Here is a 113407-nt window from a genome sequence, read left to right as displayed (position 1 = left end):
GTGAATCCCGACATCGAAACCCAGTCCACTGGCACCGTAATCTCTGAATTCGAAGGAGACCTGGTGATTGCCGGCAGCGATGGCCCTGACCAGATCACCGGGCAGGACGGTGTCGACCAGATCAACGGGTTTGGCGGCGATGATACCATCGAAGGCGGCAGGGGTGATGACGTTCTGCACGGGGGCGAAGGTACGGACACGATTTCGGGCGGTCAGGGTGATGATGTTCTGCACGGAGAGGCGGATGACGACTTTCTGTTCGGCAATGAGGGGGACGACGCCCTGTTCGGCCATTTCGGGGACGACACCCTGGATGGCGGCGAAGGCGAAGACGAACTTTATGGCGGTCAAGGCGACGACACTCTGACGGGCGGGGCCGATGATGACGCGTTGCAGGGCGGGTTCGGAGACGATGCCCTGAACGGTGGCGCAGGTGAAGATACGGTCTTTGGCGGCGACGGCGATGACTTTGTCTTTGGCCTCGAAGAAGGCGCAGCCGAAAAAGACTTCCTGAATGGGGGCGCCGGTGACGACACCATTGTGGCAGGCGGCGGGGATGTGGTTAACGGTGGGCAGGGCGCCGATGACATCGTGCTGAGCCCGGGTGACGAAGACGTGACCGTCATGGGATTCCAACCCGGTGAGGACAAGTTGCTTGTCACCTGGGAGGATGAGGCTGACCCGGAGATCGAGGTGGAACGCGACGCTGAAAACGCCAACCTGACCCGGGTCATGATCAACGGTCAGGAAGTGGCGCAGGTATACGGGGCCCAAGGCATGACGGTGGCCGACATACAATTGATCACCGAAGCGCAACTGGCCCAGTACGGGCAGATGGTCTGAGCCCGCAAATTCCCTTTGCCATTTGGTGAAAATGCGCTTATACGCGCCCATCCGCATCGGAATCGGTGCGGTTTTCTCCATGGGCCTGTGCTGGACGACATCCCGGCCTGCGCCATCAACTCTAACCTTTGAAGGAGACCCCGATGTCGATCACTGCTGAAGAAAAAGCACGCGTCATGAAAGAATTCGCAACCAAAGAGGGCGACACCGGTTCGCCTGAAGTACAGGTTGCCATCCTGACCTCGCGCATCACCACTTTGACCGAGCACTTCAAGACCCACAAGAAAGACAACCACGGTCGTCGCGGTCTGCTGAAGATGGTTGCCCAGCGCCGCAAGCTGCTGGACTACCTGAAAGGCAAAGAAGAAGCACGTTACCAGGACCTGATCAAAAAGCTGGGCATCCGCCGCTAAGCGCTTTTTTGCAAATGACCTGAAACCGGGTTTTCCGGTTCAACGCCCGCCAACCGGCGGGCGTTTTCCGTTGGATCCGCCGCAAGCGATACATCCCTCTTAACTTGCCAGAGCAGCTGAGCATTACGTGGCCGTCAGGGAATGTCCGTTGCGGCACTTGGTTCTAAGCTTTCTGCGTGTTTTCCCAGCGCGTGGCATAGTCACTTTGCGACACACTTGCACTTGTCTTGGTGCCGGCAACAGGTTTTCGAACCACATAATCCAGAAGAACAGGCAATCCCGGACCAAAAGTTCCCAGCGGTCGCGGACGTTTCTTTGTCTTGTTGGGATCCGTCATCTTCACCACGTCACGGGCGGCGTATGGCCTCAATGGCTGCCACACGCATTTCAGAGCCTCATAGTTCATGGCGTTGACCCAAAAGCCGTACACGATCTCTGGGCAGATCTGATAGAAGCCGTGATTGATCCAGTTGTTCGATGGCGAATGTGCGATAAACACACCCCCGGGCTTCAGCATCTTGTCGATGTTTCTGTAGGCCGTCGGCAAGTCGAACACGTGCTCGCATGTTCCACCGTCATAGATAACGTCAAACCGACCAACCAGATTTTCAGGCAAGTCCCCCGCGAGATCCTGAACGATGCTCGCACCTTCGAAATCCGAAAAATCCAGCGAATCCACTTCCAAGAACCCAAGTTTCCGAAAGAACGTTTCCGAATATCCATCATCCGGGTTGCAAAGGTCAGCTTCGGCCACTCCGGGCAAGTATTTCTGCAAGGTTTCCCTGAACAATGCGGCGGACGTAGACCGGCGCGCACCGATCCAATCCTGCCGCCCAAGCATCAGAAAGCTTCCTGAAAGGTCATTGGATTTGACATCTTCGATCAGGCGCGCAGCCAGGACATCAACAATTGACACTCATTCCTCCGAAGGGTGGTCCAAAGCGGTTTTCTTCGCGTGAACGTCCTATTCTGAGGATTCAATGTCAACGCAATAGCAATGTTCCGGAACATGCGGCAAAGCGGGCAAGTTTCCTGGCCAGCGTAAAGTTGGCAGCTTCCCTGCTTTGCTGACATCCTGCGCCCGGGTGTTCGGCATCCGGCATCAAGCGCAGAGCCCGACCTGTGCGGTTTTCTTCGCGCTGACGGGTATGAAATTCCGGTCAAGACACCGCGCAGATCTCTTCACTTTATGCAGGCTCCACAAAACCGAAGACGCCCACCAATCGGCGGGCGCCTCGTTCATGGGAAAAATCTTCGGCTCTACATTTTCGCCTTCTCTGATTTCAACGCCAGCCACAGGCAGTAGCACATTATCAGAACCACCAGCGTAAAGGGGATGCCGGTTGAAACCGCCGCGCCCTGCAATGCGGAAAGACCGCCTCCCAACAGCAATGCGATGGCAACCAGGCCTTCCAAAGTGCACCAGAACACGCGCTGAACCACGGGTGCGTCCATCTTGCCGCCTGCGGTGATCGTGTCGATCACCAAAGATCCGGAATCAGACGAGGTGACGAAGAAGATCACGATCAGGACAAGGGCGATCGGGGCTACGATGCCGTAAAGCGGCAGCTCCTTCAGGAAACCGAACAGCGCTCCCTCGGGGGCGTAGCTGTCGATCACGGTCGCGCGCACACCTTCTGCTCCGCCTGCGTTCAACATGTCGATGGCTGCGCCACCGAAGGTCGACATCCACAGGGCACAGACGGCTGTTGGCGCCAGCAGCGCACAGATTACGAACTCGCGCACCGTACGGCCCTTTGAAATGCGGGCAATGAACATGCCAACAAACGGTGACCATGCGATCCACCACGCCCAGTAGAAGGTCGTCCAACCGTGGAAATAGCTGGTGTCTTCCCGTCCGAACGGGTTCGACAGCGCGGGCAGGTGCAGCACGTAATCAGTCATCACGTTGAAATACCGCGCGATGGCGGTGCCAATGCCCGTTACAGCGATGACGAAAAGGAACAGCCCCACGGCCATGATCATATTGATCTCACTCAGCCGTTTGACGCCCGCATCCATGCCCAGCAAAACCGAGCCCAGCGCGATCAATGTAATACCAATGATCAGCAGAACCACGACGGTGGGGCTGGGTTCGATGCCGAAGACCTCGTATAGGCCAGCGGCAACCTGCTGAGCACCCAGACCGAGCGATGTGGTCAATCCGAACAACGTGGCAAAAACCGCCAACGTGTCGATGATATGGCCCCACCAGCCCCAGACCCGTTCACCCAGAATTGGATAGAAGGCCGAACGCAAAGTCAGGGGCAGGTTCAGATTGTAGCTGAAAATCGCCAGGCTCAGGCCGACTGCGGCGTAAACCGCCCAGCCTTCCAGCCCCCAATGGTGAATGGTTCCAACAACGCCGATATACTCATTGCCCGGAACAGCGATATCGATACCCAGTGGGCGCGCATTCCCGTCTTCGGCAAAGTTGTAGTAGACCGGCTCCATCACACCGAAAAACAAAAGACCGATACCAATACCGGCGGCGAACATCATCGCAATCCATCCGGCGTAGGAATAATCAGGCTTGGCGTCCTTGCCGCCGATCCGCACACTGCCGACGGGCAGGATGATCAGAACGAGGCAAAACAGGGTGATTGCATCTACCGAAAGGACCAGAAACCAATCGAACGTGCTGGTCAGCCAAGGCCGGAGCCAGCCGAAAAACGTAGCTGCGGCCTCTTGGTTGGCCAATGCGATCAGAACGAACGCAAAGATCATGATACTCGAGATCAGAAAGACCGGGTTGTGAATGTCCAAGCCAAACGGCCGGACGTTATCCTGCCCCAGTTCATATTCCGTTTCGAAGTCGTAAATCCGGGGGTCCGGATCCAGCATCTTCTTTGTTTGTGCCATTCGATTGCCCTTCTGTTCGCTGTCTGCAAACGCCAAGGTATTCGGTCGGCGGACGGGAATGAGTTAGTTAACCCCCTTGGCGCGCTTCCGTCATTTCGACCGCAGGCTTAGTGATAAGAGCTTATACTGCCTTCATATTTTTACAAAATGCATTCGATTGCGGATATGTTAGCGCTACATGCTGTTCCGGGTTCCCGTAACCCCGGACCTGAAGAACCAACAGCGACTTGATAAGTTGATCGTTGTTCGGGCTTGAATCTTTTGCGCCCGGTGGCAGCACAAGCCAGTCCCGGCATGAAACGGCCATCCGATGCAGTTTCGCTTTCCTTCCAACGCATTCTCATGTATGCGCGCGGTATCTGAGACGTTGTGCCCTGACCCCGGCACTCGAATGGAAGATAAATTGGGGTCGGCGGCAATGGGGCCGCCACGCAAAACGGGAGACCCGCAGGGGCGGGAGTGCTCCCATCTAGGATACGCATATGTTTGATGTAACGAAGAAATCGATGCAGTGGGGCGAGGAAACGCTTACACTGGAAACCGGCAAGGTTGCCCGTCAGGCTGACGGCAGCGTGATTGCCACCCTGGGCGAAACCAGCGTCATGGCCAACGTGACCTTCGCCAAGGAACAGAAGCCCGGTCAGGACTTTTTCCCGCTGACCGTGCATTACCAAGAGAAATACTATGCCGCCGGCAAGGTTCCGGGTGGCTTCTTCAAGCGCGAAGCGCGCCCGACCGAGAAAGAGACGCTGACCGCGCGTCTGATCGACCGTCCGATCCGTCCGTTGTTCGTTGACGGCTTCAAAAACGAAGTCCTGGTGATGTGTACCGTGCTGAGCCACGATCTGGTCAACGATCCCGACATCGTTGCGATGATTGCTGCTTCGGCTGCTCTGACCATCTCGGGCGCACCGTTCATGGGCCCGATCGCGGGCTGCCGCGTGGGATACACCGACGGTGAATATGTCCTGAACCCGACCGTGGACGACATGCAGGACCTGCGCCTGAACCCCGAACAGCGTCTGGACCTGGTTGTGGCCGGCACCAAAGACGCCGTGATGATGGTGGAATCGGAAGCGTACGAACTGTCCGAAGCGGAAATGCTGGGTGCGGTGAACTTTGCGCATGAGCAGATCCAACCGGTCATCGACCTGATCATCTCGCTGGCGGAAGAAGCCGCGAAAGAGCCGTTTGACTTCCAGGCGCCGGATTATTCCGAGCTTTATGCCGCCGTTAAGGCCGCCGGTGAAGAGCAGATGCGCGCCGCCTTCGCGATCACCGACAAGCAAGAGCGCACCGCCGCCGTTGCCGCCGCCCGCGAAGCGATCAAAGAGGCGCTGACCGAAGAGCAGCTGGAAGACGGCAACCTCGGTTCCGCGATGAAAAAGCTGGAAGCCGGCATTCTGCGCGGCGACGTCGTCAGGGGCGGCAAGCGGATCGACGGTCGTTCGACCACCGATGTCCGCTCGATCGTTGCGGAAACCTCGATTCTGCCCCGGACCCACGGTTCTGCCCTGTTCACCCGCGGTGAAACACAGGCGCTGGCCGTGACCACGCTGGGCACCGGCGACGATGAGCAATTCATCGACGCGCTGCACGGCAACTTCAAATCGAACTTCCTGCTGCACTACAACTTCCCTCCGTATTCGGTGGGTGAAGTTGGCCGCGTTGGTTCGCCCGGCCGTCGCGAGATCGGCCACGGCAAACTGGCATGGCGCGCGCTTCAGGCGGTTCTGCCTGCGCCGACCGACTTCCCTTACACCATTCGCGTGGTGTCCGAGATCACAGAATCCAACGGATCAAGCTCGATGGCCTCTGTCTGCGGCGGTTCGCTGTCGATGATGGATGCAGGTGTTCCGCTGAAAGCGCCAGTTGCCGGTGTGGCCATGGGTCTGATCCTGGAAGATGACGGTTCTTACGCTGTTCTGACCGACATTCTGGGTGACGAAGACCACCTGGGCGACATGGACTTCAAAGTGGCAGGTACCGAAAACGGCATCACCTCGCTGCAGATGGACATCAAGGTCGCGGGCATCACGCCGCAGATCATGGAAACCGCTCTGGCACAGGCCAAAGAAGGCCGGATGCACATTCTGGGCGAGATGGGCAAAGCCCTGTCCGAGACCAACGAATTCTCGGTCCACGCCCCGCGCATCGAGACCATGAACATCCCGACCGACAAGATCCGCGAAGTGATCGGCTCGGGCGGTAAGGTCATCCGCGAGATCGTCGAGGTTTCGGGTGCCAAGGTCGACATCAACGACGACGGTGTCATCAAGATCGCCTCGCCCGATGGTGAATCGATCCAGAAGGCCTATGACATGATCTATTCGATCGTGGCCGAGCCGGAAGAAGGTCAGATCTACACCGGTAAAGTGGTCAAGATCGTCGACTTCGGTGCCTTCGTGAACTTCTTTGGCAAGCGCGACGGTCTGGTCCACGTGTCCCAGATCGAAAACCGCCGCCTGAACCATCCGTCGGATGTTCTGAAAGAAGGTCAGGAAGTCAAAGTCAAACTGCTGGGCTTTGACGATCGCGGCAAGGTGCGCCTGTCGATGAAAGTCGTCGATCAGGAAACCGGCGAAGAGATCGTTCCGGAAAAGAAAGAAAAGAAAGAGGAAAACGCAGAGTAATCTGCCCCTCTGACCCACAGCGGAAGGCCCCGGTTTCATCCGGGGCCTTTTTGTTTGCGCGGCAGCAGGACGGTTAACTGCGCCGCAACTTTGGTAAATCAATTATTAACACTTATTGCGTGTATTAGCTCAACCTTAAGGGGGATATTGCCGTTTTCAAGGAAGCTGTTCGACCGTGGCATCGATTACTGTTTACGAAATCAGCGCAGACCCGTTCAGCAACCGCAGTGTTGATATTACTGCTGCGTATTCGGTCGACGTCACGGATAATGACGCCCTGCTGCAAGATCCCGACCCGGATGGCAGCCCGCAACTTGACCTCGGGTCTCTTCCCGGCTTTTCCGGCTCGACCCAGAATTTCAGTACTTTCGAAAACTACACAGGAACGGTCGATGGCGCGCCGGTCACGTTCATCCTGATCCAGTTTTCAAACCCGCGTTACATCATAGTCACTTCGGGTCAGGCCGAACTGAATGACACGATTTCAGATACCAGTTTTGCCGGCACCGCGCCGCCATCCGCGTATGACACTTTGCCTTCTTTCGTGTGTTTCACCACAGGATCTCTGATCCAGACACCGACTGGGCTGCGCCGGGTCGAGGCGCTGGAACCCGGCGACCCGGTCATCACCGCCGGCGGCCATGCCCGCCCGGTCCGCTGGATCGGCAAGCGCCGGTTGTCCGCGGCTGAGTTGCGGCGAAACACGCACCTGTCCCCTGTACGGATCAAGGCGGGCTGTTTCGGGCCGAACAGCCCAAGCCGCGATCTCGTCATTTCCCCACAGCACCGGATTGCCGTGACGTCGACCATGATGGAGCTTATGCATTGCGAAGCAGCGATGCTGGCCCCCGCAAAGGGGCTGATCAATGGGCATACCATCGTTCAGGAAACGCCCGCACTTGGGGTGGAGTACATTCATATCCTCTTTGATCAGCATGAGTTGGTGAATGTCGAAGGAATCTGGTCCGAGTCCTTTTACCCCGGCGACACCAGCCTTGGCGCAATGGCACCCGCCACCCGAAGCGAACTGTTCGAACTGTTCCCGGAACTTGCCAATGGTGAAGGCAGTTACGGTTCAACCGCATTGCCGGTCCTCAAACCCTTCGAAGTCCGGGTGCTGTCGGCGGATCTGGCGGTTCCGGGCTGGAAGGTCCGCCCCAATGAATCCGCGAAAGCCGCCTGACCACAGGTCAGTGCGCGACACCACCAGGGCCATGTTTCAACAGGTGCCACTGGCCGTAGCTGTCTTTCAGATCCAGTTTGATCGCCGCATCGGCTCGGGTCGAGGCGCTGCCGATCTCGGCAATGGTGAATTCGATCCCACCGGGAATATCGATGCGTACACGGTGTTCGCCGCCACCATGCGGGGCCTGAATCGGGCGCCCGGTCGACTTTAGAACGTCGCCAACGGCAACGCTGGCCGTTCGTCCTTCGATATCCATCTCAAGCTCGATCGGCAGGTACAGCGTGTCGTGCACCGTCTCACACATGGCCCGGAACACGTACCAATGGGTTGCCATCTCTTCGGTTTCTTCGCCGTGAAAGACTTTTTCCAACGCATCGCGCTGCGCCGGTGAGGCCGCGGGGTCGACGATCACCTGCATTTCGCCGCCACCTTCGAATATTGGCCCGGGCCATGCATAGATCAACGCAGCCTTGGTTCCACTCAGATCCGTTTCGCCAAAATATCCGGAGGATATTTCAAGCACCTCGAAGCCGCGGCAATCGTCATGCGTCGGCAATTCCTCGAACTGGCAGGGGCAGGCATAGCCGCAGTTGCAGTTTCCGAAGCTTTCTCCCTCGACGTACCAATCTGTAAAAGCCATGGTTTTCTCCTGTTCAGGACAGTCAGAAAGCCCGACATCGTTGGTCACATGCCCGTATGTTTCCGCAAAACAAACTATCACAACTTGATTGCAATCTGAACCTGACGCGCGCAAACGGCCGCAAATGGCATAAACCTTGGTTCCATTCGCCCTGTTTCAACCAAAAACCAATCGCAGGTGTCCGCTGCCATCCCCAGTTCGACCGCATCGCCACAACGAAAAAAGGAGATGCGATATGGAAACCTTGAAACTGCTGACACTGACGGGATTGATCGCAACCGCACCGGTTCTTGCTTTGGCCAATGTCGGACTGGGCGACAAACTGGGCACAAGCGAAGCCGATATCCGCACGGCGCTTGAAGCCCAGGGGTACCCGATCGAAGAGATCGAATTCGAAGGTGGGAAGATCGAGGTTGAACTCACCAAGGATGGCGTGGAAACTGAACTGGTTCTGTCTGACACGGACGGGGTGGTGACAGCCATCGAGCTCGAAGAGGACGACGACTGAACCTGCAACGTCCAAGGGGCCGCATGAAAGTACCTCAAACGTCTTTGCTCTGGCTCCTTCTGGTGGTGCAGGCCCTCTGCGCCGCCTTTTTCATGACGGATGCGGTGCTGGATTGGACAGGCGGTGACGGCGCAGGGTTTCGTCACCTTCATTCGTTCGAACTGTTTCTGTCGCTGGCGCTTGTCGGCGGCCTGAGCGCCACGATCGCCCTGATCCGTTCCCAGTCCAGACGGGTGCGCGACATGCAGCGGCAACTGCAAGTGGCGCAAGGGGCCTTTGCCCAGGTCATCGAAACCCAGTTCAGCGAGTGGCAGCTCAGTGATGCTGAGCGTGACGTCGCCATGCTGACGATCAAGGGTCTTTCCATCGCGGAAATCGCCGGAATGCGACAGACGAAAGAAGGGACGATCAAGGCCCAAAGCGCCGCGGTCTATCGAAAGGCGGGCGTTTCCAGCAGGGTGCAGTTGCTCAGTTTTTTTGTCGACGAACTCCTGTCAGAACCGTTGATCAGGGATGTGCCCTGAAACAGTGGCAGAACCTCATGTCTATTCACTCACACATTCCTAAAAACCTGTGAAACGAAGTGAAGGCCCGGCGCCTTTCTTTTTGGGCCAGCCTCGTCCACATCCATGGCATGCGGACTTTGGAACACTGGAGATGGTTATGTTCACGCGCCTCATTCTCGCCTCTTCGGCTCTGGCGATCAGCGCAACGGCGCTTGCCGCGCAGAGCCTGGGCGACGGCACCTATATTCACGGCTTCATCGGCTACAGCCAGCTACAGGACAGCGATTTCACCGGGACGATCGGTGGCGCGACGCAATCGGTCGATACCGAATTCGACGCAGGTTTCGGACTGGGCCTCGCGATAGGCAAGGAAATCCCGCAATGGTCCAACGATATCATCGGAACGCGGATCGAGCTGGAACTGTCTTACAGCGAAAGTGACGTGGATGGTGTGAACTTTACCGGCAATGGTCCGGGGCCCGAGGGCAATATCTCGGGCGACGTCACGCAAACCTCGTTATTTGCCAATCTGCTGTTCGATTTCAAACAGGCCGGCGCGCTGACACCGTTTGCCGGGTTTGGTCTGGGGGCCACCTATTCGGATCTGGATTTTTCTTACGGGCCGGGTGTGGCGCTGGACGATTCCGACACCACCTTGGCCGCCCAGCTGATCGCCGGCGTGGCATATGACATCAACGCGTCGACAGCGTTCACCGTTGATGCCCGTTACGCCCGTGCCTTTGATGTTTCGTCGCAGCGCCTGGCCCCCAACGGAGCTTTGACCGGCAACGTAGAGGACGATCTGGATACTTTCAGCATCAATTTCGGAATTCGCCATAATTTCTGATTGCTTCGGGTGTCAGGTTTCTCTCCGGTTTCCTGCCCCTCTTTGCCTTCGCGCCTCAGGCGCGGGGGCACCCGGAAAACCCCGAAAATACAGCACGGGTAGGACATTTCGGTGGTCGCCCGAACTGCAACAACCGCCTGCTTCATCTGGCGAAAAAATATCCTCGGGGGGAATCGTGCCAGCGGGCACGATGGGGGGCAGACAGCCCCCCTGACCCGGCAACCGGCTTACGACGGCGCTTTGGTCTTGCGCAGATAGGGGAAGATCGTTTCGAACTCGCCAAACTTGGCCTTGGCGTCTTCGTTCGACACGGTTGGCGGGATGATCACGTCTTCACCCGGCACCCAGTTGGCAGGTGTCGCAACGCCCTTGGCCGACATCTGCAAACCGTCAAGCGCACGCAGAATTTCGGCAAAGTTCCGGCCCACGGTCATCGGGTAGGTCATCGACAGCTTCAGCTGCTTGTCCGGGCCGATGATAAAGACGGAACGCACCGTGGCACTGTCAGCCGGTGTACGGCCGTCGGGCAGATATGCTTCGGCAGGCAGCATGTCGAAAGCCTTGGACACAGCCAGACCGTCATCGGCGATGATCGGAAAGCCGGGTTTGGCCTTGCCATATTCCTCGATGTCCTTCTTCCACTTTTTGTGGTCTTCGACACCATCGACCGATACGCCGATCACCTTGGTGTTGCGCGCGGCCCATTCGTCATTCAACTGCGCAACGGCCGAAAACTCGGTGGTGCAAACAGGTGTAAAATCCTTTGGGTGCGAGAACAGAATGGCCCAGCTGTCGCCAATCCAGTCGTGAAACTGAATGGTGCCCTGATCCGTTTCTGCCGTGAAATTCGGAACGGTGTCGTTGATACGCAAACCCATGGGGCATCTCCTTCTCTGTGAAAAACCTGAATCGGTTGTTTGGAACCTAATCACTTTGTGTGCAGGTTAAACCGTCCATCACGCTTGGGGATACGGAATTCGTGGGCATTGCCAGAAAATAATTTGATCAAATTCACTATTGCTCAGCCTGTGCATGGGTGACAGAGTGTCCCCGAACAGCCGGTTTCAGGCAGACCTTCAGGAGGGCTCAGGATGATCGAAAAGCGGGATTTCTATATTAATGGTCAGTGGGTGGCCCCATCGCAGCCCAATGACTTCGAGGTCATCAACCCGTCGACCGAAGACCCCTGCGCCGTGATCTCGCTTGGCGCCGAAGCCGACACGAATGCGGCCGTTGCCGCGGCCAAGGCCGCCCTGCCGGGCTGGATGGCCACGCCAGTGGAAACCCGCATCGCGCTGGTGGAAAAACTGGTCGAACTCTATGCAACCCGGGCAGAGGATCTGGCGCAGGCGATGTCGCTGGAAATGGGCGCCCCGATCGATCTGGCGCGCTCGGCGCAGGCGGGCGCCGGCATCTATCACCTGAAGAACTTCATCCGCGCCGCCAGGTCGTTTGAATTTGAGCGCCCGCTGGGGGATCATGCGCCGAATGATCGCATCATTTACGAGGCCGTTGGCGTTGCCGCTTTGATCACGCCGTGGAACTGGCCGATGAACCAGATCACGCTCAAGGTTGGGGCTGCTGCGATTGCGGGCTGCACGATGGTGCTGAAACCGTCGGAACAAAGCCCGCTGAACGCGATGATCTTTGCCGAGATGATGGACGAGGCAGGCTTCCCGCCCGGTGTGTTCAATCTGGTCAACGGCGACGGCGCGGGGGTTGGTTCGCAACTTTCGGGCCATCCGGATGTGGACATGGTCAGCTTCACCGGCTCGACCCGCGCAGGCACCGCGATTTCCAAAAATGCGGCTGATACCCTCAAGAAAGTACATCTTGAGCTTGGAGGCAAAGGGGCCAACGTCATCTTTGAGGACGCGGACGAAAAAGCGGTCAAGCGTGGGGTGCTGCACATGATGCAAAACACCGGCCAGAGCTGCAACGCCCCCAGCCGGATGCTGGTGCAACGCCCGATCTATGACAAGGCTGTGGAAACCGCGGCCGAGGTCGCAAACATGGTCAAGGTTGGCCCTGCCACAGAGGAAGGCCGCCATATCGGCCCGGTGGTGAATGAAGTTCAGTGGACCAAGATTCAGGACCTGATCCAGAAAGGCATCGATGAAGGGGCGCGGCTGGTCGCAGGTGGCACCGGACGGCCAGAGGGGCTGAACAAGGGCTACTATGTCCGCCCCACGGTCTTTGCCGATGCAGACAACCAGATGACCATCGCCCGCGAAGAAATCTTTGGCCCGGTTCTGACCATGATCCCCTTCGACACCGAAGAAGAGGCTGTCGAAATCGCCAATGATACACCCTATGGCCTGACCAACTATGTTCAGACGCAGGACAGCGCGCGTGCCAATCGCATGGCGCGGGCGCTGCGCTCGGGCATGGTCGAAATGAACGGACAATCGCGCAGCGCGGGCTCACCGTTCGGCGGCATGAAGCAATCCGGCAACGGGCGTGAAGGCGGCGTCTTTGGGCTTGAGGACTTCCTCGAGATCAAAGCTGTCGGTGGTTGGGCGGCAGAGTAACTATACCTGCAAAGCAGACAGATCGGGCGGGGCAACGCGGTTGGCCCCGCCCGCAACCCCCTATAGGGGCCGCACTACAAGCTGGGGCACGCCATCGGACGTGCGGCGCTGGGATTGACCGTCCCACCCAATCTCTCCGGTGACGCGCTGTCGAAATGCAGAAAAGCTGTCAAAGCGCACCACATCTACCGGCGTATCGAAATGCAGGGTCACTCGGCGACGCGCGCCATCGCCAAGCATGGTCAGACCGCGAATTTCGGCCGTGAACGCCTGACCCAGATAGCGCCCTTCGACCCGATCACCCACGCGCAGATGCATCCGGTTTCCGGCCATTGCGTACAAAGTGTTCCAGTCTCGAACGCCATGCTGATGGGCCAGCAGTTCCAATGCCGCACTGTGCGACAGCGAAACGCCCTTCGTTTTCAAGTCTTCCCGCAGGCGTCTCGCCTGCGCTTTCAGCTCTTCAATCGGAGCAACGGTTCGGGATCGTTTCATCATGTGCCTCGTTTCCTTAAACGGGCGCGAAGTCAGGACGGGGCTCGCATTTCCATCCGCGCGCCGGGAAAGGGCAACAGATGCTTTTCAAATCGGGTTTCACCAAAGCCAATGGCCGCGAACGGCAGGGGACCCGAACCTGAGGTGCCTTTTGGCAGCGGCCGGGCCGTATGTCAATCAGGCGTCTGCCTGCGCCGCCTCATAGGCCAGCATGGCACGCTTGACAGGCAAGCCCCAGTGATAGCCCCCCAGACCCCCTGATTTGCGCAATGCCCGATGGCAGGGGATCAACCAACTGACCGGGTTGCGGCCAACTGCCGTTCCAACGGCGCGAACGGCTTGCGGCGAGCCGATTCGCTGGGCGATCTCGGAATAGGTCGTGACCTGCCCGGACGGGATATGCATCAGCGCTTCCCACACCTTGATTTGCAAAGGTGATCCGATCAGGAAAACCGGTGTCGGCTCCAACCGGTCGCTGGCAGCGCCAAAAGCACTCAGCGCCCAAGGACGCAGGCGCATCGGATCTTCGACGAACGTCGCCTTGGGCCAGCGCGAGATCATATCTTCCATCGCGGCCTCTTCGCCGGTCTCGGCCCCGAAGGCCATGCCGCAGATGCCCTTGTCGGTACCCATGACCAGCGCGGGGCCAAAGGGGCATTCGAACCACCCCCAATAGATCGTCAGACCTTCGCCCTTGCGGGCATATTCGCCGGGGCTCATGGATTCCCACTTCAGGAACAGATCATGCAGACGTCCGCTGCCGGACAGGCCCACATTGTGGGCCGTTTCCAGTGTTGTGAACCGTTCGCGCAGCAATGCCTTCGCGTGGCCCAGTGTCAGGTATTGTTGGTACCGTTTTGGCGACACTCCGGTCCAACGCGAGAACAGGCGCTGGAAATGGGCCGGGCTCATATCCATCTGGCGTGCCAGTTCATCAAGGCTCAGGCCCTCGCCGCCCTGATCAATCAGGTCGATTGCGCGGCGCATGACGTTGTAATGGTATCCGCTTTCCGGGGTCTGGACATTCATGGTTCCACCTCATCATCTGACAAAACCATAGCGCGACGGCCACGCTGCCGCGACCCGGAACTTGCGCATTGGCTTTGTGCTTGTGTCAGGGCGCGGTGGACGGCATTAAGGCCCGGATGGCAAAGCAACTCGACTATCATACGATCCGCGAGATTTTCACGCGCTTTCAAGAAGCCGACCCGGAACCCAAGGGCGAGCTGGAGCATGTGAACGTCTATACTCTGGTCGTCGCCGTGGCCCTTTCGGCGCAGGCCACGGATGCGGGCGTCAACAAGGCGACGCGCGAGTTGTTCAAGATCGCCGACACGCCGCAAAAGATGCTGGATCTGGGCGAGGACGGCCTGATCGAGCACATCAAGACCATTGGCTTGTTCCGCCAGAAGGCCAAGAACGTCATCAAGCTCAGCCGTATCCTGGTTGACGAATATGGTGGCGAGGTTCCCAATTCCCGGGCTGCCCTGCAATCCCTTCCGGGTGTGGGCCGCAAGACGGCCAACGTGGTTCTGAACATGTGGTGGCGGCAACCGGCGCAGGCGGTGGACACCCATATCTTTCGCGTCGGCAACCGCACCGGTATTTGCCCCGGCAAGGATGTGGACACGGTCGAACGCGCCATCGAAGACAATATTCCCGCTGACTTTCAACTTCATGCGCATCACTGGCTGATCCTGCATGGCCGGTACCACTGCAAGGCGCGCAAGCCGCAATGCCCGACCTGCATCATCCGTGATCTCTGCCAATTCGAGGACAAAACCCTATGAAGACTTATCAACTGACCGGCATCGGAAATGCCGTTGTGGACGTGATTTCCCAGGCCGATGACAGCTTTCTGGAGCTGATGGGCATCGAAAAAGGCATCATGCAGTTGATCGAACAGGAACGCGGCGAGGTGCTGTACGCCTCGATGGAAAGCCGAGTTCAAACGCCGGGCGGCTCAGTAGCTAATACCATTGCGGGCGCAGGCGCGCTTGGGCTGGATGCAGCGTTCATCGGCCGGGTACACGATGACGCTCTGGGCCGGTTCTATGCAGATGCGATGAACGAAGATGGCGTCGACTTCGTGAACCCGCCTGTTCCGGGTGGCGAATTGCCGACGTCACGCTCGATGATCTTTGTGTCGCCTGATGGCGAGCGGTCGATGAACACCTATCTGGGCATTTCCTCGGAACTGTCGTCTCAGGACGTTCCGGATGAGGTCGCAGGAAACAGCCAGATCATGTTTCTCGAGGGGTATCTGTTCGACAAGGAAAAAGGCAAGGCGGCATTCCTTGAGGCCGCACGTGCCTGTCACAAGGGTGGCGGCAAAGCCGGGATCGCCATTTCCGACCCGTTCTGCGTGGAACGGCATCGGGTGGATTTCCTGCTGCTGATTGAAAACGAGCTGGATTTCGTGATCGGCAACGAGGCCGAGATCAAATCCCTGTTCGAGACCGACGACCTGGAAGAGGCGCTGCGGCGCACGTCGGCGATCTGCCCGCTGGTGGTCTGCACCCGCTCGGGTGACGGGGTGACGGTTATGAACGGTGATGCTCGCATTGACGTACCGGTCGAGAAGGTCGTCCCCGTTGATGCAACAGGTGCCGGCGACCAGTTTGCCGCCGGGTTCCTGTTCGGCATGGCGACGGGACGCGATTACGAGACCTGCGCCCGCATCGGCAATGTCTGCGCCCGCGAGGTCATCAGCCATATCGGCCCCCGCCCCGAGGCGAACATGCTGGAGCTGCTGAGGGAAGAAGGGTTGGTTTGAGGACGCGGGTTTCCCACGCCTTTCTTCGGGAAAAAATTCGGCTCGACCCTGCGAGCGCGGCCTGAACACCGGGCCGCGACGCCCCTTTTTCGCTGGCAGGGCTAGCTCTGACGGCGTTATGTTTTTCGCATCAAAAAAGGGGGCCGTCATGAGAGCACTGCTGTTCACGACGGGATCGCCATTTGCAAGGGCGGTCAGGATCGTTCTGGACGAACTTTCGCTGGATTACGAAAGGCGAGAGGAAATCACCACGCCCAGCGCCGAGCAACGTGCGCAGGCTACTCCGACATTGCAGGTGCCGACATTTTGGGACGGCGATCTTGTGCTGTGGGAAAGCGGCACCATCGTCGAATACCTGCTGTCGACCTATCCGGACAGGCCGCAGGCCGCGCCGAAACTGGCGCCCTTTGCCTTTCGGCCCGGGGACGCGCAGTGGCAGGACAAGCTGGTGTTCTCGACCATCCAAACCTTCGGCTATGCGGCCACGACCATCTCGCAAATGAAGTGGTCCTGCGTGAGCGTGGGCCAGAACACGCATCTTCAGCGGTCGGCCGAGAAGCTGGCCCATATCCTGGGCTGGCTGGAAGACCGGCTGACCGGCGAGTGTGGTTTCGTGCCGGGCTACCTGTCGATGCAGGATATCTTTCTGGCCGCCCATGTGCGTTTCGTGCAGGCAAGGCCGCTTGGGGTGGATCTGGAGCTGGACCGGTACGGCAAGGTTTCGGCGCTGCTCGACCGGCTGGATGCGCGCGGCAGTTTCAAGGCGAACCCGATTTGGTGGTGGGAACCGGGGGTCATCGGCTATGAGCCCGACGGCACGCCTGTCTACGAAAAACAGAATGCCTGAGCCGGGATCCCGGCGCGGAATTACGACAGCCTTATTTAGCGCAGATACCCACGAAAGGCCTCCATGACGCGCTCGTAGACCTCGCGTTTGAAGGGCACGATCTCGGCGATCAGGCGCTCGGGGTCCTGCCATTTCCAGCGGGTAAACTCGGGGTGGTCTGTTTCGATGTCGATCTGGTCGTCGGTTCCTAGAAATCGCATCAGGAACCATTTCTGCTCCTGCCCGCGGAAGCGGCCCTTCCAGATCTTGGGCACGATGTCATGCGGCAGGTCATAGGGCAGCCAGCCCTCGGTCTCGGCCACGATTTCCACAAGATCACCGGTTACACCGGTTTCTTCCAACAGCTCTCGCAAGGCCGCATCACGAGGGTCTTCGCCCTTGTCCACGCCGCCTTGTGGCATCTGCCAGGCGTCCTCGAACCGGTCGTTGCGCTGGCCGACGAAGATCTGGCCCTGATCGTTCATCAGCATCAGCCCGACGCAGGGGCGATAGGGCAGTTTGGCAATTTCTTCGGGGGTCATGCGCGGCCTCATCGTGTTGTTTCGCCCACCTCTAGCAATCACCGGCGCAACAGCAAAGAGGGTGACGTGGGGTTTCGCGTGACAAAGTTTACGCGAACGTCAATCTATCACGCAAATTCAGGAGGGAGAGTTTTGCCATGACTGTGTACCCAAACATGCTGGCACCACTGGATCTGGGCTTTACCACGTTGAAGAACCGGGTCCTGATGGGCTCGATGCATACCGGGCTGGAGGAAACCGGCGACTGGAACCGGGTGGCCGAGTTCTATGCCGACCGCGCGCGCGGTGGCGTGGCGCTGATGGTCACGGGCGGCATCGGGCCGAACCTCGAAGGCTCGGTCCTGCCGGGGGCTGCAATGATTACCAGCGACAAGGATGTGGCAAACCATTCCGTCGTCACCGACCGTGTGCATCAGGCGGGCGGCAAGATCGCGATGCAGATCCTGCATGCGGGCCGCTATGCCTATGGGCCGAAATGCGTGGCGCCCAGCCCGGTGAAATCGCCGATCTCGCCCTTCCCCCCCAACGAACTGGACGAGGACGGCATCGAGAAACAGATCAGCGACATCGTGAACGCCGCCGTGCTGGCCCAAAAGGCGGGCTATGACGGGGTCGAGATCATGGGGTCCGAGGGGTATTTCATCAACCAGTTTCTGGTGACCCACACCAACAAGCGCACAGACCGTTGGGGCGGGTCCTATGAGAACCGGATGCGCCTGCCGCTGGAAATCGTGCGCCGCACCCGCGAGGCGGTGGGCACCGATTTCATCATCATCTACCGGCTGTCGATGATCGACCTTGTACCCAATGGTTCGACCTTCGAAGAGGTGGTGCAACTGGCGCAAGCGGTCGAAAAGGCCGGGGCCACGATCATCAACACCGGCATCGGCTGGCACGAGGCGCGGATTCCGACCATCGCCACATCGGTGCCCCGCCGGGCCTTTGCCTGGGTGACGAAGAAACTGATGGGCAAGGTGGGGATTCCGGTCATCACCTCGAACCGGATCAACACGCCCGAAGTGGCCGAGCAGGTGCTGGCCGAGGGCTGTGCCGACATGGTCTCTCTGGCGCGGCCGATGCTGGCGGATGCGGATTTCGTAGCCAAGGCGATGGTAGGTGACTCGGCCAGGATCGCGCCCTGCATCGCCTGCAACCAGGCCTGCCTGGATCACACCTTCAGCGGCAAGCTGACCTCCTGCCTGGTGAACCCGCGCGCCTGCCACGAGACCGAGCTGGTGATCGAAAAGGCCGCCACGCCCAAGCGCGTGGCCATCGTGGGCGCGGGGCCGGCGGGCCTGTCCACGGCGATGACGGCGGCGGAGCGCGGCCATGACGTGACCGTGTTTGACAAAGCCGACGAGATCGGCGGCCAGCTGAACATGGCCAAGCAGGTGCCGGGCAAGGAAGAGTTCTGGGGCTTGGTGGACTGGTACCGCACCATGCTGAACGATCTGGGCGTCAAGGTCGAACTGGGCCGCAAAGTCTGCGCCGACGATCTGGTCGGGTTCGACGAGGTGGTGATCGCCACGGGCGTCAACCCGCGCGACCCGCAGATCCCGGGCGAGGACAGCGACAATGTCGTGAACTACGTCGACGTGCTGCGCGACAAGGCCCCGGTGGGCAAATCGGTGGCCGTGATCGGCGCGGGCGGCATCGGCTTCGACGTGTCGGAATACCTGTTGGAGGAAGGCCATTCGCCCACCACCGACCTGCCCTTGTGGATGAAGGAATGGGGCGTCGCCGACCCCGAGCAGCACCGCGCAGGCCTGGCGCCCGAAGGCCCGCAGCCCGAGGCGCCCAAGCGGCAGGTCACGCTGTTGCAACGCAAGAAGCAGGCGCATGGCAAGGGGCTGGGCAAGACCACCGGCTGGATCCACCGCGCCACGCTGAAGATGAAGGATGTCAGCTTCGTGGGCGGCGTGAACTATGAACGCATCGACGACGAGGGGCTGCATGTCTCGTTCGGAGAAGAGCGCGCCGATCCGACCGTCATCAAGGCGGATACGATCGTTCTGTGTGCAGGACAGGTGCCCGAGCGGTCGCTGGCCGACGCGCTGATCGAACGCGGGATCACCCCGCATGTGATCGGCGGCGCGGATGTGGCCGCGGAACTGGACGCCAAACGCGCAATCAATCAGGGCACACGCCTTGCCGCGGAGTTCTGAAGCCACTCGTTCAGAGTGTCTTCAGTCCGACAGCGCGAGCTTTGCACCCAAGGCACCAAAAGCGGTTGCGAAACACCGCTTTATCCACGCCATCACAGCAGGGCGCCGGATCACATAGTCCCGCGCCAGTGCGGCGCATGCCCCATACCCGACAAAAACAACAAATGTCATGGCCATGAAGGCCAGCGCCAGTTTGGCCAGCTCTATTCCTGCATTTGCTGCATTCGCCGGCAGGAATTGAGGCAGAAAGGCCAGGAAGAATAGCGACAACTTTGGGTTCAAAACGTTGATCAGCGTTCCTGTCACGGCAATTCCAAAGTCGCTTTTTGCGGATTTCTCCGCCGCGACATCCATGGCACCGCCGTCCTTCAGGATACCCCATGCCATGTAGAACAAATACAAGACGCCAAGATATTTGATGAGTTGAAACGCGACGGCACTGGTGTGCAGCAAGGCTGCAAGTCCGATGATGCTGGCCAAGGCCGCCGGAACGATCCCAAGTGTGCATCCGAAGGCTGCGGCGAGACTTGCGCGAAACCCGCGCCCAAGACCGACAGCCAAAGTATAGATGACGCCGGTACCCGGCAGCAAAACAACAATCAATGATGTGACGAAGAATTCCAGCGACATTATTACCCCCCTGCAAATGCAGGCAGATTCACTAAGTGCGCCGAAAATGTAAATGCCTTTCCATCACATGAACCGAACGGACGGTTTCAACGACCTGCGGCTATTCCACGGTGATCGTGATAACCTCGGATACAATCGGCGGGGAATGCGGCACATGCCCGGCGTCGCCCAGAACCAATTGCAGGGTGTGTTGGCCCGGCGCCAGATCCAGCGTTACTTCGGTCTGACCGCCTCCGAAGTGCATGTGATTATCGTCGGCGGGCAAACCATTTGCCAACTCATCCGCGCCATCCTCGCCTTCACCCAGCGGGGGACGGTCAAGCAACAGGTGGTGGTGCCCGGTGTTTTCTTTCTCGGTTCCGGCGGGCGCGACGCCCATGCCGCTTAGGCCAAAGACAACCGTGACCGGTGATTGCACGGTATCGCCATCCGACAGGTTGACGAAATAGACCTTTGCATCAGGATTCGATGGGGTCTCTCCTCCGGCATGCGCAAAGCCCACCGAAAGGCAAAGCGCAGCAATGGCGAAAAAGGTTCTCATGATCTCCTCCCTGGTCACAAAAATGCCATTCTCAATGTGAGATCTTAGCGCGATTGTCTGAAAAACACAGCATCACAATGCCTGAGGCGAGTTTGGAAACCACTGTTTCTACGTTTCCCATACGCAAACGATCCGATTCAAATCCCTGATATTATCCCATGTCTGCCCCGTTTCCGCCCAGATTCAGCGCCATAGTCAGGACGGAAATCAAGATCTGGGGAACGAGTATGGACCGACTGACCGAAATGGAAGCCTTCGCCAATGTGGTGGACCAGGGTGGCTTCACCGATGCGGCCAAAAAGATGGGCATCTCCAAATCAGCTGTGTCCAAACACGTATCAAGCCTTGAGGCGCGCCTGGGAGCGCGGCTGTTGAACCGAACCACGCGCCGGGTTTCACCAACGGAAATCGGGCTGGCCTATTATGACCGCGCGCGGCGCGTGTTGAATGATGCCGGAGAAGCGGATTCACTGGTCACGTCAATGCAATCGGCCCCGTCTGGTCTTTTGCGCATCAGCGTTGCCACGGATTTCGGCGTCAATCACCTGTCACCTGTTCTGTCCGAGTTCCTTGCAGCCTACCCCGACATCACTGTGAACATGGTTTTGAACAACCGCTATGTCGAGCTGATTTCCGAAGGATTTGACGTGGCCGTGCGTATTGGTGAGCTGGAAGACAGTACACTGCGCGCCCGCAAACTGACCGAGACGGTCAAACGCATGGTCGCCGCGCCCAGTTATGTCGAAAGGTTCGGCCGGCCGCAGAAGATCGATGATCTGAACGAACACAAGCTGCTGCATTATTCCAGCCAATCCTCGGGCAATGTCTGGAAACTGACCGCGCCATCCGGCGAAAAACGTCAGGTTCGTACCGCCGGGTGGTTGAGTGTCAATGATGGCCAATCCCTGTTGAACGCAGCGGTTTCCGGCCTGGGTATCGCATATCTGCCCAGCTATCTTTACGCTGAAGCCCTAAAGGCCGGGCTGGTTGTCGATGCAATGCCGTCCCTGCCTGACGAAGTTCAAGGCGTTTACGCTGTCTACCCGCCGGGCCGCTTTACGCAACCCAAAGTGCGGGCCTTCATCGATTTCCTCGTTGATTCCTTCCACGGGAAGGGTCCGATGGACTGGTAATTTCTCCCTGAAGACCAACCTTTGGCCCGCATGTAAAAGTGCGGGCCTTTTTTTACGGGTCGATTACTGACAGTCCCATGGACCGGGCGGAAGTGCGCAAGCTGTCCGTCAGCACATTCTGACCCGGCGGTGGGGTTTCGGAACTGCGTGCCAACAGGGCGATATCGCGATTTGCATTGGCGATGGACAGCGGTCGCAAGCGCACCTCGTCGCGGTAGATCCCCTGTCTGCGAGCATAAAGATCAGGCAGTACCGCAACACCAACACCCGAAGCCGCCATCAGAACAATGGAATCAAGCGTCGTGCCTTCATACTCATCCGAAACAACCCCACCGCATTCCGCCGCCAATGCATAGACGATGCGCGACAGGCGGTGGCTTTGATCCAGGGTGAGGAAGATCCGGTTCTGAAGATCGGTGGCACTGACACCCTGCAAATCCCGCGCCAGAACGTCATCGACGGCAACCGCGACCCAAAGAGGTTCGTTGAACAACCGGTGTTGCACGGTATTCGGATGGTCTTCGGGCGTGGACAATATCAGATCAAAGCGACCGGATTTCAGACCCTGTTCCAGATCCAGTGTGTTTTCCTCGCGCACCGCAATGCGCAATCCGGGGCGAATCCGGTGCACCTGTTTGATGGCTTGCGGCAACAGATAAGGCCCGATCGAAGGCAAAACCCCCAGTCGCAATCGTCCTCCGACGGGCATATCGTTCGACATGGCGTGGCGCAGGTCCTTGACCTCTGCCAGGATCTTCTGTGCGCGCAAGATGAACTCTTCTCCCTTCGCCGTCATCTGGATACCACCACGGTTACGCTCAAAGATCCGAACGCCAAGCTCTTGTTCTACAGTCGCAATTTGCGTCGACAGGCTGGGCTGGCTGACATTCAGCACCTCGGCTGCCAAACTGAATCGCCCAAGGCGACTGACCGTAACGATGTATTCCAACTGTCGTAATGTCGGGCGCATTACATAGCCTAAAACTATTTATAACTTAGAAAGATAGTATTTGGCGAAATCAGTTTTGCAAGGCACCTAACCCGAAAACGAGGGATCAGGAGTCAATTATGCCCGGAGTGATCGAGACACTGTCCAGCAACCTGCTGGTGCCGACCATACTGTTTTTTGCCCTTGGGCTTCTGGCGGCCTTTGTACGCAGTGACCTGTCCATTCCGGCGGGCGCGGCCAAGTTCATGTCGCTTTACCTGCTGCTGGCCATCGGGTTCAAAGGCGGTGCCAGTCTTGCCGCGCATGGCATTCACCTGCAACTTTTCCTGACGCTGCTGGGCGGTGTCGCCTTGTCCTTTGCCATCCCCTTCGTGGCCTTTGGCCTGCTCAGGGTGATGACACGGCTGGATGCGCTGAACGCGGCGGCCGTGGCAGGGCACTATGGTTCGATCTCGATCGTCACCTTTGTTACAGCTACCAGTTTGCTGGATCTGGTGGGGCTGACCCATGACGGATTCATGGTGGCCGTTGCGGCTGCGATGGAGGTGCCTGCAATCCTGTCGGCGCTTTGGTTGGCGCACAAGACCGGAAGCAATGGCGTTAAGGATGACAAGCTGTGGCGCGATCTGCTGGCCAACGGCTCGATCGTGCTGCTTACCGGTGCCTTCCTGATCGGAGCCATCACCGGTGGTGAAGGCATGCAGATGATCGCGCCCTTCATCGTGACGCCATTCACCGGAATTCTGTGCCTGTTTCTGCTGGATATGGGCTTGTCGGCAGGGCGCAGCTTGATCAGCAACCGAGACAAGCTGTCGGTTGGCCTGTTCGCCTTTGGTGTTTTGATGCCCCTGATCGGCGCATTTATGGCCTGGGCGGTAGGTGCCTTGATCGGCCTGCCACAGGGCAGCTTGTTCCTGTTCATGGTGCTGTCAGCCTCGGCTTCGTATATCGCGGTTCCCGCCGCGATGAAGATCGCCCTTCCAAAGGCCGAGGCCGGGATCTATCTGACCTTGTCGCTGGGGGTGTCGTTTCCGTTCAACATCACCGTCGGATTGCCGCTGTACCTGTGGTGGGTCAGTTGACCAGCAATACGGCTTCGACCCGACGGTTGAGATCGCGCCCTTCCGGAGTTGCATTCGATGTGAGCGGAGACAGATAGCCAACACCCTGCGCTTCGATCCGGTCGGGTGCCACGCCATGCGCATCGATCAGGCGGGTTCGCACCGCCTCGGCCCGGCTTTTGCTGACCGCAATATTTGCCTGTAAGGCACCGGTATCGTCAGTGTGCCCCACCAACGCCAGGCGTGTGTTCGGGTTGGCGGTCAAGTATCCGGCCAGCAAGGTTAGCGAGTCAAACGGCCCTTCGCCCAGGGCAACCTCGCCCGTCGGAAAATGCAGGTCATCCAAGATCACGTGGCCCGTTGTCGCCAAGGCCTCCAACACCCCGACCGAGCCTTCCACGGCTTGCTCTACCACCACAGGGTCCGGGCCCGGCGCGTCCTGGGGTGTGACCCGGATCATCTGCACATAGCCATCCGGCGGGTTGCGGCTGACCAGCAGGCTAAGGGCAACCGGCCCCTTGGTGGCCGACAAAAACCGGTAATCCTGAATGGCGACATACATGTCCGGGGTTGGCACGACCTCGGTGCCAAAGCGAAAGTCGAAACCACCGCAAACCCGCGCGTCGCATTCGAACAGGATCTTGTAGCCCTGCGCCTCGATCTGATCCCGCAACGGTGCCAGCAGCTGCAATGTCGTGCTCGACCCCGCCTGAAGCCGCCACGTATAGCGTTCCACGCGCCCTTCGAGTGTTTCTGCGGGAACCGAGCCATTTGCATAAGGCCCCGTCGGCAGATCATAGCTGTCCAGTGGCGATGTTCGGTCGCTGATCTGTCGGGCACTGGCCGGCAGGGTCAGGTCCTGCGCGGCAACAGGCCCTGTCATCAGCAGGGCAACAAGGGCGGCGGCGCGGATCATCGAAACTGTGCGTGATATTCTTCGTTGGGCACCATCGCCGTCGCGCTGGCGACCCGGTTTGACATGTTGAAAAACCCGGCGACATTGGCGATGTCCCAGATGTCGCGGTCGGAAAAGCCTGCATCGCGCAGGCGCTGGCGGTCGGGCTCTTCAATCTCGGCGCTGGCGGTAGTCATCTTTGCGGCAAAGTCCAGCATCGCCCGTTGACGCGGCTCCAGCGGGGCGACGCGATAGTTCATCACCAGCATTTCGCCCAGTTGCGGATTGCCCGAAAGCTGACGCACAGCCGCCCCATGGGCGACCAGACAGTAGAAGCATTTGTTGATCGACGAAACGACGACCGCGATCATCTCGCGTTCCAGTTTGGTCAGCCCGCTGTCAGCCAGCATCAGGTCGTTATACATCGCGGTGAAGGCGTTCAGCTTGTCGATATCGAATGCGTTGGCTTTCAGCACATTCGGCACCATGCCCAGTTTTTCGACACAGATATCAAAGTATTTCTGCGTTTCCGGCGGCAGCGGATCGACCATGGGCAGGTTCAGCGCGGTAGGCATGTCTTTTTGTGTCACGGCGGCCTCTTCGGTTCAGACAAGATGACGGTAATGGTATTCGCCCGCGATCTCCATCCCGAGCGCACGATAAAGACCGTTGGCGCCCTCATTGGCCTTGGTGCAGATCACGCTGAGGTTCTGCGCACCGTGATCACGCGCCCAGAATGCCGCCGCGCGCATGGTCCAGTGGCCCAGCCCCTGACGACGGTGTTCGGGCAACACTTCCAGCGCGTGGACCATCGCAGTGTCTGCATGCATCGCCACAAAAGCCACTCCGCTGGGTTTGTCGTTGTGACGCAGCAAAAATCCTGTCTTGGGGCCCTTGGCACGTTCCATCACCGCGATCCGCTCGGGTCCGATCCCGCCCGAGGCCCAGATTTCGCGCATGATCTCAAGCGGTTCCCAGATTGAAAACACCATGACCGGTGGGATCGGCTGATCGATCAGCCGAGAGACGGGGCAGACATATATGTTGACCGGGTCAAGAATGTCGTATCCCCGCTGGGCCAGCATTGCATCCAGGGCTTCATCCCCGGGCCGCAGGCAGAAGATGCGTTTTTGCCCCATGGCCAGCATCGCGGCCTCGGCGGCGTCGATATCGTCTTCATCGGCCGGGCCCAATGCACTGGCCGCAGACACGCGCGACCCTCCGCCCTGCCCCTCACGCAGCAGAAACGGGCCAAGCCGCTGATAGCGTGCGGCGGGCCAGGTTCCGTCGACTATTTCCGCCCAGTTATTGCTCAAAGCTCAAGCTCTTTCGCCAGGCGGGTGGTGGCCGCGTCGATCCGGCCCCCGTCGGTGCCGCGTACAACCACATTGGCCCCGAAGGCACCGTTGATCTGAAACGGGTAGCACCCGATGGACAGGTCGCTGAAATCTTCGGCCAAGGCCGCCAGGGTTGCGGCGATATCACCTTCTCCGCGGTCCACACGCAGAGTTTGCGACAGCAAAGGGCGGCCTCCGGTCAATGTTGGCAACACGCTCGCCACCATCGCCTGAAAAACCGACGGCACACCTGCCATGACATGCACATTCGCAAGCGTGAACCCGGGCGCCGTCGAAACCGGGTTTTCGATCAGCGTCGCCCCGTCCGGAATACGCGCCATGCGCAGGCGGGCGGCATTCAGTTCCAGCCCGGATTTGTCGTAATGGGCCTGCAACAGCGCGCGCGCGTCATCGCGCACATCAATGGGTGTGTCGAATGCGCGGGCAATGCAATCGGCCGTGATATCGTCATGGGTCGGGCCGATGCCGCCGCTGGTGAAGACATTGTCATAGGCGTCGGACAGCGCTTTGACGGCCGCTTCAATGGCAGGGGCGTCATCGCTGACAATGCGGACCTCTTTCAGGTCGATGCCGTGTTTGGTCAGTTCCTGCGCCAGAAAATGCATATTCGCATCGCGGGTGCGACCCGACAGGATTTCATCCCCGATCACCAGCATCGCTGCGGTTGGATTGGCCATGGCACTGTCCCCTCTTGATCGTCCTCAGGGGCAGGTATAGGCCCTGAACCATGCGATTTGAAACCCCTCTTGTCCCCGCCCGGCTGATCCGCCGCTACAAACGCTTTCTGGCTGATTGCAGGCTTGAGGATGGAAGTGAGGTAACGGCCCATTGCGCCAATCCGGGGTCGATGATGGGGCTGGCCGAGCCCGGCGAAAAGATTTGGCTGGAACCCAACGACGATCCGAAGAAAAAGCTGAAATTCGGATGGCGGCTGGTGGATCATGAAAACGAGCATTTTACCGGGGTCGATACCTCGGTCCCGAACCGGGCGCTGCGGGCTGCTTTGGAAGCCGGTGAGATTCCCGAACTGGCCGCCTATGGCACCGTCCGGCCCGAGGTGAAATACGGCGGCAACAGCCGCATCGATTTCCTGCTGACGGGGCCGGGCCTGCCGGATGCCTATGTCGAGGTGAAAAGCGTGACACTGTCACGCCAGCCCGGACTGGCCGAGTTTCCCGACAGCGTCACAGCCCGTGGCACCAAGCATCTGGGCGAGTTGGCCGCGATGGCGTCACAAGGGCACCGGGCGATCATACTGTATTTGGTTCAGCGAACCGATTGCGACCGGTTTGCGCTGGCCGCAGATATTGATCCGGCCTATGCGGCGGCCTTTGAGGTCGCGCAGGCGCAGGGGGTGGAACGGATCGTTTGCGGGACGCGGATAACGCCGTCGGGGGTTTGGGTGCAGACCGAGGTGAGGATATTGGCCGGCTGAGTCAGTCCGAAACGACAGCATCAACCTCTATCTCGACCAGCCACTCGGGACTCACAAATCGTTCGATGGCCATGATAGTATCTACAGGGCGAGCATCCAGACAATACAGCTTTCGGGCTTCGATCGCCTGTTTCCAGTTTTCGATTTCGGTCAGGATGACACGCGTTCTGACAATATCGCGCAGCCCTGACCCGGCACGCTCAAGCGCATCTTTGATGATTTCGAAACACTGTCTGGTTTGCAGATAGACATCGCCGACACCCACTGTGTTGCCCTCAGCATCGACTGGTGCGGTTCCCCCGACCGCGATGAAGTTCCCGACCCGAACCGCTCGGCTGAACCCAACGATGCTTTCCATGGGGTTTCCGTTAGAGATCAATTCTCGTTTCTGTGACATGCATCCGGTTCCCTGATTTTCTCAAGAAAAAGTGCAATCATTAGATACTGATCCGCCTGCCGTGAAAAGAGTCCAAGCCAGTAGCCGTACGGATTGCGGTCGAGGCGGTGGGGTCCGAGATGCTGCAATGCAGCCCCTACTCTTGAATCCTGAGCCAACGGAACCAAGTTTCCCGCATGGTTTACGCAGTCTGAACACTCGCCCTCTGGTACTTTCTGCACAAGCAGCGTAAAAGGAATGCTGCGCGCAACATTTGGAGCTTAGCGTCGATGAAAGAGCATCGTGGCCGCCTGACCAAGGACGGCATTCGCATCTATGAACAAGGTGACTTTGCCGGGATGCACGCGGCAGGGGCTTTGGCGGCGCGGATTCTGGATGATATTGCAGAACATGTGTTTCCCGGTCAAACCACCGGCGCACTTGACGGGCTGATCACGCAGATGGTCGAAGACGCCGGTGCGACCTCGGCCACCATAGGTTATAAAGGCTATCAGCACGCCAGCTGCATCAGCGTGAACCACGTTGTCTGCCACGGTATTCCCGGTGAGAAAAAGCTGAAGGACGGCGATATCCTGAATATCGACGTCACCGTCATCGTCGATGGCTGGTTTGGCGACACCTCACGCATGTATGTGGCGGGCAAGCTGCCGCGCAAGGCGGAGCGGCTGATCCAGGTGACCCATGACGCGCTGTTCAAGGGCATCGAGATGGTCAAGCCGGGCAATACCTTTGGTGACATCGGCCATGCCATCCAGTCCTACGTCGAAGCACATCGGATGAGCGTCGTGCGTGATTTCTGCGGTCATGGTCTGGGTCGTGTGTTTCACGCGCCACCGAACGTGCTGCACTATGGTCGCCCGGGCACCGGTGCCGTGCTGGAAGAGGGTATGTTCTTTACCATCGAACCCATGGTCAATCTGGGTCGTCCCGAAACCAAGACTCTGGCCGATGACTGGACAGCCGTGACCCGCGACAAATCGCTGTCGGCACAGTTCGAACATTCGGTGGGCGTCACCTCGGATGGGGTCGATATCTTTACCCTGTCACCCGCTGGCAAATTTCACCCGACTTATTCGTCCTGATCAGCGGCCTGCTCACGTAGAAGTTTCAGCAGCATCGTTTCAGCCCCCCACGGCGTAACCGCGTCGTGGATGAAGGCCGGCGCGCGCATAGGTTTGCGCTCGGGGCCAGTTGAGGCTTCGGTGTCACTGGAAAAGGTCCAGGCAAAAGGTGTCAGGGTGCGGTCCATGCGGGCACATTAGCACAACCGCGAGTCAAAGTCCCAACACCCCATGCGCCTGTGACATGTCCGTGATCACCTCGGCCCCCAGATCCGCCAGCTTTTCGCCGCCGCCATGAGGCGCATAAGCAAGGCAACGCATGCCGGCGCGGATCGCCGCCGTGACACCGCTGTGACTGTCTTCGATCACCACCGGAGCCGTTGCGCCAAAGTGCTCGGCGGCCAGGCGGAACATCTTTGGGTCCGGCTTTCCGGTGCCAAGCACATGGGCCGAGAACATCACGTCTTTGAAACGGTCCCAAAGCCCGTTCTGACCCAGAGTGATCTTCATCTTGTCCGGGCTGCCATTCGACGCGACGCAACAGGGGATACCCTTTTGATCCAGCCCCGCAAGCAGGTCTGCGATACCGGGGACCAATGGCACACCTGCGCGCAGGCGGTCATAGGTTTCGGCATAGATCTGATCTATCCAGTCTTCGGGCAGAACGGCACCCATCGCGCGGGCCTTGTCCCGCACCCCCACCATGGTTCCGCCCACGAACAAGGACATGCATTCACGCAGTGCCAGATGCAGGCCATGATGCGCCAGATTGTCCACCAGCACCTGGTTCGAGATCACCTCGCTGTCCACCAGAACGCCGTCGCAATCGAAAATGACAAGATCGTGCATATGGGATTCCTGCTGTGCCTCGCGCTCGGCCTATCCAAGCTGTCCGGTCATTGCAAACACAGGCCGCCGGCCAAACCGCGCGGAACGTCTCAGCCTGGTACACCTTTCCACATCAAGGAAATATGCGTGTCGCCATATTTGCGACTGTCTTGCAATGTGAACCCGGCCGGCGCCTGCATCGGGGCGTTTTCTTCCCAGACCAACAAGGCATCATCCGCGATCCAGCCATTGGCCAAGGCGGCGACGGCCTTCTGCCCCATGGATTTCCCGTAAGGCGGGTCCAGAAAAATCAGATCGTAAGGCGCGCCGGGATTGTCGCCCAACCGGGTCGCATCGCGGCGGACCAAGTCGGTACGGTCGGCGCTGCGGGTCAGGTCGATATTCTTGCGTATCAACCCCTGAGCCACTCGCCCGTCATCGACGAAGGTGACATGCGACGCCCCCCGCGACAGCGCCTCGAGCCCCAGCGCCCCGGTTCCCGCGAACAGATCCAGCACCCGCAAACCGTCAAATTCGATCTGGTGGCTGAGCACATTGAACAGGCTTTCACGCACACGGTCGGTGGTGGGGCGCAGATGCGCGCCCGCATCACCCTTGCCGACCGAGGCCAGCGCCCGGCCCCGGAATTCTCCGGCAATGATCCTCACGCCTTGAGCAGCGGTTTCAGGTCCGCGTTCGGGTCTGCCACGACTTCGGGATCAGCGGTCTTGCCCATTTCGATCAGTCTTTTGCCGACCATGTATGCCCGCGGATCATTCATCGCATCCACAGCAATCAGCCTGTCGCCCTTGTAATACCAGAAGGACACGGTCTGACCCTCGCCCTTGCGGGTCACCACGCGGTCATATCCGGTGTTCAGGCCCGCGATCTGAAGCTTGACGTCATACTGGTCCGACCAGAACCATGGGGTCGCCACATACTCCTTGGCCGCGCCCAGCATGTTCTGCGACACGATTTCGGCCTGGTCGATGGCGTTGGGGACGCTTTCCAGACGGATACGCCCTTCGCCATGCGGGAAAGAGGCGCAATCGCCCGCCGCCCAGATCGACGGATCAGAGGTCCGGCCATGGGCGTCGGTTTTGATGCCGTTATCCAGTTCGAGCCCTGCCATCTCGGCCAGTTGAGTAGAGGGGGTGATGCCCACTCCGACCACGACGAAATCCACATCCAGCTTCGTGCCGTCCGTCAATACGGCCCCCACAACCCGGCCATTTTCGCCGATCAGACGATCCAGCCCGACACCTTCGCGGATGTCGGCACCGTATTCGCTGTGCAACGCGCGGAAATACGCGCTGGTTTCTGGCGCAGCGACCCGTTGCAGGATGCGGTCGGCCATCTCGACCAAGGTGACCTTGACGCCGCGTTTCGCGCAGACGGCGGCGGCCTCGAGCCCGATGTAACCGCCGCCCACGATCAACGCGCGGGCGCCTTCGGTCACTTTGGGTTCCATCTCATCAATATGGGCCAGGTCGCGCACCACGTGCACGCCGTCCAGATCGCCTCCGATGGCGGCAGGCAGGCGGCGCGGATCTGACCCGGTGGTCAACGCCAGTTCGTCATACAGGATGACTTCGTCCCCAACAGTGACCGTTTTGGCCTTGGGGTCGATGCCGGTCACGCGCTGGCCAAGCCGCAGAGTGATGTTGTTTTCGGCATAGAAACTTTCGGGTCGCAGGAACAGGCGCTCCAGCTCCATCTCTCCCAATAGATAGGCCTTGGACAAAGGCGGGCGCTGATACGGCAGATGCGGCTCGGCCCCGATCAGAGTAATCTCTCCGTCGAACCCGTCCTTGCGCAACCGCGCCACCAAGGACGCTCCTGCCTGACCCGCGCCAATCACGACAATATGGCTCATGCTTTGCCCACCCTGCAGTTTTCCCGTGGTCTCTCTGATTTGACCACCTATATTGCGGCTTAGCCCAATTCTGCAAATCCAAACGACAGGAGCTGAAAAATGATTTCAACAGGAGACACCCTGCCCGAAGCCACACTGATCCAGATGGGGGCCGACGGGCCGGAGGAAGTTCGGATTTCAGACAAGACCAAAGGGCGCAAGGTTGTCATTTTCGCTGTGCCCGGCGCCTATACCGGCACATGCACCACCGCACATGTGCCAAGCTTCATTCGCACCAAAAAGCAGTTCGACGACAAGGGCGTGGACGAGATCATGTGCCTGTCGGTCAACGACCCGTTCGTCATGCAGGCCTGGGGTGAATCCACCGGCGCGACCGCGGCCGGACTGACCATGGTTTCAGACGCGGCCTCAGAATTCACCAAAGCCATCGGCATGGATTTCGACGCCCCGCCCGTTGGCCTGTTCGCGCGCTCGAAACGGTATGCGATGCTGGTCGAGGACGGCAAGATCACGGCCCTGAACCTGGAAGAAAACCCCGGTGCCTGCGGGATCTCGGCGGGTGAAGGCCTGCTGGAGGTGATCTGAATTTGGCCGGCCCCGGTCTGTCCGGGGCCGCGTGAACCCAATTTAACTTGAAGCACTGCCTCAATGCGCGAATACTCGTCGCACAAAATTGGGGAGATTTTTTTGAAACTTAAGGTATTTTCATCCATCCTGACCGGCGCAGCGCTTTTGGCAGCCTGCGGTCCGGCCCCAACCCCGCAACAGCAAGCCGCACGACAGCACGAGATTGCCTGCCTCAGCGGCACACTGGGCGGCGCCTTGATCGGCGGTGCAATCGGCAACCAGTTCGGCGGCGGATCGGGCAAGACGATCCTGACCGCAGCCGGCGCTGCCGCCGGTGGCATTGAAGGCCAAAGATTTGCATGCTGAGGAGATTGGACATGAAACGGGCGATTTTTGTATTCACGGCTGCATTCCTGACCTCGGCGACCAATGCCGAAACCGTGGCCGAGCTGCATGAAAAAGAGTTGAATGCCATCGACGCGAACAATGACGGGTTCCTGTCCAAAGACGAGTTCGACGCTTTTTCGGACTATGCGTTTCAGGCCATGGACGAAGACAAGAACGGCACACTGGGTCAGGCCGAGGCCAAGCCGTTTCTGGACATAAAGCAGTTCCAAAATGTTGACCGCAACAAGGACAGCTTTATCTCAAGGTCGGAATATGATGCACAGATGAATGAAGATTTCGGCGCGGCAGACCAGAACGGCAACGGTCAACTGGACTAAGCCCGCTTGAAGGAGCTTGCTATGAAGAAATGGATCGGAATGGGTGCTTTGGCACTGGCCGCGGCCTGTGACGTTCCGCAAGCTCCCGTGGTGACGGGGCCGGACGGACAGGTCCGCATCCAGATCAATTCGTCTGGCCTGACCTGCTATGAAAACCGGTGTCTGGATATCAACCCAGCGGCGCGCAGCGTGCGCCAGATCGGGAACAAGACCACTGGCATCCCACGGTCCATCGATGTCAGCGATGGCACCGTCACACCTGCGGAATTCAAGCAGATGGGCACGGCTGCGTCGCTTGCCGGTGGCCAGGGGTCAGGCAACGACCGCTAGCACAGGCTGTCCATCTTTCGGGCCAGCTTGGCGTCCAGTGACGACAGGCCGCCTACGTCATGGGTGGACAGGACCACCTCGACCGTGCGGTAGACGTTGGACCATTCTGGATGATGGTTCCATTTCTCGGCCCAGATCGCCACTTGCGTCATCCAGCCAAATGCGTGCACGAAGTTGTCGAAAATGAAGGTCTTGGTGATCGCGTCGCGGCCTTCGACCATGGTCCAGCCGTTTTTGAACAGCGGATCCAGCAGCGGGCCACGGGTCTCGGCGGACAAAAGTTCAGTCATTGCTGTTCCTCCGGGTTCGATTTCCTGAACGGGCCGTAATCCGTCAGAATCTCGATCTCTTCTCCCACTGCGCGGCCTTCGGCGTCCAGATATTTTTTGACGGCATCGGCAAAACCCGGATCGCCGACCCAGTGCAAGCTATGCGTGCGCGTCGGCAAATAGCCCCGCGCCAGCTTGTGTTCGCCCTGAGCGCCCGCTTCCACCCGGGCCAGACCGTGGGCAATGGCAAAGTCTATCGCCCTATAGTAGCACAGTTCGAAATGCAGGCAGGCATGATGTTCGATGCAGCCCCAATACCGCCCAAAAAGCGTTTCGCGGCCTATGAAGTTCAGCGCACCCGCAATGGCATGACCATCCCGTTCAGCCAAAAACAGGGCCATGTCATTCGCCATCGTCTCTTGTGCGATGTCAAAAAACCGGCGCGTCAGATAGGGTGAGCCCCATTTTCGCGCCCCGGTGTCCTGATAGAACCGCCAAAACGCATCCCAGTGTTCCGGGCGCAGGTCATCGCCCGTCAATGTGCGGATTTCACCGCCAAAGCCATTGGCCTGCGCCCGTTCCTTGCGGATGTTCTTGCGCTTGCGTGAGGACAAGGCCGCAAGGAAGTCATCGAATTCGGCGTAGCCATCATTCAGCCAGTGAAACTGTTGCGAGCTGCGAAGCATTAGCCCCATCTGCTCACCCGCCAATGCCTCGGCTTCTGTACAGAAGGTCACGTGAACCGAAGAAACCTGATTGTCGGCCGCCAGTTGAACGGCACCCTGCACCAAAGCCGACATTCCGATCCTGTCATAGCCCGGGCGCACCAGAAACCGCCGCCCGGTGGCGGGTGTGAACGGCACCGCAATTTGCAGCTTGGGATAATACCGCCCGCCTGCGCTTTCATAGGCATGGGCCCAGCTGTGGTCAAAGATGTATTCGCCCTGGCTGTGCGATTTGGCATACATAGGGGCCGCTGCGATCAGGATCCCGTCAAGAAAGGCGGTCAGGTATTGCGGTTGCCAACCCGTACCGCGCCCGACCGAGCCGCTTTCCTCAAGCGCCAGCAAAAAGCGATGCGTGGTGAAGGGATCAAGGGGCCGTCCACCATCGGCGGCCTCGGGGCAGGCGCAGGCATCCCACTCGGCCGCTGAAATCCGCGACAGAGACCCAATGACCTGAACTTCGATTTGGGCCTGATCCATGTTTCCTCCGCACCAGCCCTTTATCTGTGACCGAAGCGGCAGGGTTCAAGCTGAATGCGCAGCCAGATACCCTTCGAAGGTCACATTGTCGGCAACAATGCGGGCCTCTGCCTCTTGTTCGGGCGTTCGGACGGTCCAGCACAGGATCGGCACGCCTTGCGCCTTCAGTTCGGCCACGCGCGGGCGGGAAAGATCTTCCGCCTCGTGGCTGATGAAACCGGCCCCGACACGTTCAAAATCAGGAATGTCGCGCAGGGTGTCGCAGACGTCATGCGGCAGAAGCTCGACACTGGGCTCATAGGCGCAAGTCGTGATGCCGCGCGGCAGGTGCGGGGCCAGCCGCGCCAGTTCCGCAACCGAGTTTGGATTGAAGGACATCAGGGCCACCGGGCCGTCATAGCCCTGCAATGCGCGCACGGTGTCGTGCTCGAGGGCACCGATATTCATACCCATAACGCCGTCCTGATCCTTCAGCTCGATCAGCAGCGGCACTTGGCCTGCGACCATATCCAGCACCTCATCAAGCGTTGGAATGCCGTCATCACCATACAGAAGGGTCAATTCGGACGCCGCCGCCGCCGACACCTGCCGGATCGGCCCGGGCTGGCCGGTCAGACGCCCCATGTCGTAATCATGGAACACGACGGCACGATCATCAGATGTCAGCTGAAGGTCGATCTCGATCCCGTATCCGGCATCAATGGCGGCACGAATGGCCGCCCGGCTGTTTTCCGGGCGGTTGTTCGAGACGTCATGCAGCGCCCGATGAGCAATCGGGGCCTGCAAAAACGCAGCTGGCAGGGGCGGTATCATTCGATCTCGAAAATGCCTTCGATCTCGACTGCCACGCCCAAAGGCAGCGACGCAGCACTTACGGCAGAGCGCGAGTGGCGACCGGCGTCGCCCAGCGCTTCGACCAGAAAGTCGGATGCACCGTTGATCACTTGCGGCTGCGCAGTGAAATCTGCGGTCGAGTTCACGAAACCGGTCAGCTTGATGGCACGCACCAGTTTGTCGATATCTCCGCCACAGGCCGCCTTGACCTGTGCCAGCAGATTGATCGCGCAGACCCGCGCCGCTGCGGCTCCGGCCGCGACATCCATGTCATCGCCCAGCTTGCCGGTGATCAGCTCGTCTGATTTCGATATCTGGCCGGACACGTACACGATATTGCCCACACGTACATACGGCACATAATTTGCCGCTGGCGCGGGTGCGTCGCCCAGCGTGACACCGAGGCTTTCCAGTTTTGCAGCGATGCTCATTGAAAGGGTCCTTCCCTGATTGACTCTGCCGGACGCTAACCGGGAAGCACAGCCGTGGAAAGACGGAATGCGGCAAATTCCGGCTTGCATGCGATCTGAGCATATCTTTACTTATTATGACTTGCAGATGCTCAATTGCTTTACCCGGACCTGACGGACAGGTTACACGCTAGGTGTTTCATTTGAGACCTGAAACGACTATGTGACAAGAACTTGTGCCATACCGGCGAGTAAGTATTGGTGAATTGTGATTGTTTGCCCGACAGAACGTATGCCGGGCATTTGGGAGAAGCAAAGATCGTGTCGAGCAGATTTCGCCTGAAACACCTGGTTGTCCTGTCGCTCATGGCCATTCTGTCCGCCTGTGCAACGACACCGCCCGAGGGCGCCTCACGCAGCGACGTGTTTGACCCTTACGAAAACACGAACCGGGGAATTCACAAGTTCAATCTGGGCGTTGACCGGTTTCTGTTTCGACCTGCGTCGAAAGGGTACGTGAAGATCGTTCCTGATCCCATGGTCACCAGTTTCAGCACATTCGCCGAAAACATCTCGCTGCCCGGACAAGCGGTCGACTACCTGCTTCAGGGCAACCCGAAACAGATGGGCAATGCGCTGCTGCGCTTTGTGATCAACATGACCGTGGGCGGCTTTGGCCTGTCCGCGCCCGCAGATGAGCTGAACCTGCCGCCCGTCGATACTGATTTCGGTGAGACCCTGCATGTCTGGGGGGTCGGTGAAGGGGCTTATGTTGAACTGCCTTTCTATGGCCCGTCGACCCAAAGGGATGCCATCGGGGTCGTGATCAACCTGTTCTCGAATCCGATCAATTTTACCCCGGTCCGGCCCGCTGACAATCTGGGCGTCTATGCCGAAGTCGTTCGCCGCATGGGCGATCGTGGGCGGTTCTCGGATACCGTGGACTCGATTCTGTATGAAAGCGCAGACAGTTACGCGCAGGCCCGCCTGATCTATCTGCAAAACCGCCGCTTCGAACTGGCAAGAGATGACGAAGACGCTTATCTGGATTTGTATTCCGACCCCTATGCCGAAACCGGTACAGACCCGGTCAGGGACCCCTATTTAGACCCATACGAGGACCCCTATGCTGAATAACGAGTTGAACCGCCGTAGCTTTGTCGCAGCTGGTCTGGCCTTGGCGGTCCTGCCCAAATCCGCATTTGCCCAGACCGAGGCATCAGCCAAGGCACTGGTCAACAGTGTGGTCAACGACATCAACAGGGTTATCGCATCGGGCAAGTCAGAGAATGCGATGCTGCGTGATTTCGAGAAGATCTTTGTGCAATATGCCGACGTCCCGATCATGGCGCGTTATGCCCTCGGTGCCGATGCCCGCACGGCCACCCCATCCCAGTTGAAGCAATTCACCAAGGCGTTTCAGGGCTATATTTCCCGCAAATATGGTCGCCGCTTCCGCGAGTTCATTGGCGGTGAGGTCAACGTGCGCAATGCCCGCAAGATCAAGGCCGGATATGAAGTACGCACAATGGTCAAGCTGCGCGGCTCGGCGCCGTTTGATGTAACGTTCCTCGTTTCGGACAAGTCTGGGCGTGAAAAATTCTACAACATGTTCATCGAAGGCGTTAATTTGTTGCTGACCGAACGCACCGAAATCGGCGCGATGCTGGATGCCCGCAAAGGCAACCTGGACCAGTTGATCAAGGACCTGAAAAATACGGGTTGATCCGTTTCACTTGCGGCCACGCATTGAATTACGCCTTTGACAACAGTGGGGCAGAGGCGCCTGACCGCCTGTTTTTTCAGCGCGCCGCGGCTACATGTCGAGCTCACGGCATGTAACTGCGCACCAATGCGCCCGCAATCAGAGCCCACCCGTCGGCAATCACAAAAAACGCCAGCTTGAATGGCAAGGATACGATGGCCGGAGGCACCATCATCATGCCCATCGACATCAATACAGCAGCCACGACAAGATCGATGATCAGAAATGGCAGGAAAATCAGAAACCCGATCTGAAACGCCCGTGCGATTTCCGACAGCATGAAGGACGGCATCAAGACCGACAATGGCGCTTGTGCGGACAACTCCATAGCCTCACCACCGGGGCGCAAAGCCGCCATGGCATAGAACGTGTCCGCATCCAGTCGGGCCGCCATGAAGGCCCGGAACGGCTCCAACGCGCGCTCCAGCGCTGGTTCCACTTCCATCGTCTCTTCCATCATCGGTCGTATCCCTGTCGCCCATGCTTCTGAAAACACCGGGTCCATGATGAAATAGGTCAGGAACAACGCCAGGCTGACCAACAGCATATTGGGCGGAGATTGTTGCAGGCCAATCCCTTGCCGCAGGATCGACAGAACGGTGATCAGGAAGGGAAAGCAGGTGATCATGATCGCCAGCCCCGGAGCGATGCTCAGTACTGTGATCAGCAGAATCAGCTGGATCGTCCGGGCGGAAATCGACCCGCCCTCGCCCAAGGACAAGGTCAAATCCTGGGCAGCGGCCAGTGAGGGCGTCAACACGGCCACCAAAGCCAGGCAGATTACATAGCGCATCAACCGATTCCGTTGTGCAAATCCGCAATCTCGGTCAAGCGCACTGCAAGCTGCCCTGCCTGATCGCCTTCCATTTCTTCCAACAGCCCGCGCGCCACCAACTGATCCCCAACATAGAGGTCAACCGGGTCTTCGATCCGTTTGTCCAGAGTCAGCACGGCATTCTCTCCCATGTTCAACAGGTCCTTGATCAATGGGCGCGCACGACCAACGGAAACGGTCACTTCAATCGGGACCGAGTCGAAGGGGTTGGGTTTTTCAGATTTCGGGATCTGGGTGTCATTCATTGGACAAAGCCTCTCTTGTCTCAAAGACATAAGCGTCAAAGGTCTGTTCGATGGCGGCGAGCAAAGCGGTGCAATCAACCTCACGTCGGCTCGTGCCGACCTGAAGGCGGGCCTGACCCGGCTCCAGTTCAGAGTGTTCGATCACCTGAAGAGTGGAATGCAGATCTTGCGGCAACAGCGCTGCGACACTCTCGGCACAACCCGGCGGCACCAAAATCTGCATCGGCTGCTCTATCCGCGAACGCGCCATTTCACAGAGTTGCTCCACGATGCGGGCTGCAAGGCCGCGCTCGGCCATCTCAGGCAGTACGGTCTGAACCAGGCTGGTGAACATGGGCTCCAACGACAGGGTCATGCGGGCGATGGCTTCGTGATAGGTGAAAGACATATCCTCAAGCGACTTTGCCAATTCAGCCGAAATCTGGCTGCGGCTTTGCTCCTGCGCCCGCGAGGCATCTTCCCAACCGGCCCCATACCCGTCTTCGAAGGCAGCAAGCCGTTGTTCTTCCAGCGTGTCCTCATTCAAGATCAGAACAGGCCCCGTACCGGTCTGGGTGGTGAAATCCTCAAGAAGATGGGCAATCGACATCACACCCGCTCCTCACCTTCTTCAAGCCAACTGCGCAGGATCTCGACAGTTTCTTCCTGCTTTTCACCGATCATGGCGCGCAACCGGTCGACAGGATCCTCCGTGGCGTTCGAGCCGAGGGCCGGAACACCACGCTCTGCCGGCAGGGTCGAGAGCTCTGCCGGTTCTTCCGGTGCAATTTCACCTGTCAGTGCCAGGGTATCCGAATCCGCCCCTCCTGACGCCGCCAGCAGCGCCGGTGTCGGTGTCGCATTCGTCAGGATCGGGCGGATCACGAACAGGGCCAGCACGAGCGAAACCAAAGCCAGCACGGCCATCTGTATCAAGGACATGACGTCCAGATGGACGTTGTGCCAGAGCGACGACGATACCAGGGTGCCCTGTGGTTCGACCGACGGCAGATCCATGGATTTCAGTGTGATAACGTCCCCGCGCGCCGCATCGTACCCGACTGCCGACGCCACGAGCTCTTCCAGAGCGGCCAGCTCTTCCTGGGGCAAGGGCGTGAAGACTTCGGCACCAGAGGCGTCCACTGATCTTTTCCCATTGACCAGAACTGCAACCGTCAGGCGCTTGATCGCGCCGGGAGCCTTATGAACTTCCAACTCAGTCTCGGAGACTTCGTAGTTCACCCGCTCACGAGTCTGGGTAGCCGTCGAGTTCGATTCGTCCCCGCCCGCCGCATCGCCATCCGGCAGGTTCGACGCCACGGTGACATCCGATGACTGGTTTCGGGCGCTGTCCGAACGTTCTTCGACATCCGTGCTGATCGCCACGCGGCCTTTGGGGTCAAAGCGCCGCTCGCGAATGGATTCCGTCTTGGTTTCGGTATCCACACTGACCTCGACCACGGCATTGCCTGTACCGACACGCGCCTCGACCAGACGCAGAACACGTTCCCGCAACTGGCGCGACTTGTCGTCCGCAGTGTCCGCAGGCGCTGCGGTATCCTGCCCGCCAATCACGGCCCCGTGCGAATCAACCACCGTAACGTTCTCGGGCGTCAGGCCGCTGACGGCCGAGGCAACAAGGAACCGGATGGCCTTGGCCTGATCCCCGGTAATTTCGGTCCCGGATGGCACGAGGTAAACCGAAGCCGTTGGTGACACGCTGCGCTGAAACGGGTTTGCCGTCCCGTTGGCAATATGGACGCGCGCCTGACTTATATGCGGGCTTCCGACAATCGTCCGGGCCAGTTCACCCTCTTTCGCGCGCCAATAGGCAGCATCGAACATCTGAGAGGTGGTGCCAAACCCGCTTAGCGAATCAAGTAGTTCGTACCCTTTGTTGCCGTTTGCGGGCAGGCCTTCGCTGGCCAGGGTCATTCGCAGCTCGTCGCGCTGCGCGCCGGATACGTAGATCGATCCGCCCCGGATTTCATATGTGACGCCGCGCTGGTCCAGCGCGCGTACTATTTCCCCGGCGGCACCGCTTTCCAGACCCGCATAAAGCAGCGTCATGGACGGAGCCGTCACGAGGCGCGACATGCCAAGGATTCCCAGAAACACCAGCGCAACCGCACCGGCGACGATGATTTGTTTACGCCTGTCCAAATTAGCCCAGACAGTTCCAATCTGCTGCACGCTCACCTCCGACTCGCCGGCATTCTGCCCGACGCACCCTCTGTTTGGACGATTGCTCTTAACAATCGGTTAGTCCCTGCGCGGTTATGACGGGGTCGGAACTGATGAATGAGGACGTCATGACCGACGCAACCGACGAACTGGCGGAACCCACCGGGAAAAAAGGGAAAAAGGGAATGCTGATCGGGATGCTTCTTGCCATCGCCGGCGCTGCGGGCGGGTATTTCCTGACGTCATCCGGATTGATTCCGCTGGGTGGCAAGGCCGCGGTTGAGGCCGGCAAGGACGAGGCGAAAGAGGAACCTGCCAAAGCGCTGGCGGATGTGGGGTTCATTGATCTGCCGCCGGTTGTTGTATCGGTGAATTCCGGCAATTCGCGACATTTGAAGTTCCACGCTCAGCTCGAAGTTAACGCGCCGTACATAGCTGATGTGAAAAAAATGCAGCCACGAATCATGGATGTCCTGAACGGATACCTGCGAGCCGTTGAATTGAAGGACCTGGAGGATTCGCTGGCATTGACGCGCATCCGAGGTCACCTGCTGCGACGCATTGGAATTGTTGTTGGCGAAGGGCGCGTTCGCGATGTGCTGGTGATGGAATTTGTACTGAATTAGGAGGCGGAATTGGAGCTGATTGCGGATATTTTGCTGGTCGCCGGTGCGTTGGGCGCGGGTCTTTATTGTTTTGTGCTGTCGCGCCGCCTCAGGCGGTTCACCGATCTTGAAAAAGGCGTCGGTGGCGCGGTGGCCGTGTTGTCGACCCAGGCAGAAGAGCTGAAGAAATCCCTGGACAGCGCGCGAAATGCCTCGGATCAATCGGGGGATCAGCTGAAGGCGCTGACGCAAAGGGCTGAGACCGTGGCTCAGCACCTGGAGCTGATGATGGCATCTCTGCATGATGTCATCCCCGAAGAAGAAACTGCCGCCCCGGAAACGGCAAAGCCTGTCCAAGACGAGCCCCAGCCTGAAGAGGAACAGGGCACCAAGCACGAGAAAGCAGCGGAACCGGCCGAAACTGGTGCGCGTGAAGAGCAACCCAAGGCGCCAGAGGGCCTGATGTTCTTCCGCCATGACCGCAAACAGAACGGGGCGCAGGCATGAGCCTTGCGCGCAACGCCAAACACGATACACGTCCGCGCGGCGGTGTGCTTGCTGTCATCTCATTGCTGATGATCGGCTCGGCAGCCATTCGCGTTGGCTTGGAGGCAGGACCCGCGCTCGCCAAACCGGCGACACCCGAAGCCGTGGAAAACAAGCCCGCCGCGTCCGAAACACGCGATGTTCAGGTTGTGCTAGCAGAACTTTTACGCCGGGAGGAACGCGTCAAACAGCGAGAGGCTGAATTGCGCGATCAGGAAAAAGCACTGGAGATCGCAACCCAGGCCGTTGAAACGCGTCTGACGGCCCTGAAGGAAGCAGAAGATGCCCTGCGTGCCACGTTGGCGGTTGCGGACAAGGCGGCAGAGAACGATCTGGCGCGCCTGACGGATGTTTACCAGAACATGAAACCCAAGGACACAGCCGCGTTGTTTGAAACTATGGACCCGACCTTTGCCGCAGGGTTCCTGTCCCGCATGCCGGCAGACGCAGCGGCTGGCGTACTGGCGGGCCTGAGCCCCGAAGCGGCCTATACGATCAGCGTTGTCATGGCCGGACGCAACGCCTCGGCCCCACAGGAGTAGTCCCCCGTGTTGCCCGGTATCGCACAGAACTCATCTGGAGATCTCAAATGATTGGAATTGTTGGAATTGTTGTCATCTTCGTAATGGTCTTCGGCGGCTATCTCGCGGCAGGTGGCAAGATGACCATCATCATGAAATCTCTTCCCTTCGAAATGATGATGATCGGTGGTGCCGCCGTAGGAGCCTTTCTGATCAGCAATGACATGGGCGGCGTGAAACATACGATCAAAGACATGGCCAAGGTTTTCAAGGGCCCGAAATGGAAGCCCGAAGACTATCGTGACCTTCTGTGCCTTCTGTTTTCGTTGATCCGCATTGCCCGCGCCAACCCTGTTGAGGTCGAGCAGCATATAGAAGACCCCGAAAACTCCAGCTTGTTTTCCGCATACCCCAAGATCCAATCAGACAAGGAGGCCGTCGACCTGATTTGTGACACCATGCGGTCGGCGGCGATGAATTATGACGATCCGCATCAGGTTGAAGAGGTTCTGGAGAAGCGCATGGAGGCGAATTTTCATCACGCCATGCACTCAAGCCATGCGCTTCAAACAGTAGCAGACGGCCTGCCCGCGCTGGGGATCGTTGCTGCGGTTCTGGGCGTGATCAAGACGATGGGATCAATCGATCAGCCGCCCGAAGTGCTGGGGAAGCTGATTGGGGGTGCCCTGGTAGGCACGTTCCTGGGCGTTTTTCTGGCCTATGGTCTGGTCGGCCCCTTCGCAGGCAAACTGAAAGCCGTGGTTGAAGAAGACAACCACTTTTATCAGCTGATCAAAGAAGTACTGGTGGCCAACCTGCACAACCACAATGCCGCCATGTGCATTGAAGTCGGACGCCAGAACACCCCAACCCATAACCGCCCGGGCTTTTCCGAGCTGGAAGACGCATTGAAAGAGCTCAAGCAGGCTGCGGCATGAAGCGCATCGGGTTTCTGATTGCGGTTTTGGTCATGGCTGCATCTGCCGTGACTGCACAGGACGTGGTGGTGCGATCCGGTGAGCATGACGGATTCACACGTCTGGTTTTCGACGTGCCACCGGACACCCGCTGGGTGCTGGCGCAACGGAAGAACGGCGCCAGCCTTACCATTGCCCTGGACGATGTCACATTCAAAACCAGCTCGGTTTTTGGGCGTTTGACCACGAACCGCCTGGCCTCATTGTCGCAGGAAAACCCCGGCAGCGCTTTGGAGCTGGAGTTCGGGTGCGACTGCGTGGCGTCGGCGTTTCTGTACAGAAACTCGATGATCGTACTGGACATCGCGCCAGGGGAATTGTTGCCGCCGCTTCTTGAGAATGTACCGCCACCCTTGATCGGAAAAACGGCCGAAGGCAAACCGCCATCGGTTGAGACAGGGTTGCATCTTCCGCTCCTCACCATGACTGAGCAGGGGATAAAAGACCAGCTGTCCACTCGTCTTCTGCAAGGGACCGATCGCAAGTTGCTGGATTTGAAGCTTGCTCCTGTCGGGCCACGCAATACCGCCCCGTCCGGTACAAGCGTTGTGCCGCCCCGATTGCGTTCGAACGTACGTCTGACCACGGTTCTGGACGATTTGCAGAATGTATTGAACGCAGAACTGCAACCAATTGACCACAGACCGGCCTGCATCTCGACTGCTGAGATGAATTTTGCGTCCTGGTCAGGGGACACGCCTTTTCTGGACCAGGTATCAGCTCTCCGCTCTGGGCTGTACAAAGAGTTTGACAAACTTGACGGCGAAAAGGCCATGAACCTGGCCAGGCTCTACGCCTCTTTCGGTTTCGGAGCCGAAGCGTTGAGTGTCTTTAGGCTGTTGGAGACGCCGCCAGAGGGCTTCGAACCCGTTGCGGCAATTGCGCGGGTTGTAGATAACCGGCCGCCGCTGCCCAGGAATCCATTCAACGACCTGCAACGATGTGACAGCGATGCCGCGCTTTGGGCTGTGTTGTCCGAAGGGGAACTGGCACCTGACGCAAACGTGGAAGCAATCGAAAACGCGTATTCAAGACTGCCAGATCATCTTCGCCGCCAGCTGGGGCCGCGGTTATCAGAATTACTGGTGAGCGCACAACAACTGGAGGCTGCCCGCAGAATCCTTCGTTCGGTTGACCGGATTGAACCGGAAACGATATCCAGTGTCGCTCAGGCCAAAGCCAGCGTTGCCAAGGCGGAAGGGGACAGTGACCGTGAAGAAGAGTTGTTGACCGAGGTTATAACCTCTACCGACGCCGCCACTGAATCTCCGCTGGCTTTGGCGCGCCTGGTGGAAAAACGTTGGTCTGAACGCAAAGCTGTTTCTTCTCAAGAGCTTGATCTGGCGGCATCTTATGCGGTCGAGTTCAGGCGATCGGAGCTGGGCCCGATGATGAACCGCACCTATGCGATCGCTCTGAGCCTGAGCCAGGAATTCGACCGTGCATTTGACGTGATCAAAGCGCAGCCACCCGGACCCGATAGTGACGGCGCGATCAATCGGCATCTGCAATTGCTTGCTGAAAGATCGGATGACGCAACCTTTCTACTCCAGACGATGGAGGTAATGCAGCCAGACATGACGGCAGTGCTGACAACCGATACTGCAATTGCATTGGCAAGCCGTCTTGCTGATCTGGGCTTTGCTCAGCAGACATTCGCGCTGGCGAACAAACCGGAAGATCAGTCTCGGCGCTCGGATCGGGCTCGGTTGCGGGCTCGGGCCGCTTTGCTGTCGGGGCGCCCTCATCAAGCCCTGCTGGAGCTGGCTGATGACAATTCCGCAGAGGCGATTGCCTTGCGCGCGCAGGCGATGGTTTCAACAGAAGATTTTGCAGCCGCCGGCGAAATGCTCCGAGATCTCGAACAAAACGAAGCGGCAAACCGGTACTTCTGGCTGGCCGGAGTATCGGATAAAAGGCTGGAACCTGCGGGCGGGAAATACGCGGCATTGAACCAAACGACCCAAGCCTTGTCTGACCTGCCGGAACGGTTGGCGGAAAAACCGCTGGCGGATGCGGAAAACCTGTTGAAGGACAGCCAGTCGGCCCGCCAGCGGATCGACGAGATGTTGAACGCAGTTGGAGTAAAATGACATATATCGCGACTGTTCCGGCCGCACCCGGCAAAGTGAACGCCGGTCCCGGTATACCCTGCGATGCGTTTCAACCGCTGGCAGCGTTGGGAGTCCCGGCGCAGTTGCTTCAAAGCGGGTCCAATCAGAACACCCGATCAGGCGGGGATGCAAACATGGCTCCAACTTCTTTCAAGGATGTTGTGTTCCAGACATGACACAGAAGAACAGGCCGCCGAATTTCAGGCCACGTTCCTCAACCAAAAAGGTCACGACGGCTGACCGCCCGTAAAGCAACCGGTGCCGTGGAATTTGCGGCAGATGCGTGAAAACGAGACGCCACATCCGAAATACGGCGGTAAAAGTTCCGCACCTTCAATGAGTTCCGTGGTCAGAGAAATCGCGGACGTGTCTCCTCATCAGGCCGGGCCAACCGGCTTGGGATGGCAACGTCTTTGGACACAAATTCTGCAAGCCCGCCTTTTCCGGCACGCTGACAGGCATCGGTATTGCCAGTGCAGTATTTCACACCACTGGCTGGCGTTTCCCCTGCTCCCGGCGTCAGACACCGGGAACAGAGACGTCAAAAACAGCGGACAACCGTCCTTGATTCAGTACGGAGCCTCAACATCATTCATCGAGACATAGACGGTTTTCATTTCCGAGAAGTGATTGATCGCCAGTTTCGAGTTCTCGCGCCCGACACCGGACATCTTCGATCCACCAAACGGCGCTTCAACCGGGGCAAGGTTGTAGGTGTTGATATAGCAAGTGCCAGCTTCAAATCCGGCCACGATTCGATGCGCCCGGGTCAGATCATTCGTGAAGACACCTGCGGCCAGACCGAACTCGGTGTCATTGGCGCGGGCCATCACCTCTTCCTCGGTCTCGAAATCCAGCACCGACATGACGGGGCCAAAGATTTCCTCGCGCGCGATGGTCATGTTGTCCGTGACGTCAGCAAAAACCGTGGGTTGCACAAAATAGCCGTCTCTTTCGATCCGTTCACCGCCATAAACCAGTCTTGCGCCTTCGGCTTTGCCCTTTTCGATATAGCCCAGGGCGATGTTCATCTGGTTCTCGCTGACCATCGGGCCAAAGCTGACGTCCTCGTCCATTGGATCGCCGATTTTCGCGTGCGCCAGACGTTCCGAGAGACGTCTCAGGAAGGCCTCTTTGATACTTTTCTGAACAAAGACGCGGGTGCCGTTGGAACAAACCTGACCCGAAGAATAGAAATTGCCCAGGATCGCACCTGAAACAGCGTTTTCGATGTCGGCATCGTCAAAGACGATCATCGGGGATTTGCCTCCAAGTTCCATGGTCACATGCTTCATGCCATCCGCAGCAGCAGCATAGACCTTGCGGCCCGTCGGCACAGAACCTGTCAAAGAGACCTTGGCCACGCGCGGATCAGAGACCAGCGAAGCACCGACATCACCGTATCCCTGGATCACGTTGTAGACACCCTTGGGTGCGCCGGCCTCGACAAGAATTTCGGCCACTTTCAATGCCGAAAGGGGCGTGGTTTCCGAAGGTTTGAATACCATCGTGTTGCCGCAAGCCAGTGCAGGTGCACCTTTCCAGCAGGCGATCTGCGTGGGGTAATTCCAGGCGCCGATCCCGACGCACACGCCCAGCGCCTCGCGGATGGTATAGACGAAATCCCCCCCGCCCAGCGGAATATGCTCGCCAGTCAGAGAGGCTGCCAATCCACCAAAATACTCCAGCGCATCGGCCCCCGAGGTGGCATCGGCCACTGTGGTTTCCTGAATCGGCTTGCCGGTATCATGGGTTTCCAGAACGGACAGGTCGTAGTTGCGTTCGCGCATGATATCAGAGGCGCGGCGCAGGATGCGGCCACGTTCCGTCCCGGACAGGGCCGCCCATGCTGCCTGAGCGTTTTTTGCACTGTTTAGAGCCTGTTCCACGATCGCCGGCGTCGCTGAATGCAACCGTGCAATCACTTCGCCTGTAGCGGGATAGATCACTTCGATGGCCGCGCCGTTTGTATCTTCGACATATTCGCCGTCAATGAAATGGCTGGCCCGGGGCTGAAACTTCATACCGTGTCCTTTTCTTTCGCACCCGTCAGGACGGGACAAATGGTCAGTCAAAAATCGGCCTATCGGTTATTGATTGACCAGTCAATAAAATCATCGAAGGGGCGGCTTTACGCCTGTCGAACCCCGTAAACCTTGAAATTTTTGGTTAATGTTCTATTTATGTTCTACGTAGTCAGAGGACAAACCGATGGCCCAGCAAACACGTCCCACAGCCCTGAACGGGCCGAACAACGACTATCACCTGCTTCCGGTCACCGATCGGCAGATGCGGTATGCGCGTGCGATTGCCGAGAAGTCAGCCCTTGAGATTCCGGTTGAGGCACAGCGTGATCGGCGGCTTTTGTCTGACTGGATTTCCGCACACAAACCACGCGGGACCTCGCAGTTCGACAATTACCCGACGGGAAAACAAGTCGCGTTTGCCGAGCGGATTTCACGCAGCAAGCGCCGCCCGATCCCATCCGAGTGTTTCCGCGACAAGAAAATGATGTCGCGCTGGATCGATCACAACAAATAGTCCCGAATTAGGGTCTATCCGGATTGTGGTTGCGGGCATAAAGCGAAACTGCTGCGGCAACAAACATACCCAGCAGGATATAGCCTGTTACGGCCTCGGACACGGCGAGCCCACGGCACAGACCGGTCGGGGACATGTCGCCATATCCGACTGTGGTAAAGGTGACATAGGAAAAATACAGGATATCCCCCGGACCCTGCGCACCAATGACACAGTGGTCGTTATACCCAAAGGCCCCGTAAACTGCGGCGAACAGGAATGGAACGACCTGTATGAACGAAACACCCATCAGAAACAAAAGCCTGCGGGGCGATTTCACCTGTGTCATGTAATACCAGGATTGTGACACCAACCAGATCAACAACCCGATCGAGGCGACTGTGCCAATCGTATCGCCCGCAGCCGCCTCGCTCAGGCGGGACAGGCCATACCAAGCCAGGAAGCTAGCAAGGACCAGCCCCAGTGCCGCAATCAGCGTCGATTTCCATTCGTCCAATGTCGTGGGTTTGCGGTGCATGAACGCCCCTTCAATCCGGTCTTCGGGCAATCATCCGACCTAAAGGCATCGCCCGCAACCCGAATTCAATCCTGCCGCAGATGCGCCTCACCCCGTTCCCGCGCCAGCAGGATCTGCTTTTGCCGCTCGCGAAAGCGCATTTTGTCAGCATCTGACGTCTCATCGATGCATTGATGGCATGAAACGCCGTGCTCGTATTCCGGGCGCTTCATATCCTCGGGCAGGATAGGACGCCGGCATCCATGACAAAGCTTGTGCGGCCCTTCAACAAGCCCGTGGCCAACCGAAACGCGATTGTCGAAAACAAAGCATTCACCCTGCCAGGAACTGTCTTCGGCGGGGATTTCCTCAAGATATCGCAGGATACCGCCTTTGAGGTGATAGACATCTTCGACCCCCTGCCCCAACAGGTAGTTGGTGGATTTCTCGCAACGGATACCGCCCGTGCAGAACATGGCGACCCGCTTGTTGTGAAAGCGGTCCTTGTTCTGTTCCCACCATGCCGGGAAATCGCGGAAACTGGCCGTTTCAGGGTCTATTGCGCCTTCAAACGTCCCGATTGCCACTTCGTAATCGTTTCGCGTGTCGATCAAAACCACATCGTCAGAGCGGATCAGGTCATTCCACTCCTGCGGGTCGACATAGTTGCCGACGCGAGCGCGCGGGTCCACGTCGGGCTGGCCCATGGTCACGATCTCTTTCTTCAACCGCACCTTCATCTTGCCGAAAGGCGGGTGGTCCGAGGTCGCTTCTTTCCACTCCAGATCAGCGCAACCGGGCAAGGATCGGATATATGACAGCACGGCGTCAATTCCGGTCCGCGGGCCGGCGATTGTGCCGTTGATCCCTTCCTGGGCAAGCAGCAGCGTACCTGTGACAGACTGCGCGCGGCACAGGTCCAGCAAGGGGTCGCGCAACGCGGCCGGGTCCGCGAAACGTGTAAAGTGATAGAGGGCAGCGATTGTGTACATATGCGCGATCTACCTTTGCAGACCCAGAGTCGCAAGGGATTGCATTGACGCCCCGCGCGCCGCCGCCTACCGATAGAGCGGTAAAAGGAGGCCGCCATGACCCATGCTCTGCTCGTGATCGATGTCCAGAACGACTTCTGCCCAGGTGGGGCACTGGCCGTGGCAGAAGGGGACGAGATCGTCGCACCGATAAACGCCATGATGGATGAATTCGATGCCGTGATCCTGACTCAGGACTGGCATCCGGCGGGGCATTCTTCGTTTGCCAGTTCCCACGATGGCAAAAACCCGTTCGACCTGGTCGACATGCCCTATGGCCCACAGGTTCTGTGGCCCGACCACTGCGTGCAGGGCACGCGCGGCGCCGGGTTTCATCCCGAATTGCGCACGGATGGCGACCTGATCCTTCGCAAGGGATTCCGCAGTGCCATCGACAGCTATTCCGCGTTCTTCGAGAATGACCACCAGACACCGACAGGCCTTAAAGGCTATTTGGATACACGAGGCATCGACCGTTTGACCCTTGTGGGATTGGCCACCGATTACTGCGTGCGTTATTCCGCGGTAGATGCCGCCAGGTTGGGTTTCGACGTCACGGTTCGCATGGGTGCCTGTCGCGCGATTGACATGGACGGTTCGCTGGCAGCCGCCGAGCAGGCGATGCGGGACGCCGGAGTCGCTTTGACCTAAGGTGTGGCCCCTGCGGCAGCCAAAAGCTTGATCATCACGAACAGAACAACCGCCAGACCCAGCGCGAACCCAATGCGCCCTGGTATCGTCCGACGTTCCGGGTTGGTCTGGCTTGACGGTGGTGACGGAACGGGCATCGGCCGGCTGCGTACGATCCCCGCCATGGGCTGCGCCGTTCGCACGTAGTGCAGGAAATCCCAAAGGTTGAAATCGCCGCAATATTCACCCTGAATTCCACGCGCCCTGATGTTTTCAAACAGCGACCGCAGAATTCGCACCCGATCCGCCTGATCTTCGGCTGGAAACACACCAGGCACGATGCCGCTGTTGCGCGACTCGAGGCTGAATCCGGCATCCATGAAAATCTTGCGGATTTTCGGCGATGTTCCACGCAACGCGTCCGCGGCTCTGATATCGCGGAACACAGCACATACCTGGCGTTCCGTATCAGAGGCAGACCCCAGCTTTTCAGGGTCCAGATCTTCCAGCGCTACGTTAACAATATCAAAATCGTACTCGATACCCATTCACAAACTCAGTTTCGACTTTCCATCCCCTCTTCTCACTAACCGGTAAAAACAATGCACAATATGCCGGTATTGTGACGTCAAACTGGCATTGTCACCAAATCAGTGACTCTTGCTATTTCCAGAGTCGATTGATCTAACTACGGAAATCGCAGGAGTTCCCCATGGTCGACATCGCGACCCGCGTCTACAATCACAAATGGAAGATTGACCCGATTGTACGGTCTTTGATCGATACTGATTTCTACAAACTGCTGATGTGCCAGTCAGTGTTTCGAAACAAGCCTCAAACAGATGTCGTTTTTTCGTTGATCAACCGGTCGAATCACGTACCTCTGGCGCGTTTGATCGATGAAGGCGAGCTGCGGGAACAGCTAGATCACATCCGCTCTCTCAGCCTCAGCCGTGGGGAAAGCACCTGGCTGCGCGGCAACATGTTCTATGGAAAACGGCAGATGTTCCGCTCTGACTTCATGGAGTGGTTCGAGAATTTGCGCCTGCCGCCCTATCACCTTGAACGCAAAGGTGACCAATTTGAACTGACCTTTGAAGGCAAGTGGCACGAGGTCATGCTGTGGGAAATTCCCGCACTGGCGGTGTTGATGGAACTGCGCTCGCGCGCGGTTCTGAACGACATGCGCCGGTTCGAATTGCAGGTGCTTTACGCCCGCGCGATGACCCGGGTTTGGGAAAAGATCGAAAAGTTGAGCTCGATAAACGGGCTTGGGATCGCGGATTTCGGCACCAGACGGCGGCATTCCTTCCTGTGGCAGGATTGGTGCGTGCAGGCGATGATCGAAGGGCTGGGCGCATCCTTTACCGGAACTTCAAACTGCCTGATCGCCATGCGACGCGAGGTCGAGGCCATCGGCACCAATGCGCATGAACTGCCCATGGTCTATTCCGCGCTGGCAGATACGGATGAAGCGTTGGCGCAGGCGCCTTATGACGTGCTCAGCGACTGGCATGACGAGCATGACGGCAACCTCCGCATCATCCTGCCCGACACCTATGGCACCAAGGGGTTTCTGGACAATGCTCCTGACTGGTTGGCGGGATGGACCGGAATTCGCATCGACAGCGGAGACCCGGCAGCAGCGGCCGAGGTCGCAATAGACTGGTGGAACGCACGCGGCGAAGACCCGACAGGGAAGCGGATCATCTTCTCTGATGGTCTGGATGTCGAGAAAATTCAGGAATTGCATGCCCAGTTCGCGGGCCGCGCCAATATTTCCTTCGGTTGGGGAACCTTGCTGACCAACGATTTTCGCGGACTCGTCCCCAATGACGCGCTGGCGCCGTTCTCATTGGTCTGCAAAGCGGTATCCGCCAATGGCCGCCCGACGGTCAAACTGTCAGACAACCCGGAAAAGGCTATGGGTCCGGAGGACCAGATCGAACGCTACAAGCGGGTGTTCGGCGTCGGAGCGCAAAAGGCGATCGAGGTGATCGTCTGAACCACGGCGGCGCATTCATCATTTATCGGCAACTCACCTGATGCTATTTTGGAAGGCATTCCCATTGAACATTAAGGTTGAGATAAAATGATTTTTGAACCAAAGAACTTCTACGATACCGGCGGATCCCGGGATGAGCTTTCACTTTTTTCCTACGCCGCATACCTGATATCCCGCGCGCAGTTTCTGCAAGCCGAAGGCGATGACAGCGACCTTTTACTGTTGGGCCGCGATTGGGAAGAAACCGACGATGCCGTTCTGTCCAAACAGCTTGTTATGCTCGGATTCCGGCCAATTGACGACCGCCAAACATCCGCCCACGAATACATGCGTTTCTTTGATGACCCCGGTGATCTAAGGCCCGTTGACCTGCTTACTTCGCCAGAGCCTGAGGGGTATTACCAACGTTTGTTCGAGGCGATCAGAGCAGCAGAAGAACAGCCGAGCGTCGAACATATTGACGCTGCTTTGAAGCTTGGGCTGGCGGCCCCTGATTCAATTGTTGCTCTTGCCGCACTGAGTTCGTGCCTCAAACTGTATTCGCCGGAATCTTTTCCGCCACGTCTTTGGCTTGGTGTGTTTATGGCACGTTGGGCGCAGTTGGAGCCGCTCTCGCAAGATTTGCTTACTGTGCTGTCGTCCGCTCTGATTTCAGACCCGCCGGGTTCGAAGGTTCCACCGGCGCCCGCGCAACAGAAAGCCGGTGCGCCGGGGTTGCTTCTGGTTCATGGCACTCACTTCGAAGTCAATCCCGACCCTACATGGTACTATCCCCATGTCGGAGATCTGCACAATTACATCAGGCCGCATCGCAACGACATCTTTTCAGGGCAGAACTACTATGAATGGGAGGGCCGGTGGTCCGACCGCGGCCGACATATTGCTGCCAAACACTTGAAAAACTGGATAGATCTTGAGGCTTATCACGGCTGCGATGTGGTTGCCCACAGCCACGGCTGCAATGTCGTCATGAAAGCCGCCGAGATGGGGGCACATTTCAACAAGGTCGTTTTCTTGAGCTGCCCGGTACACTGGCACAAGTACAACCTGAATTCAGGCCGGATCAATGTGCCGTATTCTGTTCGGGTTTGGTTTGACCTGGTGATACTGGCAGATGGCGGAAGACAAAAGTTCCCCGCCAGTGCCAACGTTGCCGATGAGGTCGTCGGAGGTTGGTTCAGTGGGCATTCTGCCACGCGGACATCACAGATTTGGGGCAATCATACATTGGAAGCAAAGCTGATCTGAATTGCCTGGGGAAATGTTATCCGTGAAACGCGGCAACTGTCTTCAACTGTGAAAAGCCGTACAAAGCTTCGAACCCTTTTTCGCGGCCATGGCCGGATTTTCCCACCCCGCCAAACGGCAGTTCAACACCACCGCCTGCACCGTAGTTGTTGATGAAAACCTGACCCGAGTGCAGCGCTTTCGCCAACCGCATCTGCCGCGCGCCATCCCGCGTCCAGACGCTGGCGACCAGGCCGTACTCTGTACTATTCGCTATGGTCAGAGCCTGTTCTTCGGTGTCGAAAGGGATCAGAACCTGAACCGGGCCGAAAATTTCGTCCTGTGCCAACTGATGATCTGGCGGCACGTCTGCGAACAAAGTGGGCCGGACATAGGCTCCGGTCTCTGGCGCGTCTTCGACAATCTGTCCCTGCGCAGCGATCGTCAGGTCCGTGGCGGTTTTCAGGAAGCCCCTGACAATCTGTCTCTGCCGCTCCGAGATCAACGGCCCAACCCGCAGATCCCGCATCGCCGGGCCGACGGTCAGTTCTTCATAGGCCTGAGACATGCGCGATCTGACCTGCTCATAAATGCCCCGCTGCACCAGGATCCGGGACGAGGCCGAACAGGTCTGGCCCGCATTTTGGATACCCGCATTCACCAGAAACGGCAGCGCCGCATCCAGATCGGCATCGTCGAAAACCAATTGCGGGGATTTCCCGCCCAGTTCCAGCGTCACGGGCACCACGTTGCGCCCCGCCGCCTGCTGCACAAGTGCCCCTGTGGCAACAGAACCGGTGAACGAGATGTGGTTTACACCCGAATGTCCGGACAACGCCGCACCCGCCTCGGCCCCCAGACCGGGCACGACATTCAAAGCACCGGCCGGCAGCCCGGCCTGTTGCGCAAGATGGGCAAAGGCCAACGCGGTCAAACAGGCCTCTTCCGCCGGTTTCAGAACACAGGCGTTGCCCATGGCCAACGCCGCCCCGACCGAACGCCCGATAATCTGCATCGGATAGTTCCACGGCACGATATGGCCCGTCACCCCATGTGGTTCGCGCAGGGTATAGACGGTGTAGCCATCGAGATAGGGAATGGTCTCACCCATCACCTTATCCGCCGCGCCGCCGTAGAACTCGCAATAGCGCGCCAGGGCGACCGCGTCTGCCCGGGCCTGTGTCAGCGGTTTGCCGACATCCATCGCCTCAAGCCGCGCCAGGTCGTCCACCCGTTCCAGCACCAGCTGGCCCAGCCGGGTCAGGATGCGGCCGCGTTCCAACGCCGTCTTTCGCCCCCAATCACCATTCAACGCAGAACGGGCGGCTTGTACCGCCGCGTCGATATCCGCCTCGGACCCTCGGGCGATCCGGCAGATCTCGGTCCCGTCCGAAGGGTTGATCAAGGGCAGACTTCCGCCCGCAGCCGCCTGGCTCCAGCGCCCGCCGATCAGGCACAAGGTGGGATCAAACCAAATCTTCTGGGTCATTTTGGGGCCTCCAATCAGGCTCTAACAGGGAACTATATGCCATCAGTGGCCTTATCTCGGGCAACCGGGGCGCAGCGGCAATCAGGGTTTGCGTATAGGGATGTTGCGGATCTTCGAACACCTGCTTGGTCTGACCCTGTTCGACGATCCGCCCGGACTGCATCACAAGCACACGGTCCGTGATCGTGCGGACAACGCTCAGGTCATGGCTGATGAACAGATAGGTCAGGTCATAGGCGTCGCACAGTTCAGCGAGCAGATCGAGGATCTGAGCACGGACCGAAACGTCAAGCGCCGAAACCGCCTCGTCGAACAGGATCAGATCAGGCCGGATGATCAGGGCGCGCGCAATGGCGATCCGTTGCCGTTGCCCGCCCGAGAATTCGTGGATGTACTTGCCCGCGTCGTCGGGGCCGAGGCCGACGGCCGTCAGTATTTCCGAGATCCGATCCTGTCGATCTGATCCGGTGGGCGGGGTGTCCAGCAGGTGGAAAGGCTCGGTGATCAGGCGCGCGACACGGTGGCGGGGGTTGAAGCTGCCATATGGGTCCTGAAACACAACCTGCATCCTCCGACGCACGGCAAGGTTGGGTTTGTGACCGGTGAATACCGGCTGACCACCCAGCTGGATTTGACCGGACTGAACCTCCTCCAAGCCCAAAATTGCCCTTGTTAGGGTCGATTTTCCGCATCCGGATTCCCCAACCAAACCCAACCGCTCGCCTCGGTTGAGTGAAAAACTGACACCATCCACTGCCCGGTGATGGCGCGGCGCGTCCAACAGGCCTTTTCGGGGCAGGCGATAATCCCGGACAACCTGGCTTACCTCCAGCAACGTTTGCGGTCGCGCGGGTTCCGGCAAAGTGACCTGATGGCCAGACGCCTCGAACAGCATTCGGGTATAAGGGTGTTGCATGTGACGCAGCAGGTGCTGTGTGGCCCCGCTTTCAACCACTTCTCCGTGGCGCATGACGATGATCTGGTCCGCCATATCAGAGACAACGGCCAGATCATGGGTGATCATCAGCAGCCCCATGTCATATTCGCGCACCAGCCCCTTGAGCAGGTCGAGGATCTGCGCCTGTGTCGTGACGTCCAGCGCTGTCGTCGGCTCGTCCGCGATCAGCAGCCTGGGGCGCAGAGCGATGGCCATGGCAATGACCACGCGTTGCCGTTGCCCACCGGACAGTTCGTGCGGATAGCGGGAAAGGGGGAACCGATCAGGCGGCAGGCCGACGCGGGTCAGCACCTCTTTGGCGCGTGTTCGGGCCTGAGTCGGGGGCATCGCCTTGTGGATCAGGATCGTCTCCATCACCTGGTCACCGATGGTTTTCACCGGATTGAGCGCTGTCATCGGTTCCTGAAACACCATCCCCAAAGACGCGCCGCGCAAGGCGCACAAATCGAGCTCTGACCGTGTCAACAGATCCTGACCGTCCAGCCAGATCGCACCTTCCGTACTGGTCCCATGCGGCAGCAGTTGCATCACCGCCAATGCGGTCATCGATTTGCCCGAGCCGCTTTCACCCGTCACCGCCACGATCTGGCCGGGGTCGATCGACAAGCTGACCTGTTTCAGAATCGGTATCCCGTGGATCGTCAGCGACAGGTTTTCAATCTGCAACAAACTCATGCCCGCGCCACCCTGATCCGGGGATCCAGCCAGTCCCGCATTCCGTCGCCCAACAGGTTCAGACCCAGCACCGTGACGATGATCGACAGACCCGGAATCAGAGCCAAATGCGGGGCAAAACTGACCATCGTCTGTGCGTCTGCCAGCATCCGGCCCCAGCTGGGCGTCGGAGGTTGAGCGCCCAAACCTACATATGACAGGCCCGCTTCGGCCAGAATGCCAAGGCTGAACTGGATGGTCCCCTGCACGATCAGCAGATTGGCCACGTTGGGCAGAATATGTTCAGCCGATATCCGCGCGGCCCCTTTGCCCGACACACGGGCGGCGAGGATGAACTCTCTCTCCCAAAGCGACAAAGCAGCCCCGCGGGTGATACGGGCAAAGACGGGGATGTTGAAAATACCGATCGCAACAATGGCGTTGATCGCTCCGGCGCCATAGACGGCCGTGATCAGGATGGCGATCACCAGCGAAGGGAAAGCGAAGACCAGATCGTTGCCACGCATGATGACCTCATCCAGCCATGAGCCTTTGCGCGCGGCCGCCGCCAGGCCAAGAGGAACGCCAAGTGCCATGCCGATGCCGACAGCCACCAACGCCACCGCAATCGACGTACGCGCACCGACCATGATCATCGAGAACATGTCGCGGCCGAAATGATCGGTCCCAAACCAATGCTGCCCGTTTGGTGGCTGCAATTTATTGGGAATGTCCAGCGCGGCATGGTCGTAGGGGGTCCAGATGAACGAGACCAACGCGGCCAGAACCACCAGCGACGACAACAAGGCCCCAAGGATCAGGTTCCGGTTCATGTCCTGCTCCTCAGTCGTGGGTCCACGGCCGCATAAGCAAGATCGACAAGGAAATTGACCGTTATCACGGCGAAGACCAGCAGCATCACGACCGATTCCACGACGATGAGGTCTCGGGCAGAAATGGCCTGAAACACCAGCCGCCCGAGGCCCGGCAGATAGAACACCTGTTCGATGATGATCGATCCCGCCAGCAGAAAGGAAAACTGCAAGCCGATGATGGTCAGCACCGGAATCAGCGCATTTCGTACCCCATGCCGCCAAAGGGCCTGACGACGGGACAGGCCCTTGGCCCGAGCCGTGCGCATGAAATCCTCACCCAGAATGTCCAGCAAGGCCGACCGCATGACGCGCGCCAGAATCGCCGCCTGTGGCAAGGCAAGAGCCACGGCAGGCAGGGTCAGGGAATGCAGGCCGACCCACAGACCGTCGTTCCAACCGGCAAACCCGCCCGCATTGAACCAGCGCAGATTGATGGCGAAGATCAGCACAAGCATCATCGCGAACCAGAAGTTCGGGACTGCGATGCCAAGCTGCGTCGCCCCCATCACTGCAAGGTCCCCCGGTTTGCCCCGACGCGCAGCGGCATAGATTCCGGCGGGAAAGGCGATCAACGTGGACAGCGTCAGCGCATAAAGTGCCAGGGGCAACGACACCCACAGCCGGTCAGCGATCATCTGCGACACCGGTGTGCGATAGGTGTATGAGGTGCCGAAATCGCCCACCAGCATGCCGCCAACCCAGTGGAAATAGCGCTGTATCTTTGACCCATCCAGGCCCAGCTCGGCCCGCAGCGCCGCCAGCGTGTCCTCCTGCGCATTGACGCCCAGCATGAACGAGGCCGGATCACCCGGGGCAACCTCGATCACGGCGAAGATGACCACCGAGGCGACGGCCAGGCTGACAAGCAAGGAAATCAGTCGTTTGAGGACGTAGCGGAGCATTGGCACCACGTTAGGGTCACATCAGGCACGGGTCCAGCGTCTAAGGCACCAGAAGGAAAGCGGAAACCGCATAGGCAACGATCGCGGCATAGCCCAGTGGATAGATCCACTTGATCGCATAATTGTCCAAAGTGCGCGCCGCCCCCTCCTTGCCGGACACTTTCAATCGTCGCAGCGCGACGTTGAACACGATCAGCGCCCCGGTCATCAGGAACATACACTGAAGGACAAAATCCAGAAAAGTCAGATAACCCAGCTTGGGCAGATCTGCGGATATTGCCCAGTTGAACGCGACGAAGACCAGCAGGTTGCCGCCCGCAATCTCGATCCTCCGGCGGTATTCATCCAGAAAAAACAGCGCCCAGCCGACCGAGATCAAGACAAGCATCGGCAGGAAAACCCGAATGACGTAATAGGTCAGATGTCGATTGCCCTCAAAAACAAGCGCGACCTGATCGCTTTCTTTGCCGGATAGACCCAAGACCCTGGATGTTTCCAACCGTGCATTGTTCAGAATCCATTCTTCTTCGCCCAGCTGATCTCCGAGGCCCGAGAATTCGTTCAACGGATGGTAAGTGACGTATTCAGAGGGAAAGACCGAAACGACCTCGAAATGAAACTCCTGCGTGTCGAACGGGTATTTTCGGAAATCGAAATGAGGCGCCTGGAGTGTAAGAGACGATTTTTCGACATACAGCACCCGCCCGTCGTAACGCAGGGATGCGGCGGATTCGTGGATCCACTTGTTGGACTGCTGATTGTGAATGACAAAAGCCGGCAGAACGGACCCGATACTTGCCGCATGATTGGCAAGGTCGGGCGGGTTGAAGACCCTGATATCCCTCCCCAGTTCCTTGGGATCAAACGCCAGCGCCGGATCGGTCCATTCCACCCGCAAGACCACAACCGCGCCATAGTTTTCGGCCTTTTGATCAACACCGGTGATCTGGTCGATGCGAATGCCAATCCCAACACTCAACGGATTCTCGGGCGTTCCGGGCAGAGCATCCAGCCGGCCCCCCAACACATTCTGCGCCGTGGCCGCGACAGAAGAACCGAACACCAGGAAAAAACCTAAAACCAAGACGGGAATGGCACGGAGCAAGAACATACGTGAGAACACCCTGACACAATGGAAGGTCCGGGCCGCCCGGCGCGGCCCGGGCTGTAACATTACTCGGACCAGCTGATCTGAGTCAGATCGATTGCAGCGGTGGGCGCGTTCTCCCAAAGGCCCTGAACGCCGACTTTCGCAACGCCCAGTTTGGCCAACTGGAACAGGTAGCCATTGACATAGTCGCTTGCGATCAGGCGCTGCGCCTCACCCAGCAAACGGGTGCGTTCTTCGGGGTCGGTGGTGGTGTTCAGAGTGTCCATCAGCGCCTGAAAATCCGTGCTGTCATACTGAAAGTAATAATCAGGCCGCGCATAAATACCGATATCCATAGGCTCGGTATGGCTGACGATGGTCAGACCGAATTCCTTGCCCTTGAACACGGATTCCAGCCATTGGGCCCATTCCACATTGATGATCTCGGCCGTGATGCCGACCTCGGCCAGCTGCGCCGCTATGATTTCGCCCCCACGACGGGCGTAAGACGGCGGGGGCAAATGCAATGTGGTCTCGAACCCATTTGCGAATCCCGCCTCGGCCAGCAACTCTCTGGCTTTTTCGGGGTCGTAAGCGGATTGCGCGGTCAGATCGACGTAAGCCGGATTGTGCGGCGCAAAGTGGGTTCCGATCGGCGTGCCATAGCCAAACATTGCGCCGTCGATGATCGCCTGCCGGTCAATGGCATGGGCCAATGCCTGACGAACAAGGATATCATCAAACGGAAGTTGCTTGTTGTTGGTAGACAGGATCGTCTCACCTTCGGTCGACCCCACAAGGACCTGAAAGCGCGGGTCGGCCTCGAACTGGGGCAGGTTTTCCGGCGCCGGGAAGTTGTCAAACACGTCGACATCCTCGGCCATCATGGCGGCAAAAGCGGCAGTCGGGTCCGAGATGAACTTGAACGTTGCAGTCTCTAATGCGGGCTGTTCGCCCCAGTAATCGGGGTTTCGGTTCAGCGTGATACTGTCGCCCTGCACCCAGTTTCCAAAGGTATAGGCACCGGTACCAACCGGGTTGGTCTTGATGTTGTCTATGCTTTCCGGCGCGACGATGACCGCATCCCCCCAGGCCAGGTTGAACAGGAAATTTCCGTTCGGCTCTGACAGGGTGACTTTCACAGTCAACGGGTCGACGACCTCGACGGTTTCGATACCGGCAAACAGGGCCTTCTGCGCGTTGGCGCTGTCTTCCGCGGTTGCGCGGTCAAGGCTGAATTTGACATCCTCGGCGTCCATGGTGGTGCCATCATGGAAGGTCACCCCGTCATGCAGGTTAAAGGTATAGACCGTCCCGTCTTCGGAAATCTCCCAGCTTTCCGCCAATCCGGGCACGACCGAGCCGTCGCCCATGAAACGTGTCAGGCCTTCGAAGATATTGGTGTAAACCACCGAGTCGATGGCTTGCGCCGCGGCGCTTGTCGGGTCCAGATGCGGAGGCTCAAGCTGCATCGCAATGGTGATGTCCGACTTGGCCAAAGCCTGCGTGGCAAGCAGGCTGGCCCCTACGGCCAGGGTCGATGCAAATGTCCGGAACAGGAATTTTGTCATGTGAACTCTCCCTACTGAAATGGGTTGTGCCCTTGTTTTCAGGGCCATTTTACTGACAGTCTTCCTGTAAACCTCAGGTCAATCAAGGGAATGTTCGCGCAACCGGGGTTTCTTCGGCCCCTCCCGATCTGCTATGCCGCACTGCAACATAATACTGCAGGAGCGATCCATGAGCGCCACCGCCCGCAAGAAAGCCCCGAACGCCGAGGACATTCGCGCCCGAAAAGGCGGCGAACCTCTGGTCTCTTTGACCGCCTATACCACGCCAATGGCGCGCCTGATGGACGCGCATTGCGATTTTGTGCTCGTCGGTGACAGCGTCGGCATGGTGCTGCACGGGCTGGAATCCACGCTGGGGGTCACGATAGAGATGATGATCCTGCATGGTCAGGCCGTATCACGCGGCCTGAAAAGTGCGATGATGGTCATCGACATGCCTTTCGGAAGTTATGAAGAAAGCCCGGCACAGGCCTTTCGTAACGCCGCACGCCTGATGGCGCACACAAATGCCGGCGCGGTCAAACTGGAAGGCGGGGTGGAAATGGCTGAAACCATCCGCTTTCTGGTGAAACGAGGCATTCCGGTGATGGCTCATATCGGACTGACGCCGCAGTCGATCAATACGCTGGGCGGCTACAAGGTGCAGGGCCGGGACGAGCAGGCTGAAGCCGTCATGGCAGACGCCCGCGCCGTGACCGAGGCTGGCGCGTTCTCGGTCGTTCTGGAGAAAGTGCCCCAAGGTCTGGCCAACCAGATCACCGAAGAGATTGCGATCCCGACCATCGGCATCGGTGCATCTGCGGGCTGTGACGGGCAGATTTTGGTCGTGGACGACATGGTGGGCTTTTTCACCGCCTTCAAACCCAAATTCGTCAAACGCTATGCCGAGCTTGGTCCGTTGGCCGAAGTGGCCATTGCGGAATACGCGGCCGAAGTCCGCGCGCGGACCTTCCCGGCGGACGAACATGTCTTTGCCGATCAGGCTCCGGCCAAAGGACAAAAGACATGACCGCACCGATTCTGCGCTCTCTGGCCGAGCTGCGTGCCAAAACCACCACTTGGCATCGAAACGGTGAGACCATCGGCGTGGTTCCGACCATGGGTGCGCTGCACGAGGGGCATTTGTCACTGGCACAGGCGGCGAAACAGGGCTGCGACCGGGTGATCGTGACGATTTTTGTGAACCCCAAGCAGTTCAACAATCCCGAAGACCTGGCAAATTACCCCCGCACCGAGCATGAAGACGCCCAAAAGCTGGCCCCGTATGGTGTGGATGCGATCTATGTACCGGACCCGCAGGAAATCTATCCGGAAGGGTTTTCGACGACGGTATCGGTCGCCGGTCTGACCGACGTGATGGAAGGCCCCTTCCGCCCCGGACATTTCGAAGGCGTGGCCACGGTGGTCGCCAAGCTGTTCCTGCAAACACAGGCGGATCGAGCCTATTTCGGGGAAAAAGACTATCAACAGCTGCTGGTTGTCCGCCGGATGGCGCGTGATCTGAATATCCCCATCGAGGTGATCGGCTGCCCGACCGTACGTGAACCCTCGGGCCTGGCGATGTCGTCGCGCAATCTTCTTCTTTCCCCCCAAGGGTTGAAGGTCGCAGAACAAATGAACGGCGTCATGCAACAGGTGGCCGACGATCTGGCCAAGGGCGCAGACTTTGCCAAACTGGCGCAGGATGCAAAGGAAACCCTGCTGAAGGTCGGGTTTTCCGAAGTCGAGTATGTCGACCTGCGCTGTGCCGAGACACTGGAAAGCCTGTCCAGCGCCACCCAGCCCGCCCGCCTGTTCGTCACGGCCTGGGCCGACGGCGTCCGCCTGATCGACAATATCCCTGTCAACCCGGCCTGATTTCTGCACTGGCCCCTGCGCCATTGTTTGCGCTAAAGTCCGGCAAAACGATACCGGGGGAGAGCGGAAATGACCCATATTCTGGCAATCGATCAAGGCACTACGTCTTCGCGCGCCATTCTGTTTGACGCGCAGATGCGGCCTGTCGGCACTGCCCAGCAGGAGTTTCCCCAGCACTTCCCGCAGGAAGGCTGGGTTGAACACGACCCCGAGGATATCTGGTCCAGCGTTCTGCATGTGTGCCGTGAGGTGATGGAAACCACCGGCATTTCAGCGGATCAGATTGCCGGTATCGGCATCACCAACCAGCGCGAAACGACGGTCGTCTGGGACAAACAGACCGGCAAGGCCATCCACAATGCCATCGTCTGGCAGGACCGCCGCACCGCCGATATCTGCGCCCGCTACAAACAGGCCGGGTGCGAGGATGACGTTACCGCTCAGACCGGTCTGTTGCTGGATCCCTATTTCTCGGGCACCAAGGTCAAATGGCTGCTGGATACCGTTTCGGGTGCCCGCGCGCGGGCAGAAGCCGGAGACCTGCTGTTCGGCACGATCGACAGTTTCCTGATCTGGCGGCTGACCGAAGGCCGTGTTCATGCAACCGATGCCACCAACGCCGCCCGTACCCTGCTGTTCGACATTCACTCAGGCACGTGGAGCGCCGAGATTTGCGACCTGCTGGACGTGCCCCTGAACCTTTTGCCCGAAGTAAAGGATTGCGCCGCGGATTTCGGAACCACCACTTTGTTCGGGGGCGACATTCCCATTCTGGGCGTTGCAGGCGACCAGCAAGCCGCCACCATCGGGCAGGCCTGTTTCCAGCCCGGTATGATGAAATCAACCTATGGCACGGGCTGCTTTGCGCTGCTGAACACAGGCGCACAGCCGGTTCAGTCGAAAAACCGCCTGCTGACGACGATCGCTTATCAACTGGACGGCCGGCGAACTTATGCGCTGGAAGGGTCGATCTTTATCGCGGGGGCCGCAGTGCAATGGCTGCGCGACGCGTTGCAGATCATCGATGCGGCGCCACAAAGCGGCGAACTGGCGGCTCGGGCTGATCCGAACCAGCATGTGGTGCTTGTGCCCGCCTTCACCGGCCTCGGGGCGCCTTATTGGAAACCTGACTGTCGCGGAGCGCTGTTCGGGCTGACGCGCAATTCCGGCCGGGCCGAGATCGCCCGCGCCACGCTGGAAAGCATCGCCTTCCAGACCCGCGACCTGTGGCACGCCATGCAGGGCGACTGGGGGGCCGATGCCGATGTCATCCTGCGCGTCGATGGCGGGATGGCCGCGTCTGACTGGACCATGCAAGGCCTGTCGAACTGTCTTGGCGCGCCTGTGGATCGCCCGGTCATGCAAGAAACGACAGCCCTGGGCGCCGCATGGCTGGCAGGCATGAAAGCCGGTATTTATCCGGATCAGGTCGGGTTTGCGGAAACATGGGCGCTGGATCGCCGGTTCGAGCCAACGCAGGACCAAGCCGACCGCGATGCGGCTTATGACCGTTGGCAACGCGCGGTACAGGCAGCGATGGCGTTCTAGCTGTGGTCTTTCAACAAGCGTTGTTTCTGCCGTGACCAATCGCGCTTGGCCTGGGTTTCGCGCTTGTCATGGGTTTTCTTACCCTTGGCGATGCCGATCTTGATTTTGGCCAACCCCTTGTGGTTGAAATACAAAACCAACGGCACCAGTGTCATGCCCTTGCGCTGGGTTGCATTCCACAAATCGGACATCTGTTTGCGCGACACCAGCAGCTTGCGACGGCGGCGTTCTTCGTGCCTGAACACTTTGGCCTGCTCGTATGGGGCGATATAGCTGTTGACCAGCCACAGCTCACCGTCATCGACGGTGGCATAGCTTTCCGCGATGTTGGAGCCACCCGCGCGCAGGGATTTGACCTCGGATCCTTGCAGAACGATACCGCATTCGATGTCGTCCTCGATGGCATAATCGAAGCGGGCGCGCCGGTTTTCGGCGATCACTTTGTAATTCGGGTCTGTCTTCTGCTTGGCCATGACGCGTTGATTTAGGCGGCTTGCGCCGCCCTTGCAAGGCACGGATTTCCAGCCGAGGTCATGATTTGGCAGAAATGATCAGATCCGGGCCAAAAATCGTGTCCGCGTGGTTGTGAAGATATATCTTCAACCAGGGCGTAAACCGGTCCGGGTGGCGTTTCACCTCGGCCAACAGATCATGATAGTCGATCCAACGGATATCCATGACTTCATCCGGGTTGGGCGCGATTTTCAGCGGACCGCGGACATGGGCCAGAAAGACGTCGACAACCTCGTTTTCCACCATGCTGTTGCCCACATCGGCGTGGTATTCCAGCCGGTGTCGGTATTCGGGATAGAGGCCCGTGATCCCCAGCTCTTCACGCAGGCGGCGCACGGCACAGGTGGACGAGCTTTCGTCCCAATCGGGATGCGTGCAGCAGGTGTTCGCCCAAAGGCCGGGCGTGTGGTACTTTCCCAGCGCCCGACGCTGCAACAGGATCTCGGTGCCCCGTACGACAAAAACCGACACAGCCTTGTGCTTGAGTCCTTTTTCGTGAACTTCAAGCTTGTCTACAGGGGTCAACTCACCATTGACCCAAGCTGGGATCATGATACCCATCTGTCCTCTCCTGCTGCCAATCCGCCTGACGAGCCCTGATTTTGATTATAGCTGTTGCCGGACGGGCTTGGCGTTGCGGCGTTTTTTCGCGATCCGCCGTCATATACCAAAGTGTCGCTGTTCCACACTGTTATCAATCGCACCAAAGGCCGCAGGGGCTGCGGCCTTTGGTCCTTGTGCATTGGTGCACAGTATCAGGTGTTATTCACCCGACACGCTTGCGATATAGGCATAGACGTCTTCACCGCCCTTTTTCAGCTTGAAGGTCATTTTCGATTTGGCAGACGTGTCATCCAGATAGGATTTCAAAAATGCCTTGGGGTCCTGAGCATACTCGACAAAAGTAGTCTCGTCCCAGACCAGACCCTTCTCACCGGCGGCAACGATGCTGTCTCCGTACTTGAAACCCTCAACGGTACCGGCGGTGCGGCCAGCGATTCCATAGAGGTTGGGGCCGGTTTTGCCACCCTTGACGATCACTTCGCCTGCCGGGTCAGCGATCATGTGGCAGGACTTGCACTTGTTGAAGGTTTTCTTGCCCGCCTCAGCGTCGCCTTCAGCATAGGCAGGAAGGGCCAGAAGGCCGACGATTGCGGTAGCGAGGATGCGATTCATAGCTTTTGCTCCGATACAAATTGGCTGCACCGAATGGACCGTCGGCGCAAAAAAGAGTCAACGCGCAGATTGCCGCGCGCGTTCACTGTGCCACTGCGACAAATAGGCTGTCCTTAACTTTTGTCATGTACCTCGGACCAGCAAGGCAACAGATCGCCCGCGGCCGGAGTCGCAAGATACACGGCGCGCGCAATAGCTCGCGCCAGGCACAGCGAGGCCGCATGCCCGATGACACCTGGTTCGGTGTCGGTGGCGACACCCCGCGCGCCCGTGCTGACCCCGAATACCAGATCACCATCCCCCGGCGTGTGGGCGGGTACAATGGCGCGGGCAATACCGTCATGGGCGGCAACGGCCAGTCTCTGACATTGCGGTTTGGTCAGGGCCACATCCGTCGCAACGATGGCAATCGTGGTATTGGCCTTGTCCGGGTTCGCGGACTGCATCACCTGCGCCTTGCGACTGACCGTTGGTTGGCCAAGTCCGGCATTGGAATCAGGCCCCAACCCACCAAATTCGCCGCCCACTTCAAAGGGGGCTGCCCAGAAATGCCTGTCACCCGGCGTGGTGACACTGCCCAGCGGATTGACCGCGACCAATGCGCCAACGGTAACACCACTGTCCAAAACAACCGAGGCCGAACCCAACCCGCCTTTGTGCATCGCGGTCAAAGCCCCGGTTCCTGCACCTGCAGTTCCGAGTTCGAACCGGTCCGACGCGGATTCGAACGCCGCGCGGCCCAATGCGCGATAGGGATTCTCGTGCCACGCCTTGTCGCCGCCATTCAGCAGGTCGAACAGGATTGCCCCGGGCACGATCGGCACCACGGCGGAACCCACCTTAAACCCGCGGCCTTGGGCATGCAGCGCGTCCATGACGCCCGAACAGGCATCCAGCCCGAAGGCCGACCCGCCCGAAAGCACGATCGCATCCACCTGGTCAACGGTCTTGTCGGCGGCCAGCAAATCTGTCTCGCGCGTGCCGGGTGCGCCACCCATCACGTGCACCGAGGCGCGGAGTGGTTGCGCGCCGGTCAGGACGGTGACGCCTGATTTCAAAGTTGCGCTCTGTGCGTTGCCGACCTTCAGACCGGGGACATCCGTGATCAGGTTTCTGGGTCCGGGGATCATGCAAGCCTCGGCGGTTGAGCGGGAAAGCGCGCTGGCGCGCGCTGCCTCCGGCGGGGATATTTTTGGCCAGATGAAGAGCGGATCAGATGCATCGGCCTCCGTCCACCTCGAGCGCGGCGCCGGTGATCATGCTGGCCTCGTCCGAACACAGGAAACAGGCGGCATTGGCCATATCTTCGGGGGTTGAGAAGCGGCCCAACGGGATGGTCGACAGGAATTTGGCACGGATTTCGGGCGTATCCTCGCCCATGAAGGATTTCAATAGCGGCGTTTCCCCGGCAACCGGGCAGATCGCGTTCACCCGCACGCCGGACGGGGCGAGCTCGACCGCCATCGTTTTGGTTGCGGTGATCATCCAGCCCTTGGAAGCGTTGTACCAGTTCAGGTTCGGGCGCGGTGACAGGCCCGCGGTTGAAGCAACATTCAGTATTGAACCCGCCCCGCGCGCCTTCATGGGTGGAACCAATGCGCGGGCGGTCAGATAGACGGATTTCATGTTCACGTTGAAAACACGGTCGAAATCCGCTTCGCTGACCTCCTCCAGCGGCGTTGGCAGGTGGGTCACACCGGCATTGTTCACAAGGATGTCCAGATGGCCGAAGGTTGAGAAAGCCGCATCCGCCATCTTTTGAACCGAAGCGCCCTCGCCTACATCGACCTGCTGGGCAACCGCCTCGGACCCAAGCCGGGTTGCGAGTTCATGCGCAGCATCGCCATTGATGTCAGCGATCATGACACGCGCGCCTTCGGCCAGGAACTTCCTTACGATCCCCGCACCAAACCCGGATGCACCGCCAGTGACGATTGCGGTTTTTCCCTCCAGCCTCATGGTGTTACTCTCCTGCACCTTTTGCAGGCCAGACTATCAACGCCCGGACGAGATGCCAGATCAATCTTCGGACACCTTGCCGCGCAGCGCCTTGACGTCGCCCCGCGCCTTTTTCGCCGCAAGCCTGCGTTTGACCGAACCATAGGTGGGTTTCGTCGCGATGCGCCGCTTGGGTTTGACCAGCGCCTTGCCGATCAGCTCGGCCAGCCTTGTTCGCGCAATTTCCCTGTTGCGGGCTTGGGAACGTGTTTCTTCGCATTGAATGATGATCGCGCCATCCTTGGTCCATCGGCGCCCGGCCAGCCGTTTCAGCCGCGCCTTGACCGGATCGGGCAGCGAGGGTGAGCGCGCGGCCTCGAACCTCAGCTCGACCGCGGTCGAGACCTTGTTCACATTCTGCCCACCTGGACCGGAGGAACGCATGAAGCTTTCGGTCATTTCCCAGTCTTGCAAGATGATATCGTCGGTGATGCGCAACATGGGCCCGACCTTACAGGGCACGGGTGGAAACAGAAAGGGCCGCCCCTTTTGGGACGGCCCTTCGAAAGTTCAGGAGGTCGGGTCAGTTAGATCAATCGACCAGCCGGAGCGAACGCTACGCCAAGGGCTGCCCTAGCAGGCTTTCCCCCCGGTTGTTCCGACACCTCTCTCCAATCTCTTTCTCGACACTGGATCACCTCCTTTTCTATCTGTTGCGGTTGAAAAGGATGGTGACACAACTTGTGCCACTCTCAAAGCGTTTTTTTACGCGGGCCGTGCGGTCAGTCGTGCGACGATCACCTTGAAGGGGATCAGCGCGACCAGGGCCAGCGACAGCTTCACCAGCCAGTCGGCAAAGGCCAGCGTCACCCACAGGGGCGCCTCGGGGCCTGACAGCATGAAGGGCACGGGCTCCCACGCCCAGTTGATGGCCGCATCCGCATCGGCGCCGAAGACGGTCACCGAAGCCGAGAACGCGATTGTGAAGAAGATCGCTGTATCCAGCGCCGACCCGACCAGTGTGGACACCAGCGGCGCGCGCCACCAGCGGCCTTCACGCATGGCGTTGAACACGGTGACGTCGGTCAGCTGCGCGATCAGGAACGCGGTTCCCGAAGCCACGGCGATGCGCAACGGCACGGCGGCGTAGGTGAAGCCGTCGCCCTGCAGCATGATCTGGCTGCCGATCAGCGAGCAGATCACGCCGGTTACGAAGCCGGCGAACACGACCTTGCGGGCCGGGCCCACGCCATAGACGCGGTTCATGATGTCGGTGACCAGAAAGGCCAGCGGATAGGTGAAGGCACCCCAGGTCAACAGCCCGTCAAAGATCAGGAACTGGACCAGGATGTTCGAGGCCACGACGATGGCGGCCATGGCAAGAATGCCGGGAATAAAGTTGCGTTGCATTTTTTGATGCCCGTTTTGACAAGGTAGCGGCGACTTGGCCAAGGGACCGTCCCAAGGCAGGCTGTGCGTTTAGACCTTCATCTGCCGCGTGTCAATCGGGCAGCAGATACTCGACCAACTCGGTCCGTTGCAGTGCCAGAAAGTTGTCATCCGAGATCATCGTGGCCCGCAAACGTCCCCGATCATCCCGCCAGATCGACAAACCTTCGAGGTTGTCATGCGCGCCGGTTCCGGTTTCGAACAGGGTTTCCTCGGCGTTTGGCACGTCGCCTGTCAGATCCCATCGCCGCAGGCGCGAGCGAAATCCGATTGCCGTGAGGTTTCGCTCCAACACGTAGAACCGCCCATCAGGACCGAAATCAGCGGCAACCGGTTTGAACCAACCACGCTGGGGCAGAACAAATGGGGTCGACCAGGTTTGGCCATTCCAGCGATAGACGGGAATATCTCCGTCCGAGGTGCGGTTCGTTTCCGGCAGCGTATACAGCCGCCCGCGCCTGTCGATGGCCAGACCTTCAAAGGACCCGTTGTCGGCGAGATGCTGAAATGCCTGCGGGCGTGGCAATACACGCGCCTTCGTGCCCGGTGCGGGGTAATGGGCGACGCGGTGCACCCCTTCGAATGAGATATAGAATCCACCGTCAGGAGCCGCCGCAATCCCCTCGGAATCGCCAACGCCGCCAGACATAAGATGCCCGTTGCTGGACAGAACCGGCCATTGCCCCAGAATGCGAATGCCGGTGATCTCGCCATCAAGACGGTCAATGCGCGCCGTCACCAACCGTGCCCGGTCGCTCAGCGCCATCATCTGCTGCCCATTGTCCGAAATGAGCAGCGCCGAGAATCCACCGAACCAATCCGCCTTGTCACGCCATGCAAAACTGCTTTGATGTGTGGCGGTTTTTACATCCACTCCAGGGGCCGCCGTGGCCAGAAACAGTGCCGCACCTACTTGGATTGCAAGACTGAGGCGCATTGTTTCGGCAAATCGGCCAGCACATATTCCCGGCGTTTCTTGGGCGGCGGCGCGTTCGGATCGGGCGGCGGCGGGTTCAGGATGTTACGCACCCATTGTTGCGCCTCGGCACAGCCATCGCCCTTGGGTGGTGCATCCTGGTTGACGCATCCCTTTGATCCTCTTGGGCATTTCAGGCGTACGTGAAAGTGGTAGTGATGCCCCCACCAGGGCCTGATCTTGCGCAGGTAGGCCCGGTTGCCTTTTTCATCGTTGCACATCTGAACCTTAGCCCCGGGGAAAACGAAGATACGTGCCACGCGCTTGTCCTTGGCGGCTTCGCGCAGTACCGCGTGGTGCTGTTTGGTCCAGTTGCTGTTGACATAGGCACCGTTCGAGCGGCGCAGCGATATGGACGAAATATTCTCGCGCGCCTTGCGCGACAGGCGCATGTTGTCACCCGGAAGCATCCAGATATCGATATCCAACCCCAGCTGGTGCGAGCGGTGGCCCGAAGTCATTGGCCCGCCCCGCGGCTGGCTGATATCCCCGATATAGAGACCGTTCCAACCCGGCTGTTTCGCTGCAAACCGGCTGAGGTCCTGCACGTAATCGATCGCTTCGGGGTGCCCCCAGTTGCGATTGCGCGACAGCCGCATTGCCTGCCACGTGGGCCCGGTCTCGGGCAATTGAACCGATCCGGCCGCACATCCGCGCGAATAACTGCCGAACGCCGCTGCTTTTTGTTGCGAGCTTACCTTCTGTGCCCCGAACAACTGCTTTGCCAAGGGCTGCGCTGATGCCGTATTCGCCAGCGCGGTTATTACCAATAGTGCCAAAAAACGTAGTAAAATCATCTGCTCTGATCCCCTTCAGGTCTGACCCAGCGCATCAGGAATAGACCCAGAATAAACAACAGAATGATTGGTGACACCCCTAGACGCGCACTGCCGGTTGCGGTTGTTGCAATCCCGATCAACAACGGGGCCGCAAAAGCGGTCGCGCGCCCCGACAGACCATAAAGACCAAAGCTTTCGACCGGGGTTTCGGGGTCGGTGTGGCGCACCATCATCGAACGGCTGGCCGATTGCAGAATGCCTCCCATGCCACCGATCAGCACACCACAGCCAAAGAAGACCAGGTCAGGCAGGTTGGATCCGTCAGGCAGGCCGATGCCGTAGATCTGCGTCCGGTCCATCGACACCACTGTGACGCAGACAAAAATCAATACCCAGATCGCCACCAATATCACTGGTTTCGGGCCGTATTTCTTGTCTGCCTTCCCCCCGATCCACGCAAAAACGGCCGAAGCGAGAACGCTGACGATCCCGAATACTCCGATCTTGATCAGATCCCATTCCAACACCAGCCGCGCATAGACACCACCAAAACTGTACAGCCCGTTAAGTGCGTCGCGATAGAACATGGACGAACCGAGGTAACTGGCCAGACTGACGCGATAGCGCAAGTTAGACACTGATTTCGACAACAGGCGCAGCGCCTCACCCACGCTTCCTTTCCTGTCTGTCGCCGCATCTTCGCGGACCCAAAGGAAGTACGGCACCATGAACAGAATGAACCAGATTGCCGTAAATGGGCCGACAAAACGCGTGCCTTCCCGGGTGGCGGCATCCAGACCAAAGGCGGGCACCATCCCGATCAGGGTTTTGCCGTTTGGCTGTTCCACAAACAGCGCCAGCATGATCGCCAGCGAAATCAGCCCTCCAAAATAGCCAAAGGCAAAGCCAGAGCCCGAGATCTCGCCCACTTCGCTGTCATCGCCCAGATCGGGTAGCTGCGAGTTGATGAAGATCAGCGCATATTCCGCACCTACGAAGCCGAAACCAAAAGCCGACAGCATCAACCACATGTTCGAGCCATCGGGCATCGTATACCAAAGCGCCGCAGACCCGACCGCATACATGACCGAAAAGGCAAATATCCACGGGATACGCCGCCCCGAAACATCCGCCATCGCCCCCAGCAGCGGCGCGCCAAAAGCGATGATCAACCCGGTGATCGTCAGACAGTTCGCCCAAACAGTCTGCGCGCGCGCCGCAGCCGCCTGCGCATCCAGCCCTTCATTAGTGAAATACCCGGCGGCGACGCCTGCGAAGTATGGGCCAAAGACAAAGGTGACCAGAAGGGTATGATAGGGCTGGCTGGCCCAGTCAAAGAACCACCAGCCCCAGATGCGCCTGCGCTTGGAAATCTCTGCCATCTTTGCCCCTGTTTATCGTTGCGATTATATGACTGGGCTTTAATTCAAATCGCAAGCGTTGAGTGCCAGACACTTGCTCTTTGTCGCCATGGTGCTTAGGTCTCGGCCAACTAGAATACGGAGAACCCATGCTGTCGCTGATCCAAATCCTGCTGCTGATCCTGGACATTGTCTGGTTCATCATCCTGGCCCATGTGATCATGAGCTGGCTGATCAACTTTCAGGTGCTCAACCTGCACCAACAGCTGGTCGCGCAAATCTGGTACGGGCTGAACCGCCTGTTAGAGCCTATTTATGGCCCGATCCGGCGTATCCTGCCCAACATGGGCGGTCTGGACCTGACGCCGCTGGTGGTGCTGATCGGGGTCTATGCGCTGCGGATCATCCTGATCAACAACGCGGTCTATTTCTACTGACCTCTTGTTCCCCGATTCCGACTGTGTGATTGTCCTTTCAAGAGCAGTCAAATCTTGAAACAGGGCACCCACGCACATGTTCGACGCCGCGCCTCTGCTGCGAGATGTCTTTGGATTCGATGAATTCCGCCCCGGGCAGGAAGAGATCGTCGATGCCGTAACCGCCGGCCAGAACGTGCTGGCGATCATGCCCACGGGCGGCGGCAAATCCCTGTGTTATCAACTGCCTGCCCTGCTGCGCGACGGGGTCACGGTAGTGATTTCGCCGCTGATCGCCCTGATGCGCGATCAGGTGCGGGGGCTGCAAGAAGCCGGGGTCGAAGCCGGCGCGCTGACCTCGGGCAACACCCCCGAGGAAACAGATGCCGTGTGGGCGGCGCTCGAAGCCGGGCGGCTGAAACTGCTTTACATGGCGCCCGAACGGCTGGCCGCCGGGTCGGCACTGGGCGTGTTGCGGCGGATCAATGTCAGCCTAATCGCGGTGGACGAGGCCCATTGCGTCAGCCAGTGGGGCCATGATTTCCGCCCTGATTATTTACGGATCGGAGAGCTACGGCGCGCGCTGAACGTGCCCTTGGCCGCCTTCACCGCCACGGCGGATGCGGAAACACAGGACGAAATCGTCGAGAAACTGTTCGACGGCACACCCCCGCGCAAGTTTCTGCGGGGCTTCGACCGGCCGAATATCCACCTGGCCTTTGCCGCCAAGGACAGCCCGCGCAGGCAGATCCTGGATTTCGCGGACGCCCGCCGAGGCCAGTCGGGCATCATTTATTGCGGCACCCGCAACAAGACCGAAGTTCTGGCGCAGGCGCTGCGCGAACAGGGCCACAGCGCCTGCCACTATCACGGCGGGATGGAGGCCGAAGACCGCCGCATCGTCGAAACCCGCTTCGCGCGCGAGGACGGGCTGATCGTGGTGGCCACCGTGGCCTTCGGCATGGGCATCGACAAGCCCGACATCCGCTGGGTCGCCCATGCGGACCTGCCGAAATCCATCGAGGCCTATTACCAGGAAATCGGCCGCGCCGGCCGCGATGGCGGGCCGGCCGAGACCCTGACCCTGTTCGGCCCCGACGATATACGTTTGCGGCGGTCCCAGATTGACGAGGGGCTGGCACCACCCGAACGCCGCATGGCGGATCATGCGCGGTTGAACGCGCTGCTGGGGTTGGCCGAGGCGCTGCACTGCCGCCGCCAGACCCTGCTGGGCTATTTCGGGGAACAGGCGGCACCCTGCGGCAAATGCGACCTGTGCGATACACCGCCCGAAGTATTTGATGGCACAACACCTGTCCGAATGGCCTTGTCCGCGATTCTTCGCACCGAGGAATGGTTTGGCAGCGGTCATCTGATCGACATCCTTCTGGGGAACGAGACCGACAAGATCCGCGCCCGTCGTCATGATGGTCTGTCCACCTGGGGCATCGGCAAGGACTGGTCGCGCGCGCAATGGCAGGCGATATTCCGCCAGATGATGGGGCACGATCTGGTGCGCCCCGACCCCGAACGCCACGGGGCCTTGCGCATGACCGAGGCCGCCAAACCTATTCTCAAGGGCGAGGCAAAGATCAACCTGCGCAAGGACGCCCTGCGCAAGGCAACCCGTCGCCCCGCCGTGAAAGCCATGGTGTCCGATGAAGATGCGCCCTTGCTGTCGGCTCTCAAGGCCAAAAGACGCGCTTTGGCAGAATCCGCTCGGGTCCCGGCCTATGTCATTTTTCCGGATCGCACCCTGATCGAAATGGCGGAAAAGCGCCCCTTGACGCTGGACGAGATGGCCCGGATTGGCGGCGTCGGCGCCAAGAAGCTGGAACGGTATGGCGACACCTTCCTTGAAGTGATCGCCGGCGAGGCCCAGGCGTTGCACCCGGCGCGCCGCAAGCTGGCCGGTCGCGATCAGGGCGACATCTTTGACCGCTTGCTGGAAGTACAGTCCCAATTGTCCCGCGGTCCCGACGGGATAGACAAGCCTCTGACCTGCTCGGCCTCGCAACTGGCAAAGGTGGCACAGATGCGCCCGGATGACCTGCGCGGGCTTGAACAGGTGCTGGGCGACCGGCGTCACGAAAGGTTTGGCACCGCCTTTCTGGACGTGCTGCGTGAGGCGGGCTAGATACGCCGGGACAGGTAAGGAAAGAGGGCAGGTATGCTGGTAGTGATTTCCCCGGCCAAACGGCTGGACTGGACAGAGCGGGACGTTGAAGTCACACAGCCCGATTTTCAGGATGATGCGATCAGACTGTCCAAAACCGCGCGCAATCTGACCCTTGGCGATCTGAAAAAGCTGATGGGTCTGAGCGATGATCTGGCGCGCCTGAACCGCGATCGCTATCGTGCTTTTTCCGACATGCCAGACGCTGATGCAACGCGCCCTGCCGCGCTGGCCTTTGCGGGGGACACCTATCAGGGTCTGGAAGCAGCTTCGCTCGATCCTGACGAACTGGCATGGGCACAGGATCATCTGCGCATCCTCTCAGGTCTCTATGGTGTCTTGCGGCCACTCGATGCGATACAGCCCTACAGGCTGGAGATGGGCAGCAAGCTGAAAACACGGCGCGGCAAAAACCTTTACGAGTTTTGGCGCGACCAGCTCAGCAAAGCTCTGAACGCACAAGGCAACATGATCGGCAGCGACGTTCTGATCAACTGCGCCAGTCAGGAGTATTTCGGCGCCGTGGACCCGAACGCGCTGAAATTGCGCGTCATCTCGCCAGTGTTCATGGAAGACAAAAACGGCACTCCGAAAATCGTGAGTTTCTTTGCCAAAAAGGCGCGTGGTGCAATGGCGCGATATGTCATTCACCACCGCCTGACCGACCCCGATGCCTTGCTGGATTTCGATACGGGTGGTTACGCGTATCGTGCTGACCTGTCGGAAAAGGATAAACCTGTCTTTGTTCGACCTTATTCGGCCTGAGACCCTGACAGCCTGATCGATACTTCCTTCCACGGTTTTGGGCCGTGGGTCCGGGCGAGGGGCCAGCCCCTCGCGCTCCCCGGGATATTTTCAGCCAGATGAAGTGGGATCCTGTTTGCGGTCACACATGGGTGCATGCTTCTGGGCGAGGTGATTGTCCATGACTTCGCTTACGCCATCCGGTTGGTGTTGCAGGATCATTTGATGAATGTGGTTTTTGCGCAGCGGTTTCGTCATGTAGTGATCCAACCCCGCGGACAGGATGCCCTGATCGTCACCGGCCATTGCATGAGCCGTCAAGGCGACGATCGGGACATGACGCCCTGTTTCGACCTCAAGCCTGCGGATTTCAGCAGTGGCCTGTTTGCCGTCCATTTTTGGCATCGATATGTCCATGAAGATCAAGTCCGGGTCAAATTCCTGAAAGATCTCGACGGCTTCTATTCCATTGGACGCAAATCGCAGATCTATATGCAGGTCTTTGACCATCTTTTTCAGGATCAGCTGGTTGGTAAGATTGTCCTCGGCCGCAAGTACCTTCATGCGCCTTGTTTCCAAGACCTTGGTTTCTCGGCCGTCAGAGACGGGTTTTCGCTGCGTCGAACGACGTTCTGGCGGCGGGATGTCCTTGAGAGCCACGAGCCTGGAATACAACTCGGCCCTGGGGATCGGCTTCTGCAACACACCGTCGATCAGTTCGCGGGCTGGGTGCGTGTGGATCAGAGATGGATTTGCAGACATCACGATGATCGAAGCGTCGCCCCACCCACGGTCTTTGAGGGTGACGGCAAGATCCAAGCCATCCATATCCGGCAGATCATGATCGCACAGGACAAGTTCAATCGCGTCATGCATTTCTGCCAGCGCCTCGGCCCCTGATGCGCAAACCGTCACTTCGGCCCCCAAACGGCCAAGTTGTTTCGCCAGAATGGCCCGGTTTACGGCCAGATCCTCGACCACCATGACGTGTTTCACGCAATCCGCCAGTTTCGGAGGCTCGGGCTGTGGGCCTTCTGCCGTGGGCAGCGACACCCTGAACCCGAAACAGGATCCCCGACCCGGTTCGCTTTCGACCCAGACTGAACCGCCCATCATGGTGATCAGGCGCCTGGTGATCGCAAGACCCAACCCGGTACCTTCAAATTGACGATTGCGTTCATCTTCGACCTGATTGAACTCACCAAAAACGTGGTTGATCTTGTCCGCATCGATACCGATGCCGGTATCTTCGATGGCAACATGGATGCCGCATGTCTGAGCCTGAGCATGCGGAACGCCTGTCACACGGACCAGGACATGCCCTTCCGTGGTGAATTTGACTGCGTTGCCGACCAGATTGGTCAGAACCTGCCGTATTCGGCCCGGATCGCCCACGAAAAGGGTGGGCAGGAACAGGTCGTAATCCACAAGCAACGTGAGCCCCTTGTCGCGCACGCTTGGCTGCAACAGCATTGCGACTTCAAGAATGCAGCGCTCCAGATCGAAGGGTTCAGGGTGCAAAACCAATTTGTCCGCCTCGATCTTGGAGTAATCAAGCACGTCGTTGATGATAACCAACAATGCCTCACCCGAATTGCGGATGGTGTTGACATAGAGCCGCTGTTCTTCGTCCAGCGGAGATTCATCAAGCAGTTCGGCCATACCCACGATACCATTCATCGGCGTGCGGATTTCGTGGCTCATATTGGCGAGAAATGCTGATTTGGCCCTGTTGGCTGCTTCCGCCCGTTCGCGGGCAGCCTTCAGTTCTGTTTCGTGCCGGACCGACGCGGTGATGTTGAGCGCCAGGCTGACCACGTCACCGCCGCTGCCACGCTGATCGATCAGGCGGATGTAGTGACCGTTCCACAATTGCATGACGATCGGAGGTGGATTGGCCCGATTCCAGCGTGCCTGCATTCTGGCCTGCCATTCCTCGGCAGTTTCGTCACCGGTATCGACAATTCCTTCGGTGGTCAGCAATTGCAGAATGCGCTGGTAGGAAATCCCTGGCGCCACCTCATCCAGCCCTTCAAACACGCTGAGATACGCAGCGTTTGCGCTGATGAGCCTGCTGTCGCCGTCAAAGAATGCAAACCCGTCCTGAATCGTCTGGATCGAATGCCAAAGGCGGCGTTCGGCAATCTCGATCTTGGCATGAGCGACGGTGAGATCGGATTTGACCTTTTCGTTTTCGCCACGAACGGTTTCGACTTCGGCCTGAGTTTCACCAATGCGCCTGGTCAACGCCATGGCGTGTTGGCCCAGTTTGCGATTGGCGGCCGAAAGTTCGGCCTGTTTCAAGGCAAGCATTCGTTCGGCTGCCAGACGCGCACGCCGTTCCTGTGCCAGTTTGTTTGCAAGACTCATTTTGATCGATTCCGGGACGTTCGGATCTCAGCATCGCGACAGGGAATGAAAAACTCTTTAAGCCGTTGCGCTACAGGCGCGCGCCATGCAAGGTTGAGCGCAAAGAGGAGAGCACGATGCACCGCTTTGTTTTTATTTCAATAACTTACTTAGTTTTCCTTCTGATCCTTCCCGCTGCCGTTCTGGCGCAGAGTGCGGTGCCCGAGTTCCGCTATGTCACCTCTCGGGACACGGATTTTTACGGGTCGGATCTGGATCCGTTGTTCGACACCGATCTGAAGTCCTGTATTCAGGCCTGCTCGGCCAACGCGCAATGTACGGCGTTCACCTACAACACCCGATCCGATGCCTGCTTTCCCAAAAGTGGCGTGAACCGACAAGAGGCGTATCAAGGCGCATTGTCCGCGCAAAAGGTGCCAAGCAGCGAACAGACCCTAACCTTGGGAAAAACGCGCGCAAAAGCACTGAGCGTCCTGAGTTCTGACGATCTGGTGCACGCAAGAAAACAAGCCCGCGATCTGGGATTCCTGCACCCGTCAGGGGGGTATGACCTTCAGGCCGTTCTGGATGCGGCGCGCGACACGGGCAGTGTCGCACAAGCGATGCAGTGGACCGGTGTGGCCGTATCGCTCAGCGACAGCGCGGATCTTTGGGTGGAATATGCGCGCCTGCTGCTGGCCATGAACCCTTCGGGTTGGAACGAGCGGCGCGACCTGCGCAACCGCGCGCTGAATGCGTCGATCAATGGCTATCTGCGCGCCGAAACCCCCGGCACCCAGATCGCTGCCCTGATGACCCTTGCGGACGCCCTGGAAGAGGTTGAGCGCGGGCGCGACATGATTCCCGTTCTTCAACTGGCCGAGCAGGTGCAGCCGCGTGAAGACGTGCTGACCGCATTGGACAAAGCCATCGGCAAATACGGTTTCCGCGTGGTCGACAGCTCGGTCGAAAGCGATGCGGCAGCCCCCAGGATCTGTTTCGAATTCTCGGAATCGCTGGTCAAGGCCGGGGTCGACTATGATCCCTTCGTTCAACGTGACGCCGACGGGCTGGTCGTGCAGGCCGAGGACACCCAGCTTTGCATCGATGGGGTCTCGCATGGCCAGCGTTATCGCCTGACATTGCGCGAAGGCTTGCCTGCCGCCTCGGGCGAAGCACTGAATCGCAGCATCGAACTGATCCATTATGTACGCGACCGGACGCCTTCGGTTCGGTTTCCCGGGCGCAGCTATGTCCTTCCGAAATCTGCCGACGCGGCCTTGCCCGTCGAAACTGTCAATGTCACCGAACTTGACCTGACACTGCGGCGGGTCAGCGACCGGAACCTGTTGCGGGCCGTGCAACAGGACTTTTTCGGCCGCCCGCTCAGCGAATGGCAGGAGGAAGAATTCTCGGACCAGATTGCCCAGGACATCTGGACGGGTACTGCCGAGGTTTCAAACCAGTTGAACCAGACCATGACGGCACGTCTTCCCATGGCCGAAGCGATCTCGGATCAACCTGCGGGTATCTATGCATTGACCGCCCGCGTTCCGGGGGCCGATCCCTATAACGATCCCGGCGCAACGCAATGGTTTGTGCTTTCTGATCTGGGGATCAGCACCGCCCTGGGCACTGACGGGCTGCACGTGACCGTGCGCGGGCTAAGCGACGCGACACCGCGCGAAGGTGTCGAAGTTTCGCTGGTCACTGGGGCGAATGCTGTCATCGCATCGGCACAGACCGATGAAACCGGCTATGTTAGGTTCGATCCGGGCCTGACACGCGGCAAAGGGGCCAGCGCGCCTGCTCTGGTGACGGCGGCAATCGATGATAGGGATTTCAGCTTTCTCTCGCTGACCGATCCTGCCTTTGACCTGTCGGATCGCAGCGTTGAAGGGCGCGCACCGGCGGGGCCGGTCGATGTCTTCCTGACCACCGACCGAGGTGCCTATAGGGCCGGCGAAGTGATCCATGTCACCGCCCTGTCCCGCGATGGCAAGGCGCAGGCCATCGAGGGCCTGCCTCTGACGGCGATCCTGTATCGCCCGGACGGGGTGGAATACCGCCGGTCTGTCTCGGATGGCGGTGTTGCCGGGGGCCATGTCTTTGCCCTGCCCGTGGCCGCAGACGTACCGCGCGGCGCATGGAAGATTGAAATCAAATCCGATCCCAAGGGCGATGCGCTGGCGCGTCAGACCGTTCTTGTCGAGGATTTCCTGCCCGAGCGTATCGATTTCGAACTGACCCTGCCCGACGCACCCTTGCGCCCCGGCGACAGTCCACCGCTCGCGATCGACGCGCGCTATCTGTTTGGAGCGCCGGGGTCGGACCTGAGCATCGACGGGCAGGTCATCGCACGCCCGGCGGACACGGTCCCGGGCTACGACGGGTATCGCTTTGGCCGCTATGATGCAGAAACCTCGATCAAGAGCACATATTTCGGAGACACGCGCACAGACGCAACCGGGCACGCGACCATGGCGGTCAAAATCCCCGTGTTAGAGACTGAAGGAAAGCCAATCGAGGCCGAAATCGTCGCCCGGCTGGCGGATGGCTCGGGCCGCCCGGTCGAGCGTCGCCTGACCGCGCCCGTCCTGCCGCCGCACCCTGTTATTGGTGTCAAACCCCTGTTCGACGAAGTCATCGCGGAAGGCACCGAGGCTGCGTTCGAGATCGTTGGCCTGTCTCCTGAGCTGACGCCCATTCCTATGCGTCTCCGCTGGACGCTGAACAAGATAGAAACGCGCTATCAGTGGTACCAGCTTCACGGCGACTGGAACTGGGAACCGACAACGCGCCGCAGCCGTGTCGCCACCGGCGAGGTAGACGTCTCCTCTGACCCTCTGATGCTGACCCAACCGGTGGAATGGGGGCGCTATGAACTGGTGGTGCAGCGAGTTGACGGAACATATTCCGAAACCGCCGTCGATTTCTATGCGGGCTGGTATCAGGCCGCCGATGCATCGACCACGCCGGACCGGCTTGAAATGTCTTTGGATCGCGACAGTTATCGCATCGGGGATACGGCGCAGTTGCGGATCGTGCCCCGCATGGCCGGTGTCGCTCAGATCGAAGTCCTTTCGAACCGTCTGATCCATCGCCAGATCGTGGAGCTGCCCGAAGGGGAAACTCTGATCCCGATTGAGGTGACCCAGGATTGGGGCCCCGGGGCTTATGTCACCGCAACCGTGATCCGCCCAATGGATGTTGCAGCCGGTCGGAACCCGGCGCGGGCGATGGGCGTGGCCCATGCCAGCATCGATCCAGGGGACCGCAGACTTTCCGTAATTGTCGATGTGCCCGAGGTCACCGCACCTCGTCAGACGCAAAAAGCCCGTATCAGGGTCGAAAATACCGTGGACGACGAACCGGTCTGGCTGACGCTGGCCGCCGTCGACGTGGGCATTCTTAACCTCACCGGGTTCAAAAGCCCGGACCCGCAAGGATACTATTTCGGGCAACGCCGCCTGGGTGTTGATCTGCGGGATGTCTACGGGCGACTGATCGACGGCATGAACGGAGCCATGGGCACAGTGCGCTCGGGCGGCGACAATGACAGCGGGATGCGACGCCAGTCTCCGCCACCGACACAAGACCTGATGGCCGTGTTCAGTGGCCCGGTCGAGATCGGCGCGGATGGAGAGGTTGAGATCGACATTCCCCTTCCCGCCTTCAACGGAACCGTCCGGTTGATGGCCGTCGCGTGGTCGCGCAAAGCCGTCGGTCAGGCCGAGGCTGAAATGATCGTCCGCGACCCGGTGGTCGTCACCGCCAGCCTTCCGCGCTTCCTTGCCCCGGGCGATCAAAGCCGGATGCGTCTTGAGATCGTCCATGCAGATGCCACACCCGGAGAAATGGCACTTGGCCTGACCGCCTCCGATGGTTTGGAACTGGGCGCGGCACCGGCCAGCTTTGTGCTGGAGGACGGTGGCAAGGCGGTTTTCGAGATCCCGATCACGGCCAGCGCCATCGGCGATCCTGAAATCAGCGTATCGATCACCACACCTGATGGGCGCGACCTGTCGCAAACCCTGCGAATGCCGGTGCGGGCCAATGATCCGGTGATTGCACAGACGCGGCGTTTTGCCTTGGGCGCAGGCGATAGCTTCCTGTTTTCACAGGATGTGTTTGACGGGTTCCAGCCGGGTTCAGCCAAGGCCATCCTGTCCGCCGGAGCGTTGGCCAAATTCGACACGCCCGGTCTGCTGGATCAGCTGAACCATTACCCCTATGGCTGCACCGAACAGATCACCAGCAAAGCGCTGCCGTTGCTGTACCTGTCATCCGTTGCGCAAGCCATGGGGCTGGGGGATGGCCCGGTTGTAGATCAACGCATCGCCGATTCGATCCGCAGTATCCTGACCCGTCAGGCCGCAAACGGCGCCTTTGGCCTGTGGCGCGCAGACAGCGGGGATTTCTGGCTGGACGCCTATGTGACCGATTTCCTGTCCCGTGCCCGCATTCAGGGGCATCCCGTGCCGGACCGGGCGTTTTCTCAGGCGATGGACAATCTTCGGAACAGGGTCAATTACGCGCCTGATTTCGACGAAGGCGGTCAGGACATCGCCTATGCCCTGATGGTTCTTGCGCGGGAAGGCGCGGCCTCGATGGGCAATCTGCGCTATTACGCGGATGTCAAAGGGGATGCCTTCGACACCCCTCTGGCGGCGGCGCAATTGGGCGCAGCTCTGGCCTCTTACGGCGACCAGACCCGCGCGGATGCGATGTTCAACCGTGCCGCGCGGATGCTGGATCGGCAACAGAACCAGCAACAGAACGTCTGGCGCGCTGACTACGGCACCCAACTTCGGGATGCAGCGGGCTTGTTGAGCCTTGCAGTGGACGCGGGCAGCGAGGCGATTGACCGCGATGCTTTGATCCAATGGGTGAGCACGGGCCGCACGCCGCTGTCCACTCAGGAGGCCACGTGGTCATTGCTGGCGGCGCACGCGCTTGTGTCTGACCCAACGGGATCGGGCTTGATGGTCAACGGGGCGCCGGTTTCCGGTCCGTTCGTGAAAGTTCTGCAATCCGGACAGGCGGACGAGATCAACGTCACGGCCGCCGACGATCAGGCGACGGATATCACCTTGACGGTCACAGGCATCCCTGAGGTTCCTCCCGAGGCAGGCGGCACCGGCTATGCAATCGAACGGCGGTATTACTCGATGGATGGTGATCTGATCGATTCAGACAGCTTTGCCGTGGGTGATCGGTTCGTCACCGTATTGCAAATAACACCGTTCGAAAACGGCGGCGCGCGGCTGATGGTGAACGATCCACTGGCCGCCGGGATCGAGATTGATAACCCAAGCCTGCTGCGCTCGGGCGATGTCCGATCGCTGGACTGGCTGGATCTGTCCGACGCCACCCATACCGAGTTCCGCTCGGACCGATTCCTGGCCGCCGTTGATTTATCCGGTCGTGAAACCGTGACGCTGGCCTACGTGGCGCGCGCCGTGAAACCTGGCGTCTTCCATCATCCGGCGGCCTCGGTCGAGGACATGTACCGCCCGCGGAACCGGGCGCGGACATCTACCGGACAGGTCGAGATCCAGTGACCGGCCTTGCGCCATACCCTTGTTTGGGCGGTCGACATGCCTAGGCGGACGAAGCTCTTGTTTGCGCTGGCCGGAGCACTCTATCTGACGGCACTGGCACGGGATGGTGTTGACCGCTTGGTCGATGCCACGACGCTGCCTTCCGTTCTGGCTGAAACTTCGGTCGAGATGCGGGACCGGAATGGCGAGCTTTTGCGGGCGTTTCCAGTCGAGGATGGCATCTGGAGGCTGCGGCCCGGCGCAGTTGACCCGGATTTCATCGCGATGCTGATCCGGTACGAGGATAAACGGTTCTGGACCCACGCCGGAGTGGACCTCATCGCGATGCTGCGGGCTGCCGGGCAAAGCCTGTGGAACGGGCGTAACGTGTCGGGCGGGTCCACCCTGACCATGCAGGTGGCGCGGTTGATCGAAGATGGCCCAACCGGGCGCTGGAGCGGAAAATTTCGCCAGATCAGAGTCGCATTGGCGTTGGAGCGGCGTCTGAGCAAACAGCAAATCCTGAACCTTTATCTGACCCATGCCCCCTATGGTGGCAATCTGGAAGGGCTCCGTGCCGGCGCCCGCGCGTGGTTTGGAAAGGACGCCACGCGGCTGACCCCCGCGCAAAGCGCCCTGTTGGTTGCGTTGCCGCAATCCCCCGAGGCCCGGCGCCCGGATCGCAAGCCCGAGGCTGCCCGACAGGCCCGCGACCGGGTTCTGAACAGGCTGGTGCGCCACACCGTCCTGACCGATGCCCAAGCGCGTGCGGCCATGACCGACCCCCTTCCGGATCGGATGAATCCGTTTCCGCGCTTTGCACCCCATCTGACTGACCGCGTGAGGCGGCAAGCACCCGCAATCCAGGCCTTCGATCTGACACTGGATGCCGGATTGCAGGCCCGGTTGGAAACCTTGGTGGCACAGACCGCCAACCGCGTCGGACCACGCGTTTCCGGGGCTCTGATCGTGGCCGACCATCGCAGCGGCGAGGTTCTGGCATCGGTTGGATCTGCCGGGTACCAAGATGCCCGTCAGGGGTTCGTGGATATGACCCGGGCCGTACGGTCACCCGGATCGACCCTGAAACCTCTGGTCTACGGGCTGGCCTTCGATCAGGGGCTGGCCCATCCCGAGACCCTGATCAGCGACAGCCCCGTGATGTTTGGCCGATACGCACCGCGCAATTTCGACGGCGCCTTCCGTGGCGATGTCCGGGTGCGGGACGCCCTACAGCTGTCGCTGAACATCCCCGTAGTGCGCTTGACGAATGAGCTGGGGCCCGCTCAGTTGATGACGGCTTTGCGGTTGGCCGGGTCAGAGCCACGTCTGAATGGCGCAACACCCGGATTGGCGATTTCTTTGGGTGGCGTGGGGTTGAGCCTGCGCGATCTGGTGCAGCTTTACGCCACTCTGGCAGCTGGTGGCACGGGCCCGATCCTACATCATGACGTTCTGGCAGACGCCCAGCGCACCCGGCGCGTTCTGTCGGAAACCTCGGCCTGGCAGGTTTCGGACATTCTGGCCGGGCTTGCGCCACCGGCAGGCGGTGCAACAGGGTCGCTGGCCTACAAGACTGGCACGTCTTATGGCCACCGCGATGCCTGGGCCATCGGCTTTGACGGGCAGCACGTCATAGGGGTCTGGCTGGGCCGCGCCGATGGAACGCCTGTTCCCGGTGCATTCGGGGGCGACCTTGCCGCACCCCTGTTGGCCGAGGCTTTCAACCTGTTTAAACCCGACCTCACGCCCCTGCGCCCACCGCCGCCTTCGACCTTGCTTGTCGGCGCGGCCCAATTGCCTCAGCCGTTGCAGCGATTTCGCCCCCGCACGACAGCTTTCAAGGATGATCCTTCCGCGCCGGACCTGCTGTTCCCGCCCGATAACGCCGTGTTAGAGACGTCAGGAGCACCTCTGACGGTCAAACTGCGTGGCGGCGTCGGGCCGTTTTCCGTACTGGCGGATGGCGTGCCGGTGCTGACCGGGCAGCGGCGACGAGAGTTCGAAATCCCCAATCCGGGGACCGGCTTCACCTCACTTGTCGTGGTGGATGCGCAAGGTCAATCCGACAGGGCGTCAATCAGGATCGATTAGCGCCGACCCTCGCGCAGCCAACCGCCCAACAGGAAACCTCCCGCCAACAGCAAAACCAGCCAAGGTGGCAGCAAACCCGCCTGGGTAACATCCCGTGTCTCGTAGGCATCGCGCGGGGTCAGACCGATCCAGCCCCGACCAGCCGCCGGGCGCCCGGCGCGCACGTTGCGGATCGACGGCAACCCATCTTCCACCCGGATCACGCCGCCCCGCATGCCGGCCAAAACCGGTTCAAGAACATCCCCCGTTGCGATGGTGCGTTCAAACTCCTTCGGCGCGGCGGGACCAAGCCCGATCACGGCCATGTGGTCACCTTCCTGCAAACGGTAAAGACCAATCTCGGGCCCATAGTATTGCGCTTCGAACCGCCCCGGAGAGACCTCTTGCAAGGTGATTTCCAGCGTTTCCCCGTTCGGGCGCGTCACAGTCACTGGACCCACATCATCCCCAAGCGTCTGTCGAATGATGCGCATGGACTGCCCGTTGGCTTCGGCCCACAGCGCCTCCTCCTCGAGTTCGGGTTCCTTCATCATCCAATGGGCCAACCTGCGCAAAAGCTCCAGTTGCGGGCCGCCACCTTCAAAGCCACGGCTCCACAGCCAGGCGTGGTCCGATGCCAGCATCGCAACACGCCCTTCTCCCACTCGGTCCAGAACCAGCAGGGGGCGTTCGTCAATGCCCGTCATCAGAACCTCGCCCGAGCGATGGTTCACATCGATCTGGCGCAACCAGGCCCCCCAATCCTCGGAATCGCCCAGATTTGTTGTCACCGGATGGCGCTGACCCAACTCGCTGACCTTCGGAACAAAGCGTTCCTCGAAGACACGCGCGGAAGGTTGCGCCGGCAGGATCGGCGCCAGCGGCGACCGGAAAATGCTGTCAGCTCCGGCGAAATCGGGACCGGCCGCAATCAGAACCGCGCCGCCGTCATTGATATAACTGGTGACGTTGTCCAGATAGATCGCAGGCAGGATGCCGCGCCGCTTGTAGCGGTCGAATATGATCAGATCGAAATCGTTGATCTTTTCCAGAAACAACTCGCGGGTCGGGAAGGCGATCAAAGACAATTCGTCCACCGGCACGCCGTCTTGCTTCTCGGGCGGGCGCAGGATGGTGAAATGCACCAGATCGACCGAGCTGTCGGATTTCAGCAGGTTGCGCCATGTGCGCCCGCCCGGATGAGGTTCACCCGAGACCAGCAGAACTCGCAGGCGATCCCGAACGCCGTTCATCTGGATCAGCGCGGTGTTGTTGCGGTCGGTCAACTCGCCTTCGGCCAGGGGCACGGAAAACTGGATCACGTTGCGCCCGCCATGAGGCAGGGTGACAGGCAGTTCGACATCCCGACCGATTGGAATACTCAGTTGCTGAGGCTCACCACCATCCACGGAAATCTCCAACGGCGCTGTCGCGGCACCCGCGGGGGCTGCTCCGCTGTCTTCAACGCGCAGGGTCAAAGTCACCGATTCACCGATGATGGCAAAAGCAGGCGCATTTCGGACGATAAGCCGGCGATCCCAGTCGTCCGCACGCCCGGTTTGCAGCAGATGCATCGGCGCCGGCAATTCCGGGGCCTGATCGGCATCGTGCACGATCCCGTCCGATATCACCAGAATGCCTGCGATGCGCGCACGCGGTTCTTCGGCCAGGGCCTCATTCAGGGCGGCCATGACCTGCGTGCCCTCATCCCCGTCACCGTCGCCGACCCGAATGCGGCGCAGTTCCGTATTGTCCCGCGCCTCGATCTCGGCGGCCAGATCTTCGGCGGCCTGCGCAGTCTGTTCGGCCCGGTCCGAAAGTGTCTGGCTGGCGCTTTCATCCTCGATCATCAAAACGATATCCGTCAGCGGCGCGCGGTCCTCGACTTGATAGACCGGACCGGACAGTGCCGCGATGACAACCAGGGCCGCCAATCCCCGCAAGGCCCAGCCCGACAAACCGCGCCACAAGGCCAGAGCTACTCCGACAGTGGCAATCGCCCCCACAGCAGCCAAAAGCGGCCACGGGATCAGAGGGTCGAATATGACGGTTCCGGTCATTGTCCCAACCTGTCCAAAAGGGCGGGCACGTGGACCTGATCGGATTTGTAATTCCCGGTCAGCACGTGCATCACCAGATTGACGCCAAAACGATTGGCCAGTTCGCGTTGCCGTTCCCCGGCATACCCACGACCGACAGGCAAAAGGGCCTGGCCGTTGCGATCCACGGCCCAGGCCCCGGCCCAGTCATTGCCGCCGATAACCACCGGTGTCACGTTGTCATTGAGGTTTCGGAAAGGCATCCCTTCGATCTGTTCTGCATCCCCGGGTGCAGCTTCGACCCAGACTTCTGCGCCGGAATAGCGGCCCGGGAAATCCTGGAGCAAATAGAATGTTCTGGTCAGGACGTGATCGCGGGGAATCGGCTCTAATGCAGGGATATTCAGCGGTCCGGCCAGTTGCTGCAACTTGCGGCCATTCGGACTGGATGCGCCGAAACCGGCAATATCCGCATCGCGCGTATCAAACAGGATCATCCCACCCGAACGCAAATAAGCGTTCAGTTTGATATACGCCTCGGCCGAAGGTTGCGGCTGGTTCGGCGTAATGGGCCAATAGAGAAGCGGAAAGAATGCCAGTTCGTCTCGTTCCAGATCAACGCCGATTGGGTCCGCCGGTTCGACAGAGGTGCGAAAGAACAGGGTTTGCGCCAAGCCCCGCAATCCGGCCTCGGCAATATCGTCCACTTGCGCCTCACCGGTCAGCACATGCGCCAGCACAAGCTCGTGCGTTGCGGCAAGGGCAAATTCGGTATCTTCGGGCGTCTGCGCCTGTACGTCCGGCACCAGCAGAAAAGCGGCCATCGCGGAAGCCGCCGTTCGCGCCAGACCCAGCCTGCCCGACAAGGCCAGCGAGGCAATCACGTCAACCGTCAGCAAGATCAGTGCGAGGCTGAGCAACAGGCCACCAAGCGGGGTTTCCGTGCTGACCTCCTGCCCTTTGATCGGCACATTGGCGGGCCAGGTCACCGGGCGCAGCTCGGTTTCTTCCGAGACCACGTTCAATGCCAGCTTCTGCTTGCCGCTTTCATAGAGACCCGGACGCAAATCTGGCCCGATCCGGCCCGAGATCAGCTGAACGCCATCCACACCGGCCAGGGTTCCGGCATCTGACAGGGCGCCAAACCCGTCCATGATCTGAACCGGCTCCCACGTGGTGCCTTGCAGTTGCGATTCTTGCCGCGACTTGGCTGCCGAAGCCACGGCCAAACGATCCAGCATCTCGACGAACAGGCCCGACAACGGCAGGCTGGACCATTCGGCATCCGCAGTGACGTGAAACAGCACCACCTGCCCAAGCCCCAAAGCCTTGCGTGTCACCAACGGAGTCCCGTCGGACAGCGAAGCAATCACGCGATCCGCCAAGTTAGGGTCTGGTTGCGCCATGACTTGGGTCGAAACAACCACGTCCTTTGGGATATCCAGGCCAAAAAACGGAGAGCTCTCGGGGAATGGAGCCAGCGTCTTGGCTTCGCCCCAGCTCATCGCACCGCCGACGGATCGCCCACCGCTGCGCAGCCGCGCCGGCAACAGGGTGTCTTCGGTGTCCCTGCCCAGATCGCTGGCCGCCATGCGCGGACCGGCAAAACGCAGCAGAAGCCCCCCCTGTTCGACCCATTCGATCAAAGCGGCCTCTTCCGGCTCCGACATCTGCGCCACGTCCGACAGGACGATCACATCCGGGTTGGCGGGCAGGACCTCAAGCAGGCCGCCATCGACAAAATCCGCGGTCGGGACCAGGACCTGCGTCAGGTAATGCAGGGGTGACAACAGCTCCAGCCCTTCGCGGTTGCGGGTTCCGGCAATCAGCGCAACCTCGCGCCGGCGCAGACTGTCATCGGTCAAAGTCACGGCCCCGGCGGACCTTTGGCCCTGAATTTCAAACCGCGTGATACGGGCGCGCAATTCCGACGGCAGCGCCAGATCGGCCTGCGCCGTGCTTTCGCCGGCTTCAAGGGTCAGCTCAACGGAATGCAGCACCCGGGCCGTGCCCGCCGGATCACGGCCTTGCGCCAATACCGTCACACGGTCTTCCGGTCCGGGGCCCGCGCGCTGAACGGTCAATTGGATCAGCCCGTCCTGATAGGCCGCAGGCCGGATTGCAACGGGCCGGGAGGCCGCCTGATAGACCGTCACATCTCCGCGCGCCTGAAGGATGGACACCAGTTCAGCGTGGTCTGCATAGTCCAGCCTGTCACTGAACCAATGGGTATCAAACCCGCCGTCAACGGCGTTCAACGCGGCAATGGTTTGAGCAATCTGATCCGCATTCGGCGGCCAGGGGTTCGGGGTCAGCCCAGGCAAACGCCCGCGCCACGCTTCCGCAGCCTGAAACACCGGTGTTTCCGGCTCTGTCAGGCGCAAAATCGCAACCGTTCGGCCCGCGCGCCCGGCCTCCGACAATTGCGTGTCGATTTGGTCAAGTGTCGCCGGCCAGCGCGCGGCCCCGGCCCAACTGGCGTCCAGCACCAGCAGCAGCGGCCCGGTTCCGGTTTCATCCCGTGACGGGTTAAGAACCGGCCCTGCCAGCCCGATGATGATCGCAGCCGCCGCCAGCATCCGCAGCAGCAGCAGCCACCATGGGGTGCGGTCGGATACGCTTTCGTCATCCTTCAGGCCCAACAGCAGCGTGACCGCCGGGAACAAGCGGCGGATTGGTGCGGGCGGAACCGCGCGCAGGATCAGCCACAGGATCGGCAGGGTCAGAAGACCCAGCAACACCCATGGCGCGGTAAAGCCGATGCCCGCCAGAACCGTCATCGCGTGCCCCCATCCAAGGCCCGATAAAGCCATAACAGAGCCGCTTGCGCGCTGTCGCCCGTGTGGTGCAGGCCCAGTTGCCAACCCGTCGCTCGGCACAGTTGCCTCAGCGCGTCCTTGCGGTGCGCCAGGCGTTCCAGATAACGGTCCCGCAGCTCGGCAGCCTTGAGCGTTTCGTGTCGGACAGACCCTCCGACGCTTTCGAAAATGGTGCGCCCGCGATAGGGAAACGACTCCTCACCCGGATCCAGCACTTGCAGAACCACGCCGCGCACGCCACGGTCGGCGGCTTTGGTCAGGGCAAGTTCAACCTCATCCATGGGGCCCAGAAAATCCGAGATGAACACGGCGCGGGCATGAGGGATCATGGCGCGGTGTTCGGGCGGGGCGTAATCCGCTTGATTATCCTCGGACCAGGCCTGCGCCAGCCGGATGATCTGCGCATTGCCGCGCCGGGGCGGCAAGGTGGTGCCGGTCAGACCTACGCGTTCACCGCCGCGCACCAGAAGGATGGATGTCGCCAGCCCCAACAGCCGCGCGCGATCCGCTTTGGTCGGCAGGGTCTTGTCGGACGCAAACCGCATCGAAGCCCCCTGATCGACCCATAACATCACGGATTGCGCGATCTGCCATTCCCGTTCACGTACGAACTGCTGATCCCCCCGCGCCGAGCGGCGGTGATCGATCATGCGACGGCTGTCGCCGACCTGCGCCGGGCGGTATTGCCAGAAATCATCCCCCATCCCGGACCGCCGTCGACCGTGGTCGCCCAGCAGAACGGTTCCGGCCAAGTGCTCGGCCCTCGCCAAAAGGGGCGGCAGCCGCGATGTCTCGGCTTCAGATCTTTCGCGAAGGGTCAGCTCGGCATTCACGCCGCGGCCTCGGTCCGGATCAGCCTGACAGCGGTCGAGTCAATCAGCTCTGCAAGGCTGTCACCACGCGCCCTTGCCGCAAAGTTCAGTGCCATCCGGTGGCTGAGCACCGGGCGCGCCATATCCAGAACATCCTCGGCATTTGGTGCCAGGCGTCCCTGCAACATGGCACGCGCCCGCACCGTCATCATCAGCGCCTGCGCGGCACGGGGGCCCGGACCCCAGGCCACGGTTTCGGCAACCCGTTCGGACACACCGGGTTCTTCGGGGCGGAAGGCCCGCACGAGATCAAGAATCAGTTCAACGACGGATTCTCCGACCGGCATCCGGCGCAACAAGACCTGCGCAGCCAGCAACTCTTCCTTGCTGAAAATCTGATGCGCCTCTTCCTCTTCAACCCCGGTCGTGGCCAGCAGAATATCCCGCTCGGTCTGGCGGTCGGGGTATTCGACGTCAATCTGCACCAGGAACCGGTCAAGCTGGGCTTCGGGCAGCGGGTAGGTGCCTTCCTGTTCGATCGGGTTCTGCGTTGCCAGCACGTGGAACGGCGTACCCAATGAACGGTCCTCGCCTGCCACGGTAACGGTGCGTTCCTGCATCGCCTGCAACAGCGCCGATTGTGTCCGCGGGCTTGCCCGGTTGATTTCATCCGCCATCAACAACTGACAGAAGATCGGGCCGGGAATGAACCGGAAATGGCGGCTGCCATCGTCGGCAGTGTCCAGAACCTCGGAACCAAGAATATCGGCGGGCATCAGATCGGGCGTGAACTGAATGCGACTGCCATGCAGGCCCATCACCGTCGACAGAGTCTCGACCAAGCGTGTCTTGCCCAAACCCGGCAGACCGATCAACAGGGCATGGCCGCCGCACAAAAGTGCGGTCAGCGTCAGGTCCACGACCCTCTCCTGCCCGATGAAGCGGCGGGTGATCGAGGCCTTGGCCTCTTGCAGCTTGTTTTCCAGCGCTTCGATCTCGGCTACGAGGTCGGCAGGTTCGGTCATGACTTTCCCTTCCGTGGACTAATATGATTGAAGTGTATCGCGCTGAGAGGAAATGGCAAAAGCAATGAGCGGACAAAAACCTGTGAAACCGTCGCCAGATGGTCTGGCGGCATCGGTCAAAGCGGCCAAAACCAACGGTTTACCGCCCGTTCACCTCTGGAATCCTCCGTTTTGCGGCGATCTGGACATCAAGATCGCAAAAGATGGCACATGGAGTTATTTAGGCTCACCCATCAACCGTTTCGAGCTTGTGAAGCTTTTTTCCTCAATTCTTAAGAAGGAAGACGGCAAGTACTTCCTCGTCACCCCGGTCGAGAAGGTGGGAATCACTGTCGAAGACGCGCCGTTTGTCGCTGTGGATTTCGACCGGGACGGGGATGGAAAGGACCAGTCCTTGACCTTCACAACCCATGTTGGCGACAGGGCTGTGGCCGGAGCTGATCATCCGATACGAATTGTTATCGACCCTGAAACAGACGAACCCTCACCCTACATATTGATCCGCGACAACCTCGAAGCTCGGATAGACCGCAAAAGCTTTTACCGCCTCGTCGAGATCGGAACGTACCATGACGGCTGGTTCGGTGTTTGGTCAGGCAGGCAGTTCTTTGGCCTGATCCCCTCAGCCGACCTGAGCTGACCGTGGCGCGCGATCCTGTGCCAGCACGACAGCCATTGCAACAATGCTCGCACCCAATGCCCGGGTCCAGTTCCATTCGTCCCCCAGCATCAGCATGATCAGCATCACGTAGAACGGCGCGACATTGATGTGAAAAGAGGCCAGCGCCACGCCTAGCTTGCCGACGGAGGTGATGAAAAATACCTGGCTGAGACCCATTGAGATAAGCGCATAGATCATCAGCATGCCTGCCTGTTGCATGTCGAACGCAGTTGCAGGCATCACGTCCAGACCAAACTGCGCCGATCCGAAAACCAGCAGCGATGCCATGGCCAGCCCTCCGACAAAGGTGATCGTCGTGCGTCCGGTCTGGCTCAGTTCGGCGAAATCCCGGGCGGTTGCCATGCTGGCCCAGCAAAATAGCACCGTTGATCCAACCGCACAGGCCGCGCCCAGACCCAACTGGGCCGGGGCCAAGGCGCTGGTGGCGATCAACCCGCCGACAATCGATACAGCTACGCCCAGCGCAAAATTCCACTTCAGCCGGCGTGTGCCAGCAGCCAATTCAAGCAATGTGGCCACCAAAGGTGCGCAAGAGACGATGATTGCCACCGTCACCGGGTCGGTTAGCTTTTGCGCCAAGATCAACAGGAACATTCCCAACCCGATTCCAAGGCCGCCGACGGTCATTGCATGACCCCAGCGGGCTGAAACAACCCGGCGCGGCCCGTCCAGAATCACCCAGACCGGCACCATCACCAACACGGCCAGCGCCAGTCGCGCGGCCAACAGGGCGACGGGCGGCCATGTTTGCAACAGCACTTCGGCCGCCGGAAACCCGGCCGCCCATGTCAGCATCGATGCCACCGCCAACCCATTGCCCGACAAGGCAGAATGCTGTCCCGCCGGCGCAGAAAGGCTGTTCCCGCGGACGGGGTCTGGGCTCATCGCCATCGTTTTCAAACCTTCCATTGGCACGGCGTCAGAAAATTGATTCGCCGCAATGCAGGAAGCGTTTCCGATTTCATCGGGTCGATCTGGTCGAATTTCGACAAACTGTCGTTTTCTGTCACTTTCACAGAAATCAACGCGCGGATAGGGTCGGGCCACCAGAAATCCATGGGCCGCCTATGCCAAAATTCGCCGCGAATATCTCATTGCTCTTTGCCGAACTTCCGTATCTGGATCGGTTTCAGGCAGCGGCAGATGCCGGGTTCCAGGCGGTCGAGATCCTGTTTCCGTACGAACTTGCTGCAAAAGAAACCCGGCGTGCCTTGCTGGCCAACGGGCTCGAACTGGTTCTGATCAACGCGCCCCCGCCGAATTATACCGGTGGCGTGCCGGGTTATGCCGCCATCCCCGGCGGTGCGTCCCGGTTTCAGTCTGATATCCGCCGCGTTCTGCGCTACGCTCAGGTGCTGCGGCCGGGCTTCATTCATATCATGTCCGGATACGCGGCCGGGACGGATGCGTTGGACTGCTTCGTGCAAAACTTACAGTGGGCCGCCGATTTCGCACCGCAGCAGACTTTCACGATCGAACCCCTCAATCCGATGTCCCAACCCGGCTATTTCCTGAACGACTATGATCTGGCGACCGAGGTACTTGGCCGCGTGGATCGCCCGAATGTCGGTCTGCAATATGACAGTTTTCACGCACATATGATCCACGGCGACGCGCTGGCCGTCTGGGAGCGTTTTCACCCCAGTGTTGTCCACGCCCAGATCGGGGCCGCCCCCGAACGTTCTGAACCGGGGCTCGGGCCTACGGATTTCGCGCAGCTTTTCGCGGCAATGGATGAAGCTGGTTACACCGGTTGGGTCAGCGCCGAATACGCGCCTTCGACGGCTCGAACAGATGCGACCCTGGCTTGGATGCGACGTTGACGCCGTTCATCGGGCTGGAATTCGCTGCCCGAAAGGCGCACAAAACGGGCAAACCGCTTTCGAGGATGCCCGATATGATTCCTGCCCGCTTTGCCCATGCCATCTTTGGACTGATCATGTCAGGACTGATGTCGTGCATTGTCACCGGGATCGCTACGGTCAAGGCAGTCGGGTTCCATCCTGAAACGCTTGGTGACTGGATGGCGTCCTGGGCCTTTTGCTGGCCCATCGCGTTCACGGTGATCCTGGTCCTTGGACCTTCGGTCAAACGTATGGTCGAAGGGTGGGTCAGGCCACAGGGCTGACCCGGAAGGCTGACCTGGTGCTAGTGCGCCTCGGCCCAGTTCGCACCCTGGCCAGCATCCACGCTCAGCTTCACATCCAGTTTCACCGCCGGGTCCGAGGCACCCTCCATCACCTCGCGCGCCACGTCGATCAGCGGATCCACGGAATCCTCAGCGACTTCGAACAACAGTTCGTCATGGACCTGCAACAGCATCTTGGCGGGCAGCCCATTGATCGCACCCGGCATCCGCACCATCGCGCGCCGGATCACATCCGCCGCCGTGCCCTGAATCGGCGCGTTGATCGCCGCCCGGCGCGAGAATCCTGCATGCGGCCCCTTGGCGTTGATCTCGGGCGTGTGGATTTTGCGCCCGAACAGGGTTTGGACATAACCGTGCTCTTTGGCAAATGCCACCGTGTCATCCATATACTGGCGAATGCCCGGAAAGCGTTCGAAATAGCGGTCGATGAATCCCTGTGCCTCGGCCCGCGGGATGCGCAGGTTGCGCGCCAGGCCGAAGCCCGAGATGCCATAGATCACGCCAAAGTTGATCGCCTTGGCCTGACGACGGATATCCGGCGTCATCTCATCCAGCGGCACGTCGAACATCTCGGATGCCGTCATCGCGTGAATGTCCAGCCCGTCGGCAAAGGCCTGTTTCAGGGTCGAAATGTCGGCGATATGCGCCAGGATGCGCAGCTCGATCTGGCTGTAGTCGAGGCTGACCAGAACATTGCCCGGCTCGGCGACAAAGGCCTCGCGGATGCGGCGGCCCTCCTCGGTGCGCACGGGGATATTCTGCAAATTGGGGTCGGTCGAGGCCAGACGTCCGGTATTCGCCCCGGTGATGGCATAAGACGTGTGCACCCGGCCCGTGTCGGGGTTGATATGGGTCTGAAGCGCGTCGGTATAGGTTGATTTCAGCTTGGACAACTGGCGCCAATCCAGCACCCTGCGCGGCAGTTCATGCTCGGTCGCCAGATCTTCCAAAATATCAGCCCCGGTCGAGTACTTGCCGGTCTTGCCCTTCTTGCCACCTTCCAGGCCCATCTTGTCGAACAGTATCTCACCCAACTGCGCGGGTGAGCCGACATTGAAGTTCTCACCCGCCAGTTCGTGGATTTCAGCCTCTAAACCGGCCATTTTCTGGGCAAAGGCGTTCGACATACGGCTCAGCACGTCGCGGTCGACCTTGATGCCATGCATCTCCATCTCGGCCAGAACCGGCACAAGTGGTCGTTCGAGCGTCTCGTAGACAGTCGTCACCTGCACCCGGTGGAGCTGCGGTTTGAACAGTTGCCACAGGCGCAGCGTTATATCCGCATCCTCGGCGGCATAGGCGGTGGCCTCGTCGATCGGCACCTTGTCGAAGGTGATCGCAGATTTGCCTGACCCCAGCAGCGGCTTTATCGGGATCGGCGTGTGGCTGAGATACCGTTCCGAGAGCGTATCCATGCCGTGCCCATGCTCACCGCCATGCATGGCATAGGACATCAGCATCGTATCATCGATCGGGGCCACATCGATACCGTGACGCCGGAAAATCTTGGCATCGTATTTCATGTTCTGCCCGATTTTGATGATCGAGGGGTCCTCAAGCACCGGCTTCAGCAGCGTCAGCGCCTCATCCAGAGGCATTTGCCCTTCAGCCAGCGCGTCCGACCCGAACAGATCATCCGCCGCACCATCGCGGTGGGTCAGCGGGATGTAACAGGCTTCGCCGGCCTCGACACACAGCGAAATACCGACCAGATCCGCGATCATTTCATTCAGACCGGTGGTTTCGGTATCAACAGCGATCCAACCTCGTTCATGGGCCAGATCGATCCACTTTTGCAAAGCCGCTGCATCACGGACACATTCATACCTTGCCGCGTCAAACGGGATCGTCTCGGCCTCAACTTCTTTGGCCGCAGGCGCCGGAGCGTCGGCGATGGCCGGCGCTTCGGCCCCCAGCTTGTCGGCGATCCGTTTGGTCAGTGTGCGGAATTCCATATCCGCCAGAAAACCCAGCAGGGTCTCTGCATCGGGCTCTCTCACTTCAAGGTCATCCAGCGTGAAATCCAGCGGTGTGTTCTCGTCCAGCTGCACCAGTTTCTTCGACAGTTCGATCTGATCGCGCTTTTCGATCAGGGTTTGTCGGCGCTTGGGCTGTTTGATTTCCTCGGCCCGGTCCAGCAGTGTTTCCAGATCACCGTATTCGTTGATCAACAGCGCCGCCGTCTTGACCCCGATTCCCGGAGCGCCCGGCACATTGTCAACGGAATCCCCCGCCAGCGCCTGAACATCCACAACGCGCTCAGGAGCAACTCCAAACTTCTCGATCACCCCGTCCCGGTCGATACGCTTGTTCTTCATCGCATCCAGCATCTCGACGCCGTCACCGACCAACTGCATCAGATCCTTGTCAGAGCTTACGATGGTCACGCGGCCCCCAGCCTCGCGCGCCTGCACGGTCAGGGTGGCGATGATGTCGTCGGCCTCATAGCCTTCGAGTTCCTTGCAGGCGATATTGAATGCCTTTGTCGCCTCGCGGGTCAGTGGAATTTGCGGGCGCAGGTCCTCGGGCATTGCTTCGCGGTTGGCCTTGTACAGGTCGTACAGATCATTCCGGAATGTGTGCGACCCCTTGTCGAAAATCACCGCCACATGGGTTGGCGCATCCGGCCCGGTGTTCCCTTCGACATATTTCTGAAGCATGTTGCAGAACCCGGACACCGCCCCAATCGGCAGACCATCCGACTTGCGGGTTAGCGGAGGCAGCGCGTGATAGGCCCTGAAAATAAAGGCCGATCCGTCGATCAGATGCAGGTGACATCCTTTTCCGAAATTGCTCATGCGCGCGCTCCCTGTCGGTCAGGGATGGTTCTGCCACAGGGTCACGCGGGTGACCAGCCAAGAACGCAGCCTAACCGCCAAACAATCCCGAGAAGACGTCAGAGAAACTGTTCAGCAAAGCCATGATCACCAACACCCCCAGCAACGCAAAAAACGCAAAGGCAAAGAACTGGAACAGGATTGCCCCCGTACCTATAACCATTCCGGCGATGGCAGGGCGCCGCTTTTCGTGACGCAGGATGCCAACGGCCGAGATGACGATCGCAAGCCCGCCAAGCATGGCGACACCGATCCGCAGGAAATCATCCAGATCGCGGGCGCGGGCAACGGGCTCGGGTTGTTCCATCCCCGCGGCGGCCCTCAGTGTCGATTTGCCGATTTCGGCCGCCAGTTCGCCCAGCGACACACCCGCAGTCTGCTGAGGTGCAAAGGGCCCCGCCCAGAATACGAACAACACAGCAAACAATGCCAAAGACGCGATGCAGAACCCAACCCAGCCGAAAACCGGGTTAACATTGTCAGTGGCCGAAATTCCGGTCATCACGTATCCCTGCTTTGGTTGTGCCAAAGCACTAACATGAAAACCGAGGCAAGATTTGGGCAAAACCCGGCTGGTCGGGCAATCAGCCCTGTTCACGGCCCTTCAGCACATATTTGCAGTCGCAATACGGGCATTCGACCCAGCCTGTATCCTCGGGGATTTGCAGCCAGACGCGCGGATGGCCCAATGCGCCTTCGCCGCCGTCACAGGCGACACGGGCGGTTTCGACGATCTTGGTTTCCGGCGCTTCGATGGTCACGGCTGGCGATCCTTCTTCGGTTGTCGGCCTCGCGGGCATGTATTAGGTGCGTTTATGAGCGATGAGCAATCCGGGGGCAAGAGCCACATGAGCGATGCGGCAATCAGGATCGAAGGTCTGCGCAAGACCTATCGTGGCGGCAAGGGTCAGCCCGAGAAACACGCGCTGAAAGGCATTGATTTGACTGTTCCCAGGGGCTCGGTTTTCGGGCTGCTGGGCCCGAACGGCGCCGGGAAATCGACCCTGATCAATATTCTCGCCGGGTTGGTGGTGAAGTCTTCGGGCCGTGTATCGATCTGGGGCTTCGATCAGGATCAGAATCCGCGACAGTCCCGCGCCGCGATTGGTGTGATGCCGCAAGAGCTGAACCTTGACCCGTTCTTCACCCCGCGCGGCGCGCTCGAGGTGCAGGCAGGCCTGTACGGCGTTCCGAAATCCGAACGTCGCAGCGATGAAATCCTTGAACTGGTCGGCCTCAGCGACAAGGCCGAGGCCTATGCCCGCACGCTGTCGGGCGGGATGCGGCGGCGGCTGCTGCTGGCCAAGGCGCTGGTGCATCACCCGAAAATCCTAGTGTTGGACGAACCCACGGCGGGCGTCGATATCGAACTGCGCCAGATGCTGTGGGCCAATGTGCGCAAGCTGAACCAGCAGGGCGTGACCATCATCCTGACCACCCACTATCTGGAAGAAGCGCAGGAGATGTGCGACGAAATCGCCATCATCAACCACGGTGAAAAGATCGCTCAGGACAGTACCGTCAACCTGCTGGGCCGCATGGACAGCCGGACCATGGTCATTGTTCCCGACACCCCGGTGGTCGACCTGCCGGTGACCGAAGGCGTCGAGGCCAGCTTACGTGAAGACGGCAGCCTAATACTGCAATATCGCAGCGCCCGGACCAGCGCCGAGCAGGTTCTGGAATCCGTCCGGGCGGCGGGCATCCGCATCCGCGACGTGCGTACCGAAGAGGCCGATCTCGAGGATGTGTTCCTGGCCCTGACCTCCTCGCGCACCGACGATGCCCCGGCCGACGATCAGGACCAGCCGCGCCGGGGCCTGCACCGGGTCAAGCTCTAAACCCGGTCGATCCGTGCTTGGTAGCAGTTGTTCCGCGCCGATCTGACGTGGATATAGGCCACATCCAGGCGGGCAAAAATATCGCTGACTTTTGCGCCGATCTGATCTTTGGGCGTGATTGCCCCGGTGCCATAGACGATCCGGTCATCTGGTCCATACCCCTTGATCAGATAGTCGGGTGCAGTGGTCAAGATCTCGGGCAGGGCGTCGCCTTCATAGCGCTCGCAAGGCGTTGCGCACAGAAAAATCGGCCCTGTTTCAGCGTATGGATGTGGCTCTAAAAAGGGGCGATGCGCCAATATCAGCATCTCTGCGCCTTCGGGAATGTTCTTCAGGCAGTGGCGACAGGGATTGCCAGCCCCCGACGAAACGGCGCGCTCGGGCGCGGCGCCATATTCATCAGGCTGACCTGCCTGAAGGGCGCGGACTTCGTCAGTGGGCAGAGCGGTGATCTTGAACATATCAGGTCTCCTTTTTCTGCAACCATGCGCGCCTGGCCTGGTCCAGGCGACCCGTTTTCTGCGCAAAGGACTCGAAAAAGAACAAAACGTGAATATAATGTGGAATCGCCATGTATGCCGAGCTATCGATCACGTCGAACTTCACCTTCCTCACCGGGGCTTCGCACCCCGAGGAGTACATGGAGCGCGCCGTCACCCTGGGCCTGCCCGCCATCGCCATCGCCGATGACAACTCGGTGGCCGGCATCGTCCGCGCCCATACCCAGGCGCGCGAGATCGCCCGCAAGGTGCGCGAGCGCCGCGCGTGGGAGGAGCAGAACACGCCCATCGGCCCGCCCTGCCCCGATCACATCCCGAAACCACCCTCGTTCCCGGTGCATGCAGTGCCGCGCCTGATCCCGGCGGCGCGGCTGATTTTTACCGATGCCCCGCCCGTCACCGCCCTGCCCATCAACCGGCAGGGCTGGGCCAGCCTGTGCCGCCTCCTGTCCACCGGACGGCTGCGCGCGGCCAAGGGCGAGTGCATCCTGCACCTGTCCGACCTGCTGGAATTTTCCGACGGTCTGCACCTGCTACTCTGGCCACAGGCGGGCCGTCCGAGCGGCGGCGCGAGCGGGTGGCGAACACAGGCGCAACAGCTGACGCGCCGCTTTGCCGGGCGCATGCATCTGCTGATGCATCCCCGCTATGACGGGGCGGATGCGGCATTTTTCCATTTGTTAGAGACTGAATCATATCATCTGGGCCTGCCCACAATCGCCAGCGCCGCACCGATGATGCATCACGGGTCGCGCCGCAAGCTGGGTGATGTGCTGACCGCGATCCGCCTGCGCCGCAAGGTGGACGATCTGGGCCGCCACGCGCTGGCCAATGGCGAACAGCGCCTGCGCTCGGAACCCGAGATGCTGCGCATCTTCAAGGGCTTTGAGGACGCCGTGGCCCGCGCTTATGCGCTCAGCCAGGAACTCACATTCTCGCTGGACGAGCTGCGCTATGAATATCCCAGCGAGGGCAGCGACAAGGAAACCCCGACCCAGCGCCTGCATCGGCTGGCGCATGAAGGGTTGAAATGGCGCTATCCCGCCGGGGCGTCCGAGAAAGCCCAAAAGATGCTGGCGCATGAACTGACGCTGATCGGCAAGCTGAAATACGAACCCTACTTCTTGACCGTCCGCGACATCGTCCATTTCGCGCGCTCGCGCGGTATCCTGTGCCAGGGGCGCGGCTCGGCGGCGAACTCTGTCGTCTGTTTCTGTCTCGGCATCACCGAGGTCAGCCCCGAGATGGGCACCATGGTGTTCGAACGTTTCGTCTCCGAGGCGCGGGACGAGCCGCCCGACATCGACGTGGATTTCGAACATGAACGCCGCGAAGAGGTAATCCAGCACATCTATGAACGCTATGGCCGCCACCGCGCGGGGCTGTGCGCCACGGTGATCCACTATCGCGGCAAGCGCGCCATCCGCGAGGTGGGCCGCGCCATGGGCCTGACCGAGGACACGATTTCCGCCCTGTCCTCGCAGCTGTGGGGGTTCTTCTCGGCCTCGGGGCTCGAGGCCGAGCGGATGCGCGAAATCGGCCTCGACCCCGAGGATCACCGCCTGAAACAGATTCTAACATTGGTGCATCAGATCAACGGGTTCCCTCGCCACCTATCCCAGCATGTGGGCGGGTTCATCATCACCGAGGGCCGTCTGGACGAGCTGGTGCCCATCGAGAACGCCACCATGGAGGACCGCACCGTCATCTGCTGGGACAAGGATGACATCGATTCCTTGGGCATCCTCAAGGTCGATGTTCTGAGCCTGGGGATGCTGACCTGCATCCGCAAGGCCTTCGACCTGATCGGCCAGCATCATCAGACCAGCTATACGCTCGCCACCCTGCCGCCCGAGGACCCGGCGGTCTATGACATGCTGTGCAAGGCAGACTCGGTGGGCGTGTTCCAGGTGGAATCACGTGCGCAGATGAACTTCCTCCCCCGGATGCGGCCGCGCAATTTCTATGATCTGGTGATCGAGGTCGCCATCATCCGCCCCGGCCCCATCCAGGGCGACATGGTGCATCCCTATATCCGCCGCCGGAACGGAGAGGAGGAGGTCAGCTTCCCCTCGGACGCACTGGGCGAGGTGCTGGGCAAGACGCTGGGCGTGCCGCTGTTTCAGGAACAGGCGATGCAGATCGCCATCGTCGGCGCGGGCTTCACCCCCGAACAGGCCGACCGGCTGCGGCGGTCGCTGGCGACCTTCAAGAAACACGGCAATGTCAGCGAATTCCGCACCCTGTTCCTGCGCGGGATGCAGCGCAACGGCTATGACGCCGAATTTGCCGAGCGCTGTTTCTCGCAGATCGAGGGGTTCGGCTCCTACGGATTCCCCGAAAGCCACGCGGCCAGCTTTGCGCTGCTGGTCTATGCCAGCGCCTGGATCAAGTGCCACCATCCGGGCATCTTCGCCTGCGCGCTGCTGAACTCGCAACCGATGGGGTTCTATGCCCCCGCCCAAATCGTGCGCGATGCGCGCGAACATGGCGTGCAGGTGCGCCCGGTCTGCATCAATGCCAGCTTCTGGGACAACGTGATGGAGCCCGACGGCCATGGCGGGCTGGCCCTGCGGCTGGGCTTTCGCCAGATCAAAGGCCTCAGCGAAGAGGACGCCAGCTGGCTGACCGCCGCGCGCGGCAATGGCTATCATCAGGTTGACGACGTCTGGCGCCGCGCGGGCCTTGGCCCCTCGGTGATCGAGCGTCTGGCCGAGGCCGATGCCTTTGCCGCCTGCGGCCTGACCCGGCGCGAGGCGCTGTGGCAGGCCAAGGCGATCGCCACCGCCAGGCCCCTGCCGCTGTTCGCGCAGGATCTGGAAGGCGAGGCGCTGGACGAGCCCGCCGCCCATCTGCCCGGGATGTCGCTGGGCGAACAGGTGGTCGAGGATTACGTCGCCACCCGCCTGAGCCTGCGGGCGCATCCCGTGGCTCTGCTGCGGCACCTGCTGACGCCAGGGCAGCGCGACAATACCACCTCTGTCACATAACGCCGGAACCGCCTATCTGCCAAAAAACAGAGGCGAAAACAGGCCACCATGACCAGACCAACCCTTCCGCCGCGCTTTCCCGCGACGCCCGAGCAGATCAACGCACAGGTTCGCGCCTTTTACGCCCGTGTGCGGAAAGACTCGGTACTTGGCCCGGTATTCGCCAACCATGTCACAGACTGGCCCGCGCATGAGGAAAAGATCGCATCCTTCTGGCGCAACGCCATCCTGTTCGAGCGCAGCTATGACGGCAACCCGCAGCGGGTGCATATCGAACGACCGGACGTAAAGCCCGAGATGTTCGCCCATTGGCTGGACCTGTTCCAAGAGGTCGCCACCCAGATCCTGCCCCCGGAAACCGCCACACCATGGGTTGCTCTGGCGCGCCGCATCGGTGTTGGGATGAAGGTCGGGGTGCAATCGGCCCGCCAGCCCAAGGACGCGCCACCGATCCTGCGTTGAGCCCACGGCATGGCTGCCTTGCGATGTTAGCGGTAAATTAGGGGCTATGCGGGTCGAGAAAATAGGGTTAGTCAGAGACAAGACAGCCCCTTTTGCGCTGCCCCTTCACATCGACACATCACCCGAGGCCGACCCATGAGCACTCAGAACACCACCCTCCGGGGTCTTGGCTATGCATTCGCGGGCTTTGCGGTCTTTGCCACCCATGACGCGCTGATCAAGACGCTGGGCGGGACCTACTCGGTGATGCAGATCATCTTTTTTGCCACGCTGTTTTCCTTTGTCCCGATGGCCGTGACGATCTTGACGGACCGGACCACGGGCAACTTCCGGCCGCATCACCCCTGGTTGGTGTTGCTGCGCTCAGGTCTGATGGTCACGGCCATGTCCTGCGCGTTCTATGCCTTTTCGGTCCTGCCCCTGGCCGAGGTCTATTCGTTGCTGTTTTCTTTCCCGCTGATCGTCACGGTCCTGTCGATTCCGATACTGGGCGAAGTCGTCCGGGCCCAGCGCTGGGCTGCGGTTGGCGTGGGTCTGATCGGGGTGCTGATCGTTCTGCGCCCCGGCGCAACGGATATCACGCTCGGCCATCTGGCCGCCCTGATGGCCGCATTCTGCAGCGCCTTCGCATCGGTGCTGGTGCGCAAGATCGGAAACGAGGAACGCTCGGCCGTACTGATCCTGTATCCGATGCTGCTGGCGATCGTGGTCATGAGCCTGGCCCAACCGGCCGTTTATCAGCCGCCGTCCCTGTTGCATCTGGCCATGATGGCGCTGGTCGGCGTGTTTTCCGTGATCGCCCAGCACCTGATCATCCTGGCCTATCGCGCTGCACCCGCCGGCGTGGTCGCGCCCAGCCAGTACAGCCAGATCATCTGGGCCACGATATTCGGCATGATGTTCTTTGGCGAAACGCCCGACATGTGGGTCGCAGTCGGGGCCAGCATCATCATCGCGTCCGGTGTGTTCGTTGTCTGGCGCGAGAGCCGGGCCAATGTATCGCCGAACAAGCCGGTTCTGCGCGTCCGCTCGCCGCGCTCTGACACCGGCGCCTCGGCGCGGCCAGGGTCGTAGGGCGGCCGCTACTGATCTTTCAGTCTGATCTTCCGGTCACCGTTTTCGCCTGTTTCCTCGAACTTCCCGGTGGCTCGTACCAAATCGCTCAGCCGCTTGAAGCCGTAGGTTCGCGTGTCAAAATCCGGATAGTTCATGCTGAGCTGACTGCCGACCCAGCCAAGGCCGGCCCATCCGTCCGGTTCCTCGGATTTGAGCACGACATTCCGGATCAACTGATAAGCATGGTTCAGCTCTTGTTTGGGAGAGGGCTTCTTAGCTTTCTCCGGGGAATCGTTCACCTGCACCTCCTCCTTTTTGATATTCTCGATGTAGATGAACCGGTTGCAAGCCGCGACAAAGGCTTTGGGCGTCTTTTCTTCGCCGATCCCGAACACACTCAACCCTTGTTCTCGGATCCGGCTGGCAAGCCGGGTAAAGTCGCTGTCTGACGACACCAGTACAAACCCACCGAACCGGCCAGAATGCAATATGTCCATGGCATCAATCACAAGGGCGATGTCCCCGGCGTTCTTGCCAGTGGTATTGGCGAATTGCTGGTGCGGAACGATGGCATATTCCGCCAGCTTCTCAGCACTCCAGCCTTGCGGGGTACCGCCCGAGAAATCTCCGTAGATCCGGCGCAGGCTTGCCTCACCCAATGTGGCAACTTCTTCGAAAATCTCGGCAACATGCTTTGCCGGAACATTCTCGGCGTCAATCAGAACGGCCAGGCGTTCCGTTGCTTCAGTGGTCAATTTAGTCCCTCTATTCAGATATTTATCAATATCCTGAAGATAGGAGACAAAAAGGGCGGGTTAAACCCCGCCCTTGCAATTTCTGGTTGTCAGTAAATCACCACCGACCGGATGCTTTCGCCCTTATGCATCAGGTCGAAGCCGGTGTTGATGTCGTCCAGACCCATGGTGTGGGTGATCATCGGGTCGATCTCGATCTTCCCTTCCATGTACCAGTCGACGATCTTGGGCACGTCCGTGCGCCCACGTGCACCGCCGAAAGCGGTGCCGCGCCACGACCGGCCTGTGACCAGCTGGAACGGACGGGTCGAGATCTCGGCCCCTGCGGGTGCGACGCCGATGATGATCGACTCACCCCAGCCTTTATGCGCCGATTCCAGCGCCGCGCGCATCACCTGCACGTTGCCTGTTGCATCAAAGGTGTAATCCGCGCCGCCCTTGGTCAGGTTCACCAGATAGGGCACCAGATCGCCCTCGACCTCGGACGGGTTGACGAAATCGGTCATGCCGAACTTGGTGGCCATCTCGACCTTGGCGGGGTTCAGGTCGACGCCGACGATCTGATCGGCCCCGGCCAGACGCAGGCCCTGAATCACGTTCAGACCGATCCCGCCCAGACCGAACACGATGGCGCGGCTGCCGATTTCAACCTTGGCAGTGTTGATCACCGCGCCGATGCCCGTGGTCACGCCGCAGCCGATATAGCAGATCTTGTCGAACGGCGCGTCCTCGCGCACCTTGGCCAGCGCGATTTCCGGCAGGACCGTATGGTTCGAGAAGGTCGAGCAGCCCATGTAATGCAGGATCGGATCGCCATCCAGCGTCGAAAACCGCGAGGTGCCATCGGGCATCAGCCCCTGGCCCTGCGTCTCGCGGATAGCCTGGCACAGGTTGGTCTTGGGATGCAGACAGTATTCGCACTCGCGACATTCGGGGGTGTAGAGCGGGATCACGTGATCGCCCGGCTTCAGGCTGGTCACACCCGGACCGACCTCGACCACCACGCCGGCGCCCTCGTGGCCCAGAATGGCCGGGAACAGGCCTTCGGGGTCGGCGCCCGACAAGGTGAATTCATCCGTATGACAGATGCCAGTGGCCTTGATTTCAACCAGAACCTCGCCCGCCTTTGGGCCTTCAAGGTTCACATCCATCACTTCCAAAGGTTTGCCCGCCTGTACGGCGACGGCAGCACGGGTACGCATGGTACTTATCTCCCTGTCACTTTTGCCCCGACCCTGCGTCAAATACAGGGTGTTTTCAACTGTGCTTTCTTGGCAGGTTGGCTAATTGTTTGATATTGCAGAAACGACATTGCCAGAATGAGGAACGCCAATGCACCGTTTTTTACCGATCTTTATCTTTCTGGCGGCCTGCGCAGACACAAGCGTTCCGCAGGATGTCGCCACCACCTCAGAAGACGCTCCTGTTGATCTGGCATTTTGCAAGGGCGAGCCCTTTGCCGAAACGGTCGGTCAGCCCGTATCAACGATTCAAGCCGACCTTCCCGAACGGTCTCGTGTTTTGGGCCCGGATGACATCGCCACACAGGATTACCGTATCGACAGGCTGAACGTCTATGTGAACGACGCCGGTGTTATTCAGCGTCTGACCTGCGGGTAAGCGTGGACTCGGCAGGTGATTCTGAATTAAGAACAAAATAAGAACATCAATGATGCCTGCCGATGCCCAAACGCCGAATTCTTTCGCTGTGGTTTCCCCGTCTGGGGGCCGAACGGCTGGTCCGCGCCGCGCGGGGCCTGCATAGCGGGCCTTTGGCCGTTGTGGCCGAACAGTCGAACATGCAGATCGTCACGTCGTTGAATGCCGAGGCACAGGCCGCCGGATTGCGCGTGGGTCAGCCGGTACGCGATGCCCATGCCATGTGCGCCAGCTTGATCACCCGCCCTCGCAACGCCCCGGCCGAGGCTGCGTTTCTGACCGCGCTGCGCCGCTGGGCGGGCAAGTTCAGCCCATGGGTGGCCGAAGAGGCCCCCGATGGCCTGATCGTTGACCTGTCAGGCTGTGCCCATCTGTTCGGCGGTGAAGAGACCTTGCTGAGCGTGCTTGAGACCGACTGCGCCGACATGGGCCTGAGCGTGCAGATGGGTATCGCCGACACGCTGGGCGCGGCCTGGGCGCTGGCCCGCTATGCCGGGCAAGAGGCCACGTCTGACCGCAACGGCGACGCCATCAACCAAGAGGCCCGCGCCACCCGCGCCCGGGCAAGCAAGCGGCGGCACTGGACCAGGGGCGGGGCCGCGCCACAGGTGATGGCGCTGGGCGGTGGCGCGCGGATTGCCGCGCCGGGGCAGGCCTATGGCGCGCTCAGCCCCCTGCCCATCGCGGCGCTGCGGCTGGACGATCAGACCGTGGCGCAACTGAACCGCCTGGGCCTGCGCCGGATCGGTGATCTGCTGGGCCAGCCGCGTGCCAGTTTGGCACGGCGGTTCGGCCGCGGGCTGGTGTTGCGTCTGGATCAGGCCATGGGCAGCGCGCCCGAGCCGGTCTCGCCCGCCCGTCCGCCACATCACTTTGCAGTGCGGATGACTCTGCCCAACCCGATTGGCCTGGTCGAAGACGTGATGGCCGCTGTCGATCGGATTCTGCCAACGCTCTGCACCAAACTGGAAGAGAAGGGGCGCGGGGCCCGCACGCTGCGGCTGGAAGCCCACCGTGCGGATCAGGCCGCTGAAATCATCGAGATCGGCCTGGCCCGTCCGACCTATGACAAAAATCGCATTCGCCCTTTGTTAGAGATGAAAGTTGACAAGATCGACGCAGGCTATGGCATCGACTTGCTGCGGCTTGAAGCGATCCAGACAGAACCCATCCACGCCCGCACCATCGCCGGTCATGCCGAAGCGCGCCGCGTGGCCTGCAACCGGCTTGAGGGCAATACAGCCGTGGATGACCTTACGGCCAAGCTGGGCGCGCGGGTCGGGCTGGACGCGATCACCCGGCGGCATCCTGCGGCCTCTCATATCCCCGAGAAAACGGCGCAAACGCTGGCGGCGGCCTGGTCGGAACCCGCGCGCGACTGGCCTGCCCCGCCGCGCCCCCGCCCCTTGCTGATGTGGCAACCCGAACCCGTGATGGCCCCGGAAACCCCGAATGTGCCCTGCACCTTTCGCTGGCGTGGACGAGACTGGCAACTGGCACAGGCCACCGGCCCGGAACGCATCGCGCCGGAATGGTGGCTGGATGACCCCAACTGGCGCAGCGGTGTACGCGATTACTGGGTGGTGGTGACAGAACAAGGGGAGCGCCTGTGGTTGTTCTATGGGCACGGAGGCACGATGTCCGCCGGCTGGTTCTGTCAGGGACAGTTTTGTTAGAGTCTATTTCCCACGATAAACCAGCAGGTCCGGCAGGTAGTCAATCAGACGAATGAACCAGGAAAACGGTGCCGGAAAATCCGTACGGAAACGGCGACGCGCCATCGCATTGACCACGCGATCCGCCGCATCCTCGGGCGACATCAGCATCGGCATCTTGAAACCGTTCTTTTCGGTCAGGCGGGTTTTGATGAAGCCCGGATTGACGATACGCACCGTCACGCCCGTACCCGCCAGGTCGTGTCGCATCGTCTCGGCCAGAGAAATCAGCGCGGCCTTGCTGGCTCCGTACCCGATTGCGGCGGGCAGCCCGTGATACCCGGCCAGTGACCCGATCAAAGTAACCTCTCCCTGGCCTGCCCGGACAAAACCCGGAACGGTTTCACCCAGAACCCGTAGCGCACCCAGATAGTTCACATCGCTCATCCTGAGCGACGCCTCGGTGTCCCATTCGGCCGAACGCATGGGGTCATACGCACCTGCATTGTAAACCAGCCCGTCGACATGCCCCGCCTCGGCAACAGCCGAACGAACAGAGTCTAACTCGGTCACATCGCACCGGATCGCGCGCGCATCCGGCAGTTCAGAACACAGTTCGGACAACCGCTCAAGATTGCGCGCAGACAGGATCAGGGAAGCACCCTGTTGGCCAAGCGCATGCGCCAAAGCGCGACCCAGCCCTTCGCTTGCGCCGATGATCCAAATGGTTTTCCCGTCAAAGCTGCTCATGTGTGGGCCGATTCAGTTGTGTTTCACGATAATACGGCCTCGCATCCGCTTCGGATCAAAACGGTAGCGCAGGTCACGGAAGCTCAAACCAGAAGCCACAAGGTAGTGCATCTGTTAAAAACTTCTAATCGGATTGATCCACTTGTGCCTACCCTGCGTATCTTTTTGTAAACTGATACGTAAAGAGGCTGGAATGTTCGACGAACCCCGGGGTGTACGGAAGAAAATCGCGATTGTAGGTGCAGGCATTTCGGGACTTTCCGCCGCTTACTATCTTTCAGAAAACAACGACGTGACAGTCTATGAGGCCGAACCTCGGCTTGGTGGCCATGCCCGCACGGTGATGGCCGGAAAGAACGGGGATCAACCGGTCGATACGGGCTTCATAGTCTTCAACTATGCGACATATCCCTACCTGACCCGGCTGTTTGATGAGCTGGGCGTGCCCGTGATCGAAAGCGAGATGAGCTTTGGCGCGACAATCGACAATGGCCGCATTGAATACGGGTTGAACAATCTGCGCACACTGACCGCTCAAAAGCGCAATCTGGCGCGTCCGGCTTACTATAAAATGATCGCTGATATTCTGCGGTTTGGCAAAGAAGCCCCAGAAGCCGCCAAGGACGATGACACCACGATTGGCGAATTGGTGGACCAGCTGCGGTTGGGTCATTGGTTCCGGCACAATTATCTGATGCCGATGTGCGGTGCCATCTGGTCTACGCCGGTCGAGTTCGTGGATCAGTTCCCCGCACGCTCTTTGGTGCAGTTTTTCCGCAATCACGCTTTGCTGGCAAGTGGTCGCGCAAACCAGCATCAATGGTACACGGTCAAAGGCGGCAGCATAGAGTATGTCCGCCGGATCGACGCGGCCCTTCGTGCGCGGGGGGCAGAAATACGTCTGGCCAGCCCTGTTCAGAATGTATCCCGTGACGAGATGGGCGTCACCATCCACAGCCAGGGCGCCGTGGATCAGTTCGATGAAATCATCCTGGCCACCCATTCCGACCAGTCGCTTGCCATTTTGGGTGATGGCGCGACCCCCGCGGAAGCCGCTGCATTGGGCGCAATCCGCTACCAGCCCAATACGGCCATATTGCATTGTGACCCAGGTCAGATGCCAAAGCGGCGCGCCTGTTGGTCAAGCTGGACCTATCGTTCGCAAGCCGGAGATGTGGGGGTAACCTACTGGATGAACCGGCTTCAGAACATTCCGGACAGTGACCCGCTGTTTGTAACGCTGAACGCTTCATCAGAAATTCCCGCGGAAAAGATCTATGACCAGGTTGAATTTGCCCATCCGGTCTTCGACAAGGCCGCCCTGAAGGCGCAAGGGCAAATCCGCGAGATGCAGGGACAGAACCGAACTTGGTTTGCCGGTGCTTACAACCGGCACGGATTTCACGAAGACGGGATAGCCAGCGCGATGCATGTCGTTGCTCGAATAAATGGCGCCCCGCAAACCATCGGAGCTGACAATGGCATTCCTGGGAAAGACCCGGCCCTATCTGTTGCCGCTGAATAAGGCGATATGGCGCACAGCGTTTCTTGCACTTTCCTTGCTGATCCCTAATGGGCTGATCGCATCGCCGGTCACGGAAGAACTGAACGATGCCCAGCTGCGCGGAACCGCGACGTTCCGGTATCTGGGTTTGCCGATCTATGACGCCAAACTCTATACGCCCAAAGGTGCGCCGTTCAGTTGGAGCGAAGATATCGCCCTGCAACTGACCTATCGCAAGAACATCAAGAAGAAAGCGCTGGTCAACTCGACGCTTGACGAGATGGACCGCATCGGCCGTTCAGCACCCGTTCGCGACCAACTGAACCGGTGTTTCAAAGCCGTGGCGAAAGGGGACAGCTATCTGGCGGTTTCTGATGGTCCCGACAAGGTCAGTTTCTGGCTGAACGGGCAAAAGACCTGCACCATGGCGTATCCGGGCATCAAGCGCAGTTTCATGTCCGTGTTCCTGGGAGACAACACGCGGTCCGCGTCCTTCACGCGCAGGCTACAGGGGCGGTGATGCTCTATCCCCGGGTCAGTCTCTATGCGCTGATGCTCGCTGCGGCGGGTATCCCGCTTTATATCCACTTGCCGCGCTTTGCAGCCGTGAACCTGGGTATTGGCCTTGGGGTCATTGGTACGGTGCTGCTGGTGATCCGTTTGGTGGATCTGGTGCAGGATCCGCTGATCGGTTGGGCAATCGACCGATGGCCCGGCGGCCAGCTTGCATTTGCGGCGATGGCGGCTTTGGGGCTGGCGATCGGGTTTCCCCTGCTTTTCAATCTGCCGCAGGGTGCCAGCGTGCCGGAACTGGTCGCGATCCTGATCTTGCTGTTCTCGGCATACAGCCTGGGAACCATTCTTCTGTATGGTCGCAGCGCAACTCTGGCAAAGCGAACCGATCCGCAAGAGCTGATGACACTGGCCGCCTATCGTGAAGGCGGGCAGTTGACCGGGGTGGTCATCGCAGCCAGCGCTCCGGCCCTGTTGGTCGCTTTCGGGGCACACTCCCAAGGCTACCCCGCATTCGGAGCGTTTCTGGGGCTGCTGTCCGTTCTGACCTTGATACTGACGATCCCGATCTGGCGACGCAGACCGATCACCGGATCAGGCCTGTCCTTTGCAGGTCTGGGTCAGGCCGGTGGCTTGCGCCTTCTTGCGCTGGCTTTGGTCAACAGCCTCCCGGTTGCCATAACCTCCACCCTGTTTCTGTTTTTTGTGGAAGACCGGCTGCAACTGCCGGGCAAGGCGGGTCCTTTGTTGATCCTGTTCTTCCTGAGCGCAGGCGCGAGCGTCCCGATCTGGGCAAAGCTCAGCAACAGAATTGGCCCGAAACAGACTCTGATCATCGCCATGCCGCTCTCGATTGCCGGCTTTATCGGCGCTGCCACACTGAGTGCAGGAAATCTTGCGGGTTTTGCAATGATCTGTCTCGCCTCGGGCGCGGCGCTGGGCGC

111 protein-coding genes and 1 pseudogene (2 of these 112 only partly in view) are annotated in these 113407 nt (G+C 59.7%); 51 read left to right on the top strand and 61 right to left on the bottom strand.

Features of this window, described 5'->3' with window-relative positions; translation table 11 throughout:
• On the top strand, window positions 1-843 hold the 3' portion of the coding sequence (locus GOW09_RS08005) for a calcium-binding protein (protein ID WP_171117177.1). 171 nt of this gene lie to the left of the window's left edge; the window shows 843 of its 1014 coding nt (coding positions 172-1014); its start codon lies off the left edge, out of view; it ends in the stop codon at window positions 841-843.
• A gap of 143 nt (window positions 844-986) precedes the next feature.
• Window positions 987-1256 carry a 30S ribosomal protein S15 gene (gene rpsO, locus GOW09_RS08000; protein ID WP_152459381.1) on the top strand — a complete coding sequence of 90 codons (270 nt, stop codon included), beginning with the start codon at window positions 987-989 and terminating at the stop codon, window positions 1254-1256.
• Between the two features lie 163 nt (window positions 1257-1419).
• Here rpsO and GOW09_RS07995 read toward each other — a convergent pair whose 3' ends face one another.
• A complete protein-coding gene (locus tag GOW09_RS07995) occupies window positions 1420-2172 on the bottom strand; it encodes a class I SAM-dependent methyltransferase (protein ID WP_171117175.1) in 753 nt (250 codons plus the stop codon).
• 344 nt (window positions 2173-2516) lie between these two features.
• Window positions 2517-4118: a BCCT family transporter gene (locus tag GOW09_RS07990; RefSeq protein ID WP_152459384.1), complete on the bottom strand. Its 1602-nt coding sequence runs from the start codon at window positions 4116-4118 to the stop codon at window positions 2517-2519.
• A gap of 482 nt (window positions 4119-4600) precedes the next feature.
• On the opposite strand from GOW09_RS07990, the gene pnp reads away from it, so the two are divergent.
• A complete protein-coding gene (gene pnp, locus GOW09_RS07985; protein ID WP_171117174.1) occupies window positions 4601-6751 on the top strand; it encodes a polyribonucleotide nucleotidyltransferase in 2151 nt (716 codons plus the stop codon).
• Between the two features lie 175 nt (window positions 6752-6926).
• Window positions 6927-7727: pseudogene (locus GOW09_RS22835) on the top strand (Hint domain-containing protein); the annotation flags it as partial.
• Window positions 7728-7941: 214 nt separating this feature from the next.
• Here GOW09_RS22835 and GOW09_RS07975 read toward each other — a convergent pair.
• Window positions 7942-8577 carry a DUF1326 domain-containing protein gene (locus GOW09_RS07975; RefSeq protein WP_171117170.1) on the bottom strand — a complete coding sequence of 212 codons (636 nt, stop codon included), beginning with the start codon at window positions 8575-8577 and terminating at the stop codon, window positions 7942-7944.
• A 235-nt stretch (window positions 8578-8812) separates the two neighbouring features.
• Between GOW09_RS07975 and GOW09_RS07970 the strand changes: the two genes are divergently transcribed.
• From GOW09_RS07970 to GOW09_RS07960, 3 genes are all read left to right on the top strand, one after another.
• Window positions 8813-9085 (top strand): PepSY domain-containing protein, encoded by a 273-nt coding sequence (locus tag GOW09_RS07970; RefSeq protein WP_171117168.1) that lies wholly within the window; start codon window positions 8813-8815, stop codon window positions 9083-9085.
• 23 nt (window positions 9086-9108) lie between these two features.
• The gene (locus tag GOW09_RS07965; RefSeq protein ID WP_171117166.1) at window positions 9109-9609 is read left to right on the top strand and encodes a helix-turn-helix transcriptional regulator; all 501 of its coding nucleotides are present in this window, start codon (window positions 9109-9111) and stop codon (window positions 9607-9609) included.
• A gap of 139 nt (window positions 9610-9748) precedes the next feature.
• On the top strand, window positions 9749-10438 hold the full coding sequence (locus tag GOW09_RS07960) for an outer membrane protein (protein WP_171117164.1): 690 nt from the start codon (window positions 9749-9751) through the stop codon (window positions 10436-10438).
• Between the two features lie 227 nt (window positions 10439-10665).
• Here the strand turns inward: GOW09_RS07960 and GOW09_RS07955 are convergent, their stop codons facing one another.
• Entirely contained in the window at window positions 10666-11316 is a 651-nt protein-coding gene (locus GOW09_RS07955; RefSeq protein ID WP_171117162.1) for a peroxiredoxin, read from the bottom strand.
• A gap of 213 nt (window positions 11317-11529) precedes the next feature.
• Here GOW09_RS07955 and GOW09_RS07950 point away from each other — a divergent pair, with 213 nt between their 5' ends.
• On the top strand, window positions 11530-12969 hold the full coding sequence (locus tag GOW09_RS07950) for an aldehyde dehydrogenase family protein (protein ID WP_171117160.1): 1440 nt from the start codon (window positions 11530-11532) through the stop codon (window positions 12967-12969).
• Between the two features lie 60 nt (window positions 12970-13029).
• Here the strand turns inward: GOW09_RS07950 and GOW09_RS07945 are convergent, their stop codons facing one another.
• Together GOW09_RS07945 and GOW09_RS07940 are read right to left on the bottom strand one after the other, a co-directional pair.
• Window positions 13030-13464: a glyoxalase superfamily protein gene (locus tag GOW09_RS07945; protein WP_171117158.1), complete on the bottom strand. Its 435-nt coding sequence runs from the start codon at window positions 13462-13464 to the stop codon at window positions 13030-13032.
• A 177-nt stretch (window positions 13465-13641) separates the two neighbouring features.
• On the bottom strand, window positions 13642-14493 hold the full coding sequence (locus tag GOW09_RS07940) for a bifunctional helix-turn-helix domain-containing protein/methylated-DNA--[protein]-cysteine S-methyltransferase (protein WP_171117156.1): 852 nt from the start codon (window positions 14491-14493) through the stop codon (window positions 13642-13644).
• 116 nt (window positions 14494-14609) lie between these two features.
• On the opposite strand from GOW09_RS07940, the gene nth reads away from it, so the two are divergent.
• The 3 genes from nth (at window position 14610) to GOW09_RS07925 (ending at window position 17087) form a co-directional block, all read left to right on the top strand.
• Entirely contained in the window at window positions 14610-15254 is a 645-nt protein-coding gene (gene nth, locus GOW09_RS07935) for an endonuclease III (protein ID WP_171117154.1), read from the top strand.
• The gene (locus tag GOW09_RS07930) at window positions 15251-16240 is read left to right on the top strand and encodes an adenosine kinase (RefSeq protein WP_152459395.1); all 990 of its coding nucleotides are present in this window, start codon (window positions 15251-15253) and stop codon (window positions 16238-16240) included. Before nth ends, GOW09_RS07930 begins: the two co-directional genes overlap by 4 nt.
• A 148-nt stretch (window positions 16241-16388) precedes the next feature.
• The gene (locus GOW09_RS07925; RefSeq protein WP_171117152.1) at window positions 16389-17087 is read left to right on the top strand and encodes a glutathione S-transferase family protein; all 699 of its coding nucleotides are present in this window, start codon (window positions 16389-16391) and stop codon (window positions 17085-17087) included.
• 35 nt (window positions 17088-17122) lie between these two features.
• Here GOW09_RS07925 and GOW09_RS07920 read toward each other — a convergent pair whose 3' ends face one another.
• Window positions 17123-17608: an RNA pyrophosphohydrolase gene (locus GOW09_RS07920; protein WP_171117150.1), complete on the bottom strand. Its 486-nt coding sequence runs from the start codon at window positions 17606-17608 to the stop codon at window positions 17123-17125.
• Between the two features lie 137 nt (window positions 17609-17745).
• Here GOW09_RS07920 and GOW09_RS07915 point away from each other — a divergent pair, with 137 nt between their 5' ends.
• The gene (locus GOW09_RS07915) at window positions 17746-19773 is read left to right on the top strand and encodes an NADPH-dependent 2,4-dienoyl-CoA reductase (RefSeq protein ID WP_171117147.1); all 2028 of its coding nucleotides are present in this window, start codon (window positions 17746-17748) and stop codon (window positions 19771-19773) included.
• Window positions 19774-19794: 21 nt separating this feature from the next.
• On the opposite strand, the gene GOW09_RS07910 is transcribed toward GOW09_RS07915, so the two are convergent.
• Both GOW09_RS07910 and GOW09_RS07905 read right to left on the bottom strand, forming a co-directional pair.
• Window positions 19795-20403, bottom strand: coding sequence for a LysE family translocator (locus GOW09_RS07910; protein WP_171117145.1), 609 nt, complete (start codon window positions 20401-20403; stop codon window positions 19795-19797).
• Between the two features lie 100 nt (window positions 20404-20503).
• On the bottom strand, window positions 20504-20944 hold the full coding sequence (locus tag GOW09_RS07905) for a DUF4399 domain-containing protein (protein ID WP_152459400.1): 441 nt from the start codon (window positions 20942-20944) through the stop codon (window positions 20504-20506).
• Between the two features lie 227 nt (window positions 20945-21171).
• On the opposite strand from GOW09_RS07905, the gene GOW09_RS07900 reads away from it, so the two are divergent.
• On the top strand, window positions 21172-22077 hold the full coding sequence (locus GOW09_RS07900) for a LysR family transcriptional regulator (RefSeq protein WP_152459401.1): 906 nt from the start codon (window positions 21172-21174) through the stop codon (window positions 22075-22077).
• Window positions 22078-22129: 52 nt separating this feature from the next.
• Here the strand turns inward: GOW09_RS07900 and GOW09_RS07895 are convergent, their stop codons facing one another.
• Window positions 22130-23047 carry a hydrogen peroxide-inducible genes activator gene (locus GOW09_RS07895; protein ID WP_171117143.1) on the bottom strand — a complete coding sequence of 306 codons (918 nt, stop codon included), beginning with the start codon at window positions 23045-23047 and terminating at the stop codon, window positions 22130-22132.
• Window positions 23048-23145: 98 nt separating this feature from the next.
• Between GOW09_RS07895 and GOW09_RS07890 the strand changes: the two genes are divergently transcribed.
• Entirely contained in the window at window positions 23146-24108 is a 963-nt protein-coding gene (locus GOW09_RS07890) for a sodium-dependent bicarbonate transport family permease (protein ID WP_171117141.1), read from the top strand.
• Here GOW09_RS07890 and GOW09_RS07885 read toward each other — a convergent pair.
• Genes GOW09_RS07885 through GOW09_RS07870 form a run of 4 tightly spaced genes read right to left on the bottom strand, consistent with a single transcriptional unit; the run spans window position 24101 to window position 27017 of the window.
• Window positions 24101-25003 (bottom strand): OmpA family protein, encoded by a 903-nt coding sequence (locus tag GOW09_RS07885; RefSeq protein ID WP_171117139.1) that lies wholly within the window; start codon window positions 25001-25003, stop codon window positions 24101-24103. The genes GOW09_RS07890 and GOW09_RS07885 overlap by 8 nt on opposite strands.
• Window positions 25000-25557, bottom strand: a complete 558-nt coding sequence (locus GOW09_RS07880; protein ID WP_152459932.1) for a peroxidase-related enzyme — start codon at window positions 25555-25557, stop codon at window positions 25000-25002. Before GOW09_RS07880 ends, GOW09_RS07885 begins: the two co-directional genes overlap by 4 nt.
• A gap of 30 nt (window positions 25558-25587) precedes the next feature.
• Window positions 25588-26298, bottom strand: a complete 711-nt coding sequence (locus GOW09_RS07875; RefSeq protein ID WP_152459405.1) for a GNAT family N-acetyltransferase — start codon at window positions 26296-26298, stop codon at window positions 25588-25590.
• Window positions 26295-27017: a molybdopterin-binding protein gene (locus GOW09_RS07870; RefSeq protein WP_171117137.1), complete on the bottom strand. Its 723-nt coding sequence runs from the start codon at window positions 27015-27017 to the stop codon at window positions 26295-26297. Before GOW09_RS07870 ends, GOW09_RS07875 begins: the two co-directional genes overlap by 4 nt.
• Window positions 27018-27067: 50 nt before the next feature.
• On the opposite strand from GOW09_RS07870, the gene sfsA reads away from it, so the two are divergent.
• Window positions 27068-27775, top strand: a complete 708-nt coding sequence (gene sfsA, locus GOW09_RS07865) for a DNA/RNA nuclease SfsA (protein ID WP_171117135.1) — start codon at window positions 27068-27070, stop codon at window positions 27773-27775.
• 1 nt (window position 27776) lies between these two features.
• Here sfsA and GOW09_RS07860 read toward each other — a convergent pair whose 3' ends face one another.
• The gene (locus GOW09_RS07860) at window positions 27777-28172 is read right to left on the bottom strand and encodes a RidA family protein (RefSeq protein ID WP_254442707.1); all 396 of its coding nucleotides are present in this window, start codon (window positions 28170-28172) and stop codon (window positions 27777-27779) included.
• A 269-nt stretch (window positions 28173-28441) separates the two neighbouring features.
• On the opposite strand from GOW09_RS07860, the gene map reads away from it, so the two are divergent.
• The gene (gene map / locus GOW09_RS07855; RefSeq protein ID WP_152459408.1) at window positions 28442-29254 is read left to right on the top strand and encodes a type I methionyl aminopeptidase; all 813 of its coding nucleotides are present in this window, start codon (window positions 28442-28444) and stop codon (window positions 29252-29254) included.
• Here the strand turns inward: map and GOW09_RS07850 are convergent.
• The 4 genes from GOW09_RS07850 to GOW09_RS07835 all read right to left on the bottom strand — a co-directional run bounded on the left by GOW09_RS07850 (window position 29242) and on the right by GOW09_RS07835 (window position 31937).
• On the bottom strand, window positions 29242-29421 hold the full coding sequence (locus GOW09_RS07850; protein WP_171117133.1) for a hypothetical protein: 180 nt from the start codon (window positions 29419-29421) through the stop codon (window positions 29242-29244). The two genes, map and GOW09_RS07850, sit on opposite strands and share 13 nt — an antisense overlap.
• A gap of 25 nt (window positions 29422-29446) precedes the next feature.
• Window positions 29447-30082 carry an HAD family phosphatase gene (locus GOW09_RS07845; RefSeq protein WP_171117131.1) on the bottom strand — a complete coding sequence of 212 codons (636 nt, stop codon included), beginning with the start codon at window positions 30080-30082 and terminating at the stop codon, window positions 29447-29449.
• 89 nt (window positions 30083-30171) lie between these two features.
• Window positions 30172-30729, bottom strand: coding sequence for a 16S rRNA (guanine(966)-N(2))-methyltransferase RsmD (gene rsmD / locus GOW09_RS07840; protein WP_171117129.1), 558 nt, complete (start codon window positions 30727-30729; stop codon window positions 30172-30174).
• Complete coding sequence (locus GOW09_RS07835; RefSeq protein WP_171117127.1) at window positions 30726-31937, bottom strand: NAD(P)/FAD-dependent oxidoreductase; 1212 nt, start codon at window positions 31935-31937, stop codon at window positions 30726-30728. Before GOW09_RS07835 ends, rsmD begins: the two co-directional genes overlap by 4 nt.
• 99 nt (window positions 31938-32036) lie before the next feature.
• Between GOW09_RS07835 and GOW09_RS07830 the strand changes: the two genes are divergently transcribed.
• The 4 genes from GOW09_RS07830 to GOW09_RS07815 all read left to right on the top strand — a co-directional run bounded on the left by GOW09_RS07830 (window position 32037) and on the right by GOW09_RS07815 (window position 33559).
• Window positions 32037-32522 (top strand): peroxiredoxin, encoded by a 486-nt coding sequence (locus tag GOW09_RS07830; RefSeq protein ID WP_152459413.1) that lies wholly within the window; start codon window positions 32037-32039, stop codon window positions 32520-32522.
• A gap of 102 nt (window positions 32523-32624) precedes the next feature.
• The gene (locus GOW09_RS07825; protein WP_152459414.1) at window positions 32625-32870 is read left to right on the top strand and encodes a glycine zipper 2TM domain-containing protein; all 246 of its coding nucleotides are present in this window, start codon (window positions 32625-32627) and stop codon (window positions 32868-32870) included.
• A gap of 11 nt (window positions 32871-32881) precedes the next feature.
• Entirely contained in the window at window positions 32882-33229 is a 348-nt protein-coding gene (locus GOW09_RS07820; RefSeq protein WP_254442706.1) for a hypothetical protein, read from the top strand.
• A 21-nt stretch (window positions 33230-33250) separates the two neighbouring features.
• Window positions 33251-33559: a hypothetical protein gene (locus tag GOW09_RS07815; protein ID WP_171117123.1), complete on the top strand. Its 309-nt coding sequence runs from the start codon at window positions 33251-33253 to the stop codon at window positions 33557-33559.
• On the opposite strand, the gene GOW09_RS07810 is transcribed toward GOW09_RS07815, so the two are convergent.
• From GOW09_RS07810 to GOW09_RS07795, 4 genes are read right to left on the bottom strand one after another with little or no spacing between them, the layout of a single operon-like run.
• Window positions 33556-33849: a 4a-hydroxytetrahydrobiopterin dehydratase gene (locus GOW09_RS07810; protein WP_152459417.1), complete on the bottom strand. Its 294-nt coding sequence runs from the start codon at window positions 33847-33849 to the stop codon at window positions 33556-33558. The genes GOW09_RS07815 and GOW09_RS07810 overlap by 4 nt on opposite strands.
• Window positions 33846-35033, bottom strand: a complete 1188-nt coding sequence (locus tag GOW09_RS07805; RefSeq protein ID WP_171117122.1) for a GNAT family N-acetyltransferase — start codon at window positions 35031-35033, stop codon at window positions 33846-33848. The genes GOW09_RS07810 and GOW09_RS07805 overlap by 4 nt, the downstream gene beginning before the upstream one ends.
• 45 nt (window positions 35034-35078) lie before the next feature.
• Window positions 35079-35846, bottom strand: a complete 768-nt coding sequence (locus tag GOW09_RS07800; protein WP_171117120.1) for a glycerophosphodiester phosphodiesterase family protein — start codon at window positions 35844-35846, stop codon at window positions 35079-35081.
• The gene (locus GOW09_RS07795; protein WP_171117119.1) at window positions 35843-36298 is read right to left on the bottom strand and encodes a RidA family protein; all 456 of its coding nucleotides are present in this window, start codon (window positions 36296-36298) and stop codon (window positions 35843-35845) included. The genes GOW09_RS07800 and GOW09_RS07795 overlap by 4 nt, the downstream gene beginning before the upstream one ends.
• Window positions 36299-36643: 345 nt before the next feature.
• Between GOW09_RS07795 and GOW09_RS07790 the strand changes: the two genes are divergently transcribed.
• Together GOW09_RS07790 and GOW09_RS07785 are read left to right on the top strand one after the other, a co-directional pair.
• A complete protein-coding gene (locus GOW09_RS07790; RefSeq protein WP_171117280.1) occupies window positions 36644-37414 on the top strand; it encodes a VacJ family lipoprotein in 771 nt (256 codons plus the stop codon).
• Window positions 37404-38003, top strand: coding sequence for a phospholipid-binding protein MlaC (locus tag GOW09_RS07785; RefSeq protein WP_171117117.1), 600 nt, complete (start codon window positions 37404-37406; stop codon window positions 38001-38003). The genes GOW09_RS07790 and GOW09_RS07785 overlap by 11 nt, the downstream gene beginning before the upstream one ends.
• 103 nt (window positions 38004-38106) lie before the next feature.
• Here GOW09_RS07785 and fliP read toward each other — a convergent pair whose 3' ends face one another.
• The 4 genes from fliP to fliF are packed head-to-tail and all read right to left on the bottom strand — an operon-like array spanning window position 38107 to window position 41294.
• On the bottom strand, window positions 38107-38835 hold the full coding sequence (gene fliP / locus GOW09_RS07780; protein ID WP_171117115.1) for a flagellar type III secretion system pore protein FliP: 729 nt from the start codon (window positions 38833-38835) through the stop codon (window positions 38107-38109).
• Window positions 38835-39122: a FliM/FliN family flagellar motor C-terminal domain-containing protein gene (locus tag GOW09_RS07775; RefSeq protein WP_152459423.1), complete on the bottom strand. Its 288-nt coding sequence runs from the start codon at window positions 39120-39122 to the stop codon at window positions 38835-38837. Before GOW09_RS07775 ends, fliP begins: the two co-directional genes overlap by 1 nt.
• A complete protein-coding gene (locus GOW09_RS07770; RefSeq protein ID WP_171117112.1) occupies window positions 39115-39711 on the bottom strand; it encodes an ABC transporter ATP-binding protein in 597 nt (198 codons plus the stop codon). Before GOW09_RS07770 ends, GOW09_RS07775 begins: the two co-directional genes overlap by 8 nt.
• Window positions 39711-41294: a flagellar basal-body MS-ring/collar protein FliF gene (fliF, locus tag GOW09_RS07765; protein WP_171117109.1), complete on the bottom strand. Its 1584-nt coding sequence runs from the start codon at window positions 41292-41294 to the stop codon at window positions 39711-39713. The genes GOW09_RS07770 and fliF overlap by 1 nt, the downstream gene beginning before the upstream one ends.
• A 119-nt stretch (window positions 41295-41413) precedes the next feature.
• Between fliF and fliL the strand changes: the two genes are divergently transcribed.
• The 5 genes from fliL to GOW09_RS07740 are packed head-to-tail and all read left to right on the top strand — an operon-like array spanning window position 41414 to window position 46027.
• Window positions 41414-41911: a flagellar basal body-associated protein FliL gene (gene fliL, locus GOW09_RS07760; protein WP_171117108.1), complete on the top strand. Its 498-nt coding sequence runs from the start codon at window positions 41414-41416 to the stop codon at window positions 41909-41911.
• 9 nt (window positions 41912-41920) lie between these two features.
• On the top strand, window positions 41921-42397 hold the full coding sequence (locus GOW09_RS07755; RefSeq protein WP_171117105.1) for a hypothetical protein: 477 nt from the start codon (window positions 41921-41923) through the stop codon (window positions 42395-42397).
• Window positions 42394-42978, top strand: coding sequence for a MotE family protein (locus GOW09_RS07750; protein WP_171117103.1), 585 nt, complete (start codon window positions 42394-42396; stop codon window positions 42976-42978). Before GOW09_RS07755 ends, GOW09_RS07750 begins: the two co-directional genes overlap by 4 nt.
• 47 nt (window positions 42979-43025) lie before the next feature.
• Window positions 43026-43895, top strand: coding sequence for a flagellar motor stator protein MotA (motA, locus tag GOW09_RS07745; protein ID WP_152459429.1), 870 nt, complete (start codon window positions 43026-43028; stop codon window positions 43893-43895).
• Entirely contained in the window at window positions 43892-46027 is a 2136-nt protein-coding gene (locus tag GOW09_RS07740) for a hypothetical protein (protein ID WP_171117100.1), read from the top strand. Before motA ends, GOW09_RS07740 begins: the two co-directional genes overlap by 4 nt.
• Window positions 46028-46617: 590 nt before the next feature.
• Here GOW09_RS07740 and betB read toward each other — a convergent pair.
• Window positions 46618-48072: a betaine-aldehyde dehydrogenase gene (gene betB / locus GOW09_RS07735; protein WP_171117098.1), complete on the bottom strand. Its 1455-nt coding sequence runs from the start codon at window positions 48070-48072 to the stop codon at window positions 46618-46620.
• Window positions 48073-48259: 187 nt separating this feature from the next.
• Between betB and GOW09_RS07730 the strand changes: the two genes are divergently transcribed.
• Window positions 48260-48589, top strand: coding sequence for a hypothetical protein (locus GOW09_RS07730; protein WP_171117096.1), 330 nt, complete (start codon window positions 48260-48262; stop codon window positions 48587-48589).
• 7 nt (window positions 48590-48596) lie between these two features.
• Here GOW09_RS07730 and GOW09_RS07725 read toward each other — a convergent pair whose 3' ends face one another.
• On the bottom strand, window positions 48597-49106 hold the full coding sequence (locus GOW09_RS07725) for a potassium channel family protein (protein WP_152459433.1): 510 nt from the start codon (window positions 49104-49106) through the stop codon (window positions 48597-48599).
• A gap of 65 nt (window positions 49107-49171) precedes the next feature.
• The gene (locus GOW09_RS07720) at window positions 49172-50077 is read right to left on the bottom strand and encodes a rhodanese-related sulfurtransferase (RefSeq protein WP_171117094.1); all 906 of its coding nucleotides are present in this window, start codon (window positions 50075-50077) and stop codon (window positions 49172-49174) included.
• Between the two features lie 96 nt (window positions 50078-50173).
• Here GOW09_RS07720 and pncA point away from each other — a divergent pair, with 96 nt between their 5' ends.
• Window positions 50174-50767: a bifunctional nicotinamidase/pyrazinamidase gene (gene pncA, locus GOW09_RS07715; RefSeq protein ID WP_171117091.1), complete on the top strand. Its 594-nt coding sequence runs from the start codon at window positions 50174-50176 to the stop codon at window positions 50765-50767.
• Here pncA and GOW09_RS07710 read toward each other — a convergent pair.
• The gene (locus GOW09_RS07710) at window positions 50764-51294 is read right to left on the bottom strand and encodes a hypothetical protein (RefSeq protein ID WP_171117089.1); all 531 of its coding nucleotides are present in this window, start codon (window positions 51292-51294) and stop codon (window positions 50764-50766) included. The two genes, pncA and GOW09_RS07710, sit on opposite strands and share 4 nt — an antisense overlap.
• A gap of 164 nt (window positions 51295-51458) precedes the next feature.
• On the opposite strand from GOW09_RS07710, the gene pncB reads away from it, so the two are divergent.
• A complete protein-coding gene (gene pncB / locus GOW09_RS07705; RefSeq protein ID WP_152459437.1) occupies window positions 51459-52751 on the top strand; it encodes a nicotinate phosphoribosyltransferase in 1293 nt (430 codons plus the stop codon).
• An 87-nt stretch (window positions 52752-52838) separates the two neighbouring features.
• On the top strand, window positions 52839-53999 hold the full coding sequence (locus tag GOW09_RS07700) for a hypothetical protein (protein ID WP_171117087.1): 1161 nt from the start codon (window positions 52839-52841) through the stop codon (window positions 53997-53999).
• Window positions 54000-54015: 16 nt separating this feature from the next.
• On the opposite strand, the gene GOW09_RS07695 is transcribed toward GOW09_RS07700, so the two are convergent.
• The 6 genes from GOW09_RS07695 to GOW09_RS07670 all read right to left on the bottom strand — a co-directional run bounded on the left by GOW09_RS07695 (window position 54016) and on the right by GOW09_RS07670 (window position 61517).
• A complete protein-coding gene (locus GOW09_RS07695) occupies window positions 54016-55467 on the bottom strand; it encodes an aldehyde dehydrogenase family protein (protein ID WP_171117085.1) in 1452 nt (483 codons plus the stop codon).
• Window positions 55445-57100, bottom strand: coding sequence for an ABC transporter ATP-binding protein (locus GOW09_RS07690; RefSeq protein ID WP_171117083.1), 1656 nt, complete (start codon window positions 57098-57100; stop codon window positions 55445-55447). Before GOW09_RS07690 ends, GOW09_RS07695 begins: the two co-directional genes overlap by 23 nt.
• On the bottom strand, window positions 57097-57912 hold the full coding sequence (locus tag GOW09_RS07685) for an ABC transporter permease (protein WP_171117081.1): 816 nt from the start codon (window positions 57910-57912) through the stop codon (window positions 57097-57099). Before GOW09_RS07685 ends, GOW09_RS07690 begins: the two co-directional genes overlap by 4 nt.
• Window positions 57909-58856 carry an ABC transporter permease gene (locus tag GOW09_RS07680; protein WP_171117079.1) on the bottom strand — a complete coding sequence of 316 codons (948 nt, stop codon included), beginning with the start codon at window positions 58854-58856 and terminating at the stop codon, window positions 57909-57911. The genes GOW09_RS07685 and GOW09_RS07680 overlap by 4 nt, the downstream gene beginning before the upstream one ends.
• Window positions 58857-58896: 40 nt before the next feature.
• Window positions 58897-59919 carry a hypothetical protein gene (locus GOW09_RS07675; protein WP_371808031.1) on the bottom strand — a complete coding sequence of 341 codons (1023 nt, stop codon included), beginning with the start codon at window positions 59917-59919 and terminating at the stop codon, window positions 58897-58899.
• 110 nt (window positions 59920-60029) lie between these two features.
• Window positions 60030-61517, bottom strand: coding sequence for an ABC transporter substrate-binding protein (locus tag GOW09_RS07670; protein WP_171117075.1), 1488 nt, complete (start codon window positions 61515-61517; stop codon window positions 60030-60032).
• 169 nt (window positions 61518-61686) lie between these two features.
• Between GOW09_RS07670 and panB the strand changes: the two genes are divergently transcribed.
• The 3 genes from panB to glpK all read left to right on the top strand — a co-directional run bounded on the left by panB (window position 61687) and on the right by glpK (window position 64922).
• Window positions 61687-62526, top strand: coding sequence for a 3-methyl-2-oxobutanoate hydroxymethyltransferase (gene panB, locus GOW09_RS07665; RefSeq protein ID WP_171117073.1), 840 nt, complete (start codon window positions 61687-61689; stop codon window positions 62524-62526).
• On the top strand, window positions 62523-63374 hold the full coding sequence (panC, locus tag GOW09_RS07660; protein WP_170346753.1) for a pantoate--beta-alanine ligase: 852 nt from the start codon (window positions 62523-62525) through the stop codon (window positions 63372-63374). Before panB ends, panC begins: the two co-directional genes overlap by 4 nt.
• Window positions 63375-63443: 69 nt before the next feature.
• Window positions 63444-64922, top strand: coding sequence for a glycerol kinase GlpK (gene glpK / locus GOW09_RS07655; RefSeq protein WP_171117071.1), 1479 nt, complete (start codon window positions 63444-63446; stop codon window positions 64920-64922).
• On the opposite strand, the gene smpB is transcribed toward glpK, so the two are convergent.
• The 10 genes from smpB to GOW09_RS07605 all read right to left on the bottom strand — a co-directional run bounded on the left by smpB (window position 64919) and on the right by GOW09_RS07605 (window position 73135).
• The gene (gene smpB, locus GOW09_RS07650) at window positions 64919-65395 is read right to left on the bottom strand and encodes an SsrA-binding protein SmpB (protein WP_171117069.1); all 477 of its coding nucleotides are present in this window, start codon (window positions 65393-65395) and stop codon (window positions 64919-64921) included. The two genes, glpK and smpB, sit on opposite strands and share 4 nt — an antisense overlap.
• 58 nt (window positions 65396-65453) lie before the next feature.
• Window positions 65454-65996 (bottom strand): isopentenyl-diphosphate Delta-isomerase, encoded by a 543-nt coding sequence (idi, locus tag GOW09_RS07645; RefSeq protein WP_171117067.1) that lies wholly within the window; start codon window positions 65994-65996, stop codon window positions 65454-65456.
• 201 nt (window positions 65997-66197) lie between these two features.
• On the bottom strand, window positions 66198-66611 hold the full coding sequence (locus tag GOW09_RS07640; protein ID WP_170346757.1) for a cytochrome c family protein: 414 nt from the start codon (window positions 66609-66611) through the stop codon (window positions 66198-66200).
• A gap of 113 nt (window positions 66612-66724) precedes the next feature.
• Window positions 66725-67741, bottom strand: a complete 1017-nt coding sequence (locus GOW09_RS07635) for a P1 family peptidase (RefSeq protein ID WP_171117065.1) — start codon at window positions 67739-67741, stop codon at window positions 66725-66727.
• Window positions 67742-67823: 82 nt separating this feature from the next.
• Window positions 67824-68570, bottom strand: coding sequence for an SDR family oxidoreductase (locus tag GOW09_RS07630; RefSeq protein ID WP_171117063.1), 747 nt, complete (start codon window positions 68568-68570; stop codon window positions 67824-67826).
• A 60-nt stretch (window positions 68571-68630) separates the two neighbouring features.
• On the bottom strand, window positions 68631-69050 hold the full coding sequence (arfB, locus tag GOW09_RS07625; protein ID WP_171117060.1) for an alternative ribosome rescue aminoacyl-tRNA hydrolase ArfB: 420 nt from the start codon (window positions 69048-69050) through the stop codon (window positions 68631-68633).
• Window positions 69051-69314: 264 nt separating this feature from the next.
• Window positions 69315-69959, bottom strand: coding sequence for a queuosine precursor transporter (locus GOW09_RS07620; RefSeq protein WP_171117059.1), 645 nt, complete (start codon window positions 69957-69959; stop codon window positions 69315-69317).
• 91 nt (window positions 69960-70050) lie between these two features.
• Window positions 70051-70935, bottom strand: coding sequence for an esterase-like activity of phytase family protein (locus tag GOW09_RS07615; protein ID WP_171117057.1), 885 nt, complete (start codon window positions 70933-70935; stop codon window positions 70051-70053).
• Window positions 70908-71771, bottom strand: coding sequence for a penicillin-insensitive murein endopeptidase (mepA, locus tag GOW09_RS07610; protein ID WP_171117055.1), 864 nt, complete (start codon window positions 71769-71771; stop codon window positions 70908-70910). Before mepA ends, GOW09_RS07615 begins: the two co-directional genes overlap by 28 nt.
• Entirely contained in the window at window positions 71768-73135 is a 1368-nt protein-coding gene (locus tag GOW09_RS07605; protein ID WP_171117052.1) for an MFS transporter, read from the bottom strand. The genes mepA and GOW09_RS07605 overlap by 4 nt, the downstream gene beginning before the upstream one ends.
• Before the next feature lie 128 nt (window positions 73136-73263).
• On the opposite strand from GOW09_RS07605, the gene GOW09_RS07600 reads away from it, so the two are divergent.
• From GOW09_RS07600 to yaaA, 3 genes are all read left to right on the top strand, one after another.
• Window positions 73264-73551 carry a YggT family protein gene (locus GOW09_RS07600; RefSeq protein ID WP_005980077.1) on the top strand — a complete coding sequence of 96 codons (288 nt, stop codon included), beginning with the start codon at window positions 73264-73266 and terminating at the stop codon, window positions 73549-73551.
• A gap of 76 nt (window positions 73552-73627) precedes the next feature.
• Complete coding sequence (recQ, locus tag GOW09_RS07595) at window positions 73628-75667, top strand: DNA helicase RecQ (RefSeq protein ID WP_171117051.1); 2040 nt, start codon at window positions 73628-73630, stop codon at window positions 75665-75667.
• Window positions 75668-75700: 33 nt separating this feature from the next.
• A complete protein-coding gene (gene yaaA / locus GOW09_RS07590) occupies window positions 75701-76471 on the top strand; it encodes a peroxide stress protein YaaA (RefSeq protein WP_171117049.1) in 771 nt (256 codons plus the stop codon).
• 90 nt (window positions 76472-76561) lie between these two features.
• On the opposite strand, the gene GOW09_RS07585 is transcribed toward yaaA, so the two are convergent.
• Window positions 76562-78820 carry a response regulator gene (locus GOW09_RS07585; protein ID WP_171117047.1) on the bottom strand — a complete coding sequence of 753 codons (2259 nt, stop codon included), beginning with the start codon at window positions 78818-78820 and terminating at the stop codon, window positions 76562-76564.
• 116 nt (window positions 78821-78936) lie between these two features.
• Here GOW09_RS07585 and GOW09_RS07580 point away from each other — a divergent pair, with 116 nt between their 5' ends.
• The gene (locus GOW09_RS07580) at window positions 78937-84363 is read left to right on the top strand and encodes an alpha-2-macroglobulin family protein (protein ID WP_171117045.1); all 5427 of its coding nucleotides are present in this window, start codon (window positions 78937-78939) and stop codon (window positions 84361-84363) included.
• A 36-nt stretch (window positions 84364-84399) separates the two neighbouring features.
• Window positions 84400-86436, top strand: a complete 2037-nt coding sequence (pbpC, locus tag GOW09_RS07575) for a penicillin-binding protein 1C (RefSeq protein WP_171117043.1) — start codon at window positions 84400-84402, stop codon at window positions 86434-86436.
• Here the strand turns inward: pbpC and GOW09_RS07570 are convergent.
• Genes GOW09_RS07570 through GOW09_RS07555 form a run of 4 tightly spaced genes read right to left on the bottom strand, consistent with a single transcriptional unit; the run spans window position 86433 to window position 93110 of the window.
• On the bottom strand, window positions 86433-88475 hold the full coding sequence (locus tag GOW09_RS07570) for a hypothetical protein (RefSeq protein WP_171117042.1): 2043 nt from the start codon (window positions 88473-88475) through the stop codon (window positions 86433-86435). The two genes, pbpC and GOW09_RS07570, sit on opposite strands and share 4 nt — an antisense overlap.
• Window positions 88472-91234 (bottom strand): DUF4159 domain-containing protein, encoded by a 2763-nt coding sequence (locus GOW09_RS07565; RefSeq protein WP_171117278.1) that lies wholly within the window; start codon window positions 91232-91234, stop codon window positions 88472-88474. Before GOW09_RS07565 ends, GOW09_RS07570 begins: the two co-directional genes overlap by 4 nt.
• The gene (locus GOW09_RS07560) at window positions 91231-92106 is read right to left on the bottom strand and encodes a DUF58 domain-containing protein (RefSeq protein ID WP_171117040.1); all 876 of its coding nucleotides are present in this window, start codon (window positions 92104-92106) and stop codon (window positions 91231-91233) included. Before GOW09_RS07560 ends, GOW09_RS07565 begins: the two co-directional genes overlap by 4 nt.
• The gene (locus GOW09_RS07555; protein ID WP_171117038.1) at window positions 92103-93110 is read right to left on the bottom strand and encodes a MoxR family ATPase; all 1008 of its coding nucleotides are present in this window, start codon (window positions 93108-93110) and stop codon (window positions 92103-92105) included. Before GOW09_RS07555 ends, GOW09_RS07560 begins: the two co-directional genes overlap by 4 nt.
• Before the next feature lie 64 nt (window positions 93111-93174).
• Here GOW09_RS07555 and GOW09_RS07550 point away from each other — a divergent pair, with 64 nt between their 5' ends.
• A complete protein-coding gene (locus GOW09_RS07550) occupies window positions 93175-93750 on the top strand; it encodes a DUF1285 domain-containing protein (RefSeq protein WP_171117276.1) in 576 nt (191 codons plus the stop codon).
• Here the strand turns inward: GOW09_RS07550 and GOW09_RS07545 are convergent.
• Together GOW09_RS07545 and GOW09_RS22305 are read right to left on the bottom strand one after the other, a co-directional pair.
• Entirely contained in the window at window positions 93733-94677 is a 945-nt protein-coding gene (locus tag GOW09_RS07545; RefSeq protein ID WP_254442705.1) for a DMT family transporter, read from the bottom strand. The two genes, GOW09_RS07550 and GOW09_RS07545, sit on opposite strands and share 18 nt — an antisense overlap.
• Before the next feature lie 11 nt (window positions 94678-94688).
• Window positions 94689-94850: a hypothetical protein gene (locus GOW09_RS22305; protein ID WP_217360259.1), complete on the bottom strand. Its 162-nt coding sequence runs from the start codon at window positions 94848-94850 to the stop codon at window positions 94689-94691.
• A 9-nt stretch (window positions 94851-94859) separates the two neighbouring features.
• On the opposite strand from GOW09_RS22305, the gene GOW09_RS07540 reads away from it, so the two are divergent.
• Together GOW09_RS07540 and GOW09_RS07535 are read left to right on the top strand one after the other, a co-directional pair.
• Entirely contained in the window at window positions 94860-95615 is a 756-nt protein-coding gene (locus tag GOW09_RS07540) for a hydroxypyruvate isomerase family protein (protein ID WP_171117033.1), read from the top strand.
• Window positions 95600-95920, top strand: coding sequence for a DUF2798 domain-containing protein (locus tag GOW09_RS07535; RefSeq protein WP_371808030.1), 321 nt, complete (start codon window positions 95600-95602; stop codon window positions 95918-95920). The genes GOW09_RS07540 and GOW09_RS07535 overlap by 16 nt, the downstream gene beginning before the upstream one ends.
• 20 nt (window positions 95921-95940) lie before the next feature.
• On the opposite strand, the gene polA is transcribed toward GOW09_RS07535, so the two are convergent.
• The 3 genes from polA to GOW09_RS07520 all read right to left on the bottom strand — a co-directional run bounded on the left by polA (window position 95941) and on the right by GOW09_RS07520 (window position 99539).
• Window positions 95941-98739 (bottom strand): DNA polymerase I, encoded by a 2799-nt coding sequence (gene polA, locus GOW09_RS07530; protein WP_171117029.1) that lies wholly within the window; start codon window positions 98737-98739, stop codon window positions 95941-95943.
• Between the two features lie 70 nt (window positions 98740-98809).
• The gene (locus tag GOW09_RS07525) at window positions 98810-99280 is read right to left on the bottom strand and encodes a hypothetical protein (protein WP_171117027.1); all 471 of its coding nucleotides are present in this window, start codon (window positions 99278-99280) and stop codon (window positions 98810-98812) included.
• Window positions 99281-99362: 82 nt separating this feature from the next.
• Entirely contained in the window at window positions 99363-99539 is a 177-nt protein-coding gene (locus GOW09_RS07520; protein ID WP_152459472.1) for a zinc-finger domain-containing protein, read from the bottom strand.
• An 87-nt stretch (window positions 99540-99626) separates the two neighbouring features.
• On the opposite strand from GOW09_RS07520, the gene GOW09_RS07515 reads away from it, so the two are divergent.
• Window positions 99627-100619, top strand: a complete 993-nt coding sequence (locus tag GOW09_RS07515; RefSeq protein ID WP_171117274.1) for an ABC transporter ATP-binding protein — start codon at window positions 99627-99629, stop codon at window positions 100617-100619.
• Here GOW09_RS07515 and GOW09_RS07510 read toward each other — a convergent pair.
• Complete coding sequence (locus GOW09_RS07510; RefSeq protein WP_171117025.1) at window positions 100616-101080, bottom strand: DUF1203 domain-containing protein; 465 nt, start codon at window positions 101078-101080, stop codon at window positions 100616-100618. The two genes, GOW09_RS07515 and GOW09_RS07510, sit on opposite strands and share 4 nt — an antisense overlap.
• Window positions 101081-101190: 110 nt before the next feature.
• Between GOW09_RS07510 and GOW09_RS07505 the strand changes: the two genes are divergently transcribed.
• The 3 genes from GOW09_RS07505 to GOW09_RS07495 all read left to right on the top strand — a co-directional run bounded on the left by GOW09_RS07505 (window position 101191) and on the right by GOW09_RS07495 (window position 105645).
• Entirely contained in the window at window positions 101191-104109 is a 2919-nt protein-coding gene (locus tag GOW09_RS07505; RefSeq protein WP_171117022.1) for an error-prone DNA polymerase, read from the top strand.
• A gap of 48 nt (window positions 104110-104157) precedes the next feature.
• Window positions 104158-104571, top strand: coding sequence for a group III truncated hemoglobin (locus GOW09_RS07500; RefSeq protein ID WP_171117020.1), 414 nt, complete (start codon window positions 104158-104160; stop codon window positions 104569-104571).
• 135 nt (window positions 104572-104706) lie between these two features.
• On the top strand, window positions 104707-105645 hold the full coding sequence (locus GOW09_RS07495; protein ID WP_171117018.1) for a DMT family transporter: 939 nt from the start codon (window positions 104707-104709) through the stop codon (window positions 105643-105645).
• 8 nt (window positions 105646-105653) lie between these two features.
• Here the strand turns inward: GOW09_RS07495 and GOW09_RS07490 are convergent, their stop codons facing one another.
• Both GOW09_RS07490 and GOW09_RS07485 read right to left on the bottom strand, forming a co-directional pair.
• Window positions 105654-106382: an NYN domain-containing protein gene (locus tag GOW09_RS07490; protein WP_171117016.1), complete on the bottom strand. Its 729-nt coding sequence runs from the start codon at window positions 106380-106382 to the stop codon at window positions 105654-105656.
• A gap of 89 nt (window positions 106383-106471) precedes the next feature.
• Window positions 106472-107584, bottom strand: coding sequence for an S-(hydroxymethyl)glutathione dehydrogenase/class III alcohol dehydrogenase (locus GOW09_RS07485; RefSeq protein WP_171117014.1), 1113 nt, complete (start codon window positions 107582-107584; stop codon window positions 106472-106474).
• Between the two features lie 130 nt (window positions 107585-107714).
• On the opposite strand from GOW09_RS07485, the gene GOW09_RS07480 reads away from it, so the two are divergent.
• Complete coding sequence (locus GOW09_RS07480; RefSeq protein WP_171117012.1) at window positions 107715-108002, top strand: I78 family peptidase inhibitor; 288 nt, start codon at window positions 107715-107717, stop codon at window positions 108000-108002.
• A gap of 62 nt (window positions 108003-108064) precedes the next feature.
• Window positions 108065-109717 carry a DNA polymerase Y family protein gene (locus tag GOW09_RS07475; protein WP_171117010.1) on the top strand — a complete coding sequence of 551 codons (1653 nt, stop codon included), beginning with the start codon at window positions 108065-108067 and terminating at the stop codon, window positions 109715-109717.
• A gap of 3 nt (window positions 109718-109720) precedes the next feature.
• Here GOW09_RS07475 and GOW09_RS07470 read toward each other — a convergent pair whose 3' ends face one another.
• A complete protein-coding gene (locus GOW09_RS07470) occupies window positions 109721-110446 on the bottom strand; it encodes an SDR family oxidoreductase (protein ID WP_171117008.1) in 726 nt (241 codons plus the stop codon).
• Window positions 110447-110639: 193 nt separating this feature from the next.
• Between GOW09_RS07470 and GOW09_RS07465 the strand changes: the two genes are divergently transcribed.
• The 3 genes in view from GOW09_RS07465 to GOW09_RS07455 are tightly spaced (each overlapping or abutting the next) and all read left to right on the top strand, a layout consistent with a single transcriptional unit that may run on beyond the window.
• Window positions 110640-111971 (top strand): NAD(P)/FAD-dependent oxidoreductase, encoded by a 1332-nt coding sequence (locus GOW09_RS07465; protein WP_171117006.1) that lies wholly within the window; start codon window positions 110640-110642, stop codon window positions 111969-111971.
• A complete protein-coding gene (locus GOW09_RS07460) occupies window positions 111925-112470 on the top strand; it encodes a hypothetical protein (protein ID WP_253284188.1) in 546 nt (181 codons plus the stop codon). The genes GOW09_RS07465 and GOW09_RS07460 overlap by 47 nt, the downstream gene beginning before the upstream one ends.
• Window positions 112470-113407, top strand: the 5' portion of a protein-coding gene (locus tag GOW09_RS07455; protein ID WP_171117004.1) for an MFS transporter. Its footprint extends 286 nt past the window's final position; 938 of the gene's 1224 nt are visible here — the first part of the coding sequence; it begins with the start codon at window positions 112470-112472; the stop codon falls past the right edge of the window. Before GOW09_RS07460 ends, GOW09_RS07455 begins: the two co-directional genes overlap by 1 nt.

The sequence above is a fragment of the Ruegeria sp. HKCCA5463 genome (genome assembly GCF_013034175.1).
In the GTDB taxonomy this organism is placed as follows: Bacteria; Pseudomonadota; Alphaproteobacteria; order Rhodobacterales; family Rhodobacteraceae; genus Ruegeria.
Note: the sequence above shows the minus strand (reverse complement) of the source record. Positions and strands in the feature narration are given on the sequence as shown.

Excerpts from the sequence above, each read along its gene's own strand:
- GOW09_RS07885 (WP_171117139.1), bottom strand. The coding sequence starts at position 25,003 with ATGATCCGCGCCGCCGCCCTTGTTGCCCTGCTGATGACAGGGCCTGTT.
- nth (WP_171117154.1), top strand. The coding sequence starts at position 14,610 with ATGGCAAAGCAACTCGACTATCATACGATCCGCGAGATTTTCACGCGC.
- GOW09_RS07475 (WP_171117010.1), top strand. The coding sequence starts at position 108,065 with ATGCCCAAACGCCGAATTCTTTCGCTGTGGTTTCCCCGTCTGGGGGCC.
- GOW09_RS07605 (WP_171117052.1), bottom strand. The coding sequence starts at position 73,135 with ATGGCAGAGATTTCCAAGCGCAGGCGCATCTGGGGCTGGTGGTTCTTT.
- GOW09_RS07925 (WP_171117152.1), top strand. The coding sequence starts at position 16,389 with ATGAGAGCACTGCTGTTCACGACGGGATCGCCATTTGCAAGGGCGGTC.
- GOW09_RS07900 (WP_152459401.1), top strand. The coding sequence starts at position 21,172 with ATGGACCGACTGACCGAAATGGAAGCCTTCGCCAATGTGGTGGACCAG.
- GOW09_RS07565 (WP_171117278.1), bottom strand. The coding sequence starts at position 91,234 with ATGACGGTTCTGGCGGGCATCGGCTTTACCGCGCCATGGGTGTTGCTG.
- GOW09_RS07970 (WP_171117168.1), top strand. The coding sequence starts at position 8,813 with ATGGAAACCTTGAAACTGCTGACACTGACGGGATTGATCGCAACCGCA.
- GOW09_RS07510 (WP_171117025.1), bottom strand. The coding sequence starts at position 101,080 with ATGTTCAAGATCACCGCTCTGCCCACTGACGAAGTCCGCGCCCTTCAG.
- GOW09_RS07990 (WP_152459384.1), bottom strand. The coding sequence starts at position 4,118 with ATGGCACAAACAAAGAAGATGCTGGATCCGGACCCCCGGATTTACGAC.
- map (WP_152459408.1), top strand. The coding sequence starts at position 28,442 with ATGAAAGAGCATCGTGGCCGCCTGACCAAGGACGGCATTCGCATCTAT.
- smpB (WP_171117069.1), bottom strand. The coding sequence starts at position 65,395 with ATGGCCAAGCAGAAGACAGACCCGAATTACAAAGTGATCGCCGAAAAC.
- GOW09_RS07775 (WP_152459423.1), bottom strand. The coding sequence starts at position 39,122 with ATGAATGACACCCAGATCCCGAAATCTGAAAAACCCAACCCCTTCGAC.
- GOW09_RS07730 (WP_171117096.1), top strand. The coding sequence starts at position 48,260 with ATGGCCCAGCAAACACGTCCCACAGCCCTGAACGGGCCGAACAACGAC.
- polA (WP_171117029.1), bottom strand. The coding sequence starts at position 98,739 with ATGAGCAATTTCGGAAAAGGATGTCACCTGCATCTGATCGACGGATCG.
- GOW09_RS07940 (WP_171117156.1), bottom strand. The coding sequence starts at position 14,493 with ATGAATGTCCAGACCCCGGAAAGCGGATACCATTACAACGTCATGCGC.
- GOW09_RS07635 (WP_171117065.1), bottom strand. The coding sequence starts at position 67,741 with ATGATCCCCGGACCCAGAAACCTGATCACGGATGTCCCCGGTCTGAAG.
- GOW09_RS07915 (WP_171117147.1), top strand. The coding sequence starts at position 17,746 with ATGACTGTGTACCCAAACATGCTGGCACCACTGGATCTGGGCTTTACC.
- GOW09_RS07810 (WP_152459417.1), bottom strand. The coding sequence starts at position 33,849 with ATGACTGAACTTTTGTCCGCCGAGACCCGTGGCCCGCTGCTGGATCCG.
- GOW09_RS07795 (WP_171117119.1), bottom strand. The coding sequence starts at position 36,298 with ATGAGCATCGCTGCAAAACTGGAAAGCCTCGGTGTCACGCTGGGCGAC.
- GOW09_RS07815 (WP_171117123.1), top strand. The coding sequence starts at position 33,251 with ATGAAGAAATGGATCGGAATGGGTGCTTTGGCACTGGCCGCGGCCTGT.
- GOW09_RS07740 (WP_171117100.1), top strand. The coding sequence starts at position 43,892 with ATGAAGCGCATCGGGTTTCTGATTGCGGTTTTGGTCATGGCTGCATCT.
- GOW09_RS07570 (WP_171117042.1), bottom strand. The coding sequence starts at position 88,475 with ATGACCGGAACCGTCATATTCGACCCTCTGATCCCGTGGCCGCTTTTG.
- GOW09_RS07880 (WP_152459932.1), bottom strand. The coding sequence starts at position 25,557 with ATGCCTACCGCGCTGAACCTGCCCATGGTCGATCCGCTGCCGCCGGAA.
- GOW09_RS07500 (WP_171117020.1), top strand. The coding sequence starts at position 104,158 with ATGACCAGACCAACCCTTCCGCCGCGCTTTCCCGCGACGCCCGAGCAG.
- pbpC (WP_171117043.1), top strand. The coding sequence starts at position 84,400 with ATGCCTAGGCGGACGAAGCTCTTGTTTGCGCTGGCCGGAGCACTCTAT.
- GOW09_RS07790 (WP_171117280.1), top strand. The coding sequence starts at position 36,644 with ATGGCCATTCTGTCCGCCTGTGCAACGACACCGCCCGAGGGCGCCTCA.
- GOW09_RS07910 (WP_171117145.1), bottom strand. The coding sequence starts at position 20,403 with ATGTCGCTGGAATTCTTCGTCACATCATTGATTGTTGTTTTGCTGCCG.
- GOW09_RS07725 (WP_152459433.1), bottom strand. The coding sequence starts at position 49,106 with ATGCACCGCAAACCCACGACATTGGACGAATGGAAATCGACGCTGATT.
- pncB (WP_152459437.1), top strand. The coding sequence starts at position 51,459 with ATGGTCGACATCGCGACCCGCGTCTACAATCACAAATGGAAGATTGAC.
- GOW09_RS07785 (WP_171117117.1), top strand. The coding sequence starts at position 37,404 with ATGCTGAATAACGAGTTGAACCGCCGTAGCTTTGTCGCAGCTGGTCTG.
- GOW09_RS07600 (WP_005980077.1), top strand. The coding sequence starts at position 73,264 with ATGCTGTCGCTGATCCAAATCCTGCTGCTGATCCTGGACATTGTCTGG.
- GOW09_RS07770 (WP_171117112.1), bottom strand. The coding sequence starts at position 39,711 with ATGTCGATTGCCCATCTTCTTGAGGATTTCACCACCCAGACCGGTACG.
- GOW09_RS07540 (WP_171117033.1), top strand. The coding sequence starts at position 94,860 with ATGCCAAAATTCGCCGCGAATATCTCATTGCTCTTTGCCGAACTTCCG.
- GOW09_RS07960 (WP_171117164.1), top strand. The coding sequence starts at position 9,749 with ATGTTCACGCGCCTCATTCTCGCCTCTTCGGCTCTGGCGATCAGCGCA.
- sfsA (WP_171117135.1), top strand. The coding sequence starts at position 27,068 with ATGCGATTTGAAACCCCTCTTGTCCCCGCCCGGCTGATCCGCCGCTAC.
- recQ (WP_171117051.1), top strand. The coding sequence starts at position 73,628 with ATGTTCGACGCCGCGCCTCTGCTGCGAGATGTCTTTGGATTCGATGAA.
- GOW09_RS07750 (WP_171117103.1), top strand. The coding sequence starts at position 42,394 with ATGAGCCTTGCGCGCAACGCCAAACACGATACACGTCCGCGCGGCGGT.
- GOW09_RS07585 (WP_171117047.1), bottom strand. The coding sequence starts at position 78,820 with ATGAGTCTTGCAAACAAACTGGCACAGGAACGGCGTGCGCGTCTGGCA.
- GOW09_RS07690 (WP_171117083.1), bottom strand. The coding sequence starts at position 57,100 with ATGAGTTTGTTGCAGATTGAAAACCTGTCGCTGACGATCCACGGGATA.
- panB (WP_171117073.1), top strand. The coding sequence starts at position 61,687 with ATGAGCGCCACCGCCCGCAAGAAAGCCCCGAACGCCGAGGACATTCGC.
- GOW09_RS07895 (WP_171117143.1), bottom strand. The coding sequence starts at position 23,047 with ATGCGCCCGACATTACGACAGTTGGAATACATCGTTACGGTCAGTCGC.
- GOW09_RS07700 (WP_171117087.1), top strand. The coding sequence starts at position 52,839 with ATGATTTTTGAACCAAAGAACTTCTACGATACCGGCGGATCCCGGGAT.
- GOW09_RS07805 (WP_171117122.1), bottom strand. The coding sequence starts at position 35,033 with ATGGATCAGGCCCAAATCGAAGTTCAGGTCATTGGGTCTCTGTCGCGG.
- GOW09_RS07710 (WP_171117089.1), bottom strand. The coding sequence starts at position 51,294 with ATGGGTATCGAGTACGATTTTGATATTGTTAACGTAGCGCTGGAAGAT.
- GOW09_RS07465 (WP_171117006.1), top strand. The coding sequence starts at position 110,640 with ATGTTCGACGAACCCCGGGGTGTACGGAAGAAAATCGCGATTGTAGGT.
- GOW09_RS07505 (WP_171117022.1), top strand. The coding sequence starts at position 101,191 with ATGTATGCCGAGCTATCGATCACGTCGAACTTCACCTTCCTCACCGGG.
- GOW09_RS07580 (WP_171117045.1), top strand. The coding sequence starts at position 78,937 with ATGCACCGCTTTGTTTTTATTTCAATAACTTACTTAGTTTTCCTTCTG.
- idi (WP_171117067.1), bottom strand. The coding sequence starts at position 65,996 with ATGGGTATCATGATCCCAGCTTGGGTCAATGGTGAGTTGACCCCTGTA.
- GOW09_RS07485 (WP_171117014.1), bottom strand. The coding sequence starts at position 107,584 with ATGCGTACCCGTGCTGCCGTCGCCGTACAGGCGGGCAAACCTTTGGAA.
- GOW09_RS07550 (WP_171117276.1), top strand. The coding sequence starts at position 93,175 with ATGAGCGGACAAAAACCTGTGAAACCGTCGCCAGATGGTCTGGCGGCA.
- GOW09_RS07460 (WP_253284188.1), top strand. The coding sequence starts at position 111,925 with ATGGCATTCCTGGGAAAGACCCGGCCCTATCTGTTGCCGCTGAATAAG.
- fliP (WP_171117115.1), bottom strand. The coding sequence starts at position 38,835 with ATGCGCTATGTAATCTGCCTGGCTTTGGTGGCCGTGTTGACGCCCTCA.
- GOW09_RS07615 (WP_171117057.1), bottom strand. The coding sequence starts at position 70,935 with ATGCGCCTCAGTCTTGCAATCCAAGTAGGTGCGGCACTGTTTCTGGCC.
- GOW09_RS07720 (WP_171117094.1), bottom strand. The coding sequence starts at position 50,077 with ATGTACACAATCGCTGCCCTCTATCACTTTACACGTTTCGCGGACCCG.
- GOW09_RS07640 (WP_170346757.1), bottom strand. The coding sequence starts at position 66,611 with ATGAATCGCATCCTCGCTACCGCAATCGTCGGCCTTCTGGCCCTTCCT.
- pncA (WP_171117091.1), top strand. The coding sequence starts at position 50,174 with ATGACCCATGCTCTGCTCGTGATCGATGTCCAGAACGACTTCTGCCCA.
- arfB (WP_171117060.1), bottom strand. The coding sequence starts at position 69,050 with ATGTTGCGCATCACCGACGATATCATCTTGCAAGACTGGGAAATGACC.
- GOW09_RS07480 (WP_171117012.1), top strand. The coding sequence starts at position 107,715 with ATGCACCGTTTTTTACCGATCTTTATCTTTCTGGCGGCCTGCGCAGAC.
- GOW09_RS07860 (WP_254442707.1), bottom strand. The coding sequence starts at position 28,172 with ATGTCACAGAAACGAGAATTGATCTCTAACGGAAACCCCATGGAAAGC.
- GOW09_RS07620 (WP_171117059.1), bottom strand. The coding sequence starts at position 69,959 with ATGCAACGCAACTTTATTCCCGGCATTCTTGCCATGGCCGCCATCGTC.
- GOW09_RS07955 (WP_171117162.1), bottom strand. The coding sequence starts at position 11,316 with ATGGGTTTGCGTATCAACGACACCGTTCCGAATTTCACGGCAGAAACG.
- GOW09_RS07545 (WP_254442705.1), bottom strand. The coding sequence starts at position 94,677 with ATGAGCCCAGACCCCGTCCGCGGGAACAGCCTTTCTGCGCCGGCGGGA.
- rpsO (WP_152459381.1), top strand. The coding sequence starts at position 987 with ATGTCGATCACTGCTGAAGAAAAAGCACGCGTCATGAAAGAATTCGCA.
- GOW09_RS07695 (WP_171117085.1), bottom strand. The coding sequence starts at position 55,467 with ATGACCCAGAAGATTTGGTTTGATCCCACCTTGTGCCTGATCGGCGGG.
- GOW09_RS07945 (WP_171117158.1), bottom strand. The coding sequence starts at position 13,464 with ATGAAACGATCCCGAACCGTTGCTCCGATTGAAGAGCTGAAAGCGCAG.
- panC (WP_170346753.1), top strand. The coding sequence starts at position 62,523 with ATGACCGCACCGATTCTGCGCTCTCTGGCCGAGCTGCGTGCCAAAACC.
- GOW09_RS07930 (WP_152459395.1), top strand. The coding sequence starts at position 15,251 with ATGAAGACTTATCAACTGACCGGCATCGGAAATGCCGTTGTGGACGTG.
- GOW09_RS07515 (WP_171117274.1), top strand. The coding sequence starts at position 99,627 with ATGAGCGATGCGGCAATCAGGATCGAAGGTCTGCGCAAGACCTATCGT.
- GOW09_RS07555 (WP_171117038.1), bottom strand. The coding sequence starts at position 93,110 with ATGACCGAACCTGCCGACCTCGTAGCCGAGATCGAAGCGCTGGAAAAC.
- glpK (WP_171117071.1), top strand. The coding sequence starts at position 63,444 with ATGACCCATATTCTGGCAATCGATCAAGGCACTACGTCTTCGCGCGCC.
- pnp (WP_171117174.1), top strand. The coding sequence starts at position 4,601 with ATGTTTGATGTAACGAAGAAATCGATGCAGTGGGGCGAGGAAACGCTT.
- mepA (WP_171117055.1), bottom strand. The coding sequence starts at position 71,771 with ATGATTTTACTACGTTTTTTGGCACTATTGGTAATAACCGCGCTGGCG.
- GOW09_RS07920 (WP_171117150.1), bottom strand. The coding sequence starts at position 17,608 with ATGACCCCCGAAGAAATTGCCAAACTGCCCTATCGCCCCTGCGTCGGG.
- GOW09_RS07870 (WP_171117137.1), bottom strand. The coding sequence starts at position 27,017 with ATGGCCAATCCAACCGCAGCGATGCTGGTGATCGGGGATGAAATCCTG.
- GOW09_RS07890 (WP_171117141.1), top strand. The coding sequence starts at position 23,146 with ATGCCCGGAGTGATCGAGACACTGTCCAGCAACCTGCTGGTGCCGACC.
- GOW09_RS07965 (WP_171117166.1), top strand. The coding sequence starts at position 9,109 with ATGAAAGTACCTCAAACGTCTTTGCTCTGGCTCCTTCTGGTGGTGCAG.
- GOW09_RS07630 (WP_171117063.1), bottom strand. The coding sequence starts at position 68,570 with ATGAGGCTGGAGGGAAAAACCGCAATCGTCACTGGCGGTGCATCCGGG.
- GOW09_RS07525 (WP_171117027.1), bottom strand. The coding sequence starts at position 99,280 with ATGACCGGAATTTCGGCCACTGACAATGTTAACCCGGTTTTCGGCTGG.
- GOW09_RS22305 (WP_217360259.1), bottom strand. The coding sequence starts at position 94,850 with ATGGATTTCTGGTGGCCCGACCCTATCCGCGCGTTGATTTCTGTGAAA.
- betB (WP_171117098.1), bottom strand. The coding sequence starts at position 48,072 with ATGAAGTTTCAGCCCCGGGCCAGCCATTTCATTGACGGCGAATATGTC.
- fliL (WP_171117108.1), top strand. The coding sequence starts at position 41,414 with ATGACCGACGCAACCGACGAACTGGCGGAACCCACCGGGAAAAAAGGG.
- GOW09_RS07845 (WP_171117131.1), bottom strand. The coding sequence starts at position 30,082 with ATGCACGATCTTGTCATTTTCGATTGCGACGGCGTTCTGGTGGACAGC.
- GOW09_RS07670 (WP_171117075.1), bottom strand. The coding sequence starts at position 61,517 with ATGACAAAATTCCTGTTCCGGACATTTGCATCGACCCTGGCCGTAGGG.
- GOW09_RS07835 (WP_171117127.1), bottom strand. The coding sequence starts at position 31,937 with ATGAGCCATATTGTCGTGATTGGCGCGGGTCAGGCAGGAGCGTCCTTG.
- GOW09_RS07950 (WP_171117160.1), top strand. The coding sequence starts at position 11,530 with ATGATCGAAAAGCGGGATTTCTATATTAATGGTCAGTGGGTGGCCCCA.
- GOW09_RS07975 (WP_171117170.1), bottom strand. The coding sequence starts at position 8,577 with ATGGCTTTTACAGATTGGTACGTCGAGGGAGAAAGCTTCGGAAACTGC.
- GOW09_RS07830 (WP_152459413.1), top strand. The coding sequence starts at position 32,037 with ATGATTTCAACAGGAGACACCCTGCCCGAAGCCACACTGATCCAGATG.
- GOW09_RS07495 (WP_171117018.1), top strand. The coding sequence starts at position 104,707 with ATGAGCACTCAGAACACCACCCTCCGGGGTCTTGGCTATGCATTCGCG.
- motA (WP_152459429.1), top strand. The coding sequence starts at position 43,026 with ATGATTGGAATTGTTGGAATTGTTGTCATCTTCGTAATGGTCTTCGGC.
- GOW09_RS07680 (WP_171117079.1), bottom strand. The coding sequence starts at position 58,856 with ATGCTCCGCTACGTCCTCAAACGACTGATTTCCTTGCTTGTCAGCCTG.
- GOW09_RS07905 (WP_152459400.1), bottom strand. The coding sequence starts at position 20,944 with ATGAGAACCTTTTTCGCCATTGCTGCGCTTTGCCTTTCGGTGGGCTTT.
- yaaA (WP_171117049.1), top strand. The coding sequence starts at position 75,701 with ATGCTGGTAGTGATTTCCCCGGCCAAACGGCTGGACTGGACAGAGCGG.
- GOW09_RS07850 (WP_171117133.1), bottom strand. The coding sequence starts at position 29,421 with ATGGACCGCACCCTGACACCTTTTGCCTGGACCTTTTCCAGTGACACC.
- GOW09_RS07800 (WP_171117120.1), bottom strand. The coding sequence starts at position 35,846 with ATGATACCGCCCCTGCCAGCTGCGTTTTTGCAGGCCCCGATTGCTCAT.
- GOW09_RS07820 (WP_254442706.1), top strand. The coding sequence starts at position 32,882 with ATGAAACGGGCGATTTTTGTATTCACGGCTGCATTCCTGACCTCGGCG.
- GOW09_RS07470 (WP_171117008.1), bottom strand. The coding sequence starts at position 110,446 with ATGAGCAGCTTTGACGGGAAAACCATTTGGATCATCGGCGCAAGCGAA.
- GOW09_RS07685 (WP_171117081.1), bottom strand. The coding sequence starts at position 57,912 with ATGAACCGGAACCTGATCCTTGGGGCCTTGTTGTCGTCGCTGGTGGTT.